Raw genomic sequence first — 112,057 nt, forward strand, 5'->3', positions numbered from 1 at the left:
GGAGCTGGTCCGGCGTGTAGCCCACGCCCTTGACGTCCACGTTTCCGTTGAACGTGCCCGTCATCACCTTCTGCGGCGTGAACTTGGTCAGCGCCTGCGCCATCTCCACGCCTTCCACCTTCACCTTCGCGTCGAAGGGGCGCTTCTCCGGCAGCGGGCCCAGGCGCACCGTGGTGCCGTCCGCGGACACCTTGCCGCCGTAGAGGCCGGAGGAGAACTTCTCCACGGTGATGAGGTCGTCCGTCATCTTCACCACGCCCGTCACGTTGCTCAAATCCATCTGGGTGTAGCGCAGGGCCGCAATCGCGAAGCGGATGTCGCCGCGGAAGCCGTTGAAGCGCGTCGGGTCATCCGGCGGCGGAGGCACCGGCGCGCCGCCCGTGCGAGCCGTCACCTCCTCCTCGCTCATCAGCAGCGCGTCGGCGTTGAGCCGCTGGCTCTTCAGGTCCACGGCGAAGGTGGTCGTCTGCTTCTTGCCCTGGCCGGCCAGCGCGAAGGAGGCGCTGCCCGACACCGTGTCCTCCAGCAGGGCCGCGGAGAGCTTTGGGACGTCCACCTTCATGCCGGTGCCGCTCTTGTCGGGCGCGTACGTGCCGGCGGCGCTCACCTGCATGCGCTGACCGGGGGCCTTGGCCACGAGCAGGCCGGGGCGCAGGTCCACGCCGTCCAGGTTGGCATCGGCGCTGAAGCGCAGCGCGCCGCCGCTGGCCGCCGCGCCGGTGAGCCGCGCGGTGAGCTTCATGGGCGAGCCCGCGTCCTTGGCGAGCTGGTCCGGCACGCGCAGCCGCACGGGCGTCAGGTCCACGTCGATGTTGATGGCCTGGGCGTCCTGCGTGCCGCTGCCGCGCACCGCGAGGCCGATGGGGCCGGCAATCATGCCCTTGAGTTGCTTGCGCAGCGGCGGGTAGTACTCGGCGATGGCGGCCGGGTCGAGGTTCTTCCCCAGCAGCTCGAAGCCCTCCACCGAGGGCTTCTCGGTGAGCAGGCCCTTCACGCGGCCCTTGCCGGAGATGCTCGCCGGGCCGAGGTCCAGGTTGAGCTTGTCGAGCGCGAGGTCACCGACGGCCACGTCGCCCGTCACGTCCGTGTCGAGCACCACGTCGAGCGCCTTGCCGCCCTCGGCGCCGGCGAAGCGCAGGCCGAGCGCCTTGATGGTGCCGACCAGTCGCGTGGGGCCCGAGCCGCCGGGCACCGCGCCGCCGAGGTCCGCCTGCCAGTCCGCGTCCACCGTGCCGGCCTGGAGGCCCACGTCCGGAGGGAGGAAGGGGCCCAGGGGGGCGAGGTCGATGCGCTCGGCCTTGAGCGTCACGCGCTCGGGCCTGGGCACCAGGGTGGGAGGCAGGGGCGCGGCGTTGAGAGTGATTTTGAGGTTCTGCTTGTCGGCGAGCACGGCGGCGGCCAGGTCGACGACGAGCGGCTTGCCGACGCGCAAGTCCTTCACCTCGATGTCCAGGTCCTTCACGGCCAGCTCGCGGGCCTGGGTGCCAGCGGAGCGGTCCACGAAGCGGATGGTGCCGTCGGTGAGGGCGGCGCGCTCGACGTGGACGCCGGAGAGGTCCGTGGGGGGCTGCTCCTCCTCGGGCTGCTCCTCTTCCTTGGGGGCCTGCTCCTCCAGGCGCTTCATGAGGCGCTGGACGTTGGTGGTGCCGTCGGGGAAGCGGACGACGTTGACGGTGAGGCCGGACACCTCGGCGTTCTTCACCTGGATGTCCTTGCCGCGTGAGGACAGCAGGGGGCCGGCGGCGACGCGGACGTCGAGCGAGGCCAGCTGCGCGAGGGGGAGCTCCTCGCCCTCGGCGGGGCCGACGGTGACGTTCTCCACCTCGGCGCCGATGGTGGGGAAGAGCCGGGTGGAGATGTCGCCAATCTGGATGGGGCGGCCGAGCTTCTGCGAGTACGTGGCCGCCTGGTCCTGGGCCGTCTTCAGCAGGATGGCGTCGAGCCGCCAGAGCACGACGGCGACGATGATGACGAGGAGCGCGAGGACGCCACCGAGTACGTAGGGCCAGCGGCGCTTCTTCTTCACGACGGTGTTGGACATCGCTTGGTACCTCCTCCAGCGAGCAGGCCACGGGCGTTGGCTCGGCGCGGGGCCCGGGGAGCAGGCGAACGCTTAGCCCAGCCTCGGTCCGCCCGCACGTCCCAGACGCATGGGGCCTTCCTGGGGACAGCAGAGAGACACTTTCACGGGGTAGGACGGCGCTGGCCCGGCGAAATGCACGGCGGCGTACATCCGGAGGACGCACGGCTGCCCCGGAAGCGGGGAAAACGGGGGCGCCAGCCGGCCCTCATGGCGCCCCCTGCCACCCGACAGTTTCCGGATTTGTACACGGAGGGGGCGGTTGGGAAGGGGGACGGTGTGGGTGGGGCCTACTGTCCAGGCGGCTCGGCGGGTTCCTGGATGACCTTGAGGATGCCGCTGTCTGGCGCGTCCAAGGTCGTCACCTCGGGAACGACGCCCGGCTCCGCGATGACGGTCACCACCCCACCATCCGGTGTCTTCAGGCGCCAGATGGCATCGTCCTCGTCGATGCCATCCACGACACGCCGGAGGATGCGGCCGTCCTTGCCGATGGCGTACTTCGCACCCGAGTCCATCGCCGGAAACCCTTGGCCGCAGTACGCAGGGTCTTCCTCGATATAGACGAAAACGACGTCTGCCTGGCGGATGAAGCGGTAGGTATGTGCCTCCCGCCTGTTCCTGCACGTGGTGGCGGGAAGTCCCGGTGGGAAGAGGTCATCGGCCGCAATCGTCAGGGCGCGCAGGACTTCTCCATCCAGGTCAAAGGCCTGCCCGGGGCTTCCCACCTTGAGGGGTTCACCCGCGGCGGTCAGCGGAAAGGTGACGGACCTGTCGTTCACCACCGGGGACGAGAGCGGCTCCGGACGTCGCGCGCAGCCCGAGAGAAACAAGGCGAGCGCCAGCGCCCGCTTCCCTGGCGCGCTGAAGCGACCTCGTAACGGATTCCTGGGGGAGCTCGTTTCAGGGCGCATCAAGCCGGTAGGTCCTCTCGTAGAGGATTTGATGACGGGAGCTCCCAGGTATGGACGCACGGGCACACCCTGGTAGGTTACCCGCGTCATGCTGCAATCTCTAGCTGGCTGGTCCCTCCTGCTCCTGGTCCTCCTGGCGTCCTCGGCGCAGGCGCAGGACCGCAAGTCCATCATCCGCAATGTCCTCCTGCCGGATGCGCCGGAGGAGGTTGCGAACCCCGTGCACGTTGCAGGCGGCATCGCTTCCGTCCTGCGGTTCGAGCAGCCGGTCGACCCGGAGAAGACGCGGCTCCTGGGGTGGGAAGGCCGCTTCGAGCCGCTAGTGGCCCAGGGCAGGTCCGTGCTGCTGGTCCCGCTCCATGACCTCACGGCGGAGGACCGTTTCCTGCTGCTGGTGACGCTGAAGGACGGCACGCAGTTGCCATTCACGGTGACGGCACTGGCCAAGCAGGTGGACCACCAGGTGAACGTGGCCCCCGACGATGGTGCCCTCGCGTCCGTGCGGGCCCAACTCTCCGATGCGCTCTTGAGGGAGCAACACCACAAGCTGGATGCCGAGCGTTACCGCCAGGAGAAGAACTCGGTGGACCACTCCCTCGCCGCGCTCCTGGTCAGCGGGGCCTCGGGACAGACACCCTTCAGACGGAGGCAGAAGCAACGGCTCGATTGTGATGGGGCGGAGGTGGAGGTGGGGTGGTTCGAGGGGAAGGGGAAGGCTGCCGTGGTGTTCAACGTCCGCAACCGGGACTCGCGGAAGCCGTGGAGGTTGGGGACGGCCCGGTTGTCGACGGCGGAGACGCGGGAGGCCAGGCCCTTCGCGCTGCGCATGGACCAGGAGGAGATTGCGCCGGGCGCTTCGGGAGCCTTCGCGATTGTCGCGGACAAGCGCGCCTTCGAGTCGAAGCAGGGCATCCAGCAGCTCGTCCTGGAGTTCTTCCGGCCCGACGGGGTGGGGCAGTTCCAGGTCGTCCTGGATCAGCGGTACGCGCGCGAGTAGATCCACCGAAATGGACCCGTCCCGAGTGCTCCGTGTCTCCTGCATCGTCCTGCTCTGCGCGTCCTCTGGCTGTACGGCTGCCCTCGGCTCCGTGTCGCTGCGTGCGGACGGGACTCCCGCACCAGAGGAGTGCTCGAAAGAGGCGCTCAGGACGATGCGCATCCTCCGGATGAAGGTGGGGGATGCGGCGGACGTCGAGCTCGATGCCAACCAGATAGACCAGCGGACCATCACACTGCATGACGGGCCCGTGGAGAGCTACCTGGACGGGCCGCTGGGAATGCTCGAAAGCGGAACGCGGCTGTATGGTCAGGTCTGGACGGGCGGGCGGCAGATTGTCGTCCGGTACTACGAGGCGCATCCGGTGGATGGTGATGCCGTGCCCATCTGCGCGGTCGTCCGGGATGCGCGGAAGAAGGCCGAGGTCCATCCTGGCTACGTGGTCCTCGACTTCTCCGGCGCCTCGGTGTTCGTCGTGAACTCCTTCCGGTAGACGCTGGCTCTCTGGGGGGCTTGAGCGTATCGCAGCTACTCCGGGGACTGCATCAGGGACGCTTACGCGGGGACTTCGGCGAGGCCACCCGCTTCTTCGCACGTGGCTTCGACGTAGCGGAGGGTCTTGCCTGCTTCTTCACGCGTCCGCTGGAGGTCGCGGTAGGGGTCTTTGCCCGCGGAGGCTTCGCTCCGGGTTCCACTTCATCGAACTCGTAGAAGCGCCTGCGGACGAAGTACATCGCGTTCATCAGCGCGTCCACGGGCCCGACGCCGAAACTGTAGTCGATGCCTTTGGTGACGTGCTCGAAGGAGAGCGGGCAGTACCAGGTCTCCCCGTCGGGTGCGAGAGCGGGTCGGCCAATGATGATGCGGGAGGTCCGTCGGGTCCCGTCCTCGATCATGTAGTGCCAGTAGTCTTCAGCGATAGGGTCCTCGATGGAGGAGAGCCTGGGGCGCCAGTCCTTCATGGTTCATCCTCCTGACCGCAGTCGTTGGAATCGTCGCATTCGTAGATGGCGCGACACATGCTCTGGCATGCGGCCTTGGAGCCCCTTGTCGCCCCCCAGCACAGGGCCTTCCTCCTGGGATCCCTGAGACGCCTGCAGAAGGCCGCGAGCACTTCGCCGCCAGCCTCACAAGCTGCCAGACAGGTCTGCTTGTTCGCTGGCGATTCGGTGTCCTGCTCGGGCTCGTGCTGGGGTGGATCTTCCGCGGGAGGGCACCCTTCAGGGTTCAGTGCGCAGAAGCTTCCTGGCCCGCGCGGATGGCCATCCCGAAAGACGCGTTCTCGGCTGGGAGACGCTGTCGAGCATGCCAGGAACAAGCAGCATGCGGAGAGACCCCAGCTGCGATGAACCGACCGCCATGAGAGTGAGAACACAGCGAGTGGCCGGAAGCACCGCATCGTGGAACCTCCTGCAACCGGAGCAGCGCGTCGCTGCCCTCTCCTTCGCTTCGAAGCATCCGGAGGCTTTGGACCCGGGCTGGCACACTCCATCGCTCGAATCAGTGTAGCCAGCCCCGGGTCTCCTGCGCCGTTCACTTCGCGTGAGGTTTCCTGGGAGACATCCTCGTGGCCTGTGCACGGGCTGATGGAGCCGCGCTCGGCCAGAGAAGTGCACTGCGCCCCGCGTGGTGGGGCTGGACTCGTCAGCGGAGGGCCTCGATGAAATGAGGGGCCAGCTCGGGGTCCTTCCGCATCAACTCCAGGTCCAGCCTGGACTTCCGGAGCTTCCCAAGCATGTGCGACAGCTCGAGAAGGCGCCCCTGTCTCACGAAGATGCGCGCCAGGCAAAGGTAGGTTCGGAGAGGGCGCTCCATGCACTTCATGGCCCGGCGGCAGCGCTGCTCAGCGGCGCTGAAATTCCCCTCTGACAGGTCCAGCTCCGCGAGCCCAAGGTGTGAATGCGGGTCACCTCCGTAGCACTGGATGCTGCGCTGGTAGGTGTCGCGGGCCTGCTGCGGCTTGCCCGCCATGCGGTAGGCGTCCCCCAGGACTCTGAGCGGCCAGAATCCATGGGGCTGTGGGTCGAGAGCTGCGATGGCACCTTCGGGTTGGTTCAGAGCGAGATGCGCTTCCCCGAGCCCGGCCTGGATGAGCTCCCGCGCATCCGCCGGGAAGCGCTGCTGCTCGTTCAGTAATCGCAGTGCATTCTCGAAGTGGGGGACCGCAGCCGCGGGCTGCCCCAGGCGCACGAACGCAAGCCCCATATACCGGTGAACCGTACAGCGCTGCGCCCGGGTTGTGGGCTCGCATCGGGACTGCTCAAGGGCTGCCTGCCCCACCTCTACGAGCATCGCGTGTGCCCAGTGACTCCACAGCCGCTCGCAGTTCCTTGCCAGCACGTCGAGTGGCATGGCCTTCAACGCGAGCATCTGCCGGAGGTAGCTCTCGGCCTGCTGGCGCGCGGCGCTGGGACCTCCTTCGAAGTTGTCGGACTCGGAGTAGAGCCTGAACGCGGCCTCACACAGGGCGGAGGCGTCCGTGGGAGCTGGCTCGCGCCGTTCGCGGCGACGTTGCTCTCGCTCGCGCAGGGACTGCTGCTTCCTGTCAACCCAATGGCTGAAGAGGTCGATGATGTCCGCGCCAGAGCCGCACACGGGCTCGGTCGAGTTCAGCAGGTACAGCTGGCCTCCGAGCGGTCCATCAACGATGAGACCATACTCACTCAGGTCGTAGCAGGGCATCAGCAGCATGCGTGAGCGGGCTTTGACAGAGGAGGCCTGCTCCTCATCGAGGAGGTCATCGAGCGCAGGGGGCGTACCGCCAGCTGGAATGACCGCAGGCCCCAGCCTGTCCTCGATGTGGCTCTCGTGGAGTCCTGATGCGGCCACGCTGGCGAGGTTCCACTCGGGAAATGGGCCCGCGTGGCCACCGTCGCCTAGCTCTAGCAGGAACTGCCGGAAGCTCTCTGGCAGGCGTGTGCCCAGCTCGCGCTCGACTGACTCCAAGGCCTCGATCGGGACGGAGGGATTCAAGCTGTAGGGGTCGAACGGCTCCTCGTATGCGAAGCCCTTCTCCTGGACGACCCTGACGTGCGGAACGGCAGCGGGGTCCCGGCGGGCGAACTCCCGAAGTGTCCCGAGTCGGTTCCGGAGCTGCGCCAGGCGCTCGGAGAGTGGAGTCATGCGGGCAGGCTACACCACGGCTTCCAGCAGGCTCCACCTGCATGACCTGTAGTGATTGGCCGGGTGGCCTATGTCATTGAATTTCCGCTCGATAGTCATTTCCGCCGCCTGAAGATGTGAATTGACTTTGGCCGGGTGTCTATCTTCATCCGCGAAGGCTCCCGAACCCGTCCAGGCGGCTGGCATCCCGCGGAGGGGGGGCCGGGATGGGCCCCGCCCCGGACACAGTGGAGGTGGCACGCATGGCGGGGTTCACTTCGTCCAACCAGGAAATGAACGTGTGTTCGTATCCCCGCTGTGCGTACGCTCTCCGTGCGTCACCGGGGGGACCACGTTCATGAGCCACAATCTTCAACGTCTCACGTCCTTCCTCACGGGAACGGCGATGTGGACTGAGCCGAGCTCGCGGCAGGCGCTGCACGAGTGGGTCGCCGAGACGCTGCCCACCGTGTCCATGGCGGGCGCCATCGCCAACGCGTGGCTGTGCCACCACATGGCCGGCCTCGACGAAGTCGTCCTCCTCGACATCGGCCCCGGCACTGGCCGGCAGGCGGTGGACCTGGTGCGCCGGCTCGGCGCCCGTGAGGACCGGCCCCGCCGCCTCACCGTGGTGGCCGTGGAGCCGGACGCCGTGTGCCTCCGGAGCGCCGAGCACAACCTGCTCGAGGCCGCGCAGGTGTACGGCCTCGAGGTCCACGTCATGGCCTTCCACGCGCTGGTGGAGGAGCTGGACCCCTCCTTCTGGGCCCTCGTCGCGTCACTGCGGGGGACGCTCCTCGTGCACTCGGCCTTCGCCCTGCACCTCGTCCGAGGGAAGTCCTCGGGCGAGGAGGCGCGGGACGCCGTGCTGCGCAGGCTGCGGATGCTGGAGCCCAAAGCCCTCGTGCTCGTCGAGCCCAGCTCGGACCACTCCGTGGCCGACGCGGACCAGCGCTTCCACAATGGCTGGCGTCACTACGGCCGGCTGTCCCAGTTGGTGGACCGGCTCGCGCTGCCCCAGGAGCACACGGAAACCCTCAAGGCCTTCCTCGCCAGGGACCTCAGGGATTTGCTGTGCGACTGCGCGGACCTCTCTTCGCTGCACCACGAGCAGGTGAGCGGCTGGTGGCGGCGGCTGGCGCGGGCGGGCTTCAGGCGGGACGACGTGCCTGACTCACTGGAGACGGGCTCGCACCCGTGGGTGCACCCCCTTCGCCAGCCGGGCTACGTGGGCCTGCAGTACGACGGGGAGACGCTGGTGGCCGTGCTGTGTGCGACTCCCGCCGCACGGGGCTCCCACTCCCCGTGAGGTGAGTCACGCACCCAGGCTGAAGGGTGGTGGACGTTGGCGCGCCCGAGCGCCGACACTGTGGGCCTCCCATGACCCGAGTCCCCGTGCGCCTCCATACCGCCCTCGTCCTGCTGGCCTGTGTCTCCGCCTGCGCCCCGCGCTCGCGGACCGGGCCGGAGTCCTCCGCCATGCCGACGGCCTCCTCCGCGGCCGAGGCCGCGTATGCCCGCGTCGCCCGCGAGTACCTCGACTGGTACGCCGCGGCGAACCCCACCCGCGCCACGCGGCTCGGCTTCCACATGCACGACGCCCACCTGCCGGACGTCTCCGCCGAGGCGCTGGGCCGGAAGGCCACGGCCCTCCGCGCCTGGCGGGTGCGCCTGGAGCAGGTGGACCACGCCACGCTCACCGGTGACTCCGCCGTGGACGTGCGCGTGCTGGAGAATGCCATCCGCGCGGACCTCGCGGAGCTGGAGGACGAGCGCCCCTGGCAGAGAGACCCTGGCTTCTACGTGGGGCTCATCTCCGGTGGCCTGTCCAGCCTGTCCTCGCGCGAGTTCGCTCCCGTCGCCGAGCGGCTGCGCTCCCTGCGCTCACGCATGGCGCACATCCCCGCGGTGCTCGGCGCGGCGAAGGCCAACCTCAAAGGCGTGCCGAAGCTGTGGGCCCAGCTCGCCCTCCGTGACGCTCGCGGCACCGTGACGTTCCTGCGCGCGGACCTGCCGAAGGCGCTGGAGGCCCAGGGCTTCTCCCAGCTCGCCCCCGCCGAGCGCGAAGCCTTCACCACCGCGCGCGAGGAGGCGGCCCGCCACCTGGAAGGCTACGTGACGTGGCTGGAGCAGGACCTGCTGCCGAAGGCGGACGGGGACTACAAGCTGGGCCGCGAGCGCTTCGAGAAGAAGCTGGCGCTGGAGGAGCACGTGACGCTGAGCGCGGACCAGCTCCGCGACATCAACGAGCGCGCCATCCGCGAGTACAAGGCCTGGGTCGCCCGCGAGGCCGCCAGGGTGGACCCGAAGAAGACGCCCGAGCAGGTGATGGCCGCCCTGGTGAAGGACCACCCCTCCGCGGAGCAGCTCATCCCCACGGCCCGCGCGCAGCTGGTGGAGCTGCAGCGCTTCGTGCGCGAGCGGAACATCCTGACGCTGCCGTCGGACCAGCTGCCCACCGTGCGCGAGACGCCGCCGTATGCACGCATGGGCTTCGCGTCCATGGACTCGCCCGGCCCCTTCGAGAAGCAGGCGACGGAGGCCTTCTACAACATCACCAACGTGGAGCCGGGCTGGACGCCGGAGCAGCAGGCGCAGCACCTGACGTACTTCAACCGCGCGGGCCTGCTCGGCATCTCCGTGCACGAGGCCATTCCGGGCCACTTCGTGCAGCTGCTCTACGAGTCGAAGATTCCCACGGACGTGCGCAAGGTCTTCTCGCCCGCGTCCGTCGTCGAGGGCTGGGCCCACTACACCGAGCAGATGATGGTGGACGAGGGCCTGGGCAACGGCGACCCGAACATCCGCCTGGGACAGCTCCGCCGCGCGCTCCAGCGCCACGCCCGCTGGTACGCGGCTCTCGCGCTGCACGTGTACGGCGAGCCGCTGGAGGACGTGGCGAAGCGCTACGCAGAGATTGCGTACTTCGAGCCCTTCCCCGCGCTGCGCGAAGTGGAGCGGGGCACGTCCAATCCGACGTACCTCTATTACGCGCTCGGGCGCATGCAGATACTGAAGCTGCGCGAGGACTACCGCCGCCACCTGGAAGCGCGCGGGGAGACCTTCGTGCTGAAGGACTTCCACGACCGCTTCCTGCGGCTCGGCCTTCCCGTGTCGCTCGCGCGCGGGGTGCTGCTTCCGGGCGACACCGCGCCCTCGCTGGAGTGAGTGGCTACAGCTCGATGACCCCGGGTTTCTTCTCGGGGACCATCGGCTCGCGGGACGTGAGGCCCTCGATGGTGAAGCCCGAGGGCGCGCGGATGGCATCGCCGTTGCGCGGGTCCAGGTAGAGCTGGACGGGGGCGGCGAGCCCTTCATACGTCACCTCGAACACCTCCAGCCCGCCGCTCGGGCCCATGCGCCGCCAGGCGATGCGCTGGCCCTCGGGCCCGCGCAGCAGCTGGAGGTAGGCCATCAACCCCTCGTTCCCCCAGCCCACGCGCACCGGGTCCTCCGGGCCGAAGCCGTAGGAGCTCGACGGCGCGCGCTCCGGCGGGCGGGGCGCCGACGCGCGTGACTCGCGGGCCGGAGCCACGGACTTGTTGGATGAGGCACACGCCGTCAGGAACAGCAGCCCGGCGCAGGCAATACGAAGCGTGAACATTCGACCCCTCCCACCCCCACCATCGACCTGCGTCCAAGCTGTTGCCGCGCACAGCTCCGCGCACGCCGCCCCACCTTCGCCGTTCTCCGGAGGACGCTCGGGATGCCCGCTGGCGAGCAGTCGCCGCGCCCGTCAGCCCGCCAGCGCCGGGCTCCGTGGCGGAGCGGACACCCGACCTGACTGAGCGCCCCGGTGCCTGCCGCCCGCCTCCGCGAGGGACTCCACGGTGGGCTCGCGGCCCACCTCGCTCGGCTTCCCGTGCCCGCGGCTCCGATTGCCCCCCCGCCTCCGAGCCCGCCTCCGCGCCTGCTCCAGCGCTGGTGCTCGCCAAATCCTTGCGGTCCAGCCAGCGCTGGGATGCTCCCGGGCGCCTGCGCTTTCAGTGCGAGCCCAGGTCAGGGTTCAGGACGATTCCAAACGGAATGGCCCTCGCACGCATGTCTGGATTTGACAGGGGAAGGACTCACGGCGAGCGTTGGCCCGTGCTGGTGGAACTCGTCAATCAATGGCAGTCGGCTCCCCGCGTGCGCCGGTGCGCCCGTCCTCGCGATGCGGGGCGACTCGGAGTCTGGGGACTGGCCCTGTGGCTCGGGACGGGCTCTGCCTGCTTACCTCGCAAGGACCACGAGTGCGCCACGGTGCAGTCCCGTGTGCTGGCGGAGGTTCGCGTCGTGGATGGCTTCCACGACCACTTCCAGGACGCGGAGTCCATCGTCAGCCACACCCGGCGGTTGCGAGAGGTCAGCGCGGAGCTGCGCGCCTTGGACATCCAGGACGCCAGCCTCCGACTCGCCGTGGCGCGCTACCACACGAGCATCGACGAGCTCGCGGAGGCCTGGGCCCAGGTCGCCGAAGCGCGGCGCCGGGAGCTCACGGACGCAGGCATCGACGCGGGCAGCCCGGCCGACAGGCTGGAGGGACTCACCACGGTGATGTCCACTCGCGCCACCGTGGTGAACGGCGCACGGAAGGCCATCTCCGAGGCCTGCGGCGCCCGCTGAGTCCGGAAGCGGGCGCTACTCCCGCGGCTACTTCTTCCGGTTCGCCCCACCGTCGCCGCCCGACATGGCGCGCATGAACGTCTCGTCGATGCCGTGGATGCGCAGGGACACCAGCTCGTCCGGGGTGATGCGGGTGTAGCCCGCCGCCCGCATCCGCTTCACGAAGTCCGGGGTGACGCCGTGGATGCGGAAGGCGACGAGCTGCTCATCGGTGATGTCGGGGAAGCCCTGCTCGCGCATCTCCTTCACGAAGGCCGGAGTGACGCCGTGGATGCGGAAGCCGACGAAGCCGTCCGCGTCCACGTCCTTGAAGCCCGCGTCCCGCATCTCCTTCACGAAGGCCGGGGTGACGCCGTGGATGCGGAAGGCGACAATCTCGTCCCCGTCCAGGTCCTTGAAGCCCAGGGCGCGCACCTCGCGGATGTACTCGGGCGTGACGCCGTGGATGTTCATGGCCAGCACGTCGTCCCACGCCAGCTTCGCGAAGCCCGCCCCGGCCAGCCCCTGCACGCGCGCCAGGGTGACGCCGTGGATGCGGCCCGCGACGAGCTGCTCCAGCGTCAGCTTCTCGTAGCCGGCCTTCGCCAGCTCGCTCACGTAGGCGGGCGTCACGTCGAAGATGCCCACCTGCATCAGCTCGTCCATGGACAGGTTCTTGTAGCCAATCGCCGCCAGGTCCTTGATGCGCGTGGTGGTGACGTCGGTGGCGGCCAGCTTGAAGTGGTCATCCGGCGACAGGCTCGGGTAGCCCAGGCCCGCCATGGCCTTCGCGTAGGCCTCGCTCGGGGTGAAGCGGTAGTGGCCCGCGCCCTCGCCGCCCTTGAACTGGCCCTCGAAGCTGAGGGTGCCGGCCTCGCGCGGCAGGGTGAAGGAGGCGGCGCCGTCATTCGTGGACAGGCCCTGGAAGGCGGACCGGGGCTCGCTGAAGCCCATGTTGCCGCGCTCGTTCTGGTGGTGGAGCTGGAGCTGGATTTCCTGGGTGTCTTTCCGGGCGGGCGAGGCGGTCCAGGTGCCGCGCACCTCCGACGCCGCGCTGGCGGAGAAGGTCGCGAGCAGCACGGCCACGAGGGGAAGGGACGACAGGCGACGCATGGTGGGCTCCTTCGGGCAGACCCCGCCCGTCCGGCGCGCGTCCGGTGGGACGCGGCCGTGAGGGCAGGGGGAAATGGAAGACAGCGGTGGGGCTACAGGGCGGAGCGCGGGCTCACTTCGAGCGCGAGTCGCGCATCCGCCGGATGAACTCGGAGTCGACGCCGCCCGCGCGCAGGCGGACCAGCTCGTCGACGGACAGGTCCTTCAGGCCGGCATCGCGCAGCTCGCGGAGGAACTCGGGGCTCACGCCCATGGCGCGCAGCTCGGTGAGCTCCTCGGCGTCCTTCGTCTGCACACCGGCCTCGCGCATGCGGTCCAGCCACTCGGGCGTGACGCCCACCGCGCGCAGCTGCGTCAGGTCCTCCGCCGCCAGCTTCGACAGGCCGCGCTGGCCCAGGGCCTGGATGTAGGCCGCGTCCACGCCCACCGCGCGCAGCTCGGCGATGTCCTCCAGCGGCATCCCCGTGTAGCCGGCGTTCTTCAGCTCGCGGATGTAACCCTCGTCCACGCCCACCGCGCGCGCCTGCACCAGGTCGTCCGGGTCGCTCGTGGTGAAGCCCGCGGCCTTGAGCGTCTCGATGTACGCCGGGGTGACGCCCAGGTGCTTCATCTCCACCAGGTCCTCCGCGTCCAGCTTCTTGCCGAACCGGGTGCTCATCTCCTTGGCGTACTCGGGGGTGACGCCGGCGTGGCCCATGGCCACCAGGTTGGCCACCGTGGGCGCGTAGCCCATGGACTCCAGCTCCCGCACCCGGGCCGGCGTGACGCCCGCCACCTTCAGCGCGACCAGCTGGTCCACGGAGAGCGGCTGGCCCGAGCCCACCCGCGTGCGCTCGTCCTCGTCGTCGGAGTCACGCCCGCCCGGCCTTGGCGCGGGAGCGGGGGCAGGGGCAGGCACCGGAGCCGGCGCGGCCAGGGCCAGGGGGAGCGCGGGTGGAAGAGGCAGCGCGTTCGGCGCCGCGCTGAAGGCGACACCCGCCGGGGCGGGAGGCGCGGGAGGTGCGAGGCTCGACGGCGCACCGGGCGCGGAAGGCGGCGCCGGGGGGAGCGGGGTGCCAGCGACGGGCGCCACCGGCGGCATCACACCCGCGCGTCCCAGTGAGCTCGGGGACATGGCCGGGCCGCCCACCGGGGGCATCACGCCCACGCGTCCCAGTCCCAGTGCGCTCGGAGCGGTCGGCCCCAGGACATCATCGACATCATCCTGGGACGCCGTGGCGCTCACGGACGTCTCCACCGGCTCCGCGCGGCCCAGCACCAGCGACGTGAGGGGCGCGGCCACCGCGAGGCTGCTGGCCAGGGTGAGCACCGACGCTCCGGCTACCCAGCGCGACGAGCAGCGCGTGGCGGGCGTGGTGATGAGTCGGCGCACGCGCTCCGGCAGCGAGCCCCCCAGCGCGGACATCGCGGGGCTGTTCGCCGGAGGCAGCACGCGCAGCTCCTCCAGCGCCGTCAGCGCCCGGGCGTAGGACACGGCCCCGCCGCTGGCGGCCACGGCGACATCGTCACAGCAGTGCTCGCGCTCCACGCGGATGACCTGGGACACCCAGTGCACCGCGGGGTGGAAGAAGAGGAGCGTCTCCACCAGCACCTGCGCCAGATTCACCGCGAAGTCATGGCGCCGGATGTGGGCCAGCTCGTGCGCCAGCACCATCTCCAGCTGGCGCGTGGACAGGCCGGACAGCGCGGACACCGGCAGCAGCACCACCGGAGACAGCCAGCCCACCGCCGCGGGCACATCCACGGAGGCCGACTGCAGCAGCCGCACCGCGCGCTCCAGGCCCAGCCGCCGCGCCAGCGCGTCCAGCCGCTCCTGCCACTCCACGGGCGCCGGCCGGGCCGAGCGCGCCAGCCGGCGCAGCTTCACCCACTCCGCCGTCATCCGCCCCGAGCACAGCCCCACGCCCGCCACCCACGCCAGCACCAGCCAGCGGAGGTGGTCCGCCACCGCCGAGCGCACCCGCTCCAGCAGCGGCACGGCCACCGGCGCCTCCGCGCGCGGCCCCGTATCATTATATACGCCGCGCACCGCCACCCCCGGCGCCGTCACGCCCAGCCGAGGCGCGGCCCACGCGGCGCTCCGGGGCACGCGCGCCACCGTGGGCGCGGGTGTGACGGAGGCCTCCGAGTGGTGCCGCCAGCCGGAGAACACCGGCAGCGCGAGCGTCAGCACGAGCGCTCCACAGGCCAGCCCGTAGCGCGCATGGGCCGCGCGCCGGCCCACCGTGGCGAGCGCCACCGCGAGCAGCAGCGCCACCACCGCGCCCTGCCAGAGTGAGTGCAGCAGGGCCCAGCCCAGGGACTCCAACAGGAGGCTGCTCATTCTTCCGCTCCTTCCAGCGTGTCGAGCAGCCGGCGCAGCTCCGCCAGCTCCCCGGGACTCGTCTTCTTCGAGGAGAGCGCCTGCATCGCCAGCCGGGCCGGTGAGCCGCCGAACGCGCGGTCCACCAGGTCCGTCACCAGCTGCCGCTGCGTCCGCTGCTCCGTGGCCCTCGGCCTGTAAACGTGCGCCCGCTGGGACTCGTCGCGCTCCACGAGTCCCTTCTCGGTCATGATTTGCATCAGCTTGAGCACCGTGGTGTACCCGGTGCCCTCCGGCTCGTGCCGGGTGAGCGCGTCGTGCACCTCGCGCACCGTGCTGTCTCCGCGCTCCCACAGCACCCGGAGGATGGCCAGCTCTCCATCCGTCGGACGCGGCAGCTTCGTCTCGCTCATCAGGCACCCTCTCGACGCCTATATTACGAACGCATTCGTAGATGTCAACGAAGGTCTTCGTAGGTCCAGTCCGTGAGGGGAGGAAGGGTAGGCGTGTGTCTGCCTGCTCGCGGAGCGTGCGACCCAGGGACGGGCTTCCCTGGTGCCCGAGTGCGTCCCACCTTCCGGGAAGCCGAAACGACTTTCCAGGAGACGCCGATGGCGGAGAAGGCACAACAGGGGACGACGGGCCGGAAGACGCGCTCGCGGCGCACGGCTCCACGCGTGGGCAGGGGCGGGGGCAGCACCAACGCCAACACCAACACGGCGGCGGACCGGGGCAGCATTGCCCTGCGCCGGACGACGTCGGAGTACCGCGCCGCCGCCGAGGAGCAGGCCTCGCGGGTGCGCGAGGAAATCGAGGCCGCGCTCGTCGTGGCCCGGAGCACGCGCGAGGCGATTGAGCAGCGCATCGCCAATCAGCTCCACACGCCGCGCGTCGTCCACAAGGCGAGCCCCTCGCGCAAGCGGAGCGGTGGCCGCGCCTCCAAGAAGTAGCCCGAGGCCACCCCTCACGAAGCGAGGGGAAGCCCGCGCGCGCCGCGTCTCCTGAGACGACTCAGGGCGCGACGCGCGTGCCCTGGGGCGGCGCCACCGGCGCGGCGTCCTCGGACGCCGGAGCGGTGGAGTCCTCACCCAGGCTCTTCAGCCGGCGCGCCAGCTGGGCCGCCTGCGCGCCCTTGGCGCCCATCTCACTGCCCTGCACGCCGACGAAGGACACGCGGGCCCGCTCCAGCAGCGCCACCTGGGCGTGGAGCTGGGCCAGCAGCCGCTCGCGCCGGCGGGTCAGCGCGTCCAGGTGGTTCAGCTCCTCACCCAGCGACGACGCGGCCAGCTCCAGCTGGCGCCGGGCCACCGAGTCCTGCGTGGCGGCGGCGCGCGAGCGCAGCTCCCGCACCTGCGCGTCCACGTCGTTGGCCACCACCGAGCCGAGCTGCGCCTCCAGCCCCGCGTGGGCCTCGGCGATGGAGAAGCTCTCCGACGCCATCTTCTCCACCACGCCCAGCAGCTCCAGGCGCCCGGCGCTGGCCGGCATGCGCAGCACCACGGCCTTGCACTGGCGGTACAGGCCCAGCGCGCGCGCGGCCAGCTCGCGGGCCTCGCCCTTGAGGGAGTCCGCCAGCAGCCGGCCCCGGGCCTCCACGGCGTCCAGCTCCATCACCACGTTGGCCGGCAGCGTGCCGATGCCCCAGAAGAGGGCCACGGTGAGGAAGCCCACCAGCACCGGCAAGAGCCCCCGGGTGCCGACGAAGCGCGCCTCCAGCACCTGCTGGACGAACAGCGCCAGCGGGACGAGCACGCCCGCGGCGGCGGCGCTCGCGGCCACCGGGAAGGGCTTGCCCGGCTTGTCGCTGCCGCTGCCCAGCCACGCCACCAGCGCCGCGGCGGTCGCACCCGCGAGGCTCTGGGGAATGGGCTCCACCGTGTCGAAGAAGAAGGGCACGGCCGGCAGCACCACCAGCGCGAGCCTCAGTGCCACCGCGTGCTGGGGCGCCACCTTCGCGCCCGCGAGCGCGGCGGCCACCACCGCGAAGTAGCCCGGCTCCAGGGGGAAGTTCAGCCGCTGGGCCACGGCCCCGAGGACGCCCATGCAGGCCGCGCCCCCCAGTGCCCGGAGCGTGCGCGACTCGAACTCCTCACGGTGGAGGAACTGCATGGAGAGGGCCATGGGTGCACCGTCCTGACTAGTACGAGTTGTTCTGGCCGAAGTTCTTCATCGTCTTCTTGTAGAGGTTCCGCGACTCGCGGCGGATCTCCTCCTCATCGGACGCATTCCCATAGGCTGCCTCCGTCTGGTCGAGGTCCGCAAGCTCCCCCGAGAGCGCCGACGCGGACGTGCCGAAAATCTTCCGGGCGTTGTCCAGCAGCCCACGCGCCGCCTGCCGGTTGCCGCGCTTCATCTCCTCCGCGGCGGCCACCATGTGCTGGGTGCCCAACGCCCGTGTCGCATGGACGCGCACGTCCCGGTCCAGGTTGGCCCGCACCAGGGCGGCGTCCGTCGTCAGCTGGGCGCTCAGCTTCAGCCCCGTGTCGGCCGCCACGTCCCTGGCCACGTCCATGTAGCGGGCGCGGGCGCTCACCACGTCCAGGGCCCCGCCGACGCCGGACGTCTGGAGCGTCAGCTTCACCACCATCTGTACGGACTGGTCCCCCGACAAGTCGTACAGCGGCACCTTCAGCACGTTGCCCTGGCGGGTGGAGGGCACGCCCAGCACCGCCGCGGTGGTGACTTCCGGGGGCAGCACCAGCTCCAGCTCCACGCCCCGGGCCACGGTGCTGGTGGCCTGGTCCAGCTCGCGGGAGAACACCTCCGCCAGCCGCGCCGAGTCGTCGATGAAGCCGGAGAAGCCGCCGCCCCGCTCGGCCATGCCGCGCATCAGCCCCTCCTGGAAGTCCCCGCCCACGCCCAGCGCGCTCACGGTGATGCCCTCGTCGCGCATGGAGCGCACCAGCCCGTACAGGTCCTCCTCCCGCACCAGGCCCGCGGTGGGCTGGCCGTCGCTCAGGAGGATGGCGCGGCTGACGCGGTACTCGCGCAGGTGCGGGCGCAGGGCGCGCGCCGCCTCGGTGAGGCCGCCGCTGATGTTGGTGGAGCCGTCGTCGTGCAGCTGGGAGATGGCCAGCATCAGCTCGCGGCGCACTTCCTCCGTCGCCAGGCGGCTGGGGAGCACCTTCACGTCGGTGCCGTAGTCGATGAAGGCCAGCCGGTCCTCGGCCGAGAGGCGGCTCACCAGCTCCGTGGCGGCGCGCTTCGCGTCGGCCAGCTTCTGCCCGGACATGGAGCCGGAGCGGTCAATCACCAGCGCGAGGTTGACGGGGACGCGGCGCCCGGCCTCGGCGGGGCGGGCCTTCAGCTCCAGCCACGCGAAGACCTCGCTGGGGCCCGACTGCACGTACGCGCCGGACAGCTTGCCGGACAGGGTGAGCGCGCCGTCCTTGGGCGTGGAGGTGGCGAGCGGCAGCGTCACCGTGGCCTCCGGCTCGTTCGGCTGCGCCACCGTGTGGCTGGTGTCGGTGACGGGCGGGAGCGGCGGCGGGGGCGGCTTGCCCACCACCAGCGCGCCCACGGCGAGCAGCCCTCCGACGGCCAGCAGCAGCAGGGTGCGGTTCATTCAGGACCTCGGGTGTGAGGGGAAGCGAGTGGGCTCACGTTCCCCTGGTTGCCGCCCCGCGCGCATCGGTCAGCGGGAGGAGGGTCCTCCTGATGACCGATGCCCTGCGCCCGCGACGGCTCAGGCCTTCTCAGGCCTCCGGGGCCGGTTGGCGCCGCCGGACCAGCTCGTCCACCACGTGTCGCACCCGGCCCTCGTCGAAGGGCTTCTCCAGGAGGAGGTTGGGGATGCTGGCCAGGAACTCGCGCGCGCCGGTGGTGAAGGCGCCACCCGACACGAAGATGAAGCGGCCCTCCAGCCCCGAGCGCCCGCGTCGCACTGCCTCGTACACGTCGCGGCCCGTGAGGTCCGGCATCATGACGTCGCACAGCACCGCGTCCGGCTCCGGCCCCCGCTCGAGCAGCTCCAGCGCCTGCCGCCCGCTGTTGGCCACGTCCACCTGGTGCTCGCGGAGGATGCGCTGCAGCACGCGCCCCACCGCCGGCTCGTCGTCCACCACCAGCACCCGGCCGCGCGGCGCGGCGCGGGGCGTCCGGGGCTCCGCCGCCGCGGGCTTCGGCCGGGCTTCCGGCTCCGTGGTGGGCAGCACCACCTTGAAGACGGTGCCCCGGCCCAGCTCGCTCTCCACGGTGATGTCGCCGCCCAGCCCGCTGATGATGCTGTGGCAGATGGACAGGCCCAGCCCCGTGCCCACGCCCACCGGCTTGGTGGTGAAGAACGGGTCGAAGATGCGGTCGATGACTTCGCGAGGAATCCCCACGCCGGTGTCCTGCACCTCCACCACCACGCGCCCGTGCCCGTCTCGCCGCGTGGCCAGCCGGATTTCGTGCCGGTGCGCCGCGCCCTCGGGGATGGCCTGCGCCGCATTCACCACGAGGTTGAGGAACACCTGGCTCAGCTTCCCCTCGTTCGCCATGACGGGGGGGATGTCGCCGTAGTCCCGCTTGAGCTGCGCGCGGTGGCGGATTTCGTTCGCCGCCATCATCGCCACCGAATCCAGCACCGCGTGCATGTCCAGCGGCGACACGCGCTCCTCGTCCGGCCGCGAGAAGGTCTTGAGCTGGCGGACAATCTGCCGCACGCGCTCGGCGCCCTCGCACGCCTCGCTGAGCACCTCCTGCCACTCGCCCAAATCCGGCTCGCCCTTCAGCCGCGCCTGGAGCGCCACCGCGCCGTCGCCCGGGGGCAGGTTCTGCCGGAACTCCTCGGCCATGAAGCCCAGGTTGGACAGCACGAAGGCCAGCGGGTTGTTGATTTCGTGGGCGATGCCCGCCGCCAGCGTGCCCACCGAGGCCAGCCGGTCCGCCAGCGTCAGCCGCGCCTGGAGCTGGCGCTGCTCCGTCACGTCGCGGGCAATGGACACCACCGCCGGCTGCCCGTCGAAGCGCAGCGGCAGCGACACCACCTCCGCCACCCGCGTGCGCCCGTCGCGCCGCACCATCCGCCGCTCCCCGGTGAGCGCCCCGGCCCGCGTGCCGCCCGGCCCGCGCATGTCCTTGACGAACTCGGTGAACTGGCGCCCGGTGAGCTGCTCCGCGCGCTCGAAGCCCAGCGTGGTGACGAGCGCCGCGTTGGCGTAGACGATGCGCCCGTCGCGCTCAATCGCCGCCGCGTCCGGCACGCCCTCCAGCAGCGCGCGGAAGCTGGCCTCGGACAGCTTGAGCGCCTCCTCCGCCTCGCGGCGCTCGGTGATGTCGCGCGCGAGCCCCTCCACCGCCACGACGCGTCCGGAGGCGTCCAACACCGGCGCCACCACGTGCTCCAGCCACAGCGTGCGCCCGTCCGGGTGGAGGAAGCGCACCACCACCGGCGCGCCATGGAAGGGCTGCGGCGCCTCCAGCAACTGCTCCAGCAGCGCCCGGTCCTCGGAGTGCACGCGCTGGTACCAGAGCTCCGGGTCCGCGTAGTGGGCCACCGGGTCATAGCCCAGCTTGGCGTGGGCCACCCGGCTCACGTACGCGAAGCCGCGCGGGGCCTCGCGCCGGTACAGGTACAGCACGTCGGACGCGTTCTCCGCGAGCTGCCGGAAGCGCCGCTCCCGCTCGCGCAGCGCCCGCTCCGACTCGCGCCGCTCCAGCGTCACGGAGATGGCGCCCGCCGCCGCCGACAGCAGGTCCACCTCCAGCCGGTCCCACGCCCGCGCCTCGGCCACGTTGTCGAAGCCGATGAACCCCACCAGCACGCCCTGCACGCGCATGGGCAGCACGACGATGGACAGGATGCCCTGCGGGTCCAGCAGCGCCCGCTCGCTCTCCGGGAAGCCCGCGACCAGCCCCTCGACGACCTCCCCGCGCCCCAGCGTCTCCACCCAGCGCGAGAGGACCAGGTCCATGGGCAGGCTCTGGAGGTCGGGGTTGTCGATTTCCGGCTTCACCCCGGGCGCGCACCACTCCGCGCGCTGGCTGCACAGGAGCCCCCCGTCCTCCCCGTGGTGCGTCTCGAACACGTACACGCGGCCGGCGCCCGCCGCCTGGCCCAGTGGCGCCAGCGCCGGCCCGTAGAGGTCTCCCCCGTCCGGCGTCGTCAGCAGCCGCTGCTGCATCTCCACCAGCGCGGTGAGGTAGCGCTCGCGCCGCGCCAGCGCGCTGTCCGCCGCCTTTCGCTCGGTGATGTCGTTGAGCGTCCCGGCCACGCCGAGCAGCTCGCCGTCGTCCCCCTGTATCAGCCGGCCGAACGCCTCCACCCACACGGTGCCGCCCGTGCGCGTGAGGTAGCGCACCTCCGTGCGGACGGACTCCACCTGCTGCGCCACCATCGGCGCGAACAGCCTCGTGGCGCGCTCCCGGTCGTCCGGATGGAGGAACTCCAGGAAGGGCGTCCCCAGCACCTCCTCCACCGTGAAGCCCGTCATCTCCGTCCAGGCGGGGTTGAGGAACGTCCAGGCGCCCTTCATGTCCGTCTGGAACACCACCTCCTTGAGGTTGTCGATGACCAGCCGGTAGCGACTCTCGCTGGAGCTCCAGTCAGGACTGGAGTGCGGCTTCTGCATGATGAGACTCGAGGATGAGCACCGCGCCGCTCGGACGGGGGGCGTCCGGGCGTTCTATAATTTCGCAACGATTCTGGATTTTCTGCCCTGCAAGCAAGAGGGCCAGGAATGACCCCGGGACTTCGGCGGCACCCCTTCCGTTGTTGAGCGTGACACGACGGCCGTCGTCTTCCTTCCGGATGGGCGGGGATGCCACCATGGCTGTCGTGCGAGGACGTCTCTCATGTCTTCTGGAAACGCCTGGCTCTCGATGACCCATCTGGACCCCGAGGAAGGCGCAGAGGCCCTCCTGAATGATGCGGTGTTGCGCCTGCTCCTCGAGCAGGCCGGGGACGCTCTTGTCCTGGTGGACCTGAAGGGCCGGGTGCTCGCATTCAATGGTGAGGCGGGCCGGCAATTTCGGATCTCCCCGCCCGAGCATTTGGAGGAGGGCCGTCTCCCCGGGTGTGCCTGGGTCCGTCCCGAGGATACGACACGAGCGCTGGAGGTGTCGCCGCTGATGCGCGCGCTGGCGGGTGAATGGGTGAAGGAGGGGCGCTGGGGCTTGCGCCGGCCGGACGGGACGCTGGTGGTGCTGAAGGGCTCCGTGGTGCCCCTGTGTGTCCGGGACGGGCACGCGGCCGGGGCGCTGATGCGCACGCGCGAGGAGCCCCGGCTGGGGCTGAACGCGGCGAGCGCCGCCCGGCTGCTCGCGGAGGCGGGCGCGCTGCTCGGCGCCGCGCTGGATGCCGAGGGGCGCGTCGAGCCCTTGCTGCGCCTGCTCGTCCCCGCACTGGCGGACGCGGGCGTCCTCTACCTGGTCGCTCCCGCCGAGCCGCTGCGCGCGGTGGCCGCGGTACACGCGGAGCCGGAGCGGCACGTGCTGCTGGTGGAATTGCTGCGCCGGCAGCCGCCGGACCCGCTGGTGCCGGGCAGCGTGCTGCCCATGTTCGACACGGGCCGGACGGAGCGGCGGCGCCTGTCGGACACGCCGGAGGGCGCGGAGGACGCGGCGGTGCCCCGTGCGCTGGGGCTGCGTTGCTACCTGGGCGTGCCGCTGGTGGCGCGCGGGCGCGTCATCGGCGCGCTGGCCCTCTTCCGCTCGGACGAGGCGCGCGACTTCACCGACGACGAGGAGCGGCTGGCGGAGGAGCTGGCCCGCCGCACGGCGCTCTCCGTGGACAGCGCGCGGCTGTTGCGCGAGGCGCGCGAGGCGGTGCGCCTGCGCGACGAGTTCCTGGGCATCGCCAGCCACGAGCTGAAGACGCCGCTGACACCCCTGCACCTCAAGGTGCAGCTGCTGCACAGGCAGATGGAGGCGCTCGCCGCCAAGGGCCTGCCGGTGTCCGCCGAGCGCGTGTCGGAGACGCTGGACGTGGTGCAGCGCCAGGTGCGCAAGCTGACGAGCCTGGTGGACAACCTGCTGGACGTGTCGCGAATCACTGCGGGCCGGCTGAAGCTGGAGCTGGAGGAGATGGACCTGGCGAGCGTGGTGGCGGAAATCCTCTACCGCTTCGCCCCGTCCGCCACGCAGCTCAACTGCTCGCTGGAGCTGGACGCGCCCATGACGGTGGTGGGCCTGTGGGACAGGCTGCGGCTGGAGCAGGTGGTGACGAACCTCCTGTCCAACGCGCTGAAGTACGGCGCCGGCCACCCCGTGTGCGTGCGCGTGGAGGCGGACGGCCGCCTGGCGCGCCTCACGGTGTCGGACTGCGGCATCGGCATCTCCGCGGAGGACCTGCCGCGCATCTTCGAGCGCTTCGAGCGCGCGGTGAGCGACAGGCACTACGGCGGCCTGGGGCTGGGGCTCTACATCACCCGGCAGATTGTGGAGGCCTTCGGCGGCACCGTGAAGGCCACCAGCACGCCGGGCCAGGGCTCCACCTTCGTGCTGGAGCTGCCGCGCGGCGACATCCCCGAGGAGTGGGTGGCCGTGCCGCGCACCGAGTTCAAGTAGCGCTCACGCCGCGTGCGCGGACGAGGACTCCGCGCGGGAGGGCGGGGCGCTCTCGGACGCGGGCACGGGCTGGGTGGCCTCGCGGGGCAGCCGCACGTGGAAGCAGCTGCCGCGCTGGGGGCCCGGGCTCTCCGCCCAGATGGTGCCGCCGTGGCGCTCCACGATTTCGCGGCAGATGAAGAGCCCCAGCCCCAGCCCGCCGTAGTGGCGTGCCTGGGCGTTGGAGGCGCGGGCGAAGGGGCGGAACAGGCTGGGCAGGCTCTCCGGGGGGATGCCGATGCCCTCGTCCCTCACGTGCACCACCACGTGGTGGGCCTCCTCCTCCAGGGAGAGGCGCACGGTGCCGCCCTGCGGTGAGTAGCGCACGGCGTTGCTCACCAGGTTGGTGAGCACCTGGTCCAGCCGGGGCGCGTCCCAGTCTCCCTCCACCGCGTGGCCGGGGGTGTGCAGCTCGAAGGCGAGGTTGCTCTCGCCGCGCAGCTCGAAGCGCTCCAGCACCTCGTGCAGCAGCGGCACCAGGTCCGCGCGCTGCCGCTCCAGCTCGAAGCGGCCGCCCTGCATGCGGGCGGTGTCGAGCAAATCATCCACCAGCCGCGCCAGCCGCTCCGTCTGCCGGGCCATGGAGCGCAGCGCCTTGAGCAGCCGCTCGCGCTCCGGGAAGTCGCCGTTCTTCTCCAGCCACTGGAGGGTGAGGGCGGCGAAGCCCTTGAGGGGTGTGAGGGGCGTGCGCAGCTCGTGGCTGGCCACGCTGATGAACTCCTCGCGCGCGCGCACCGCCTCCTTCAGCTCCGCCTGCGCGGCGCCGGTGCGGGCCGCCATCTCGTTGAAGCTGCGCGCCAGCTCGCCCAGCTCGTCGTCCTCCTCCACCTCCACGCGCCGCTCCAAATCCCCGGCGGCCAGCGCGGAGGTGGCCTCGCGCAGCTCGTCCAGGCGGCGGATGACGTCCTGGGCGACGAGCTGCGACAGGCCCAGCGCCAGCAGCACGCCCAGGAACACGAGGCCCACCACCGCGGCGCTCATGCGCGTAATCGCCGCGTAGGCCACCACCAGCTCCTGCGTCACCAGCACGCTCCACTCGGTGTCCTCGACGGGGGCCTCGGCGGCGAGGATGCGGCGGTCCGCCACGTCGAAGGCCTCCATGACGCCGCTGCCGGGGCGGGCCAGCTCCTCGTGCAGCGCGCCCGGCAGGTGGGCCTCGCCGAGCAGCAGGGCGCCGGGCGCCGTGTCGCGCAGCACCTTGAGGCCGCGCCTGTCCAGCACCTGCACGCGGAAGCGCCGCGACGCGGGCGTGGTGGCGTCGCTCAGCCGCTCCAGGGACAGGAGCCCCACCAGCATGCCGCGCAGCTCGCCGTCGTGCTCGAAGGGGCGCGTCACCGCCACCAGCGGCCGGTCCGGCGGGCGGATGAAGGCGGTGGACACCTCGGTGCCGCCGTGGGCAATCGCCTCGGAGAGGAAGGTGTGACTGGACAGCTGCCAGTCCTCCACGCCCGGCGAGGTGGCCAGCACCGTGCCGGACGCATCCACGGCGATGGCCGCGTCGAAGGCGCGCGCCTGGGCGGCCAGGTTGCGCAGGTACGGCTCCAGCAGGGCGCGCTCGCCGGTGACGAAGGCGGCGCGGAAGCCGGGGGACTCCAGCATCAAGTCCAGCGACTCGCGCGAGTCATCCAGGTAGCGGCGCAGGAAGTCCGCCTCGCCCGCGGCGGCGCGCTGCGTGTCGTCGCGCACCTGCTGCTCGATTGCGCGCTGGGCGAGGAAGGCGGCGAGGCCCCCCAGCGCCAGCAGCGGCACCAGCCCCGCGAAGGCCAGCCCGCGCAAGAGCTTCCACCCCACGGTGCGCGGCGCGCGCGGGCGCCAGTCCACCGCCTGCGCCATGCACGCCAGGGTGAGCACCGCGTAGACGCTGGCGCCCAGCCACGACGAGCCGCGCCCCAGCGCGTACGCCAGCAGGGCGAAGGGCACGGCCAGCACGCCCATCAGCACATGCGGCAGCCGCGCGTGCAGCCGGCCCGAGGGCAACAGCAGCCCCACGCCCGAGAGGATGAAGAGCGCGCCCACCAGGGGCCGCAGCGGGGCCAGGTGCGCGTACACGGAGATGGGGAAGCGCTCCGGCGCCGCGAGCATCGCCACGCCGAAGGCCGCGCCGGTGAGGGCCACGAAGGCGCGCAGCACGGGCCGCTGGCGCATGGCGGGCCACGCCTCCAGCACCAGGCCGCCGAAGAGCAGCGGGTAGAGGACGATGCCGGTGAAGCTGCCCGGCAGGACATTGAGCACCCACCAGTACAGCGCCATGGCCGCGCCCAGCGTCAGCCGCCCCGCCAGCCCCAGCCAGCGCGGCGCACGCGGGTACAGCAGCGCGCACATGAGGGAGATGCTGCCGGCCAGGTACGTGAGGCCCAGGACGCGCACGTACGGATAGAGCGGCCGGAAGGGCGCCATCCGGAACTCGTACGGCACATACGACATCAGCACGCCGAACAGCAGGCCCACCAGCGCGGCGGGCCACGTCAGCGGCAGGGGCGAGGGTGGGGCCGGCGCCTCGGTTGGCGGAGAAAGGGAGGAAAACATCTTCCCTGATTCACGCGCGGCGGGGGCCAGGGGTTCTACTGCCCCAAGGGCTTACGTCCGGGGCCGGACATCCCTGGCGCACTGCGAGGGACACCTCACCTCACGCCACCTCGAGCACCGTCCATTCGCGTACCTCACCCGCCAGTGTCACCTCCACCACGTCCCCTGCCTTGCGGCCCATGAGGGCACGGCCCACGGGGGACGCGGGGGTGATGACGGACAGGAAGCCGTCGCCGCCGGGGCCCGTCAGCTCGGTGCCGGCGCCCACGGGGAGCACGAAGAAGGTGCGCTCGGCGAAGCCGTCCTCGTCCTCGGTGCTCATGTCGACGATGGCGCCCAGGGCCACGGGCCCCTGGCGCGGGAAGCGGGGCAGCTCCCCCTGGCCGAAGTGGGAGAGCGCGTGCAGTTCCTCCTGCACGCGGCGGGCGCGGGCGGCCTGTCCGGTGGCGAGGCTGCCGAACTCAATCGCCGCGCGGCCGTCCTCCTTCTTCTCGGACTCCGTGGCCAGGCTGCGAGCCGCCTCGCGGGCCTCGGCCTCGGCGCGGTGGGCCAGCCTGTCGGACTGCTGGAGCCGCTCGGCCAGCTGGTTCAGGAGGGCATGCTTGTCGAGTCGCATCGTGTCGGTACAGGACTGTAGCGTCGGCCACCGACACCTCCAGTTTTCGGCCACGCGCGGCGGCTCGGGTGGACCTACAATGAGGGCATGACGCCCCAGGAGCTCTCCCAGAAGGCCCGGCAGCTCGTCGCGGAAGGCGCGGTGTTGCTGGATGTGCGCACCCCGCAGGAATTCCAGCAGGGTCACCCCGAGGTCGCCCGCAACATCCCCGTGCAGGAGCTGCCCCGGCGGCTCTCCGAGGTGGGCCCGCCCGGCACGCGCGTGGTGGTGTACTGCGCCGCTGGGGCCCGCAGCGCCCAGGCCGTGCAGTTGCTGCGCGCCGGCGGTTACACGGACGTCTTCGACCTCAAGTCGGTCAACTACTGGTAGTGCCGTCCGTGGCGCCCCTCCGGTGCCAGAGCCCCGCGTGACACGGTGCCGGTGCCAGAGCCCCCCATGTGACATGGTGCCGGTGCCATCGTCCTCATGTGACGCGGCTCCGGTGCCAGAGCCCACGTGACACGGGGCGGATGCCAGAGCCTCCGCGGGATGCGTGACACGGGCGCGCGCTTGGAGCAGGGTGCGCGCGCTCTGCCATGAACCGCACCGCTGGCTTCCTCATCGTGGCCCTGTCCGGGGTGTGCTTCGGCGCACTCGGCTTCTTCGGGCGCACTGCCTACGCGGCGGGCGCGGATGTCGCGTCGCTGCTCTTCCTGCGCTTCTCCCTCGCCGGGGCGGTACTGGCCGGCGTCATGGTGGTGCGCCGCCAGCAGCTGCCGGGCCGCCGGGTGATGCTGGCGCTGATGCTGCTGGGCGCGGTGGGCTACGTGAGCGAGGCGGGCGCCTACTTCGCTGCCCTCCAGCACGCGCCCGCGGGCCTGGTGGCGCTGCTGCTGTACTCCTTCCCGGCGCTGGTGGCGCTGCTCCAGCGCTTCGTCTTCGGCGAGCGCCTTGGCCGGGTGAAGTGGCTGGCCGTGGCGCTGGCGCTGGGAGGCACGGCGCTGACGGCGGACCTGGACCAGGGTGGTGTGAAGCCGCTGGGCGTCATGCTGGGGCTGCTGTCCGCGCTCCTCTACGCCGTCTATGTCGTCATCAGCGCGCGCGTGGCGAGCCAGGCGGGGCCGCTGACCTCCAGCACCGTCATCCTCTGCTCCGCGGGCGCCTCGCTGGGGCTGGTGGTGCTGGCACGCGGCCCGGCCTTTCCCACCACCGCCACGGGCTGGGCGGCCGTGGTGGCGTTGGCGCTGGTGTCCACGGTGGCCGCGGTGCTCCTCTTCTTCGTGGGCATGGCGCGCATCGGCCCGGTGAACACGTCGCTGGTGTCCACCATGGAGCCGCTGACGGCAGTGGTGATTGGCGCGCTCCTCATGGACGAGCGGCTCAGCGCGCGGCAGTTGGTGGGAGGCCTGCTCATCCTCACCGCGGCGGTGATGCTGGCGCGGTCCGATGCGCCGGACCCCTCGCGGGGGCCGCCGGAGGGTTCCGGCGCATCGGGAACAACGGGGACAGCAGGGCCCGGGTAGAGACGGGCCGGACTCGCCACGGCCCGGGCAGAAAGGGGCCGGACTCGCGTAGAGCCAAGCCGGAATCACCTCGCCTCGGGTAGAGCCACGCCGCTACCTCCACAGGCCCGGACGGCGACTCCCCGGAGAGCCTCCTCACCGGGCCCGAGGGCCCGCGTTACTTCGTCACGGACTTGAGGAAGCGCTTCACGTCGTGCACGAAGCGGTGCGCCAGCTCCGCGTGCGGCGCGTGGCCGGTATCCGGGTAGAGGACGTAGGTGGCGTTGGGGAGCGCGTCCACCAGCGCCTGCTGCTGGTCGACGGGGAAGAAGCCGTCCTGGTCGCCGCCCACCACGAGCACGGGCACGTCAATCTCACCCAGCCGCGCCGAGTGGTCCTCCGCGATGAGCCCGTCCAGCGTCGCCTGCCACACCCGGGCGGGGACCTTGAGGCTCTCCGACACGAGCGTGTCGATGTACGACTGAGGCACGGGGCGCACGAAGGTGCTCGTCTGGAACTCGCGGACGAAGTCCGGGTCCACGGTGCCCACCTGCGTGTCGACGATGGACTTCAGGAACAGCGCCACCTCGTTGCCCGCGACGGTGGGCGCGGAGCCGACCAGCACCAGCGCCTGCACGCGGTCGGGGTAGTCCAGCGCGACCTGCTGCGCGATGAAGCTGCCCATGGAGTGGCCGACGAGGATGGCCTGCTCCTCGCCGATGGCATCCAGGAAGGCGACTACGTCCGCGGCGAAGTCCTGTTGGGTGTAACAGCAGAGGGGACGGGACGAGTCACCGTGGCCCCGCTGGTCCAGCGCGTAGACATGGAAGTTGCGCGGGAAGATGGGCAGGTTCAAATCCCACGTGTTGTGCGAGTCCGTGTAGCCATGCAGGAAGACGACGACGGGGCCATTCTTCGAGCCCTGCTCCACGTAGCGCAGCGTCACCCCGGTGCTCAGCGTGACCGAGCGCTCCCGAGGCGCGGCGGACAGCTCCTGCGTCTCCGTCTGGGCGGCGACTTCCTGCGACTGCCCGGGCATCGAGGCGGCGTCGGGCTCCGGAGCGGGACCACAGGCGGCGAGGATGGGCAGGGCAAGCAGGGCTGCGAGGAGCTTTCTCATGCGTGGAGGCCTCGGTCATGCGCGGCGGGAGAGTCCGCCGTCGTTGCAGGAATCATCATACGACTACCTCTGACATTGCCTGACGCTGAGTAACTCGCGGAGTTGTCAGGGATTCACAGCCTCGGAGTGAGAGGGGCCAAACGCATGAGGCTTGCGTGACCCAGGAATGGCGGCACTGACAGCAGAAGGTTCCCGCGAGATTGATGATGTGTGACGCACGTGTCTCGGTTCGGGTGGATGTCATTTCTGTAGATGCCCATGAGCGCCATGCAGGTCCCTGGCGGACACGTCCCGAGGAGCGCGACCTTGAGACGCCGGTAGGTCTCGCCCCGCCATGCCGATACGAGCGAGGCACACGTAGAACGAACGTTCCTTCCGCGAGCACGCGTGGAACGAACGTTCCTTCCGCGCCCGCCCCTCCCGGGTCCGGGGCGTTCGGCACCGCCGTGCCCGGATTTCTTCGAGGCGCCGGTAGCCCCGCCGCGCGGGCGCGGGGCGAGAGGCACAAGTGGAACGAACGTTCCTTCCGCCCCCACCCCCGCCCGGGCCCGGGGAGTCCGGCCCCCGGAGCCCGGATTTCCTCCGCGCACCTGTAACCTTCTGGCCGTCTCCGTCGTGGAGCCGTTGGATGCCCGGAATTTCCCGGGTGCGTAGACGGAGGACGGACATGCAGGCGACCCGAGTGGCGGTGGTGGGCGGAGGACTGGGCGGGCTCACGGCGGCGGCGCTGCTGGCGCGCGGTGGCTGCGAGGTGACGCTGTACGAGCGCGCGAAGCACTTCGGCGGCCGGGCGCAGACGGCGGACGTGGAGGGCTTCCGCTTCAACCTGGGGCCTCACGCGCTGTACCGGGGTGGGGCGGCGATGCGGGTGCTCGGCGGCCTGGGTGTGAAGCCGAAGGGAGGCATTCCGGGCGGGACGGGCACCTACGCGCTGCGCGCGGGCCGGCTGCACACGCTGCCACGGGGGCCCGTGTCGCTGATGACGACGGACGTCCTCACCCTCGCCGGCAAGCTGGAGCTGGCGCGGCTGCTGGCGGGGCTGCCCCGCCTCGACGCGGGAGCCCTGGCGCGCACGTCGACGCGCGAGTGGCTGGACACGCGGCTGTCGCGCGAGGACACCCGGGCGTTCGTCGGCGCGCTGACGCGGGTGTCGTCCTACTGCGCGGACCATGATGCGATGAGCGCGGAGGTGGCGGTGTCACAGCTCCAGTATGCGCTCGCGGCGAACGTGCTCTATGTGGACGGCGGCTGGAGCACGCTGGTGGACGCGCTGGAGGCCCGGGCGCGCGAGGCGGGTGCGAAGCTGGAGACCTCCATGCGAGTGGAGTCCGTGGTCTTCCATGAGCCCGCTCCCGGAGCCCGGGTGCGTGGCCTCCGCCTCGCGGACGGCACGGTGCACGAGGCGGACGTGGTGGTGCTGGCGGGGGGGCCGGACGACGTGGCGGCGCTGGTGCCCGGGGACGCGGTGCTTGCAAAAGAGGCGTCGGAGGCGGTGCCCGTCATGGCCGCGTCCCTGGAGCTGGGCATGTCGCGCCTGCCGAGGCCGGAGGCACTGTTCGCGCTCGGGGTGGACGGTCCGTGGTACGCGTCGGTGCACTCGGCGTCCGCGCGGCTGGCGCCGGAGGGAGGCGCGATGGTGCACGTGATGAAGTACCTGGGCGGCACGGACACCGGGGCCAGCGAGGCCGAGCTGGAGGCGGTGATGGACGTGCTCCAGCCGGGCTGGCGCGCGCACGTGGTGGCAAAGCGCTTCCGGCCCACGCTGCGAGTCAATCACCTGCTGCCGAGCGCGAAGTCGGGCGGCCTCTCCGGGCGTCCCACGGCGCGGGTGCCGCACGTGGAGGGCCTGTACCGGGTGGGGGACTGGGTGGGGCCGGAGGGGATGCTCGCGGACGCATCCTTCGCGAGCGCGGAGTCCGTGGCGCGGGCCCTCCTCGTGTCCGAGCAGGTGGAGCCCCGCCGGGCGGTGGGGGCGTAGCGCATGGAGAGCCCGGGACACAGCGCGGTGGCGGAAGCGGCGCGAGAGCACGAGCGCTTCCTCTGGGGCCTCTGCTACCGGATGACGGGCGTGGCGGCGGACGCCGACGACCTGGTGCAGGAGACGTACGCGCGAGCCCTGGCCACGCCACCGGAGCGGAAGGAGTCGCTGCGTCCCTGGCTGACCCGGGTGGCGGTGAACCTGGCGAGGGACCACCTGCGCCGCCGCCGTCGCGAGGGCTACGTGGGGCCCTGGTTGCCGTCCCCGCTCGAGACGGGGGACGCGTCGACGGAGGCGTCACCGGGCCTGGACATGCCCCCGGGAGTGGAGGCGAGGCTGCCAGGAGGCGGCTCGACGGAGGGCCGGTACGAATTGCTGGAGAGCGTCTCCTACGCCTTCCTCCTGGCGCTGGAGGTGCTGGCGCCGAAGCAGCGCGCGGTGCTGCTGCTGCGCGACGTGTTCGACTACTCGGTGCGCGAGGTGGCCGAGGCGCTGAACATGAGCGAAGTGAATGTGAAGGTGGTGCACCACCGAGCCCGCTCCGCGATGGCGGAGTACGACCGCGCGCGCTGCATCCCCACGAAGGAGCTGCAGGAGCGCACCCGCGTGGCGCTGGAGGGCTTCATGTCCGCGCTGCTGACGGGCGACGTGGCGGCGGCGGAGGCGCTGCTGTCTTCCGACGTGCGCGCGGTGTCGGACGGTGGCGGCCAGGTGCGGGCGGCGCAGGTGCCGTTGGTGGGGGTGAAGCGGGTGCTCACGTTCCTCCAGAGACTCGTGGAGCTGCGAGGCGCGCCAGAGGCGGTGGAGGTGCAGATGCTCAACGGCCTGCCAGCGCTGGTGGCCGTGTTCGCGGCTGCGGAGGACCCGATGCTGGCCTCGCGTGCGGTGGTGCGGGTGGAGCTGGGCGAGGACGGGCGCATTGCCCACGTCCACTCGGTGCTCCCGGACCGGAAGCTCTCGCGCCTGCGCCTCCCGTCGCCCGCGTGAGCGCAGGGGAGGCACGAAGCCCCCGCCACGCGGTAACACCCCGAGGCGCCAGCAAGGGCCTCGGCGTCAGCGCCGAGGCCGGCGGGCGATGATGAGCTCGCTCATGCCCTGGAGCCGCTGGATGCGGCGGACCACGTCGAAGCCGGCCTGTTGCACCAGGCGGTGCGTGTCCCGGTTGAGGCGGCACCCGCCGGTCATCCGCTTCCACGCGGGGGTGAGCAGGTCCTGCGTGGTGGCCAGTCCGGCGGACGGCGCGCGCACGTGCTCCAGCATGCGCAGCTCCCCTCCGGGACGCAGCACGCGGAACACCTCCGTCAGCGCGCGCGCCGGAGCGTCCACACTGCAGAACACGAGGCTGGACACCACCACGTCGAAGGACGCATCGGGAAACGGCAGGTCCTCCACGCTGGCGTGCACCACCTCCGCGTCGGGGCGCCGCTTGCGGGCCCGCTCGAGCGCCTCGGCATCCACGTCGATGGCGGTGACGGACGTCACTGTCTCCGGGTAGCCCGGCAGCGCGAGCCCGGTGCCGGTGCCCACCTCCAGCACGCGTCCCGTCAGCCCCCGTACAAGCTTCCTCCGGGCGGCCGTGAGTCCCAGCCACCCGAGCGGAGCCATCACCGCGTCATAAGCGAGCGCCTTCATCCCCAACCCTCTTTCAACCCGAACCGGAAGCGGCGAACCGGAGACCACCCGAGGCCCCCGGCGAAGCGCACACCCCACTCCACCCCGCGCCCCTGGCAACAGGCTCCACCCGGAGCCCACGGGCCGGAAAACGACTCGGCCCGGAGTCCCAGGCAAGAAGCCAGGGCCACCGGGCCGATGCTACCGCCACCGCATGTCGTGCCGCTGGAAGCCCGGGAGCGTCAGTGCCCTCCCGGACGCTTCTAGCGGGCCGCGCCCACCGTCTTCCCCGAGGACGCGGGAGGCACCGGCGAGGCACCGGGCGCGCGGCGCCGCAGCAGGCCCCACAGGCCATACGCCACCAGCGCCATGCAGCCGTACTGCGCGGGCGTGAGCCCGAAGTAGCGCGCGTCCACGTAGGACATGTCCGTGGCGCGCAGCGTGTCGAAGAAGAAGCGGCAGATGGCGTACAGCAGCGCGAGCAGCGGCAGCAGCCGGCCCTTCATCTTCTCCGAGTCGCGCAGCGCGTACAGCAGCCCGCTGATGGCGAAGAGGGCGATGGCGTCGTACATGCCCAAATCGTGCCGCGGGCCGCCGGGGAAATTCACGGCGAGGAAGAAGTCCGTCGGCACGCCCGGGTGGTCATGCACCGCGAAGCAGCCCAGGCGGGCCACCGCCCAGCCCGGCGCCACGCCCAGCGCGAACGAGTCCGCGTAGTCGTTGAAGCGCAGCTTGCGCACCCGGAAGAACACCACCGCCGCCAGGATTCCGCCGAGCAGCCCGCCGAAGGACGACAGCCCGTCCCACACCTTCAAAATCTGGAACGGGCTCTTGGACAGCTCCTCCGGGTGGTAGAAGAGCAGGTGCACCAGGTGGCCCACGACGACGCCACCGAGCACGCCCCACATCGCGTAGTCGGCCAGCGGCGTCGGGTCCAGCTTCTGGCGCTCCGCATTGCGGACGAGCAGGCGAGCGGCCAGCAGGATGCCCAGCGCCACGAAGATGCCGAAGGGCTCGATGGTGAGCGGGCCCAGGTGGATGGAGGGTGGCTTCCAGTAGGGAATCACGTCGAAAGGCTCCAGTACGGGCGAACGCCCCTCCCTTTATCCGGGCGGAGGGACGGAGGCGAACAATTGTGGGAACGCGGACTTTCCCGTCCGCGCCGCGAGCCCACCCCCTGGCGGGTCCGCTGGACGACATACTCCCTGTGTGCCTCCTGGCACTCCCCTCGTACCCAGGAGGGAATCACTCCCACTTCCAGACGTTCGGGGAAGACCCGCTAGGACCGAATCAGGGGGTCTCACGCGTCTACTACAGGAAATCCTTGGTTTTTTGTCAGGCCCATCCGGTCCAATCGCACCGTGGGCCCAGGCTTCGAAGCACGCGGTGACGACATGACGCAGCGGAAGGAAAGCCACCACATGCCGGACGCGCCCTGGTGCGCGGGGCCGGCGTGTGTCCCCGCGCGGATGTCAGAATCACCCACCACGGTGGACGCGCCGCCACGGGCGCGGGCCACCCCTGTCGGGGGCACGTCGCCACGAGCGCGCCCCCATTGCCACCGTCGCTCGCGAGAGGCTCCACGCGCGACGGGCGCTGAACTGGTGCCGGCGGCCCTTGCCTCACGCGGCCGGCCTTGCGAGGTCGTTCAAGGAGTACACCAACCATGAAGTCCTACCTGTTGGTTCCAAAGGAGTCCATCGAGTCTCAGGCGCGCGTGGGGCCGCGCGGCACGGAGCAGGGCGAGCGCGTCCTGCCTCGCACCACGGCGCTGCGCTTCGCCGTGGCGAACAAGGCGCCCGACACGCTCACCTCGCTCGGCCTGCGCTCGGCCACGCTGCCCGGCGTGCGTCCGCAGGTGAGCGGGCAGCAGTCCCTCAAGCGCACGAAGAAGGGCGCGAAGAAGCAGCCCGGCACGCGCGGCGGAGACTCGTCCACCGTGCCCATTCCGGGCTCGGGCGTGACGGAGCAGACGGGCGCCGAGGCGGGCAGCTACCGCTTCATGCCGCTCATCGGCGCCACCATGGCCCACTTCTACGAGGAGGGCACCGAGAAGGCGGCCCGCGGCGAGCTGGAGCAGGACTTCGAGTTCATCCCCGACGTCGTGCCCCTGTCCTTCCCCGGCCCCGTGTCCGCGGGCCAGACGGGCCCGCGCAACCGCGGCATGTCCTCGCTCGCCGAGCGCGAGTGGCCGGAGGAGTGCGGCGTGCCCCTGGCCCACGCCCAGGGCATCCGCGGCGCCGGCGTCATGCTCGGCATCCTCGACACCGGCGTGGACGCCGACCACCCCGAGCACTTCAACCGCGTCATCCAGTTCCGCTACGTGTCGCTGTTCCCCAACTCGCCGCACAACCCGGCCCGAGACATCCGCGGCTTCGACCCGGATGGCCACGGCACGCACGTGTGCGGCATCGCCGCCGGCATCCACCACGGTGTCGCCCCGGAGGTGGACCTCTACGTCGCATCCGTCATCGAATCGGAGACCATCCGCACCAGCCTCGGCCGCGTGGCCGCCGGCATGGAGTGGCTGCTGCACCAGTTCAGCCGCCCGGAAAACTCCATGCGTCCGGCCGTCGTGAATCTGTCGCTCGGCTTCCCGCTTGCTCCTCCGCCTGGAATCTCGGAGGCCGACTACAACCTCAACCTGCGCGCGCTGCAGACGATGATTCGTCGCCTGCTCGACAGCAACGTCCTGCCTGTTGTCGCGGCAGGCAACAGTGGACCCGACACGGTTGGTTATCCAGCCGCCTTTCCGGAGTCCCTGGCGGTTGGCGCAGTCGACTTCGAGCGCAACGTGGCCACTTTCTCCGCCAGCGGAGCGGTGGGTAGGCGTGTTGTCCCCGACGTCATGGGTTACGGTGTAAACGTGTATTCGTCCACAGAGCGTCGCTGCAACAACCAGGCGTTCTACGAGCGAATGAGTGGCACGAGCATGGCTGCGCCTTATGTAGCGGGTATTGCAGCACTGTATCGTTGCCGCGCACCTGACTTGACGGCGGTCGAAGTGAGGGATTTGATCCTGGCCAATGCGGTCAAGCTTGCACGCTCGGGCACGCACCGGACGGGCAAGGGCCTGGCCGTGTTCAGGTGACGGCGGTGGGTTGATACCAGGGTCGGCGCCAGCTGAGCGCCGGACCTGGGGGAGGATGAGGCCATGAGCAGGAAGATTGGCGAGCCTGGGGACATGTACGCCAGAGGTTCGCCGCCGCTGTCGTCGAACGTGCGTCCGCTACCGGGCGCAGCCAGCTCGACGGTGGGAACGGAGCGCCAGCCCGAGTGGATTGACGTGACGGTGATGCCCAGGGAGGCACCCGCCGCGCCACGCGCGCGCGCGCCCGCACGGCCGCCGCCCCCCCGCTCACGTGCGGAGGTGCACCAGTCCGGCCTGGCCGAAAGCGCGCGCTTCCACCAGAGCTTCATGCAATGGCTCGAGGAGCGGCATCTCCTGGGCTCCGTGCGCTCGGTGAGCGAGCCGGGCTCGTTGCCCATGCTCCACCTGCGCTGCGCGCCACGCGTGCTGGACCAGCTGCGTCGCGAGCCGGAGTTCGAAGCGGGCACGATGCTGCCCCTCGACCTCATCTAGCGGTGGGCGCCCCTCGCCGTGCGCCCCTGGTCTGGGTCTCCCTCCGAGCGTAAGGAGGGCTGCCCGGGTGGCCCTGGAGGGCCACCTGCGGCGGCGCACCTGCGCACCGCCTGGAGAAGGGCCCCGGTCCGTCGTTCCCGCCACGGTGAACCGACGTCAGGGCCGCTTCTTCCTGATTAACTTAGAAACTCGGGATTGTCCTGCCAACTGGCCAGAGGGCCAATAGTCGTGGACGTGCGTTCAGCACACGACTCAAGGCACGTAGGCGATGCAGTCAATCTCCACGCGCAGACCCGGCTCTGGCAGCGCGGACACCTGCACGGTGGTGCGTGCGGGGCGGTGGCCGGCGAAGACTCGCTCGTAGACGGCGTTCATCCGGGGGAACTCCTTCATGTCCACGACGAAGACGCCGCAGCGCAGGACGTGCTGGAGGCTGGAGCCGCCGGCCACGAGGATGCGCTCCAGGTTGCGCAGCACCTGCTCCGTCTGCGCTTCAATGCCCTCGGCCTGCGTGCCGGTGGTCGGGTCCGTGGCGCCCTGTCCGGAGATGAAGAGCAGCCGCTCCAACTGCATGCCGGGCGAGTACGGGCCCGCGGGCTTGGGCAGGTTGGGCGAGACGATGGGCTGGTGCTTCGCTGACGTCACGGGCTTCTCCTTGCGAAGGGAGCCCCAGGCATAGCGAATGCGGCGGCGGGGTGCACCCTCGGGGCCGTGGGTGCGGCCCCGGCGGACTCTCCAACCTGGGAGCGTCTTCGCCGGGACCGCGCCTGGAGACCTACAGCGTCACGACGTACTCCACGCCGTCGAAGCACCAGCGCACGCGGACCACGTCACGGGGGAGCGGCTGGAAGCGGAGCCGCACCCAGGTGCCCCGCGTGACGCGAGCCCTGTGCGTGCTCGCCGCCGTGTCCACGCGCAGCCTGACGCGGGTGCCGTCGACGAGCTCCGCCTCGAAGGAGGCCTCGGGATTCCAGAGCTGGGTGTCGCACTGAATCTCCACGGCGGCGAGCCCATCTGCGGAGGCCAGCCGACGTCCGCGCAGCGGCACGGGCCCCTGCTCCTTCTCGCCTCCTCGGGACCAGGACTGCCCGCGCTTCGCCGGAGCGCGTCCCCCTGTCGGCAGTCCACCCGGTGTCACGGGCACGCTGCTGCATGACCTGAGCGTTCCTATCTCCGGTCCCTGTCCCGGAGGAGGGCTGGAGGGAGACTCGCTCCCTGGGACGGGAGGGGTCATCCGCCGCACCATGATGGTGGGCCGTGGCACCGCCCCGGCAAGCCACGCACCTGGAGCAAAGGCGCTCCCCAGGCTGTGCGCGGACATGCCCTGTGGGAGCGCCTGGGGCACCGTCTCGTACCGGAAGGGCACCGAGGGGTTTACGGTCGGCTCATCGCTCACGGCGACCCAGGCCGTCAGCGGCGTGGCGATTTGATACTCCAGGCCGAGCTGCTCCATTCGGGGGCTCAACTCATGGAGTGGCGCTCCACCCGAGCGCTGCATGGCGAGGTCCTCCACCTTCTCCCGTGCGTAGAGCGTCGCGAGGGCGGGGTTCCCCTCTCCCGCACGCATCGGAGGGACGAGGAGACTCCGCTCCCAGGCTCCGTCCGGAGTGACGCCCTTCACGACAAGTCGTCCGCCGTCCGGCCGGAGCTTCAGGGACAGGAGGACCGGAGCGCCGGCCATCAGGTCCGTCACCGACGCGGGCGCGAAGTCCTCGACGGCGTCGCCTTCCACCGTCACGTCCACCAGCACCGGTGCCCGGGTCGCGGCGATGAGCCGGGCGGCGCTCCGCTCGACGTCTTCACCCGGGCCGGTGAGGACTTCCACTCCCCGACCGGCGCGCGCGGCGGAGTGGGTGAGGGAGCGATTCACCGCCGCCCCCACACCCACCGTGTGCAGGCGAGTCCCACGCGGGAGGCGCTCGATGAGCTCCCGGACGATGTCCCCCTCGGCGCCGATGTGCCCGTCGGTGACGAGCACCACCTGGCGCTGACTGTCAGGGCGCAGCGGACGGAGGGCCTCGCGGATGCCGGAGCGCATCTCGGTACCACCGTTCGCGGCCAGTCCCATCACCCAGGCCACCGCCTCGTGACGGGCGGCCACATTCGCGGACGCGGGCCTGTCCCGCCAGCGCAGGGGCCTGTCGTTGAACGCCAGCAACTCCAGCGAGTCGCGCTCCTCCAGCGTGTCGATGAGCGCCGCGACGACCCGCCGGGCGTGCTCCATCGGCGGCCCGCGCATGGAGCCGCTCACGTCCAGGAGGAAGACGAGGTCCCGAGGCAGCCGCGCCGTCTCCACCGAGGGAGGCACCAGCGTGAGCAGCCCGAACGCGGCTTCCTCCAGCCGTCCCTTCAACCGGGCACGATGCAGGTGGATGCCCGGCTCCGGAGTGGCGACGGGCCAACGCACCACGACATCCCGGTCCAGTGGCACACCCTCTTCCAGCCGGGCCAAGGTCCTCGCTCCGCCAGGCTCGAAGCGCACCGGGTGGCTGGGAGACTCGGGCCTGCGTCCCTCCGCGAGCACGTCACCGATGACCAGCTCGAGTGTGGCGCGGATGCTCGTGGGCCGGTGAGCCACGCTCACGTCGATGCGGTCCACGGCCTGCGTGCCCGGGTAGCGGGGCGCGACGACGGTGGGAAAGCGCCACTCCCACAGGCCCTCGGAGAGCCAGCGCAGTGGCTGGTCCACGGTCAGCTCCACGGTGACGTGCTGACCGGGAGGCACGTTGCCCAGCTCCTGCGAGAAGACGCTGGTGCGCTGCTGGGTGAGCAGCGCCGCCGTCCTGCCGGAGGCCACGGCCTGCTCGAAGCGCTCGCGGGCGACATGGAGCCTGTCCACCACGCCCACGGTGCGGCGCTCGCCGATGCGGAACGCGTACCCGGCCACCGCGCCGTCTTCCGGCAGGGGTACCTGGTAGCTCACCTGGAGCGGCTCTTCGTACGGATTCAAGAAGTGCTGCGTGAGCGTGACGCGGGCAATGCCCCCCTGCGCCTCCGCTTTCAGTGCCACGGCGGTGAGCGGCAGTTGCCTGCCATCCACCGAGAACATCCAACCCCCCTGCTCCTGCTGAGCTGTGTACGTCGCTGCGGGCCTCCCTTCGGGCTCTTGGGTACCCGCGCACCCACGAAGCAGTCCCGTCGGGGCTGACAGCCGCGAGTCCCCGAGTCGCATCCAGGTGCGACACGCACCACCCCTTTGGTGCCACCGCCGTCGCGCAGTGTGCCAGCCGCTGCACACGCGCCGAGTCCTCACGGAGCCAGCGTCCCCAGCAAAACCGCGCACCTGGCGCCTCGCGTGGGAGAGGCACGGAGGTTGCGTTGGAGCCTCCCCGTCGGACGAGCACCCTTACGGAGCCCATCCATGCAAGTGGCGAGGAAGTCCTCCCCGGTAGCGAGGTATTCGCGGACCCCCGGCAGCACCCCGGGGGCGAGTGGCCTGCACTTCGACCTGTACTCCACCGCGGAGGCGCTGCCCGACAAGGACTGGAGCGCGGTGGTGGATGCGGGGCACGTCTTCCTCCAGCCCACGTACCTGCGAGCCCTGGAGCGCAGCCGTCCCGAGCGCATGACGTTCTTCTACGCGCTCTTCCGCGAGCAGGGCCGTCCGGTGGCGGTGGCGAGCTTCCAGTGCGTGGACTTCGGCATGGACGGCTTCGGTCCCAACCTGCTGCCGGAGGGCATGGCGCCGGAGGAAGCGGCGGGCACCTCCTTCTTCGTCCGCGCGCAGCTCAAGCGGGTGCTGGGGCGCATGCGGGTGCGCGTCCTGGTGTGCGGCAACCTCTTCGTCTGCGGGCCGCATGGCTTCGCGCACCGGCCGGAGCTGGACGCGGAGCGAGCGTGGTCCGCGCTGGCTGAAGCGGTGGACGCGCTCCAGGCGCAGGAGCGCAACCTGACCTTCGTGCTGGTGAAGGACCTGTCGCCGGAGGCGCATGGGGCCACGCGAGCGCTGGAGCGGGCGGGATTGGACAAGGTGCGGGTGGAGCCGACGATGGTGCTCACGGTGCGTCCGACGTGGAAGCGCTTCGAGGACTACCTCGGGGACCTCACGACGAAGTACCGCGCCCAGGCCCGCCGGGCGCGGCGCCAGTTCGAGGGCGTGGAGCGCAGGAGCCTCGGAGCCGCGGACATCGCCGCGCTCGCGCCCCGGGTGGAGGAGCTGTACGGCGCGGTCCACCAGCGCTCGCGGCTGCGGCCCTCGCGCGTGAGTGCCTCGTACTTCGTTCACTTGAAAGAGGCGCTGGGAGAGGACTTCGACTTCGTCGGCTACTTCGAGGGGGAGGAGCTGCGCGCCTTCAACACGCGCCTTCGCGCGGGCGACGAGCTGGAGAGCTACTACCTGGGCCTGGACTACGCGCACAACGAGCGGCTGGCGCTGTACTTCAACGCGATGCTGGACGACGTGGAGCACGGCATCCTCACGGGGGCCCACCGGATTCAGCTCGGGCGCACGTCGCTGGAGCGCAAGAGCGCGCTCGGCGCCGAGCCGGTGGACCTGAACCTCTTCACGCGCCACCGCGAGCCGCTGCTGTACCCGATGGCGAGGAGCCTGCTGTCGCTCGTGCAGCCGAAGTGGACGGCCCGCCATCCCTTCAAGGAGCACGCATGAAGCGCCACCCGTCCGGACTGTTGACTGATGGCGAAGCGCCTGCTGTCGCTCGGCCAGCCGAAGTGAAGAGCCCGCCACTCTTCTCGGGAGCGGGCTTGAAGCGCCACCTGCCCGGACTGCTGATGGTGCTGGGACTGGCGGCGACGCTGCTCATGCTGCGTCCGCTCGCCACGGGAGCGTTGCCGGCGCTCGACACGGTGCGCGCCTCGGGCGTGCAGGGCACGGTGCTCTTCTGTCTCACATACAGCGTGGCCACGCTGTTGCTGCTGCCCACCACGCCATTCACGGTGGTTGCGGGGGCGCTGTATGGCCCATGGGGCGGAGGCGCACTGCTGTTGCTGCTCAGCCTCGGCGTGGACCTGGTGGCCTTCTTTGGCGCCCGCTTCGCGAGAGGTCCCTTCGAGCGCATGCGCGACCGCTTCCCGGGGCTGGCACGGCTCGACGAGGCGCTGGGGAAGGGCGGCTTCGGCGCGGTGTGCCTCCTGCGCCTGTCACCGCTGGCGCCCTACGGAGTGCTCAACTACGCGCTGGGGCTCACGCGGGTGAGTCCGGCCGCGTTCCTCGCGGGCACCGCGGTGGGAAGCCTGCCGGCGACGGTCCTCTTCCTCGTACTGGGACACGGAGCGGCGGGAATGGTCGAGGGTGGAGGCGGCTCGCTCGGACTGTGGGCGACGGTGGCGCTGACGGTGGTGAGCGCCGTGGGGCTCACCGCGTGGGCGAAGCGCCGGCTCGCGGCGCCGGTGGTTGCGAGCGAGGTGGCGGCATGAAGCCCTGGATGCCCGTGGAGCGCATCGCGCGACTCTCACCCGAAGCACTCGCCGCGCGAACCACGCCAGTCATCCTCACCAGCGCCATCCAGGACTGGCCCGCGCTGGAGAAGTGGACACCCGCGTACTTCCGCGATGCCTGTGGCGCACAGGAGGTGTGGCTGCACCGCTTCACCCGGCGCAATGCGCTGAAGGCCACGCTGGGAACGTACGTGGACGGGCTGGAGGGCAGGGGCCCGCTCGCGGATGGCGGGTCCGAGCTGTACTTCGCCTACGACGCCTCCGTGCTTGGAGGCGCCACGCGGCTGCGCGACGACTTCGACTTCCGTCCGCTGTTCCCCTCGGGCATGGGCCTGCCGAAGACGGGGCTGTGGATGGGGCGTCGGGGCGCGCATACGCCGCTGCACTACGACATCGACGCGCTCAACCTCCACGCGGTGCTGCGAGGCCGCAAGCGCTTCATCCTCTTCCCGCCCGAGGACTCCGCCCGGCTCTACCCGTCGGACGTCTTCGAGTGGACCACCGTCTTCAGCGAGGTGCGCGTCGCCCGGCCGGACCTCGCGAGGCACCCGGACGCTGCGCGGGCCCAGGGCCACGAAGCCGTCATCGGCCCGGGGGAGGTGCTGCTGCTCCCGCCCGGCTGGTGGCACGACGTGCTGTCGCTGGAGGACTCGCTGTCGCTCAACGCGTGGTGGGTGACGCCGGGGCTGTTCGCGGGTCCGAGGCTGTGGCGCGAGAATGCCCGCGCGCTGCTGCACCGGCTGGGTCTGCATGCGCGGAACCGCTGCACGTGCTGTGGGCACGGGGACCTGCGCATCCACCTGGGGTGGGAAGCAGAGCCCGAGCACGCCGTCCCGCGGGCTCGCGCGGCCTGAGCCTCCGAGGCCCACCGCGCCGCACTGGGAAGCAGGGGCCGAGCACGGTGTCGCACAGGCCCGTGCGGCCTGAGCCTCCGAGGCCACCACGCCGCCCGTGCACCTGAACGGGCGGCGCGAAGGAGCAGACTACTCCGACCAGTACGAGCCCAGGCCGGCGCGCACGAGGTCGCAGATGTAGATGATGGCGTCATCCCCATCGTCATAGACGCCGCGCGAGTGGAGGCAGCGCGCGCTGTTGGGGCGGGGCGCGCCATACTGCGCGGCGAGCTGCTTGCAGTACGTGTCACCGGCGGTGCCAGCGGTGCACTCCACCGTGCACGCGTTCCCGCTCTCCCAGGACGGGTTGTAGGTGGGGTACGAGTCGGCCGTGTTCCAGCACAGGCCGCTGGAGCACTGCGAGTCGCTCGAACAGGACGCGCCAATCGCCTTCAGCGCCTGCTCCTGCTCGGAGAGGGTGGGCTCGGTAACGACTTCAGCGCCGCCACAGGCCAGCGTGAACAGCGAGGCCAGCACCAGCAGGGACGCCGCGACAGGGACTCTCATGGGGGACTCCATTCCAACGGGGGGAGCCCTGGATTCACATATTTTCAGCAAATGATGCAAGTCACGAAAGCACTGTCGCGTGCGACGACCGTGGCCCGGGCGTCGGGGACTGCTCGCCCGGGGGGACGTGCACCCGTCCGTTACGGGGCCGTCACGGACTGGAGCGCCGTGCGTGGACGGCGGCCTCCAGCCTGGACAGTCCCCGCCTGAGCTCCTCCATCTCAGCCTTCAGGGCATCGACCTCGGCGCTCTTCGCGCGGAGCTCCTGCGTGCGTCGCTCCAGCGCCTGGATGGCGGCCATGTTCACCCCGTCGATGTCGAGCAGGCCGATGCTCTTGTCATCGGTTCCCAGGCCGAAGGCCGCGCGGAAGTCCTGGGCGACGGGGCCCAGGTGGCGGACCCCGGGGCCTTCGTCCTTGTAGCGCCAGCTCTCGACGGGCATCCGCGCCACCTTCGCGAGGACCTCCTCTCCGTCGATGTGGCGGAAGTCCTCCTTGGTGTCGCGGTCGGAGGTGCAGCTGAACACCCCCGAGCCGGCCGGCAGGTCGCACCCCGTGGAGAGCGCGGAGTTGGTCCTCAGCCGCACCCCACCCGCGGCGCGCACCATGAACTGGTTGTTCGCGGTGCTGGAAGCCACGGCGGTGATCGACTGGTCACCCCAGATGAACGCGCCGGTATGCCCACCCGTCGTCACCCGGTGCCCCAGCGCCATCGAGTAGTTCGCATCCGCCGACACCCGGTAGCCGATGGCGACCGCGCCCTGGCCCGAGGCGACGTTGGTGTAGCCCATGGCGGTGGAGCCGAACCCGCTTGCGACGGAGGAGGCGCCAGCAGCGAAGCTCACCGTCCCCGAGGCCTCGTTGCTGCTGCCGAAGCACGCGGCGTCCGTGCCGCTCGCGGCGCACTGGTCCCCGAAGGCGAAGGAGGCGAACCCGCTCGCCGTGGTCAGGTTGCCGCCCGCCCAGGAGTAGAAGCCGATGCTGGCGTCATTCCACTGGTCCACGGCATTGCCGGCGCGAAACGCGCCCTTGGACGGGTGCCACATGAGCCGCAGCCCCGTGCCCGTCATGGGCACGGCGCCGTTGCCGAGGTCTCCGCGCGCGAGCAGTCCACCCGCCGAGTCCACGGTGAAGAGCGGGTAGTTGCTCCAGACAGGGGTGGCTGCCGAGGTGTTCTCGACGCGAAGCAGGGGCGTCGGGTCCTGGACGGGGGCCGTTGCTTCGACGCGCAGCCCGGCCTTAGTGGTCAGCCTGCCGTCCGTGCTCCCCGTTCCCGAGAGCGTGAACGAGCCCTCCTGGAGCGCCGTCCCATTCTGGATGTAGCCGCCGTTGCCTGGCAGGGGCGGGCGCGCATCGGCGAGGCGCGGGTCGTTGCCTTCCACGGAGGTGGCGGGCCCATTTCCATACCGGACGCTGACGGCGTTCTCCTCGAGCTCCAGTCCTGTCCCGACCTCCCAGGACTGCCCGGAGGCCTCCTCCGAACCACACCCTCCCGTGCTCACGGCGATGCATCCCAGCGTGGCCAACAGCGTTCTGATTTTCATGGTGTGTCCCCAGGGGCGAGGCGCAGCGACTTGGAAAGAACGCACGGCGCTCCAAGGCTTCGCCGACAGCGGAGGTGTCTCCGGGAGCTCCGTCCCTGCTTATGCAGGTGTGTTGCAAGAATTGCCGGAGTGCGGTGTAGGCGCCGCGCCGCGTCCGGTACCCGGCAGGACAGTGCGCGATCGGGCGTGGCGTGCGAGGGGAGGCCCAGGTGGTTCCACACGCTACCCCTTCGCAGGAACGCCTACGCGCGCGTCCCGCGAGCCGTCAGGTTTCGTGCAAATAGTCGAGGGCCTCGCGGTCGCCGGTATCGCCTGGACGACGTGCGAGCAGGCGTCGTGAGTTGACCCAGTCCCATCCGCACCGAGCGTGACAATCCATTGGCGCCCCAGGTTTTCACAAGAGGGCTGCGATGGACGGGCTTCGAGCGGGAGCGGTGGTGGTCCTGGCATGCGCGAGCGTGCTGGGCGCAGGCCCCACGTGGGCACAGGAGGGCGGCGAGGCCGGCCCGGGCGAGGTGCTCTCGGAGGAGCAACTGGAGGCGCTGCTCGACACGCCCACCGCGCAGCCCGACAGCGAGGAGCCGTCGGCGCCGTCCTTCGGTCCGGAGCAGCTCACGCCGTACTTCGCGGAAGGGACGCTGGCGAAGGCCCGCGCGGAGTTCAACCGGGGCCGCTACAAGCGCGCGCGGGCGCTGCTGTCGCAGGAGCCGCCCACGCTGCCGGTCCGCTTCCTCCAGGCGCAGAGCGCCCTGCTCGCCAGGGACTTCGCCGTCGCCGCCGACGAGTTCGCGTCGCTGGCCAACGACTACATCCCGCTGAGAGACCACTGCCTCGTCCGCGCGGCCCAGGCCAACGAGAAGCTGCGCCGGTGGGAGCTGGCCGCGGGGCAGTACCGGGAGGTGAGTTCCGGCTCGCCGCTCTACCCGGAGGCGCGCTTCAGCCTGTCGCGTGTGCTCCAGCGCCGGGGCGACGTCAGCGGTGCGCTGGCGGCGCTGCAGGAGCTCATCGACAGCCGCCAGTCGCGCGGGCCGGACGCGCTCCGGATGAAGGCGCTGCTGGCCATCTGCGACCTGGCGCGAGCGCAGGGGAAGTACAACGTCGAGCACCGCGCGCTGCTGGAGGTGTGGGCCACGAGTCCGCTGTCGCGCGAGGCGCAGCGGGCCGCGCAGCGGCTGAAGGGGCTGCCGCTGCCCATCAAGTGGAGGGTGCGCCGGGCCGAGGCGCTCGTGGAGCTGCACCGCAACCACGCGGGCATGGAGCTGCTGAACGGCGTGCTGCCCCACGTGCAGCTCCCGGACGAGCTGGCGTGCCGCTCGCACCTCACCTACGGCCGGGCGCTGCGCAAGGAGCGGCAGCACCGCCGGGCCATCCAGGTGCTCTCGCCGATGGTGGAGCAGTGCACCTCGCCGGAGCAGCGGCCGCAGGCGCTGTACGTGCTGGGCTACTCGCAGTCGGTGGTGGACCCGAAGTCGGCCATCACCACCTACGCGACGCTCGCGCGGGACTACCCGGAGCACGGCTACGCGGATGACGGGCTCTTCTTCTCGGCGTGGTTCCTCCAGCGCACGGGGGACACGGACGCGGCGATGGCGCGGTACGAGGAGACGGCCCGGCGCTACCCGTCCGGCAACTTCGCCTCCGAGGCGCTCTTCCGCGCGTTCTGGCTCCACACCCGCCGCCAGGAGCCCGAGGCCGCGCTGGCCGCGCTGACGGCGGTGGAGAAGCTGCCCGAGGCGGCGCGCACGGACGAGGCGCTCTGGCGCGCGCGGTACTGGCACGCGCGCATGCTGGAGTCCGGCGCCGCGAGGCAGGACGCGCTGGACCGCTACGAGCACATCGCCGCCGAGCGTCCCGCGGCCTGGTACGGGCTGCTGTCCCGCTCGCGGCTGGCGCTGCTCGCTCCCGAGCGACTGGCGAGCCCGAAGCCGTCCCTCGCGGGGACCGGCGGGTCCGGCAGCGCGGGTGGGGCCGTCGAAGTCGCGCAGGGGACCACCAGCCATGCCGGAGCGGGCGCGCTCTCCGGGGCCACCGAGGTGGCGGGCAGGTCCCTGGGCTCGACCTCCGGCAAGCCCGGCGCGTCCGCTGGAGCCATCGTCGCGGCCAGCAACCCCGGTGTCTCCATCGACGTGCTCACCCGAGCCGCCGCCGAGGCCGGCAAGCCCGTGCTGTCCGCTGGAGTCCTCACGTCCGGTGGGGCCCTTGATGCGGCCGGTAAGCCCGTTCTCTCCACGGGTGTCATCGTCGCGGCCAGCAATCCTGGCGGCACCTTCGGAGCCACCGCCGGAGGCAGCAAGCCGGGCATGGCCGTCGGTTCCGCCGTGACCCTCGCGACTGGCGCGGCCGTCGGTGTCGGTGCGAGCGGTTCAGGCGCGTCAGCCCGAGCCAGCAAGCCCGGCGCGGACACGGAGCCCGGCGAGCTCGGAGAGCCGGCCGAGGTCTGGCCACTCTCCCCTGGCCCGCTCCGGAACGACGCGCGCTTCGCGGCGGGAGTGGAGTTGCTGCGGCTGGGGCTGCCCGGCGCGGTGGAGGAGTTCCTCGCGGTGGACGCCCGGGCGCTGCCCGAGGCCCCGGCGCGGCTGCTGTACCAGACGGTGCTGCGCACGGGGCGCCGCAAGGCCGCGAGGCAGGTGGCCCGCTCGGCGCTGCACCAGGACATCCAGGGCCCGCTGAGCGCCGAGTCCCGCCCCGTCTGGGAGGCCACCTGGCCCAAGGCCTACCGCGCGCTCATCGAGCGCTATGCGCGCTCCTACCGCGTGGACCCGGACCTCCTGCAGGGCCTCATCCGCGAGGAGAGCCGCTTCAACCCGCGCGCGCGCTCCGCCACGGGAGCACTGGGCCTGGCCCAGCTCATGCCGGCCACCGCGAGGCAGGTGGCGGAGTCGCTGGACCTGCCCCCGGTGGGCGAGGCGGCGCTGCTCCAGCCGGCGGACAACATCCGCCTGGGCGCGGCCTACCTCGGCCAGCTCACCAAGCACTTCGGGGGCAACGTGGCCTACGCGGTGGCCGCCTACAACGCCGGCCCCGGAGCGGTGGAGCGCTGGCGCCACGCGCTGCCCCGCGCGGAGCTGGACGAGTGGGTGGAGCACATCGCCTTCGAGGAGACGCGCGGCTACGTCAAGAAGGTGCTGAGCAGCTACAGCGCCTACAAGCTGCTCTACGGCAAGGAGCCCGCGGTGCTGCGCAACCTCCGCGTGGACGACGTCAGCGTGAGGTGAAGGCCGGCGCCGGGCCGTCAGCTCTCCCAGTGCTGGCGGCGGATGAGCTCCAGCGAGTCACGGCCCTGGCCCGTGAGGACGAGGACCTCGGTGTCGTCCCAGGCCCAGACGCCCTTCATGTTCCACGGAGCCTCGCTGTCGCCGAAGCGATTCAGGAGCCTCAGGCGCTGCTCCGCGCTCAGGCGCGCGACGAGGTCGAAGTTATCCCGCACCGCGTAGAACAACCCCAGCATGCCGCGAGTCTGGGCCACGGCGGCCCGGACCTCCTGCTCGAGCCGTTCTTGCGGTGAGACGTAGATGTCCTGTGACAATGTGCCCTGCCTGAAGCGGCGCGAGTGCCGGCGGGGAGGATACCGCGCACCTGACGCCGCGTGCGACGCACGGGGCCCGCGCCACTGTCCCGGGCAGGCCCCGCGAGGAGAGACCTCAGAAGTTGAGGCCGCCGTCCACGTCGATGGTGCGGCCGTTGAAGTAGTCGCACTCGATGATGAACTTCACCGCCAGCCAGATGTCCTCGGGCAGGCCGATGCGGCCCACCGGAATCGCGGACACCAGCGCGTCGCGGGCCTTCTGGTTCATGCCCTGCGTCATCGGCGTCTCAATCATGCCCGGAGCCACCGCGCCCACGCGGACGCCGAAGGGGCCGAACTCGCGCGACCAGGTGACGGTGTTGGCGGCCAGCGCGGCCTTCGCGGACACGTAGTTGGACTGGCCGCGGTTGCCGTGCCGGGCGATGGACGACATGTTGACGACGACGCCACCCTTGGTGTCCGTCTCCGCCATCTTCCCCACCACCTCGCGCACCATGAGCGTGGCGCCGGTGAGGTTGACGCCGATGACGGCGTTCCAGTCCGCGGTGGACAGCTTCTTCACCTGGCCGGTGGTGCGGTCCTTCTTCACCAGCAGCGCGTCGCGGAGGATGCCCGCGTTGTTGATGAGGCCGTTGAGCCCGCCCATCGCCCCGTGCGCCCAGCTGACGAAGGAGACGATGTCCTCCTCGGAGGACACATCCAGCTTGCGGCGGTGGATGCCGGCGGGCAGGGCGGCGAGCCGCTCCTCATTCACGTCGCCCACGGCCACCTGGGCACCGGCCTCCGTCAGCCGCTGCGCGAAGTGCGCGCCCATGCCCTGGGCGCCGCCCGTGACGATGATTTTCAGGTCCTTGAGCTGCATGCTGTCTCTCCGGAGTAGGGGCGGCGCGAAGCCCCGGGGACCCGCGCCACCGGAAAAAGTGGGCGCAGGGTACGCAACCGGGGCCGCGCTGGCCAGCGGGGAGAGAACTGAAACCTGAATCGGTCTTCAACTTCGGAGAAGGAACGCACCGCGCCGGAGGACTCACGGCGCGGCGCGGTACGCCCCCAGCCTACATCGCCGCGGAAATCACGGCGCCCAGCCGGCGCATGCCCTCGGTAATCAGCTCGGGCGGACGGTTGGAGTAGTTGAGGCGCATGAACTCCGGGCGCGGGTTGTTGGCGAAGAAGGGGCTGCCGGGCACGAAGGCCACCTTCTGCTCAATCGCCTTGGGCAGCAGCGCGTCGCCGCTGAGGCCCTCGGGCAGTTCCACCCACAGGAACATGCCGCCCTCGGGCGTCGTCCAGCTCGTGCCGGCGGGCATGTGGACCTTCAGGGCGTCCAGCATGGCGTTGGCGCGCTGGCCGTAGACGGGGCACAGGGCCTCCAGGTGGGCGCCGTAGTCGAAGCGGGTGAGCAGCTTCGCCACCGCACGCTGGGCGAGCGTGGCGGTGTGCAAATCGGTGGCCTGCTTGGCGATGGTGAGGCTGCGCACGAAGTCGCGCGGCCCCGCCACCCAGCCGATGCGCAGGCCCGGGGCGAGCGTCTTGGAGAAGGTGCCCAGGGACACCACGACGCCCTCGTCGTCGAACGACGCCATGGACGGCAGGTGGTCGCCGGTGAAGCGCAGCTCGCCGTACGGGTCGTCCTCGAGGATGAGGAAGCGGTACTTCTGGGCCAGCCGCACCAGCTCGCGCCGACGCTCCAGCGAGAGGGTGGTGCCCTTGGGGTTCTGGAAGTTGGAGACCACGTACACCATCTTCGGGCGGTGCGTGGCCAGCATGCGCTCCAGGTCATCGGTGCGCATGCCCTGGTCGTCGCTGCCCACGGTGGCGAACTTCGCCTCGTACGAGCCGAACGTCTGCAGGGCCGCCAGGTAGCTGGGGCTCTCCACGATGACGAGGTCACCCGGGTCCAGCAGCACCTTGGCGACGAGGTCGATGCCCTGCTGCGAGCCGCTGGTGATGAGCACCTGGTCCGTGGTGGCCACGCGGCCGCGCTTCTGGAGGTGGCCGCAAATCCACTCGCGCAGGGGGCCGAAGCCCTCGGTGGTGCTGTACTGGAGCGCGGCGCGCCCCTCGGTGGCGAGCACCTCGGCGTGGGCCTCGGCGATGGCCTCGAGCGGGAAGAGCTCGGGCGCGGGCAGGCCGCCCGCGAAGGAGAGGATGTCGGGCCGCTCGGCGATTTTGAGGATTTCGCGCACCGCGGACGTCTTGGTGCGAGCCATCCGCTGGGCCAGCCGCCAGACGGGCGGCGGGGGTAGGGGTGCGCTCATTGCGTCGGCGCTCATGATTCACTCTCCTTTCAGCTGCTCGGGAGGCACACGCACGTGCGTGTCCTCCTTGATGGATGACAGGACGATGGTCGTCTGCGTGCGGGTGACGCCGGCGATGGTGCGCAGCGTCTCCACGAGGAGCGAGTCGAGCGTCTTCGTGTTCGCCGTCTTGACCTTGAGGATGTACGAGTCCTGGCCGGCCACGCGGTGGCACTCCAGGATGTCGGGCAGCGCGAGCACCTTCTTCGCGAAGCCCTCGAAGTACTTGGGGTGTTCGATGTTCACCCCGATGAAGGCGGTGATGTCCTTGCCGAGCTTCGACGCGTCCACCCGCGCCGTGTAGCCGGTGATGACGCCCCGGTCCTCCAGCTTGCGGATGCGCTCGGCCACCGCCGGCTGCGACAGCCCCACCGCGCGCGACAGCTCCAGCTGCGTGGCGCGACCGTCGCGCTGCAGCAGGTCGACGATGCGGATGTCGAGCTCGTCCAGGGGCATGGGCTGGGTAGACCTTATTTTTATAGGTGGTTCGTGGGTTCGGCGGTTAATTTATATTTGATGTTCCAAGGATGCAACTGGAGGTTTCTGCCTCTATTGCATGGCTCCCAGGCACCCCCGGAGGGCGATTGCACGGACGGTGCCGCCCGCTGACACGGCGGGAGCAGCAGTCCGGCGGGCCTTTCCGGGGAGAAGTAGGAAGGGAATGCGCCACGGAGGACTCCGGCTTGCCCTGTGGGGCGAAGTCGTCTCCTCGCGGTGTGCGCGAGCGGACAGGCGGCGCGTGGGGCGGGCCCACCGGCGGGTGACTCGGTGCGCGGCTGCGCCGGTGATCCCGGGGGCGCGTAACGGGTAGAGGTAGGAGAGGGCTCCGGCGTGGGGCGGCGCTAATCGGCGCGAGGCCGCGTCATGGGTGGATGCGGGCGAGGGTGCCGGAGTCGGGCGGCGCTACTCGGTGCGCGTCAGCTGGCGCACGGTGTGGCCCTGTTGCTGGAGGAGGGCGACGAGGCCCTGGGGGCCCACGACATGGCCGGCGCCGACGACGATGAAGTGGGTGCGGGGCTGGGCGAGGAGGGCGTCCACGCCGGTGGCCATCTGGGCGTTGCGCTCGAAGAAGATGCGCTCGTAGACGGGGCGGTAGGTGGCGTCGTTGGCGCCTTCGAGGATGAGGGCGGCCAGGCCGTCCGCGTCACCGGCCTTCCAGGCAGAGATGAGCTGGTCGAGCACGGCGCCGGCCTCGCGGGTGCGGCGGAGCTGGTCGCGGAGCATGAGGTCCTGGAGGGCGTCCGGGGTACCGGCGAGCATGCGCAGCTGGCCCTCGGCGGTCTCCAGCTCGAGGACGTCCTTGCCGGCGTCACGGGCGCGGGTGAGGAAGGCGCGGTCCACGCCGTGGCCCTGCTGGTAGCCGGCCTTCTGCAGCTCGGTGACGCTGAGGACCATGCCCACGAGCCACGGGCGCAGGGGCTCCAGGTTGGCGAGCGCGAGTCCCATGCGCTGGGCGGCGCGGTCCAGGAGCGTCAGGGTGACGGGGTCCAGGCGCTGGGAGAGGCGCTGGCCGTCGGGGAGCCGGCCGAGCTCCATGACGAGCTTCTGCATGGAGGCCGGGTCCACCTTGTTGACGTCGACCTCGACGACGAGGGCGTCGGATTTGGCGAAGGCGGTCTCCATGGACGGGGGAAGGGGCAGCTCGCCCTCCCTGCCCATGTGGATGGAGCCGACGAGGTAGGCAGTGCCGCCGCGTCCGCGTCCGTCCTTCACCTCCCAGAGGAAGGCGTGCCCGGTGTCGACGGGGGAGTACGGCTTCGCCGCGGGCGTTGAGGCACAGCCCACACCGAGCAGCGCGGTGAGGAGCAGGGACGACAGCAGGGACAGGCGCTTCATGGCGTGCGGTTCCCCCGTGGGTGACGGAGGCTATCGAAACACCGGCGCGAGGGCCGCGTCGAGATGCCCGGGGTGCGAGTGGGGCGTCAGAGAATCACGCCGGGCAGGGTGTCGAGGACGGCGCGAAGGGCTTCCGCCGTGGTGTCGTTGCGCTTCGCCACTGCTGGAGCGAGATACGTCACGGCCTTGGTTCCTGGTGGAGCGTCCGTGAAGGAGTCGACGGTGATGCGCATGATGCCGGGCCACTGGAGGGCGAGTAGCTCGCTCTTGCGGGACCCCGGGTCGAGGATGGAGAAGCAGGGCCAGGTGGGGAGCTTCAGGGTGCTGAGGTCACAGTCGATGAAGCGGCATCCGTCCAGACGTGCCTCGGTGAAGTCGCAATCCTCGACGCTGCCGAGTTCAGGATGGTCCGCATAGGGCCAGCGGCCGAAGTCATTGCCCGTCATTGTGCCGGTGAAGCGACACCCCTTCAGGATGACGCCCTCCCAAAGAAAGTTCTTTAGCTCCCGCTTGACGTCTACGGCGCAGTCGATGAGCTGCGTCCTGGTAATTACTAGCGCCCTTGTTGGGACCTTGATGATGAGACTGCATCGTCTCAGGGTCAGGTGGTGACCCAGGTAATAGAGCTCCGTCTTGCTGTCGAGTTCCAGCCGCTCACCCGTGATTTCCCGATCGCTGAATTGAATCATGGCGGTCCATCGCTCGCTGAAGTCAGAAGGTGATCATCCGGAAGAGAAGGCCTGCCATCCGCTGGCCATGCAGGGCGAGGTTCGATGCTGTCCCTGAGAGAACCTCGTAGTGGTAGCCCGTTCTCGGATCAACTGCATCGACCCCGGTCCTGCTCCATCGAAGCTGCGGAAACTCCGCTATCATCTGCTTCTCCACGAAGCGTCCTCGGGCCTCGCGTTCGAGCAGGCGCGCCAACCAGTGCTCTCCCCGACCCGCAGCCTTTGTGATGGCATCGCGCTCTACCTGCGTGAGTCGGTGGGGGCCCCATTGCTCGGCTACGCGGGTCGCCGCCGCCTGAAGCTTGTCCCCCGTGGGGTCGGCTGTCGGGATGTCCTTCAGTGGTTTGTTCGCGGGGACGTGCCAGCGCTGGCCATTGAAGACCACTTGCCTGTTTCCACCCTGGTGCCGGATGACAGAGGTGGCCGCGACCTCTGCTTCAACGGCTGCCGCGCTCGCCGGTCGCCGCGTCGTCACGGCGAAGGTGCCCTCGGACGAGGCAGCCACCGTCTCCACCTCGGCCAGCGTCGCCAGCCTCAGCCCGCCCTGAGCCTCGGCCTGGACCGCCGCCTGGGTGTATCCCGGCAGCTTGGGCACCTTCTGCGCCAGCTTCGCCGTCGTGCCGCCCAGGGCCGCAGTGGCAACCATCACCAGTACGCGCGCGGTGTTCTCCCCCATCACCCGGCCGAACTTCTCTCCCGCGTCGCTCAGTTCCTCGAAGGAAGTGGCGCGGTTGGCGTCCTCCACCAGCCGCACCCAGCCGCGCATGAGGCTCCACACGGTGTCCACGCCCAGCCAGGCCAGCAGGACGACTGTCAGTCCAGCCGCCACCGCTTTCGAGGCCGGTTCGGGTATCGCCCACAGCATTAGATATAGGCTGGCCGTCCACACCAGCATGGAGAGCACGGCGGACGGCTGCACCATGCCCTTGAGCGCGTGGCGCGTCTCCTCCAGCACCGAGCCGAAGGAAATGGCCAGGGCGAGGGTGTACCTGTCCTCACCGCGCACGGTGGGCCCATCCACCAGCAGGCGCAGGCAGTCACCACCACCCTGGGTACGCTCGCACCAGCGCAGGTACTCGCGCGTCAGCTCCGCTTCGGCTGGGGGCGCGGAGGCGCTCACATTCACGGCCGCCACACGGACGACGCGTTCGCGTGTCACACCCGCCACGGCTTCGTGCGCCGGTGCGAAGAGTCTCCGAGCTTCTTCCTGAGGCCGCGCCCCGGGCCGGGCTTCGCGAGCCAGCCGAGTCACCGCCTCGGTGAAGTCGTCCTCATCCACCTCCACCGGTTCCACCGACACCGTGCGCGGCGAGACGACATGCACCCGGTACCGGGCCGCACCAGGCCCCACCTCGCGCTCCTCCGCATCCCACGAAGCACGCGCGACACGGGGCGCACCGCCACAGGCGGTCACCAGCATCAACAGGGCGGCGCCCACCTGACGGAACATCATGGAACCCCTCGGCTGCCTTCCAACCCTGTCCTGACACCCATTGCGCTTCACGGAAGCATCACTCCCTGGACGATGGCCGTCCTGCCGCCCTCCGCCTCCCACACCCTGAGGGTGAAGGGGCCCTGGGCCTTCTCATCTGCGACTTCCGCCTCCACGACCAGCTTGAGCGTACGGCCCGCGAGGATGGGCTCCTTGGGCCACACTGCCAGCACCCTCAGCTCCATGCCCTTCCTGTCCTCCATCACCACCTTCGCGTCCTGTGCCGTCCAGGGAGCCGCGCCCTCGGGGTTCTTCAAGAGCATCGTCACGGCCACGCGCCCGGCGGCACGGAAGCTCGCTACGGCTCCGTCCAGCAGCATGGAACTCGTAGGGGACGCCCTCGCGCTCGGGTTCTTGCTCCAGACCCTGAACGCTTCCTCTTCGAGGAGGCCCAATGCGTGAAGCCCCGCGAGCCCCCCGGGGCCGGCGTTCTCGGCGCGGAGCCGGGCGTTCTCCTGTTGAAGCTGGCGGACCTGCTCGTCCCTGACCTCCAGCTCCTGGCGAAAGGATTCCACTGTGCGGGTCAGTCGGTGCACGTCCACCAGCGGCGTAGCCTGGGCGGGGTGCACGACCAGCAGCAAGGCCGCGCTCGTTGGAGCGGCGGCGCCCTGGAAGCGCACGGTCAGCCGCAACCGCTCGCCTGTTGCCAGCTTCTCGGAGGGCACCAGCTTGAGGCTGCTCGGCCCGGGCTCCGCTTGCGTGAAGCGATCCGCGCTGTCGAGCGCCAGGGAACCTGGAACGAGCGCCCCGTCGAAGTTGATGAGGGTGGTCTGGCCCGGGCTGATGCAGACCCGGGCGGTCTCCGCCGTGGCCGTCGCGGGAAGCTCCACGTGATGAACACCTGTCTGACAGGGCGAGGACGCCGGCTCCACGGAGGCAGGCCCGGTCAGCAGGACCGGCAGCAGCAGGGCAAGAGGCGAGGCGAGCATGAAGCAAGACCTTCAGGGATGGAGCGCAGGAGCAGTACCTGACACGTCGCCTCTATCATGCCCGGCGTGGGCCTTGCGTCAGCCCGGGCCGGGAGGGCCCTACTCGAAGCGGTTCACCGCCCTGATGCGGCCAACGGAGAAGACCCTGGCTTCGGTCGGGTTGCCGCCGGGCTCGAACTCGAGCCCCCGTTGGCTGCCGATATCCAGCATCTCCAGGCAGACGGGGACGGTGCGGTCCGTGTCCCTGAGCTTTACCTGGGTAATCCTGCCGTAGACGCGGTCTCCGAAGACGAGCCGACCGGAGGCCAGGGAGCCATTCGGGATGTCTCCAAAGTCACGTCCAACGAGGAAGACCGAGGTCCAGCCCTCGCGCACTGTGAGGTAGCGGTTCCCCGAGCCTCCGAAGCTCCAGTCCAATTTGTCCCCCACGGCGATATCGAGCTGCTTCATGGTCTCGATGGCGCCGGGCGGACAGGGCTCGGAGGGAGGCCTCTCGCGTACCTGGGCTCCCGGGCAGCCGAGCAACGTGCACGCTGCCGTCGCCACCTTGAACGTCTTGCCCGCGCTGCTCCGTCCTCGGGTTGGCGGCGTGGGTTGCTGGGTCGTCCCAGCGGGGTTCTGCGTCTTCACGGGGGCCGGTTCCTTCGGAGTCATCGCCGGGTGGGTGACGGCCGCAGGGGTGGGGGCTTCTCCGGATGCGACTGCGGCTCCGGTACTCTCCGGCGGCTGCTCTGACGGCGCCACTTTCCCGCCTGTACCCAGACCGACTCCTCCTCCGGTGAAAGACAAGGATCGCGCTCCGCTGAGGTACGCGGCCATCAGGACCGCACCCAGCACCGCGAGCAGACCCACCAACGCCACGGCCCGCGGGAAGTGGCCCGGTCCGGGCACACGCGGCTCTGGGGCCACGACGCCCGCCGGGAGCTGCGTCGCCGTCTCCGTGCCGGAGAAGGGAGCTGTGGACGTTGCTTCTTCGGCAGGTGACGCGGGAGACACAGCTGGAGCTGGTGACGGAACAGCCGGCGCCGGAGAAGCATCAGAAGCAGGCGACAGGGCCGCGCCGGGTCGAGGCCAGCGCTTCCCTCGTCGCGGCCGAAGCTCCTCCCTGACTTCATTGAACCAGCCCACCTCCTCGTCCGCGTCCGGCCCAGGGCGCGTGGTGACGTTGTGCGCGTCATGGACGTCGCACAGGGGCACATGCCAGTCCGGCGTGTCCCGTGTCAGCAAGTCCTCCACCTCTGCGACCAGCGTCTCCGAGTCCGGCCGGTGCTCCGGCCGTACCTCCAGGAGTCGCAGGCACAGCGCGCTCAACTCCTCGGGCACGCGGCCATCGCGGGCATGGGGTGCCACGAGAGGCCGGGAGTCGACCGCCGCCTCATCGTCATCCTCGCCCACGTGAAAGGGCTTCCTGCCCGTCAGCAGCCAGTAGAGCACCACCCCCAGGGCGTAGACGTCATCCGCGGGCGCGGAGCGGTAGTGCGCGTCGGGACTCCCCTGGTGCTCCCGGTGGAAGCGCCACGCCTCCGGGCTCAGGTACGCACGCGTACCCGGAGGCAGCGAGCCACCCGTGATTCGGGACGTGTCCTCGTGGCTGCCCACGCCCAGGTCCACGAGCACGGCCTCACCGTCCGTCTCGCGCACGAGGACGTTGGCTTCCTTCACGTCGCGGTGGAGCGCCCGGCCTTCATGGAGGGCCCGCAGCGCTCGCGCCACGCCGAGCACCCGGAGCAGCACCGCATGCGCGGACGGGTTCTCCAGCTCCGCCCAGACGTCCAGCCGGCGTCCCTCGACGTACTCCATGATGACGACGAGGAAGCGGGGCGCCTTGTCCGGCCAATGCCAGTACCCCAGCAGGCGCACGACGTTGGGGTGCTTCACCCGCGCCAGCATGAGCAGCTCCCGCTCGCCCCAGTCTCCCAGGCCCGCCAGGGGAAGCAGCTTCAACGCGTAGTGCTGCCCGCCCCGCTCGGCGAGGTACACGGTTCCGAAGCCGCCCTGTCCGAGCAGCGCCTCCAGGACATACCCGCCTACGTCGTCGCCGGGTGCGGGCTCGGGCGGCGGGGCTCTGTCGCGTGGGTGCATGGGATTGTCAGGGAAGGCCAGCAGTGCGCACGAAGGGAGTTGACCCGAGAGGTTACGCCGTGGAGGCAACCTGATGGTATGACGCCAGCGCAGCGGAGGCTCCTCCAGCCCCGCTCCCCCGCCCATGAACGAGAAGCTGGCAGCAGTGATTGGAAAGGCCGCCCGTGCCGCCCGGGAACACCTGGGCCTCACCCAGGTCGAGGTGGCCAGGCTGATGGACCTCTCTCCCATCGTCTACAACCGGCTGGAGCGCGGGAGGATGCTCCCCAGCGTCTCCACGCTGTTCCGGCTCTGCGAGACGCTCAAGGTCTCTCCGGAGGTCTTGCTCGGGTTCAGCCGCCCCACGGCGAAGGGGAAGGGCGGGGACAAGTCCTTCGCGGACGACCCGCCGTCGCTGCACCACCTGACGGTCCTCGCGCGGAAGATGGATGAGCCCCAGCGTCAGGCGCTCATCCACATGGCGAAGGTCCTCCTGCGCTGAAGCAAGAGGGCCGGCCGCCTACTCCGAGCGCTCCTCCACGTCCGGCATCAGCTCGTGCTCGTCCAGCCCGGCCGGGTAGAGGCCTCCTTCGAGGGGCTCTCCGAGCTCCCGCATGGCGCTTGCGTCGGCGATGACGTGGGCCATGTCCTCGGCGGCCTCCCGGCGTCCGTACCCGGGCAGGAGTGCCTGGAGCCAGGCTCGCAGCTCGCGGCACAGCTCCTCCGCCGTGGCGTACCGCCCGGAGGGCTCCTTCTGGAGCGCGCGGCGAAGGATGTCCCTGAGTCCTTCCGGGAGCCTCGCCGTCGCGCGTTCCACGTCCACATGGCTCAGACGCTTCATGAGGGCGAGCACCTGGCCGAGGGGAAGGTCGGGCTCCTCGTCCGCCGTCATGTCCGTCACGGCCACTTCTCTTGGCGGGTCTTCATCGAGCAGCCAGGAGCCGAGGAGGTGCCGGTTCGTCAGGGCCTCCAGCAGCACCATTCCGAGGGAGAAGATGTCCGAGCGGGCATCCACGCGGGCACCGCGCAGATACTCGGGCGAGGCGTACATGAGGTCCCCCTTCAAGAGACGCTCTGGCGTCTCCTCCCGGCCCACCCGCTTCGAGAACGCCGCTCCGAAGTCCGTCAGCTTCACCTGCCCCGTCCCGCGCTCCACCCGGATGTTCCGGGGGCTCACGTCGCGGTGGATGACTCCCAGGGGCCTGCCGCCGTCATCCGGGTCCGTGAGCGTGTGGGCATGGTGGAGCGCGTCCGCGACCTCGGCGGCGGCGTACACGGCGAGGGCAGGGGGCAGGGGCCTTTCCCGCATCGCCGCCACCGTGATGAGCGCATCGAGCGAGGGCCCCTCCACGTACTCCAGGATGGCGTGAGGCGCCCCGTCGATGACGCGGAAGTGGTGGACCTGGGCGATGGCGGGATGACGCAGCCGGAAGGCCAGCGTCACCTGCTCCTTCAGGCGCTCCCGCCTCCGGAAGGACGCGGGGGTCTGGAGTCGCTTGACGACGACGAGACCCGGGAGGCCATGGCGAAGCCGCCGCTCGAAGAGGAGTACCTGCTCACCGTTGTCGCGCTCCTCCAGCGGACGCACGAGCCGGAACTCCACGGGGCCCGCCGAGAAGCCCGTTCGCGTCAGCTCGCGGCCCAATTGTTCCAGCCCCCGGGCGAGCGCGCTCTTCCTGCGCACTCGGTGGGGCCACGTGGCCGTGCTGTCACCCGAACCCGAGTGCTCAGCGGAGGCCACGGACTCCGGGTCCGGTGCGGTCGGGCGGTCCTTCTCGTGCGTCATGTCGGTTCTCCCTGGGGCGGTCGCCCGTGGTGAGCGGGCTACTTCGGCTCCACGGTGACGACCACGCCGTGGTGGAAGGTGCTGTTGGGAAGTGGGGGCACGCTGGTGTCCTCGCGGAAGCTGCCCTCCTGGGACGCGTAGAAGCGGCCGACGGTGTAGTCACCCGCCTTGAGCGCACCGTCCTGGACCTGAACGGGGCCCACGCACTGGACGGGAGTGCCCGAGAGCACCATGACGAGGCACCCGTCGGGCCTGAGCACCGCGAGCTTCTCGAAGCGCAGCAGCCGCTCGTTGAGGACGTGCCGGGGCACCGGCGCTCCACCCAGGGTGGCCTCCGCGAGCAGGTAGGTCGCTGCGGCCCTGTGCCCCGTGCGTTGAAGGCCGCCGTCCGTGCTGTCGAAGGACAGCAGCAGCCACAGGCGACGCGCCTCCTCGGGTGTCATCGGGTCGGCGACGGGCAGGGCCTCGGCACGGAGTCCCGCATTGAGCAGCAGCATTCCGAAGTCGTCGGTGCTCGCCAGGAGGGAGCGGGTCGCTCCGTAGAGGCCGTCCTGCTTCCCCGCGCAGCCCGTTGCCAGCACCCAGAGCAGGAGCGGGAGCCGCCACGACAGCTCCCTGCCCAGACCCTGCCGGCCCGCGAACACCGCTCTCCGCTTCATCGGGTTCATCATGTGGCTTAACCTCATGGGTTTATAAACCTGAGGGGCTATCACGGAACGCGCATCGGGGTGAAGCCCGGCTCCCGCCGCCAACAACCAGGGGTAGTTGGGGTGAAGTGTCGGGCGGTGTGGGCTCACATTGCGCTCGGGGTGGACGGGCCCGCGAAGTCCTGAGGGCCGTGCAACAGCGCTGGCGTCCCGTCCGCCCGTCCGCGCAGCATGGGCCCATGGAGGAACACTTCCTGCTGCTCCCCGAGACGCTCCCTTCCGCGGCCGTGGCCGGGCTGCAGGCCCCTGCCCTCGCGGACTTGCGGCGCGAGCTGGAGCGTGCGGGAAGGCTCTCCGTCTACGAGGCGCGCGGCGTGCGAGTGGCCGAGGAGCGGCGGAAGGCTGGAGGGCGCGTGCTGTGGGCCTTCCCCAGCCTCGCGGACGCGCTGGTGTGCTGTCAGGACGGACCCGCGGACCCGCGCTTCCTCACCGAGGGCACGCCACCCATGCACGTGGCGCGCGTGGTGGGCGAGCGGCTCCTGGCGGACACGCGCTTCATCCGCGCCGCGCCGGGCTCCATCGCCACGGAGGTGCCCCGCCTCCTCCCCGTGCGGCAGCAGGCCTGGCTCCGGCACGCCGCCTACGCCCACGAGCAGTGGCTCCTCGCGCTCACCGGAGAGGAGCTCGAGCGAGCCCCGCGCCTCGCGCCCCAGCAGGCCCTGGAGTCCGTGCTCGACGTCACCCTCCGCGCGACGAAGGACCGCACGGAGCGTGAGCGCCTCAAGCGCCTCCCGAGGACGCTGAGCGCCTGGCGTCCCGACGCGCTCCAGTCCTTCTCCCCTCTGAGGGAGCACGCTGTCACGGGTTTCGCGGTAGGCTGACCCACACGGCGCGAGGCCAGTGCTGACGCTCCGCGTCGCGCCTCAACCATGACGCGCGGAGCCATGGCCCGCGCTTTGACAAGCCCATCAACCGGGTGCTACCGCTAGGTGAAACATGAATCGCCCTTCAACTTCTCCAGATCGCGCCGGGCCGGTGACGCCCAGGGGGCAACGGACGCGCGCGAAGCTGCTGAAGGCCGCTGAGTCGGTCTTCGGGGAGAAGGGCTATGAGCGCGCCTCCATCGCCGACATCACCCGCAAGGGCGGCGTCGCGCTGGGCACCTTCTACGTCTACTTCCCCGACAAGCAGTCCATCTTCGTGGAAGTGGTGGACGAGCTCGGCACGCGCCTGCGCCGCCTCATCGGCGAGTCCACCTCCGCCTGCACCACCCGCGTCGAGGTGGAGCGCGAGGGCCTGCGCACCTTCTTCCAGTTCGTGCGCCAGCACCCCAACCTCTACCGCGTCGTGCGCCAGGCCGAGTTCGTCGACGCCGCCTGCTACCGCCGCTACTACGACCGCTTCGCCAAGGGCTATGTCAGCGGCCTGTCCCGCGCCATGGACGAGGGCGAGGTGCGCCGCATGGACCCGGAGGCGCTCGCCTACTGCCTCATGGGCATCGGCGACTTCCTCGGCATGCGCTGGGTGCTCTGGGAAGAGGACCCGGGCCTGGAGCGCGTGCTCGATACGGCGATGAGCCTCATCCAGCACGGCATCGACACCCGTGCTCCCGCAGCTCGCAACACCCTCAAGGCCTCGGCCGTCACCAAGAAACCGAAGAAGAACATCCTGCGCCCCGCGCGACGTCCCGCGCGCGGCGCCCGGAGCTGAAGACACACGCCATGCGATACGCGCAGATTCTGTCCACAGGCCGCTACGTCCCCGAGAAGGTCCTCACCAACGCCGACATCGAGAACATCCTCGGCGAGAAGGTGGACGAGTGGCTCCAGCAGAACGTGGGCATCAAGCAGCGCCACGTCATGGCGGATGACCAGGCCACCAGCGACCTCTGCGTCGCCGCCGCCCGCCAGGCCCTGGAGCGCTCCGGCACGAAGCCCGAGGAGCTGGACCTCATCATCATCGCCACCGACACGCCGGACTACCTCAGCCCGGCCACCGCGTCCGTGGTGCAGGCCAAGCTGAACGCGCCCAACGCCGGCACGTATGACCTCAACTGCGCGTGCGCCGGGTGGGTGACGGCGCTGGACGTGGCCTCGAAGACGATTGCCGCGGATGACAGCTACCGCCGCATCCTCGTCGTCGGCGCGTACGGCATGACGCGCTACGTGAATTGGAAGGACAAGAAGACCTGCACCCTGTTCGCGGATGGCGCGGGCGCGGTGGTGCTGGGCGCGGGCGAGAAGCCCGGCTTCATGGGCGCGAAGCTGCTGGCCAACGGCGAGTACCACGACGCTCTCGGCATCTACACCGGCGGGACGAACCGCCCGGCCACCGCCGAGTCCCTGCAGCTCACCAACGGCAAGCCCTCGGTGCAGTTCGTCCGCAAGTTCCCCTCCACCTTCAACACCGAGCGCTGGCCCATCCTCCTGGACCAGCTCCTCAAGCGGCAGAATCAGACGCTGGACGACGTGAAGCTCTTCGTCTTCACCCAGCTCAACCTGCGGACGATTGAGGCCACCATGAAGGTCCTCAACCAGCCCATGGAGAAGGCCCACTACACCATGGACAAGTGGGGCTACACCGGCTCGGCCTGCATCCCCATGACGCTCGACGACGCGGTGGTGCAGGGCAAGGTGCGGCGCGGCGACCTGGTGGCCTTCTGTGCCAGCGGCGGCGGCCTCGCCATGGCCTCCGCCCTCTACCGCTGGACGGCCTGAGCCACATGGCAGGCGAGGGGACGCGCATGTTCATCGGAGACTGGATGGGCCGGGGCGCCCAGTACTGGCCCGAGCACGTGGCGGTGGTGGACACCGCGAAGGGTGCGGCCGGCCGCTTCACCTACCGCGCCCTCAACGCCCGCGCCGAGGCGCTCGGCGGCTGGCTGCGCGACGTGGCCGGCGTGAAGCGCGGTGACCGCGTGGCGCTCGTGGCCCACAACGGCGTGGAGTACCTCGACGCGCTGTTCGCCTGCGGGAAGCTCGGCGCCATCTTCGTCCCCTACAACTGGCGCCTGCACGCCTCCGAGCTGACGGACCTGGTCCGCGCCATCCGCCCCAGCGTGCTCCTCTTCGGCGACGACTTCCGCGACGCCGTCGCCCAGGTGCGTGAGCGGGTCGGCGACTCCCTGCTCCTCGTGGCCCTGGAGTCCCAGGGGCTGCCCGGCGCGGTGGCGTACGCGACGGCGCTGGCGCACGTCCCCGCCGCGCCGGTGACGAACGACGCGGTGGCGGAGGAGGACATCCTCTGCCTGCTCTTCACCGGCGGCACCACCGGCCGCTCCAAGGGCGCGCGCATCAGCTACCGCATGGTGGCGTGGAACACGCTCAACACGCTGGTGCACGAGGTGCTCCCGGGCGACGTCACGGTGACGCACACGCCCATGTTCCACACGGGCGGGCTGCTCGTGTACACGGTGCCGTTGCTCACCGTGGGTGGCACCGTCGTCCTCATGCGGCGGTGGGACGCGGAGGAGTTGCTGGACGTCGTCTCCCGCGAGAAGGTGACGCTCTTCTTCGCGGTGCCCACGCAGTACCAGCAGCTCCAGGAGTCGCCGCGCTTCAAGTCCACGGACTTCTCCTCCGTGCGCTTCATGACGAGCGGCGGCGCGGCCCTGCCGGTGACGCTCATCCAGGCGTGGCAGGCGGTGCACCCGGTGCCCTTCAAGCAGGGCTTCGGCATGACGGAGTTCGGCCCCGGCCTCTTCAGCATGGGCCCGGAGTTCGCCGTGTCGAAGGCGGGCTCCATCGGTCGGCCCAACTACTTCATCGCCGCGAAGCTGGTGGACGACGACGGCCGCGAGGTGCCCGCGGGTGAGGTGGGCGAGCTCATCCTCAAGGGCCCGTCCATGTGCTCCGGCTACTTCGAGGACGAGGCCGCCACGCGCGAGGCCATCGACGCGGACGGCTGGCTCCACACGGGCGACCTGGCGCGCAGGGACGCGGACGGCTTCTACTTCATCGCCGGCCGCAAGAAGGACATGTTCATCTCCGGCGGGGAGAACGTCTACCCGCTGGAGCTGGAGTCCGCCCTCTACGAGCACCCCGCCGTGCACCAGTGCGCGGTGATTGGCGTGCCCGACGCGAAGTGGGGCGAGGTCGGCCGGGCCTTCGTGGTGCTGAAGCCGGGGGAGCAGGCCTCCTCCGACGCGCTGTTGGAGCACCTGCGCGGCCGGGTGGCCCGCTTCAAGGTGCCCAAGCGGGTGGAATTGGTGGAGCGCCTGCCGATTTCCGCGGCGGGGAAGATTCTCAAGCGCGAGCTGCGCGAGGCGGCCATCGCCGTGGACTCCGGAACCGCGCCGGGCTGAGCGCGCCTTCCTGGAACGGGAGAGCGCCCGCGCGGGCACCCTCCTTCATCACCTGTCACGTCATCCCGGCGAGCCCCGCCGGAGGAAGAGGAGCAACCCCATGAAGAAGCAACTTCTGTCGGCGGTGGTGCTGTGCACGGTAGGCCTGGTGGGCTGTGGTGACGACACGGACCCCATCAACACCACGCCCAACCTGGGCACCCAGTCGGGCATCCTGACCTACCTGGAGGGCAAGTCGGTGGTCATGGAGGGGGAGAGCATCCCCAGCCACCCGAATGGCATCAACGAGGGCACCAACTTCGGCGCCAGCTCCCAGTGCTACCAGAAGGTCACCATGTCGGTGATGGGTGGCAACTTCAAGGTCGACAGCATCCCCGGCACCATCGAGGGCGCGCCGAACACGGGCCAGACGGGGACGTGCAACCCCAACCTCCCGAAGAACGCCCTGAGCTTCACCTCCAACAACGTGCTCATGGAGAACATCGCGCCGGAGGGCGCCTGCTTCGACGTCGTCTTCACCTACCCGAGCTTCAAGCAGGTGGGCCGCGGCAGCTTCTCCTCCGACCGCAAGACGCTGAACCTGGAGCTGTTCTTCGAGAACGCGGCGACGGGCGCCAACTGCGAGGCCGGCCCGGTGGGCTCCAAGACGGTCAACCTCGTCGTCCAGGGCCAGAGCGTGCCGTTCACCGGCGACGCGGTGCAGAAGTACACCCTCCCGTAACCGGAGGTCCCGCCGTTCCGGGAGGAGGGCGCGCTCCCTCCCTCCTTCCGGAAGGCGAACGGGTGGCAAGGCCCCGCCTCCCGTGGAGGAAATGGCGGCAGTGAGGGCCCGTCCCCCTCCTTCAGGAGGCGCGGAGGGCCCGCGGCACATGGCAACGCGAACGTGACATCTGGAGCCCGGCCTGTGCGTCGGGAGCGCCCCTCTCGAAAGGGGCCGAGGTGCGTATGGCAGGGTGGTGGCTGGCTGAGACACGCAGGACGGCGCGGCGGGCCGCGGGGCTGCTCGCCCTGGCGCTCGTGGGCGCCTCGCTCCCCGCGGCGGCGCAGAGTACGCCCGTCCCGGGCCTCTATTACGGCGAGTGGTACGACGAGGCCAACCGGGACGAGGACGCGAAGCCTCGTGAGTTCATCCTCATCAACTACTTCTTCACCCGCTTGTCGCTGACGAACGAGGTGGGAGACCCGGCCGGCCTTCGCGGCGTGGCGCTGGGGCCCATTGGCATGCTCGCCGGCAGCGCCGTGCGCGTGGAGCCGGGGCGCGCGGCGTACTTCGTCGAGCAGCGCTGGATTCCCGTCCTCGAGTACAGCCCCCACTTCGTCGACGGGCTGGCGTCGTTCCGCGCTCAGTTCGAGGTGGACTTCTTGTGGGGCCGCTCGGCCAACGCCGTCCAGCAGAACGAGGGCGGCGGCTTCAACGCGGACCAGGTCAACATCCAGACGAAGAACGTCAACGTCGCGCTCTACCCCACGCGCAAGCCGAGCCAGCTCACGCTGCTCATCGGCACCCAGCCCGTCTACGACTCCATCTACGACCCCACCCGCACGCCGCTGGCCGACATCACCCGCACCGGCTACAAGCTGGCCTACCTGGGCAGCGACGCGACGGGCCTGTCCGTCTTCAGCAGCTACAAGGGCCTGGCGAAGCTGAGCCTGCTGCCGCTGGGCACCGCCCAGGCCGACAAGGCCACCCGGGACGACCCGCGCCTCAAATACATCTGGCTCATCACCGGCGACTACGCGTACCCCGTGCGGCCCAACACCAACGTGGGTGTGTCGCTCTGGTACCTCAACGACGCCACCAAGGGTGACGCCTACGCCTTCGACGGCCTCGTGAAGAGCGGCCCGTCGTCCACGGGCCTCAACAGCTTCACGGGCACGGCGCGCTTCGAAATCGACCGGCCCACGGGCAGCGTCTTCTGGGTGGGCGCCAACTTCAACCACAACATCGACTTCCGCATGGGCCGGCTCGGCGCGTCCGGCTTCGTCATGTACAACGGCGGCAAGTACACCAGTGACGACCCGGAGCGCTCCGCGCTGGACGAGCTGAACATCTCCGGCCTCGCCGCCAACCTGGAGCTCATGTACCAGTGGGGCCGCGGTCCCGCGGACGTCGTCACGCTGGAGGGCATTTACTCCACCGGCGACGACAACCTGGCCGACGAGGACTACAGCGGCGCCTTCACCCTCAACCAGTACGGCCTGCCGGGCGCGGTGTGGTTCAACCACAAGATGCTCATCCTGTTCCCGTTCACCAGCACCGTGAACAACTACACGGGCGCGGTGACGGACATCTCCAACCAGGGCTATGGCCTGCGCGCCGGCATCGCCTCCGCGGCGTGGGACGTCGTCCCCAACAAGCTGAACCTCAAGCTGGCCGTGGGCACGGCCAACTCCGGGGCCACGCCGGCCCGGTGGAACCCGGACGTGCGGCGCGGCCGGTACATCGGCACCGAGGTGAACGCGGAGCTGCGCTACCACATCCGCTACCTCATGACGGCGGGGCTGCACGCCGGCTACATGTTCCGCGGCAGCTTCTACGACGGCTCGACCACCGTCCGCTCCAACCCCTGGGCGGCCTTCACCACCTTCACCTGGTACGCGTTCTGACCATGAGCACCTCCCGCGCCTTCACCGCCCTGCTCCTCGCGGCGGGGCTGTCCTCCGCCGGCTGCGTGCGCTCGTACGCCGGCCAGTCCGCCATCTCCTTCCAGGACCTGGACTACACCTCCGAGGGTACGAAGCAGCCGTGGCCCGTGAAGCGGATGCCGCTGCCGCGCACCGCCGCGCAGTACGGCATGGCCGTCGTCCCCGAGGTCGCCTTCGTGGAGCTGCCCGGCGCCGCGCCGGACGCGAAGACGGTGGTCTTCATCCACGGCCTCGGCTCGTACTTGAAGTTCTGGCGCTCGCAGCTCGACGCCTTCCACCAGCAGGGCTACCACGTCATCGCGGTGGACCTGCCGGGCTACGGCAAGTCCGACAAGCCGGGCACCTTCCCGTACACCATGGAGGCCATGGCCGACGCTGTGCGCGAATTGGTGGAGGGGCTGCGCGTGGAGAAGCCCATCCTCGCCGGGCACTCCATGGGCGGGCAGACGTCGCTGTCCTATGCCATCCGCTACCCGGACGCGCTGAGCGCGCTGGTGCTGGTGTCGCCCGCGGGCTTCGAGAGGTTCTCCTGGAAGGAGAAGGCCTGGTTCGAGCGCGTCATGAGCACGGAGTTCATCAAGGGCGCGCCGGAGGCCGCCATCTGGGGCAGCGTGCGCCAGGGCAACTTCATGAACTGGCGGCCGGAGCTGGAGTGGCTGATTGAGGAGCGCGTGCGGGTGGCGAAGTCCCCCGAGTTCGACGCGTACGCCTACGCCAACGTCCGCACGGTGAAGGGCCTGGCGCGCAACGACTTCGTGCGCGACAATCTGCACCACGTCTCCGTGCCCACGCTCATCATCTACGGCACGGATGACCGGCTCATCCCCAACCCGTTCCTCCACGGCGGCGAGGCGCGCGAAATCATGGAGTACGGCGCGTCGCGCATCCCCGGCGCGAAGCTGGTGCCGCTCCAGGGCTGCGGCCACACGATTCAGCTCGACTGCCCCGCCCGCTTCAACGAGGCGGTGCTGCCGTTCCTGCGCGCCGCGGCCCAGGGGCGCATCGCGGTGCCGGAGGGCACGCCGCCGAAGGAGGAGGCTCCGAAGCCGGGGACCTCCCCCGCGCCGACCTCCACTCCGTACATGCCGCAGAGCGTGCCGCCGTCGACGCCGGGCCAGGAGGGCGCTCCGGCGCCCGCCGACGCTCCTCGTCCGTGAGGCGGTGAGGGCTCCACCTTCGTCTTGCGCGAGGGTGGAGCCGCTCCGGACGCTGGCTACGGAATGGTGTGGCTGCGCACCATGCTGTACTGCACGGCCGCCGTCAGGTCCTTCGAGTTGAAGTGCCCGTAGGGATAGGCCGAGTACACCTTCTCCCCCGTCTGCCCGGGGATGCGGGAGGTGTAGCTGCCGTAGACGACGCCGTTGTAGCCGATGACCTCGTCCGCGGTGGAGTAGATGGTGTAGCGGTAGGAGCCCTCGTAGCCGCTCGTGGCGGCCAGGTCATTGAGGTACGCCGAGCGGCCCGTCACGAGGCCGAAGTAGAGGTAGCCCGGGTACAGGCCGTTGGTGGAGCCGCACGTGGGCGTGCCCGGGCCCGTCTGGTAGCACGAGGTGAGGCCCAGGTTGGCGCCGGCGATGCCGACGAACGTGTCCACCGAGCCAGAGAGCGCGGCGCCCACGTAGTAGTCACCGCCATTGGCCGAGTCATTCGCCCAGCCGCCCTTGAGGGCCTTGCGCGCCAGCGTCACGCCCATGGAGTGCGTGACGATGTCCACCTTCGAAGCGCCGGTGTACGCCTTCACCGCCTCGATGAACTTGCGCACCTTCATGACGTTCGCCTTCGAGTGGTACTGGTACGCGGACATCGCCGCGTTGGCCGGGCCCCACGTCGTCGCGTACAGCTCGCTCGTCTTGTAGCCATTGGCCAGGAAGTAATCGACGGAGTTCGTCCAGCCCGTCTGGCCGAAGGTGCCGGTGCCGATGGCCTTGTCCGAGTTGCCGTGGATGAAGATGACGGGCTGGTTCACCACGGTATCGGTGGCACTGGCCTTGCCGCCGTAGCTGCCACCCGTCACGTCCGCGCGGACGAAGTCGTAGCTGCTGTAGCCGTTGTCGCTGAGCCACTGGCGGAAATGCGCGGTGACGCCGCTGGTGCTCGCGGCCGACTCCACGATGCCGAGCTCTCCGCTCGTGGGTGCTTCGTCGAGGCCCTCACCGCAGCCAGTGGTGAGGCCGAGCAGCAGCGAGCCCGCGAGGTAGAGCGAATGCCGCAGTCGCATGGACTTCTCCTTCGATTGTTGGGGGGTGCGCGCGGAACGGGAAGAGTCCTCGAGCGCGATACACAGTGTAATGACTGTTCATGCACGCGTCCTCGGGCGAGTGGACGAGTGCGGACGTTGTCGCGCTGCGTCGCGTGATACTCACGGGTGTATGCGCGCACGCAAGGTCGTGATTCCCAAAGCGGGTGGGTACGAGCAGCTCCAAATTCTTGAAAACCTGAATCAGGTTTCACCTGGGCCCGGGGAGGTGGTGGTCGCCACCGAGGCCATCGGCGTGAACTATGCGGACTGCGTCATTCGCATGGGGCTGTATGCGTCGGCGAAGGAGTATGTGGGGTGGCCCATCACCCCGGGCTTCGAGTTCGCCGGCACGGTGGTCTCCGTGGACCCGGGCGTCACGGATTTGGCACCGGGGGCGCGGGTGTTCGGTGTCACGCGGTTCGGCGGGTATTCGACGCACGTCGTCGTGCCCCGGCACCAGGTGTTCGCGCTGCCCTCGCGGCTGACGATGGAGCAGGCGGCGGGGTTTCCCACGGTGTTTCTCACCGCGTACTACGCGCTGTTCGAATTGGCGCACCCGCGTCCCGGTTCCACGGTGCTGGTGCACTCGGCGGCGGGTGGGGTGGGGAGCGCGCTGTTGCAGTTGGGGCGCATCGCCGGGTGCCGGATGGTGGGCGTGGTGGGTGGGGCGCACAAGGTGGAAGCGGCGCGTGAGATGGGGGCGGACGTGGTCATCGACAAGAGCCGCGAGGACCTGTGGGCGGCGGCGGAGCGGGCGGCGCCGAAGGGCTATGACGTGGTGCTGGATGCGAACGGGCCGTCCACGCTGCGCGACAGCTACAAGCACCTGGCGTCGCCGGGGAAGCTGGTCATCTACGGGTTCCACTCCATGCTGCCGCGCACGGGCGGGAAGCCGAACTACGCGAAGCTGGCGTGGGACTGGCTGCGCACGCCGCGCTTCGACCCGCTCACGCTGACGAATGACAACACCAGCGTGCTCGCGTTCAACCTGTCCTATCTGTTCGAGCAGCGCGCCGTGCTGGAGGAGTCCATGGCGCGGCTGCTGGGCTGGGTAGAGGAGGGGAGGCTGGTGTCGCCACAGGTGACGCGCTTCCCGCTGGACGCGGTGGCGGACGCGCACAAGGCGCTGGAGTCGGGGACCACGGTGGGGAAGCTGGTGCTGGTGCCGTGAGCGGGCTCAGCGACTCGGGCGGGCCTTGCCGCGCTGGCGCTCCTTCATCAGCGTGTCGATGCGGCGGCCCAGCGCGGGGATGCGCTGGGTGTAGCTGATTTTCGTGCTCACGTAGGGGAAGCCGTCCTCGCCCTTCGCCGGGTCCGCGGCGCTCGCCACCGCCGCGTCGTAGTAGCGGTACCCGAGGTTGGACAGGAACACGACGACGTAGTGGCGCTGCGGCTCGCCCTGCATCGCCCTCACGATTCCACCGTCACTCCCGTAGTTCTCCGTCAGCCCCGTCTTGTGCAGGAACGCCACCTCCGCCGCCGCGTTGCACGGGCGCGTGTCCCTGCCGAATGCCGTCTCCGCCGCCGTCACCGTGCCGTCCTTCGGATTCACCCACCGCGCCGGCACCGCCGCCGGAAGACCTCGCTCCGCCTTGGGGTCGCCACACAGCAGCGTGGAGGACAGCGCCTCGTGCAGCGCCTGGTCCGCCAGCAGGGACTGGAGGTGCACCCGCGACGCGGGCGACAGCTCCGCCGCCGTCACCTCGCGGCCCGTCGGCGTGCGCCACAGCACTCCCGGCCCTCCTTCGATGAGCAACAGCAGCCGCGCCGTGTCCAGCGCCGTCATGTGGATGCTGCCCGGGTTCCAGCTCCGCCCCGTCACCGGTGACGTCCCGTTCACTTGCAACGTCCCCAGCCCCAGCTCCGCCAGCTCCGTGTTCAGCCCCGCCAGCCCGCCCTTCTCGTGCAGCAGCTTCACCAGCGCCTCGGTGGAGCCGTTGTCCGACTCCGTCACCATCGGCTCCATCCACCGCCACACCGGCCGCTCGCCCTTGTCCTCGGTGTCCCGGATGAAGCGCCACGGCTGCGCGAGCGTCACCTCGCCCCGGTCCACCAGCCGCATCACCCGGAAGGCAATCATCAGCTTGAACAGCGAGGCGGGGTAGGGCGCCATGAAGCGCAGCTTCGCCTTCGCCCGTCCCGGCACGAGGTCCTCCTCGGCGGTCGCGTCGGACCAGCCCTTGCCGCCGTCCCACCGCTCCAAATCCCACCGCGTGTAGCGCACCGCCGTCGTGCCCCACGTCGTCACGTCGATGGGGACGGCCACCCCCTTCGGATAGTCGCGCGACAGCAGCACGTTGGCCGCCGCGACGGGCCGGCCCTCCGGGTCCAGCTCGATGACCGCCACGTCCACGTTCGGCGGATGGGCGATGCGCTCGCCGTTGCGCTTGAAGTCGAGCACGCCGTCGAAGCCCGCCTCCCTCACCGCGCGGAGGAGCTCCCGCTCCAGCGAGGCGGAGGCCCTGGCACGCCGCACCTTCTCACTTCGTGACTCCCGTGGCGCGGCCCCGGCCTCCGTGCCCTGGAGCATGGACACCGCGAGGAGGATTCCGATGAGGCTCCGTGCCACGTCCCACATGCGCTGACTCCTCCGGGCCCGCTCGTGGGGCCGCGGCCCGGCAGCGTAGTGCATGTGCCCGGGGGGCTCCGCTTCCAGGATGGCGCCATCGGCATTCACGTGTCCGGGGATGGCTACGTCTACGTCGTCGACACGTCGCGCGGCCTGCTCATCTTCCCGGAGCTGTAGCCAGCCGGCGGGGTGTGCCCGGCCCCACCGTGCAGAGGCCGGGCACAAGCCCTGGCGGGTCGGCTAGCGTGCGGGCCATGCCCATCGTCCATGACTGGCTGGCCCGCCGCGCCGCGCTGGACCCCGACCGCACCGCCCTCATCGACGCCAACCATGGCGAGCGCCGCATCTCCTACCGCGAGTGGGATGCCGCCGCGTCGCGCACCGCCGCCTTCCTGCACCACTCGCTCGGCGTGCGTCGCGGAGACCGCGTCGCCGTGCTCGCGTACAACTGCGTCGAGTTCCTCGACCTCCTCTTCGCCTGCGGGAAGCTGGGCGCCATCCTCCAGCCGCTCAACTGGCGCCTCAGCCCCGCGGAGCTGGGCGCGCTCCTCGCGGACGCCGAGCCGTCCGTCCTCGTCTTCGGCTCCGAGTTCCGCTCGCAGGTGGACACCGTCCGCGTCGGCGCCTCCTTCGTGCGGCACTGGCTGTGCCTCGCGGAGCCCGGCCCCGGAGAGCGCGCCTTCTCCGAGCGGGATGCCGCGTCCTCCGCGCCGCTCCCGCCGCTGGAGCTGGAGGCGGATGCACCGTGGGTGCTCTGCTACACGGGCGGCAGCACCGGGGTTCCCAAGGCCGCCGTGCTCACCCATGGCTCCATCACCGCCAACGCGGCGAACACCGTGGTGAGCTGGGGGCTCGCTGCCGGCGACGTGGCCCTGCTCAACGCGCCGCTGTTCCACGCGGGAGGCTTGAGTGTCTTCACCACCCCGCTGGTCTACGTGGGCGGTGCCTCCGTGGTGTGCCGCGCCTTCGACGTGGAGGGCGTGTTCGACCTCGTGCACCGGGGCAGGGTGAATCTCGTCTTCGGCGTGCCCACCATGTTCATCGAGATGCAGCGCCACCCGCGCTTCGAGGCGGTGGACCTGTCGCGCCTCAAGCTGCTCATCAGCGGCGGCGCGCCGTGCCCGGGCCCCGTCTTCGAGCGCTTCTTCGACCGGGGCGTGGACTTCAAGACGGGCTATGGCCTCACCGAGGCGGGGCCCAACAACTTCTGGCTCCCGCCCGGCGAGGTGCGCCGCAAGCCGGGCGCCGTCGGCGTGCCCCTCTTCCACGTGGAGGCCCGCATCGACGGCGAGCAGCAGCCGGGCGACGTGGGGGAGCTGCTCCTGCGCGGCCCCCACCTGTGCGCCGGCTACTGGCGTCGCCCCGAGGACACCGCGCGCACCTTCGCAGGAGGCTGGCTGCACACCGGGGACCTGGCCAGCCGAGACGCGGACGGGTGCTTCCGCATCGTCGGGCGCAGCAAGGACCTCATCATCTCCGGCGGAGAGAACATCTATCCGTCCGAGGTGGAGAGCGTCCTCGCGGGCCACCCCGAGGTCGCCGAGGTCGCCGTCATCGGCGTGCCCGACGCGAAGTGGGGCGAGACGCCGCGAGCGCTCGTCGTCGCGCGTCCCGGCACCGCGCTCACGGCGGAGTCACTCATCGCCTACTGCGAGGGCCGGCTCGCCCGGTACAAGACGCCGAAGTCCGTGCGCTTCATCGACGCCCTGCCGCGCACCTCGCCCGGCAAGGTGGACCGGCGCGCGCTCAGCGCCACTCACGGCGCGCCCTGACGCCGCGCACGGCGTGGCCTGAAAGCACTTCGCTCGGGCACGGCCGTCGTGGGCCGTGCCCGGGCGCCCGGTGCTCAGTAGCTGCACCGCACGAGTCGGTAGTCCCTGCGCCATGCACCCGGGGTCTTCTCCCCGGGCGCGTGCTCCCGGACGGGCGTGGTGCGATGCTGGCTCCGGGCGCGCGGTGGCGTGGGTGCCACCGCACGCCGGGAGCGCCTCGCCGCCGCTGGCGGTGCTCCGAAGAGCCACAGCCAGAGCCAGGGACTCACTGACGGCTCCGCATCCGCTCGCGCATGGCCTCGTGCCGCTGGCGGTGCTGCTCGCGGGCCTGGGTGATGAGCTCACGCGCCCGCGTCTTCTGCGTGTCGCTCAGCAGTTGCTCCGCCTGTGCGTACGCGGCCTCGTCGTTGGCGCGCAGCTCGGCGAAGAGCGGCTCCACCTGCTGCATACGCTCGCGCTTCGCCTCGGCGTCGGGCGGCGCGCCTCGCGGGCCCCGTCCGGCCGCGCGGCTGGCCTCGTCCGGGGGCGGCCCGGGCGGGCGCGGCGGCCTCAGGGCCTCCAGCTTGTCGTGCAGCGGCGCGCTCTGCTCCTCCAGCGCCGCTTGCAGCTCACTTACCTGGCCCACCTGCTCCGGGGTGAGGGCGAGCGTCTCCCGGTGCTCCAGCAGCAACTCCAGCGACGAGGGAGGCCGCCGGGGTCCCATCTCTCCGCCTCCGGAGCCCCGCTGTGCCTGGGCATCCTGCGCGCACGCCAGCATCGGGAAGGCCAGCGCCAGCACCAACGGCATCATCTTCAGCGTCATGTGCTTCCTCCGTTTCACCTGGGTCCGGGCAACCCTGCCTTCCATCGCCTGCTCGGCAGGTTCCCTGACTCTTCACGGTGCAATCTGGCCCCCGCCCATGTCCTGAAGATGAACCGCGGGTTACGGCATATGTCGGAGCTCCGGGCTCCGTAACATTCCGTCATCTCCGCGAAGTGTTACGGACACAGGCGGGTGCCACCTTGCAGGCGTGGCCCGGCGGAAAAGTCCTTCGACTCGGCAACCTCAAGACGAGCACAGACCCCTCCTCGCCGCCGGACCACGCCTTTCATTGCTACCTTCCCGGAGAGTTCGCGATGCGGGAGACAGTCATCATGGAACAGCCCACGCGCCCGGCCCCGGAAGAGGGCACCATCCAGGTACTGCTCGTCGAGGATGACGAGCGGCTGGCCCGGCTCACCAGCCGCTACCTCCAGGAGCACGGCGTCATCGTCACCGTGGCCCACTCCGGCACCGACGCGCTCGCGGAGGCCAGCCGCCACGTCTTCGACGTCGTCCTGCTGGACTTGATGCTGCCCGGCCGCGACGGCCTGGAGGTGTGCCGCGAGCTTCGCGGCCGCACCGACGTGCCCATCATCATGGTCACCGCGCGCGGTGAGGAGGCCGACCGGGTGCTCGGTCTGGAGACGGGCGCGGACGACTACCTCGCCAAGCCGTACTCGTCTCGCGAGCTGCTGGCCCGCATCCGCGCCCAGGTGCGACGCGCCCGCGGCAAGGCCGGCCCCGCCACCCAGCCCGTGCAGGCGGGGCGGCTGGTGCTGGACCCCCGCAGCCTCCGCGCCACGCTGGACGGCAAGCCGCTGCACCTCACCACGTATGAGTTCGGCCTGCTGCGCGTACTCGCCGAGCGTGCCGGGCGCGTGCTCAGCCGCGAGCAGCTCCTGGACCTGGTGAAGGGCAGCGCGGACGAGGTGTTCGACCGCTCGGTGGACGTCCACATCTTCCGGCTCCGGCAGAAGCTGGAGGTGGACCCGCGCAACCCCACGCTGCTCAAGACGGTGCGCGGGGCGGGCTACATGCTCGCCACCGGGGACGAGGCTTGAGCCCTCCGCGTCGTGGGTTCTCCTTCTGGCGTCCCGGCCGGCTGCTGCTGCGCATCTACCTGGTGGGGTTGGCGCAGCTCGTGCTCGTCAGCCTCGTGCTGTACTTCGCGCGCACGCTCGTGGTGGAGCGGCCCTTCCGGCACGGCTTCGCGCGCAACGCGCATTACAACGTCCGCGAGTGGGCGGAGCTGCGGAGCGACCCGGCCGCGCTCCAGGCCTCGCTGGACCGGGCGGCGCGGCTGCTCGACGCGCAGGTGACACTGAGGGACGTGTCGGGGCGGCTCATCGCCACCAACATGGCGCGGCCCGCTCCGGCCCTGAGCGCCGCCGAGGTCCAGCAGCTCTCCCGGCATCTCCCTCCGCCCCCCGGCCCGCCGCGTCCGTTCCTCGCGGTGCCCATTCCCGAGCGTGGGCCGGTGGAGGCGTACGCCATCCTGCTCATGCGCCCGCCGGGGCCGCCCCCGGAGAACACCTCGCTGGTGGTGGTGGCGGTGCTGGTGTGTACGGCGATTACGTCCCTGGCCTTCGCGCGCACGCTGGCGGGGCCCCTGCAGCGGCTGGCACAGGTGGCGCGGGACTTCGGCGCGGGGAAGCTGGACACGCGCGCCGGCTTCCGCCGCCGCGACGAGCTGGGCGAGGTGGCCGAGGCCTTCGACGAGATGGCCGGCCGCATCACCCACCTGCTGCGCAGCCAGAAGGAGCTGCTGGCCAACGTGTCGCACGAGCTGCGCACGCCGCTGGCCCGCATCCGCGTGGCGCTGGACCTGGCCGCCGAGGGTGACGCCGCCACCGCGCGCGAGCTGCTGCCCGACCTCACCGAGGACCTGTCCGAGCTGGAGCGGCTGGTGGAGGACGTGCTCACCACCGCGCGGCTGGACCTGGCCACGGGAGGTCCAGGCACCGGCGCGCTCACGCTCCGCATGGACCGCGTGGATGCGCGGACGCTGGTGGACAAGGCCGCCGGTCGCTTCCGCTCGTCCCGGCCTGGACACCGGCTGGAGGTGAGCGTGGACGAGGGCCTGCCCGCGCTGGAGGCGGACCCGGTGCTGCTGCGGCGCGTGCTGGACAACCTGCTCGACAACGCGGGGAAGTACTCCGAGCCCGGCACTCCCGTGCTGTTGCGGGCCCGCACGGTGGGGACCGGCCTCCAGTTCGAGGTGACGGACCAGGGCATCGGCATCGACGCGGCGGACCTGGACCGCGTCGGCACGCCCTTCTACCGCACGGACCGCAGCCGCGCCCGGAGGACGGGCGGTGTGGGACTGGGGCTCGCATTGGCCCGGCGCATCGTGGACGCGCACGGGGGGACGCTGACGCTGGAGAGCCGGCCCGGTGAGGGCACCACCGTCCGCATCGACCTGCCGGGCATCCCAGAGCCCTGAGCCGGGCCGGGCCGCTCCTGGCTACAGCGTGACGTGGAAGGTGGTGGTGGCCCGGGCCGCGTCATGGCGGAGCACCTCCACCCGTGCCGCGGGCGCGCCGGCTCGCTGGAGGGCGGCGGTGAGCAGGCCGCGGATGAAGTGGGGTGGCTCCGTTGGCAGCCCCGGGGCCCTGGCGAACTCCGCCACGGGGCGGAGGAGCAATTCCCAGCCCGTGTCCTCGCTTCGCGGCGTCACTCCGGCCTCGAGGACGTTGGTGGTGGTGCGGAGGTTGTGGGACATGCGCAGCAGCATCCGCTCCGCGCCCACCACCCGCGCGAGGTCATCCATGGCGGCGCCCAGCTTCGAGTGTCGCGCGTGAACGATGAAGCGCTGGCCGAGTGCGTACTCGGCCTCCTCCGTCCGTGCGGGCATGAACGTGGCGCCCGCGAGCAGGTGGATGGCCTGTGGCCACATCGCGTAGGGGTAGGCGGCATTCAGGGGGCGGAGCGCCGACACCCCGATTCGCTCCAGCGCCGCGAGCGTGTCCGAGGTCAGAGGTGCCGCCGCCGCCAGCAGCGTCTCCAGCGCATGTCCGAACACCACCGGCTCACGACCCGCCGGCTGCGCCATCACCGTTTCCATCCTTCACCTCGGTCGAGATAGGTGCCGGGAGCACCCGGTGGGACGCCGTGGATAACAGTGGCCCTGTTTCCGTGCCTTGCCGTCGTATTTCGGGAGATATCGGAGGGCGCGTACGTGTGTCACAGCTGTGTCTCGGTTGCGGTGGTGCAAGAGGTTCAAAGGCCATGCCGCACAGGGTTTCGCCCTCCGTGCCCCTGGGATTGCGGACGTCTGGAATGAACGTCCCTTTCGCTGCCCCGCACCAGGGGGCTCCTGTGAGCTCGGGAGAACAGACGCCTGGGATGAACGTTTCTTGGGCAGTCCCCCGCACCGGGGCGCGCCCTGTGTCTTCGGGAGAACAGACACCTGGAACGAACGTTCCTTCCGGCGGACTGCCTGCGCCGGGGAGCCAGGCCCTCTGACGCAGGATGGCGGAAGCCCGGAATAACCATTCCTTCCGTCCCCCATGCTCGCCCTGGGAGGGCTCACGTCGCCCCGATAGCGCCGTGTAGGGGGCGCTGGCATCCTGGGTGGACGTACGGAGAACGGGGCGCGGGAGATGCAGATGCGGGCAGCAGGTGTGGCAGGGATGATGCTTCTGATGGCGTGCGCGGGCACGGGTGGGGCCACCCGTGAGCCTCCCGTCGTGACGCAGGGCGAGGGAGGTCGGCCCGTCGTCATCGCGCGCTCCTACACGCTCGAGTCGAGCGTGCTGAAGGAGACCCGGCGCATCAACGTGTACGTGCCGCCGAGCTACGCGGACGGGCAGACCCGGCTCCCCGTGCTGTACCTCCTGGACGGCGGGGAGCAGGAAGACTTCCCCCACATCACCGGCCTCGCCCAGCTCGCGAGCCTCAACCACGCGATGCGGGAGATGATGGTCGTCGGCATCGAGGGCACGGACCGCAAGCGGGACTTCACCTTCCCGTCCTCGGACCCGGTCGACCGGAAGGAGCTTCCGACGAGCGGGGGCTCCGCGGCCTTCCGAGAGTTCCTCGCCCGCGAGCTGAAGCCGTGGGTCGAGGCGCGCTACCGCACGACCGGAGAGTCCGCCATCATCGGCGAGTCCCTGGCGGGCCTCTTCATCGTGGAGACCTTCCTGAGCCAGCCGGAGCTCTTCGAGCGCTACATCGCCGTGAGCCCGAGCCTGTGGTGGGACAACCAGTCGCTCGCGAAGGAGTCCGCCACGCGACTGCGCGCGCATCCGGCGGGCTCGCGCGTGCTGTACCTGTCCATCGGCGACGAAGGTGGCGGCATGCAGGAGGGAGTGGACGCCCTGGTCGGCGCCCTGAAGGCGCATGCACCCGCCGGCCTGCAGTGGCACTACGAGCCGCTGCCGGGCGAGCATCACCACACGGTCTACCATCCGGCGGCGTTCCGGGCGGTGCGCGCGCTGTTCCCCGTGCCTCCGAAGGAAGCCCAGGCTCCCGGCGGGGCTCCCTGAGCGAAGCCCTTCCGGTTCCATCGAGGTCCAGGAGGGCTCTCCACCCCGTGGCTTGCTCGTAGCCTCGGGGGATGCCCGCTCCGGCCGCCCTACGAGCGCGGCTTGCCCGTCGCCGTGAAGCGCGCCGCCAGCTCCTTCAGCCGTGACGCCCGCGTGCGCAGGTCCTCCACGGAGCGGGCAATCTGCCGCACCCCGTCCACCGACTCCGTCGAGCGCACCGAGAGCTGATGGATGCGCCCGGCGAGGCTCTCTCCGGAAGCGGACTGGCGCGCGTTCTCCTCCGCCATCCGCTCCACGTGCCCGCCAATCTCCCGCACTCCGGCCACCAGCCGCGCGAGCGCGTCGCCCGCCGCGGAGGACAGTCCCAGGCCCTCGCGCACCTTGGCCGTGCCCTGCCGCATCAGCTCCGCCGCCGCCGCCGTGTCCGCCTCGTTCTGACCGAGCAGCGACTGCACCTGCCCCGCCGCCTCGCGCGTGCGGTGCGCCAGCTTGCGCACCTCACCGGCCACCACCGAGAAGCCCTTGCCGTGCTGGCCCGCGCGCGCCGCTTCAATCGCCGTGTTCACCGCCAGCATCTGCGTCTCGTCCGCCACCTGCTGGATGAGCCGCAGCATCTCCCCCGTCACCCGCCCGGACGCCTGCAGCCGCGCCACCGTCCGCGCCGACTGCTCCACCACGTCCACGATTTCCGCCATCTTCTTCGACGCGTGGCCCACCGCCGTGCCGCCCTCGCGCGCCACCTCGCCGTTGTCCGCCGCCGTCTCCGCCGCCGTGCGTGCCGCCTGCGCGCCCTGTGACACCCGCGCGCTCATCCCCTGCACCGCCTCCGCCGTGCGCTGGAGCGACTCGGACTGCTCGCGCGTGGTGAGCGACAGCGCGTCCGCCGACACGCGGATGCGCTCGGCGTCCGCCGCCGTCGCCCCCGCCGCGTCCACCAGCGCCCCCACCACCTCTCGCAGCCCCGCCACCATTCCGTTGAAGGCCTCCGTCAGCCGGCCCACCTCGTCCTCGGAGCGCACCTCCACCCGCACGTCCAAATCCCCGCGCGCCACCCGGTGCGCCGCGTCCGCGAGCGCCCGCACCGGCCGCACCACCCGCCGCGACACGTACGCCCCCGCCAGCAGGGCCAGCAGCAGCGCGCCGCCCACCGCCAGGAGGATGCGCTGGCGCACCTGGGCCACCTCGCGGTCGATGTCCTCCACGTACACGCCCGTGCCCAGCACCCACCCCCACGGCTGGAAGAGCTTCACGTAGCTCTCCTTGGGGATGGCGTCCGGCGAGCCCGGCCGCGTGGCCGCGTACGCCAGCGAGCCCTCGCCCTTCGCGTGCGCCAGCGTGACGATGTCCACGAACACCGCCCGGCCGCGCACGTCGCGGTAGCCCTTCAGGTCCTTGCCCAGCATGGCCGGCAGGTGCGGGTGCATGACCAGCTTCGTGTCCAAATCATTCACCCAGAAGTACTCCACCCCCGAGTAGCGCAGCCCCTGGAGCAGCGCCGCCGCCTGGGCCTGCGCCTCCTGTCGCGTCAGCGTCCCGGCCCGCTCCCGCGCCTCGTACGCCTCCAGCACGCCGTAGGCCGTCTCCACCGCCTGGCGCAGGCCGCGCACCCGGTCCGCCCGGAGCTGCTCCCGAAGCTGTGGCAGCACATAGCCGAGGATGGCGAGCAGCAGCGGCAGCGCCACCACGCCCATCGCTACACAGAGCTTCGCCAGCAGGCTGCGCCGTCCCAGGGACATCGCAAGCCAGCGTAGCCCGCTCCCATTCCCCCCGCTCACGCTCGGGGGCCTGCCTCCCTGGCTGGCACCACCCGGCGTCCCACGCTCCGGCCCGCACGCACACCGGAAGTGCGGCGCCCGGCGACGGAATTGCCCGGCTTCCTGCTTGGGCGTGGAGCCTGAGCCCGAGTCGGTGTGCGGTGCGGCCCTGCCGGGAAGGTCCGCAACCGGGGCCGTGAGGCCTCCGAAAATGGTTGCCATGAGGTCTGCCTGGCCGGGTCCTCCAGGCCACCGGGGCGATGAAAGGGCGATAAAAGGCCGCTGCGGTGAGCCAACCCTGGGGGGAGGAGCCGGGGACAGGACTTGCCGGCACCGTAGGAAAGTCGCCGTCCAACGTTATAGGTCACCCGCGTTCCGGGCCCTTCCTGCGTGCGGGAGGGACTCCGAGAGCCCTCCCCCGAGGGGCGTTCCGTCGAGGGAGGCACGCTGCCGACACGGCCATGCGAACCCCGAGAGTCCACCTCGTGGGCAGCAACCCTACGGGTGAACAACTTGAGGCTGACCCGGCAAGTTCTGTCTGTCTGCCTCCATACGTCCTATGCCAGCGACCAAACGTTTCGGGTCGGTAAGGCATGGACAAGAAACTCGCAACCACCATTGGAGCAGCGGCGCGCGCCGCCCGGACCCGTCTGGAGCTCACGCAGGCCGACGTCGCCGAGCGCATCGATGTGGCCACCGAGGTCTACGGGCGCCTGGAGCGCGGCGGCATGCTGCCCAGCGTCCAGACGCTGCTGAAGCTGTGCCACGAGCTGCACGTCTCCGCGGACGAGCTGCTGGGCCTGGCTTCGCACGGCAACGCCAACACCTCGCGCGCCGCGGAGCCGCCGCCCTCGCCCCAGGAGCGGCCCGAAGTCAGGCGCCTGCTGCGCACCGTGCGCCAGCTGGACCCCTCGAAGGTGAAGCTGCTGGGCCTCGTCGCCAACGCGCTGGGCCGGCGCTGAAGCACTGCGCCCCCCGCGTCACCGCCTCACAGCGCTGACAGGAGCCGATCCAACTCGTCTGGCTTCACCGGCTTGACGAGGTGCAGGTCGAAGCCCGCGCGCAGGGCGCGGTCCTGCCCCTCCGGACCGCCGTAGCCCGTAATCGCCACCAGCCGGATGCTCTGGCCCACCCGCGAGCGCAGCTCCTGCGCCACCCGGTAGCCGTCCATCCCCGGCAGGCCGATGTCCACCAGCGCCAGCTCCGGGAACTGCGTCAGCGCCAGGGCCAGGCCCTGGAGGCCGTCCGGCGCCACCACCACCTGGTGGCCCCACAGCTCCAGCAAGTCCCTCATGGCCTGCCGCGCGTCCGAGTTGTCCTCCACGAGGAGGATGCGCCGCCCGCGCCGCTTGTCCGTGCCCCGGCTCGGGTCGGCGGAGAGGCCCGCCTCGTGCAGCAGCGGCAGCTTCACCACGAACTCGCTGCCCCGGCCCGGGCCGTCGCTGAGGGCGTGCACTTCGCCGTCGTGCATCTGCACCAGCTTGCGCACCAGCGTCAGGCCGATGCCCAGGCCCCCGCGCGAGCGCTCCAGGGACGTGTCCGCCTGGGCGAACAGGTCGAAGATGTAGGGCAGCACGTCCGCGGCAATGCCGATGCCGGTGTCCCGCACCCGCACCACCGCCTTCGCCGAGCCGTCCACGCCCTCGCGCTCCACGCGCAGGCTGATGGAGCCGCCGTCCGTGTACTTGGCGGCGTTGTCCAGCAGGTTGGTGAAGACCTGCTCCAGCCGCGTGGCGTCCGCGTTCACCCACAGCGGGACGGAGGGCAGCGACACCTCCAGGCCCAGCCCGCGCGACTCGGCGATGGGGCGCGCCACCTGGAGCACCTGCTGCAGGACGGAGAGCAGGTCCACCCGGCCGTTTCGCAGCTCCACCCTGTCGCGGGTGATGCGGCTCACGTCCAGCAGGTCATCCACCAGCCGGGCCAGGTGGTGCGTCTGCCGCTGGATGATGCCGCGCATGCGCGCTTCCTTGGCGTCGTCCGTGGGCTTGCGCTCCAGGATGCCAATGGCCGTCATGATGGCGGCCAGCGGGTTGCGCAGCTCGTGGGCCAGCATGGCGAGGAACTCGTCCTTGCGCCGGTCCATCTCCGCCAGCTCCTCGGCGCGCAGGCGCGCGGCCTGCTCCGCGTGGCGCAGGCGCAGCAGCGACTTCACCGTGGCGATGAGCTCCGCGGCCTCGAAGGGCTGGGTGAGGTAGGCGTCCGCGCCGCCGTCCAGGGCGCGGACCTTCTTGTCCGACGAGACGAAGGTGGCGGACGTGTGCAGCACCGCCATGGCCGCGGTGCCGGGGTTGGCGCGCAGCCGCTCGCAGACCTCGTAGCCGCTGATGTCGGGCAGCTTCACGTCCAGGACGACGACGTCCGGGCGGTGCTGCTCCGCCACGAGCAGCGCGCTCAGGCCGGTGGCGGCCTCCAGCACCCGGAAGCCCGACATCTCCAGGATGCGGTTGACGAGGTACCGGTTGGCGTCGTCGTCGTTGACGTTGAGGACGGTGGCCAGTCGGGGCTCAACCACGGCGGTGACCCTCCTGCAGGGCGTGGGAGCCGAGCCCCGCCTTGGTCAGGGCGTCGCGGATGCGGGTTATCGCCACCTCGCGGCTCAGCGTGTGCTTGGAGAGGATGGCGGCCGTCTCCTTGGCCAGGCGCGTGCGCTCGTCCTCCTGCAGCTCGTGCGAGGTGTGCAGGATGACGGGGATGTCGCGCGTGCGCGGGTCCGCCTTCAGGTCGTCCAGCACGTCGAAGGCGGTGATGTCCGGGAGGACGAAGTCCAGGAAGATGAGGTGCGGGGCCTGCTCGCGCGCCAGCCGCACGCCCTCCTTGCCGCCGGAGGCCTCCAGCAGCACGTAGGGCAAATCCTTGAGGAGCTGCTTGAGCAGGTAGCGGTGGACGTCGTCGTCGTCGATGAGGAGCAGCCGCTCCACCGGCCCGCTGCGGGCCATGGCGGAGAGCTTCTTCTGCAGCCGGACTTCGTCCACCGGCTTGAGCCAGAACTCGTCGGCGCCCAGCGCGCGGGCCTTCTGCTCGCGGTCCATCATGGTGACGACGAGCACGGGGATGTCGCGCGTGGCCTCGCTGTTCTTCATGTCCGCGAGGAAGTTCCAGCTCGTCTCCCCCTCCAGCATGACGTCCAGCACCATGGCGGCGGGGCGCACGCGCTCCATGACACGCCGGGCCTCCTCCGTGCTGCGCACCGGCAGCACCTGGAAGCCAGAGCGCGCCAGATACTTCTCGTAGAGGAAGAGCGTCTGCCGGTCGTCCTCCAGCACCAGCACCGGGGCGCGGCTGGGGTCCAGTTGCTCGCTGCGCGCGGTGAGCCCCGTCATCTCCGCCACCTCGGTGTGGACGCGGGGAATGGTGACGGTGAAGGTGGTGCCCTGGCCCAGGGCGCTCTTCATGGCGAGGCTGCCGCCCAGCACCTCCGTCAGCTTGCGCGCCAGCGGCAGGCCCAGGCCGGTGCCCTTCACCTTGCGCTGCAGCGGGCTGTCCACCTGGGAGAACTCCTCGAAGACGCGCGCGTGGTTCTCCGGGGCGATGCCAATGCCCGTGTCCTGCACGGTGAACACCACCGTATCGCGCGGGCCCGGGGCCACCGAGACGGTGACGTGGCCGGCCTCGGTGAACTTCAGCGCGTTGGAGACGAGGTTGCGCAGCACCTGGCTGAGGCGGGACTCGTCCGTCTCCAGCTCCAGCGTGTTCTCCGGCTCCACCATGCGCAGCTCCACCGGCGACTCTGGCGGGAGCAGCGGCTTCATCATGCCGCGCAGCGCGCTGAACACATCACTCACCACGAAGCGGCTGTGGCGCAGCGTGGTCTTGCCGGCATCCATCTTGGAGAGGTCCAGCAGGTCATTGACGAGCTCGAAGAGGGCCTCCGCGGAGCTGCGGATGAACTGGACCTGCTTCTCCTGCTCACCGCTGAGTGCCCCGTTGATGGGATTGAGGAGGACTTTCGAGAGGCCGAGGATGGAGTGCAGCGGGGTGCGGAACTCGTGGCTGACGTTGGCCACCACCCGGCCCTTGATTTCGGCGGCGAGCTGGAGGCTCTCCGCCTTCTCGTCCAGGGCGACGTGGAGGCTGCGCACGCCGCGGTTGGACTCCTCCAGCTCGCGGTTGAGGCGGGTCAGCTCGTCCGCGCGGCGCTTGAGCTCGCGCTGCTGGCGCTCCGTCTCGCGGTGGAGCGTGGACACCTCGCTGAGGGTGGTGCTCACCTGCTCCAGCGCGCTGCCGTAGTCCTCCGGCACCAGGCTGCCCACCAGGAGCACGTTGCCTTCATGGGGGCGGGCGCGGAAGGCAAAGGTGGTCGGCTTGTCCTCGCGACAGAGGATGAGCTCCCAGCCGTCCACCCGCTCGTCGCGGGCCTGGACGAGGAGCTTGTCCACCTTCTCCTCGGTCCCCCTGGCGGCGAGGCCGCGCAGCGTCTGGCCCGGCTTCGCGGCGAGAAGGGACTGGGCGCGCGCATCCACCCAGGTGAGGGTGCCGTGCGCGTCGCAGACGAGGGTGACCTCCCGGCTCAGGTCGTCGAAGAGGCGGACATCGGGAGAGGCGGGGTGCCTCATGAACGGGTCTCCTCCCAGGACACGCCCGCCGTGGCGAGCAGGTTTCGTGCTTCCGGGTGCCGCGAGCCCAGCACGGACTTCAACATGCCGAGCACGCTGGGAAATGCCAGCAGGCCAAAGCCGCGCCGCGGCCAGAAGCCGACGTACCAGCGCACATGGTCGCCCATCACCTCCGGACGTCCTGACGCCAGCGAGTCCGCGAGGTAGGACAGGTGGAGCTGCAGCTCCTCTTCGAGGCGCGGGCGGTCCTCGGGGAGGATGTAGAGCGTCAGGCGGCCGGCGGCGGCGTGGGCCAGCTCGGGCGCGTCCTTTTCCAGGAGGTGGGCGGGCCCTTCCGGGTAGCGCAGGGCCTCCCGCGCGGCGCGCACATAGTCGTGGGGCAGGGTGCCGGGGCCCCAGCCTTCGGCCTCCAGCGCCCGGGCCAGGCCGGCGAAGTGGCTGTCGAGGTGTCGCGTGCACATGCCGCGCGACACGAGCAGCGTGCGCAGCCAGCGGGCGTAGCCCTCCATGACGGAGGGGCGCTGCTCGTCCAGGGCCTGGACGAGGTAGCGCACGTGGAAGGCGGCGTCCTCATCGCCGAAGCGACGGGAGCGCTCCAAGCCGTAGCGGGCCTCCCAGAAGGGGTCCTGGTACAGCGCGGCCACGGAGGTGGTGGCCAGGTGGCTCGCCTTTGCTTCCACGAGTCTGCTCAGCGGCTCCATGGTTGTTCAAACTCCCAGCGTCCGGCAGGCGGAGGCCACCAGCTCGCGTGCGTCCTTGCCGAAGAAGCTGACGCCCAGGTCCTGTTCCAGGTCCGGGGCCCAGCGGAAGGCGAGCCCGCCCACGGCGATGGGAACGCCGGGAGCGGCCGCGCGCGCGTGCTTCACGGCCTCGCGCAGTTGGGGCAGGTGGTACGTCATCGTCACCGACAGCGCGAGCAGGTCCGGACGCACGTCGCGGACCATGCGCGCCAGGTGCTCGGGCGGCACGTTGGCGCCGAGGAAGCGCACGTCGAAGCCGGCCATCTCCAGGAAGTCGCTGGCCATGCGCGCGCCCACCTCGTGCAGCTCCCCCTCCACGCAGGACATCATGACGACCTTGCCGTTGTCCGGGTCCCTGGGCAGGTGGCGGTACAGGTGGGCCAGGGCGAGCTGGGAGATGGAGGTGGCCAGGTGCTCCTGCGCCACGGAGATGATGTTCTCCTGCCACAGCCGGCCAATCTCGTACTGGGCCTGCTGGATGACTTCCAGGTGCAGCGTCTGGAGGGGAATGCCGCGCAGGAGTCCCTCGTCCACCAGCAGGCGCAGGGCTTCCCGCCGGTTTCCGGCGAGCTGCGCGGCGAGGTACTGCTCACGCAAGGCGGTGGGGGAGGGGTCGGTCTGAGGGAGCACGGGCAGGGAGGACACGGGCAGGGGGCGGAAGCTAGTAATGAACGGACGGTAGTGGGGACCCGTTTCCCGGTTACAGCGAAGCAGGAGCGTTTTCATCGACCACCTGACACTGGAAGGCCCTTCCGTAGGAGCCTCCGCCCGCCCGCCTGCTCTGTAGCTTTTTCAGATCAGCCCTGCGGGCGCCTGGCGGGAGGATGCGCACGGCTCTGCGAGCGGTTCATCCCTGAGTCTCCGCCGCCCCGTCAGGGCCCTTCGGGGTGCTGGACATTGACCCGTCCCGGCTGGAGTGTCCGACACGGAGGTACGCAATCCTTGGAGCCACGCGCGCAGCGTCCTGCCACGACCTGGCTGCCGGGAGAGAGCGAGCTCGCCTCGCTCACCCGCGCGCTGGACTGGTCCAAGACTCCCGTGGGCCCCATGGAGGCGTGGCCCCACTCGCTGCGCGGCGTGCTCTCGACGCTGCTCACCTGCCGCCAGCCGATGTTCCTGTGGTGGGGGCAGGAGATGGTGCAGTTCTATAACGACGCGTATCGGCCGAGCCTCGGCGTCGACCGCCATCCCAGCGCCCTGGGCGCGCGCGGGCGCGAGTTCTGGACGGACATCTGGGACGTCATCGGCCCGCTCATCCACCGCGTCCAGGGGGGCGAGTCCGTCTGGTTCGAGGACCAGCGCATTCCCATCCAGCGCGGTGGTGGCTTCCAGGAGGTCTTCTGGACGTTCAGCTACAGCCCGGTGCGTGACGACGACGGCGGCGTGGGGGGCGTGCTGGTGGTCTGTACCGAGACGACGCAGAAGGTGCTGGGCGAGCGCCGACTGCGCACGTTCAAGGACCTGGCCGTGAGCGCGCTGGACGTGGGCGACGAAGCGGCCGCGGGTGCCGCCGCGGAGACGGTGCTCGCGCGCAACGCGGCCGATGTCCCCTTCTCCGCCCTGTACCTGGGAGGGGCCGACAGCCCCTTCCTGCGCCGCGTGGGCCTCACCGGGCTCGAGCCCCACTCGCCCGCCGCGCCCCAGCGCGTGGAGCCCACGGACGCGCGCTCCGTGTGGCCGCTCTGGCAGGCCCTGCGCACCGGCAGGCCGGTGTGGGTGTCGGACGTGCAGGCGCGCGTGCCGGGCCTCGCGGCGGGCCTCTGGCCCGAGCCCGTCCGGGACGCGTGCGTGCTACCCCTGCCCGAGCCGGGAGGAGAGGGCGTGCGCGGCGTGCTCCTGGTGGGCTGCAGCCCGCGCCTGTCGTTCGGGCCCGAGCTCCAGGACTTCTTCGCGCTGCTCGCCAGCCAGCTGGGCGCGGTGCTGGCGCGGGCCAGCGCGGGCGCCGAGCGCGAGCGGCTGCTGGTGGAGGTGGCGCGGGCGCACGCGGGGGCGGAGGCCGAGCGCACGCGTCTGCGCAACCTGCTCGAGGCGGCGCCAGCGGTCATCTGCACGCTGCGGGGGCCCGAGCACGTCTTCGAGCTGGCCAACCCGCTCTACCAGGAGCTGGTCTCCGGCAAGCGCTCCTTGCGGGGCCGCACCGTCGCCGAGGCGCTGCCGGAGGTCGCGGAGCAGGGCTTCATCCAGTTGCTGGATGACGTGTACCGCACGGGGAAGCCCTTCGTCGGGCAGGAGGTGCGCCTGCTGCTGGACCGTCAGGGGACGGGGCACCTCGAGGAGACGTTCCTGACCTTCATCTACCAGGCGCGGCGTGGGGTGGGGGGTGAGGTGGAGGGCATCGACGTCTTCGCTTTCGAGGTGACGGAGCAGGTCCTGGCCCGGCGGCGGGCGGAGTCCGTCGCGGACGCCTTGCGGCGGAGTGAGGAGCGCAGCCGCATGGTGGAGCAGGCGGCGGGCGTCGGCACGTGGGAGCTCGACCTCGCCACCCGGTGGCTGCGGATGGACGCAATCACCCGCGAGCTCCTCGCGCTGCCGGGGGAGGATGACCTGTCGCTGGAGGCCGTCCTCGCCGTCATCCTCGCCGAGGACCGGGGACACGTGGTGGAGGCGATAGAGTCCGCGCTGCGGGGCGAGCGCGCCGGTGCCTTCGCCGTCGAGTACCGCGTCGCCACGCCCGGCGGCGCGGTGCGCTGGGTGGAGGGGCGGGGGCGCGCGTACTTCGACGCTGGCGGCCGGCCCGAGCGCTTCCTGGGCACGGCCATGGACATCTCCGTGCGCAAGGAGGCCGAGCAGCAGACGCGCCGGAGCGCCGAGTTCGAGCAGCAGCTCATCGGCATCGTCTCGCATGACTTGCGCAACCCGTTGAGCTCCATCCTCCTGGGCGCGCAGACGGTGTTGCGCGGGGAAGGGCTGAGTGAGCGGCAGCTCCGCAATACGCTGCGCATCCAGACTTCCGCCGAGCGCGCGGTGCGGATGATTCACGACCTGCTCGACTTCACCCAGGCGCGCATGACGGGCGGGCTCCCGGTGCGGCCCGAGCCCCTGGACCTGCATGCCCTGGTCCGGCAGGTGGTGGACGAGGTGCAGGTGTCCCATCCGGAGCGCACCGTGCGGTTGGAGCAGCAGGGAGAGGGCCGGGGCGCGTGGGATGCGGGCCGCGTGGCGCAGGTGGTGAGCAACCTGCTCTCCAATGCACTCGCGTACAGCCCCGCGGACACGCTCGTGACGGTGACGACGCGAGGCGAGGCGGAGGCGCTGGTGCTCGAGGTGCACAACACGGGCTCACCCATTCCCGCCGACGTCCTGCCGCGCCTCTTCCGGCCCATGGAGCGCGGCGTCCCCACGGACAGCACCCGCCGCAGCGTGGGGCTGGGGCTCTACATCGTGGACCAGGTGGTGCGCTCCCACGGTGGGCGCGTGGAGGTGCGCTCCAGCGTCGAGCAGGGCACCGTCTTCACGGTGCGGCTGCCGCGCAACGTCAAGGGTTCGGCGCCCGGCGGTTAGCCTGGCGCGGCCTGCTCCACCGTCCAGCCCTGCTTCTTCGGCTTGAGGCGCACGCGCAGCGGGGTGGCCTCGGTGGTCGCGACATGTTCGAGCCGCTCCAGCGGGTACTCCTTCACGGGGTGCTCACGCACGGCCATCAGCCGCAGCAGCCGCTCCGCCATGGGGCCCATGGCGAGGGGCTTGTCGGTCCGCTCCCAGCGGGACACCGTCTCCTTCGTCACGCCCATGCGCCGGGCCAGGTCGGTGCCCGACATTCCCAGGTAGGTGCGCAGGAAGCGGATCTCCCTCGCCGTGAGCCCCGCCTCCTTGCGCGCGAGCAGCAGGGCGAGCTGCGTATGGAGCTGCTCGACGTTCGAGTAGCTGATCTCCTCCTCGCCGCAGGCCGGGCAGTGGCGGACCTGGACGCCCTCGACGATGACGCCCTCCAGCCCCGCGTAGGCCCTCCGCGTCTCCTGCCGGGACGTCATGCTCCCACCGCACTGCGTGCACTTCATCGCTTCTTCCTCCATGCCGTGATGACCACCAGCTCCGTGTCGTCCCGGAACGCCACGACGACACACAGCAGCCCGGTGTGCACCCGGTAGGTCCAGTCCACCTGCCCCATCTCCGCCGGCTCGGTGATGTGGCCTCCCCGCAGCACGTTCGTCACGTCGACCTCTGTCAGGTCGTCCTTCTCCAGCTCCTCTCGCGCGTGACGCGAGTAACCCACCCGCCCAGCTCTCAGGATGGCCGAGATGCGCTTTCGGGCCGCGTTCGCGGTCAACGCCCTTTCATCATCAATAGTTGATGCCATATCAATAGTTGCTCCAGGCGCTCATTGCAAGGCGCACCTCGCTCGCGGATGCCTCACCATGAGTTGATGAGCACGCGGTCATGCACCGCCTGGCCGCTTGCCCGACCTGGCCGTGTGTGCAGGACTCGTGCCTTGTGGGCGGCTGGAGTGGGGGCAGGACGTCCCGGTTTCGTGCTTCAGGGGATGCCGTCACGACGGGGCGCGCAGGTCGCGCGTGGACACGACGTCATCCATTCCTCCGGACCGGACCGGGTCCAGCGATGGGACGCCCGCATGGCACGCGCCAGGGACCTCCAGGTCGGAACGTCAGGCGCTACGGCGTGGCCGGCGGCACGTCCTGTCGCGGCAGCCGCACGGTGAAGGTGGTGCCGCGGCCGGGCGCGGAGTCCAGCTCCACCGTGCCACCGTGCGCGTCCACGAGGTGCCGGACGATGTAGAGCCCCAGGCCGATGGAGCGACTGGAGGCGCTCCCCGTTCTCAGTCCCCGGCGCATGGGCTCGAAGAGGGCCTCCTGGAGCTCCGCGGGGATGGGCTCGCCCCCGTTGTGGACGGAGAGGCGCCACTCGGCGTCGGTGCTCCACGCGCGCACGGTGACGGGCTCGCCCGTCGGGCCGTAGGTGAGCGCGTTGGAGAGCAGGTTGGTCATCACCTGCGCCATCCGGTCCGCGTCCCAGACGCCGTGCCCGTCGCCCGACAGCTCCAGCCGCACCTCGCGCTCCGGATGGGCCACGCGCAAGTCCTCCACCACGCCGCGCACCACGGGGTGCAGGTCCGAGGCCGTGCGCTCCAGGGTGATGCCTCCGCCCAGCCGCGCCTGGGTGAAGTCGAGCAGGTCTCGAATCATCCGGCTGGCCCGCTCGCCATTGGAGACGATTCGCCCGAGCTGCTTCCGGGTGCGCTCGTCGAAGTCCTCGCGGCGCTCCAGCGTGGACGCCGCCAGGAGCATGACGGAGAGCGGGTTGCGCAGGTCGTGCGAGACGATGCCGATGAGCTGCTGCTCGAAGTCCGCGCGCCGACGCAGCTCGTCCTCCACCCGCTTGCGCTCGGTGATGTCCTTGGCCACGCCGATGAAGCCCAGGTGCTCGCCGCGCTCGCCGCGCATCAGCGTGGTGTGGATGTCCACCCAGACGTCGGCGCCGTCCTTGCGCCGCCCCTTCCACTCACCCCGGTAGTCTTCTCCCGCGACGATGCGAGCGATGTCCCGGGTGGCCTCGGCCAGGTCCTGCTCCGGGTAGAGGCGCGCGGTGGTGCCGCCCAGCATCTCCTCCCGGGTGTAGCCGAAGAGGCGCTCGGCGCCGTGGTTCCAGTGGGTGATGCGGCCTTGCAGGTCCGTCACCACCACGCTGTCGCGGACGTTGCGGAGGATGCTGGCCTGCTCGCGCAGCGTCGCGTTGGCCTGCTCGAGCTCGGCGCGCATGGCCCGCTCGGCATCCAGGAGGTTGGACTGCCGGCGCGCGGACGCCCGTGCGCGCAGCAGCGTGTGGAGGGTGGCCAGCAGCTCGGACGGGTCCACGGGAGCGACGAGGTAGCTGTCCGCGCCCCCCTGGAGCCCCTCCACCCGGTCCGTGGTGGAGGTGAAGGCCGAGGAGAGCTGGATGACGGGGATGGCGGCCGTCACCGCGTCCTGCTTCAGCCGCTGGCAGACCTCGAAGCCGAGCATGTCCGGCAGCCTCACGTCGAGCAGGACGGCGTCCGGCAGCTCGCGGGCACGGCGGAGCGCCTCTTCGCCGCTCGGCGCCTCCACCGTGGCGAAGCCCGCCTGCTTCAGCGTGACGCAGAGCAGGTAGCGGCTCGCCTCGTGGTCGTCGACCACGAGAATCACGGGCGCGGGACGGGTGGACGGGCGTGTGCCTTCGGAGACCATCTCAGGGAAGGATTACCCGCTCTCTTTCGGGTTTCTTCCGCGTCCCACCGGTGATGTCGGGTACTGGTGCGAGCAAGCGCCCGGTGCCCGGTGACGCACACGTCACGGCGGGGCTGAGGAGGCAAGACACGCACCGGGCGTGAAGGAGGCCGGGCGGGCGGCGGGTGGGAAAAGCGGGCCCGGCGGGTGGCCGGGGAGGGCAAAACGGGGTACGGACGCGGCGGTGAAGGGGCGCGGTGACAGTTTTCCGGGGCCCCGGTGTTCCCTTTCGCGAAACGAGGGAGGCGCGACTCCGGTGTCAATCGATGTGGAGGCCTACTACCGCCGCTACGGCCCCCAGGTGCTCCGGCGCTGCCGCTTCCTCCTGCGTGACGAGGAGAAGGCCGTGGACGCCATGCACGACGTCTTCGTGCAGCTCTTGCGCTACCGGGGGGCGCTGAAGGACAGCGCACCTTCCAGCCTGCTGCACCGCATCGCCACCACCGTGTGCCTCAACAAGCTGCGCGGGGCGAAGCGGCGGCCGGAGGACCGGGAGGACGAGCTGGTGCTGCAGATTGCCTCCGCGGAGGACCCCGAGTCGCGCACCGCGGCGCGAGGCGTGCTGGACCGGCTCTTCGGCCGGGTGCCCGCCTCCAGCCAGGACATCGCCGTGCTGCACCTGGTGGATGGAATGACGCTGGAGGAGACGGCCCGCGAGGTGGGCATGTCCGTGTCCGGTGTGCGCAAGCGCCTGCGCGCGCTGTCCGCCGTGCTGCAAGAGCTCGAGCTGGAGGCCGCATGAACTCCCCCCAACGCACGCCCGACTGGCTGCTGGAGCGAATCGCCCTGGGCGAGCTGTCCCCCGAGGAGCTGGCCGCCGCGCGCGCCCGGCTGGCCCGGGAGCCCGACGGACCGGCGCGCCTGGCCGCGCTGGAGGCCGACTCGCGCGCCACGCTGGAGCGGCTGCCACCCCGACAGGTGGTGCGTGAAATCGAGGCTCGCGCCTCCTCGGCGGCGGCCTCCGCGTCCCGGAAGGAGGCCCGCCCCCCTTCGCGGCGCCTGGCACCGGCGTGGGGCCTCCTGGTGCCGGCGCTCGCCACCGTGGCCCTCTTCGTCCTGGCACGCCCGGACGACCTGGCGGACTCAGGACCGGACCGGCTGACGACGTCCGGCGACTCCTTCGAGACGACGCGCATCAAGGGGCTGGCGCCCCAGCTCGTCGTCCACCGCCAGGCCGCCGCGGGCTCCGAGCGCCTCACCGACGGGGCTCCCGCCGCCGCGGGTGACGTGGTGCAGCTGGCGTACGTGGCCGCGGGCCGCACCCACGGCGTCATCCTCTCCGTGGACGGGCGTGGCTCCGTCACCCTGCATGCGCCGGACGTGGGAAGTCACTCGGTGGCACTCGCGCCGTCAGGCACCCACATGCTGCCCCGCGCGTACGAGCTGGATGACGCGCCGCGCTTCGAGCGCTTCTTCTTCGTCACCGCCGAGGCCCCCTTCGACGTGGAGCCGGTGCTGGCGGCGGCCCGGGCGCTGGCGGAGGGCTCGGACGCCCGCTCGGGTGAATTGTCTTTGCCCGAGGGCTTGACGCAGGTGTCCTTCACGCTGGAAAAGCAGAGGTGATGAAATCCTTTGCGCTCCTCGCATCGTGGCTGTGGGCAGGGGCGGCGGTCGCCGGGGAGCTTCCGGTGGCTTCCCGCCTGATGCCGGTAGCGGGTGGGCCCCGCCTCGCGCAGGCGGCGGGCGGGCCCGACACGGCGGCGACGTCGCGGGCGCTGCGCAAGGGCAAGGTGCACGTCGAGCTGTGGGCCAGCGACATCCAGGTCACCAACCTGGCCGTGAAGTTCGGCGGCGGGCCGTTCTACCTGACGCTGCTGTCGGGCTTCGAGCCGGGGCGGGACGCGCGCTTCAGCTTCGGCGCGGGGCTGGGCGGGCACCTGACGCTGGGCCACCGGCTGTGGGTGGACGGGGACGTGACGGGCGGCGCCGTCCAGCCGGTGCAGAAGCCGCTGGAGGGTGACGGCGGCAACGTGCTGGGGCAGGCGCGGCTGATGCTCGGCTTCCAGGTGCTGCCGCGCCTGGCCGTGTTCGCCGGGCCCACCTACAACCTGTGGTTCGTGTGGGGACAGCCGGACTTCGACTCCATCACCCGGATTTCGGTGAGCGAGAGCCAGCCGGAGCCGGACCGGCGCATCCAGCACTGGCCCGGACTCCAGGTGGGGCTGCACATCTGAGGAGCCGGGCCGTGTGGCCCCGCGCCTTCAGTCGGCGAGCTTGCCGACCTTGAGGACGGTGGCGGCGCCCGCGGGGCCGGCGTTCTGCTTCGTCTCCAGGGTGGCCTCCACCTTGAGGCCCTCGCCCATTTCCGTCTGCTGCGTCAGGGACTGGGTGCGCTCGTCGGAGCCGCCCGTCACGGCGGACAGGTCCAGCTCGTGAATCATCATGGGCTCGGAGCCCGGCTTGTCCGCGCGGGTGGCGTTGAAATAGGGGCAGGGGGTGGTCATGCAGCGCACGCCGCTGTTCTTGACGATGTACACGGCGCTCTCACCCGGCCGCGCCTCGGCGGCGGGGGTGGGGGCCGCGGCGGCGGTGCCGGGCTCGTTGCCCGGAGGCGCGGAGTCGGAGGGCGCGGCGGCCGTCTCCGTGGACGGGGTGCCGGGCTCGCTCGCCGGGGTGCCCGGGGTGGAGGAGGGCTTGCTACAGCCGGCGGCGAAGCCAAGGGCGAGGGCGGCGAGCAGCAGCGGGCGGACGTTCATGGGGGCTCCAGAAAGGGAAGGGGGCTCAGTGTCCTCTGGTTGTGTAACCGGGGCCAGCCCGCAGCGGAGACGTGGGATGGTGACTCGCGGTCAGCTGCACGTGAGGACCTGAACCCCTGGACAGGGACTCTCCGTGTGGATTCACTGCGCGACCGGGCCTGGACAGTGAGGCTTCAGAGGGCGTTTCCGTTCATTGACGAGCCCTCGGGCAGGGGCTACATCCGGCCTCATTGATCGGCCCCTTGGGCCGTGACCTGTAAGGACACCTTCCGATGGAATTCCGCATCGCCGCCGACGAGCTGAAGAGAGCCCTCCACCGCGCTCAGGGCATCGTGGAGCGCAAGACGACGATGCCCATCCTCGCGAACGTGCTCGTCAACGCGAACAAGGGCGGCATCACCGTCACGGCGTTCGACCTGGACATCGGCATCGTCTCCGAGCACCCCGCCGAGGTCATCAAGACGGGCGCCGTCACCCTCAGCGCCAAGTACGTCTTCGACATCGTCCAGAACCTCCCGGACGCCCAGGTCACCCTCAAGAAGCTGGCCAACAACTACGTCGACATCTCCAGTGGCTCGGCCCACTTCAAGATTGTCGGCATGGCCGCCGAGGAGTACCCCAAGCTGCCCAAGGAGGAGAGCGCCCCCATGGTGCAGGTGGGCGGCAACACCCTCCTGGAGATGATCAAGAAGACGCAGTTCGCCATCTCCAGCGACGAGACGCGCTACATCCTCAACGGCGTCTTCTTCGAGCCCCAGGCCGACGGCAAGGTCCGCATGGTCGCCACCGACGGCCACCGCCTGTCGCTCATCGAGCGCGAGGTGCCGGGCGACTTCAAGCTCAAGAGCGGCGTCATCATCCCCCGCAAGGGCCTGATGGAGCTCAAGCGCCTGCTCGACGAGGCCCCCGACGCTGAGTGCCACCTGGGCTTCGCGGAGAACTCGGCCCTGTTCAAGAAGCCGGGCCTGTCCATGGTGATGCGCCTCATCGACGGGCAGTTCCCCGAGTACCAGCGCGTCATCCCCAAGCAGGGTGAGAAGGTCGTCCTCGTGCCCAAGGTGCGCTTCCTGGAGGGCCTCAAGCGCATCGCCCTGCTGTCGGCGGACAAGAGCAACGCCGTGCGCATCGGCCTGGAGGACAACAAGCTCGTCATCACCGCGAGCAACCCGGACCTGGGCGAGGCGAAGGACGTGCTGGAGCTGGCCTACCGCGGCACGGACATCACCATCGGCTTCAACGCGCGCTACCTCATGGACGTGCTCGCCGTCACCGAGACGGACGAGGTCTCCTTCGAGCTGGGCGACGAGCACAGCCCGGGCGTCCTCCACGCCCCCGGCGACCGCAGCTTCACCGCCGTCGTCATGCCCATGCGCGTCTGAGCCTTGACGCCGGCACGGCGGCGGGGGCTGTCGCGCCCTCCACCGCCGTCCGGGGTCTTCATCTCCGCGAGGGAGGGCTCAGTGGACCGCGGGCTGCTCCTCGCCCGTCGCCTCCGAGACTTCCGCGTCCGCGGGCGCCACGCCCAGCCGCTGCTGTTTCTCGCGTGCCTTCTCCAGCGCCTGGCCGATGCTGAAGCTCGCCGGTTTCTGCCGTGGCGGGAACTGCTCGAAGGTCTTCAGGAACTGACCGACGAGGGCCTGGGCCGGAACGAGGATGAACATCCGGTCGGCGATCCACTTGTCGTAGTACATCGACGCGTCCTTGTCGGCCCGCTCGAAGGGGTCGCTCCGGAGGTTGAAGAGCTTCGGAACACGGAGCTCCTTGAATGGATCCCTCCAGACCCCCACGCCATGGCTGGTCTGCTCGAGGAAGTTGACCTTCCACTGGTTGAAGCGCAGGGCCATCAGGTCGCCGTCGTCGCTCCAGTAGAAGAAGGCCCGGCGCGGGTTCTCCTCCACCTCACCCTTGAGGAACGGCAGCAGGTTGTAGCCGTCGATGTGGACCTGGAACTTCTTCTTCCCGGCCGTGTGGCCCCGCTTGAGCTTCTCGACGATGTCAGGCTCACCGGCGGCCGCGAGCAGCGTGGGCAGCATGTCGGTGTGCGAGATGATTTCATTCGAGATTGTCCCCGCCTCGATGACGCCCGGCCAGCGGATGACACACGGCACGCGCCAGCCACCCTCCCAGTTGGTGTCCTTCTCGCCGCGGAAGGGCGTGCTGCCGCCGTCGGGCCAGCTCATCACCTCGGCGCCATTGTCAGTGGAGTACATGACGATGGTGTTGTCGGTGATGCCCAGCTCGTCGAGCTTGTCGAGCAGCCGGCCAACGTGCCCGTCGTGTTCGACCATGCCATCCGGGTAAAGCCCGAGGCCCGTCACCCCCTGCGACTCCTTCTTCAGGTGCGTGAAGACGTGCATGCGAGTCGAGTTGAACCAGCAGAAGAAGGGCTTGCCCTCGGAGTTGCAGCGCTCCATGAAGTCGAAGGTCGCGGACAGGAACTCCTCGTCCACCGTCTCCATCCGCTTGCGCGTGAGCGGGCCGGTGTCCTCGATTTTCTGCGTGCCGTCGGGGTTGGCCCGGCAACGCAGCACCCCGCGTGGCCCGAAGCGCTTCCGGAACCGGGGGTCCTTGGGGTAGTCCTCGGACTCGGGCTCCTCCTCGGCGTTCAGGTGGTAGAGGTTGCCGAAGAACTCGTCGAAGCCGTGGACGGTCGGCAGGAAGTCGTCGCGGTCTCCGAGGTGATTCTTTCCGAACTGGCCGGTGGTGTAGCCCAGGGGCTTCAGCAGGTCGGCGATGGTCGGGTCCTCCGGCTGGAGGCCGATGTCGGCGCCGGGCAGGCCCACCTTGGTGAGTCCCGTGCGGATGGGCGACTGCCCGGTGATGAAGGCGGCGCGCCCCGCCGTGCAGCTCTGCTGCCCGTACCAGTCGGTGAATCGCGCTCCCTGGGCGGCGATGCGGTCGATGTTGGGGGTGCGATAGCCCATGGCCCCCTGGTGGTAGCAGCTCGGGTTGAACCAGCCGATGTCGTCTCCCCAGATGATGAGGATGTTCGGCTTCTTGTCCGTCGCCTTCTTCCCTGTGTTCTTCACGGTCATTCCACTCCCCCAACGCCCGGTAACTGCGTTGCACGAAAACGTGAAGGCAGGGCGTCACAGCGGCAACGGACCCGCGGGCGTGCTCCGTCCTGGGAGCGTGGGCGCGCCCGGCCGCCAGGGCTCGTTGCGCCCGGGGCCTCGTCTGGAAGGGCAGGGCCGCGCTCACCAGGCGCCGAAGCGGGACGGGGCGGCGCCAGCAGGCTCCCGCATCGTTCACTGGTGCGGGTGCCCCGGGACAGGGGGGACTGCCGGCCGCCGGCCACCTCCATATAGTGGAGGCGTGGCCACCCACCCGGACAACCTGCGGGCTCGGCTGGAGGACCGTGCCGACCTCCTGGAGGCCACGCGCCTTCGCTACCGGGCCCTGCGGAGCATGCTGGACGCCTTCTTCTGGAAGGACCGCGTGCGCGCCCAGTTCGAGCTGCTGCGCGAGGTGGCCCAGGCCCAGCCGGAGGTGGATGCCGCGCTCGCCGCGCTGAAGCGCCGCGCCGCCGCCGAGGGGTGGCCCCGCGACGCCGCGCCCATGAAGCTGATGGCCGAGGTGGAGCGTCTGCGCGAGGCCCTGGCGCACCTGGCCTCCAGGCGGCTGCCCGAGGAGGAGCGCCCGGCGACGCTGGGCGAGGCGCTGCTGAAGCTGGAAGAGGTGGTGCTGGAGGCGGGGCCGCTGCTGGGCCGGCGCACCTGGGCACGGGCCGTGGAGCTGCTGCCCCGGAACCTGCCGGAGCTGCGCGCCGCGTGCGCCGCCGCCGAGGTGTTCGAGCGCGTCTTCAAGCGCCCCGCGCCCGAAGGTGTGCTGCCCTTCAGCGCGGACGAGGCGGATGAGCTGCGCCGCGCCCTTCCGCTGGCGGAGTCCGCGCTGGCCGCGCTGTGGGAGCGGCTGGAGCACTTCGACACCAGTGGCCGGGTGAAGGAGTTCCTGGAGCGGCGGGCGCCCCGGGTGCCGCTGCAGGTGCCTCGCAGCGGGCCGGAGCTGCTGCTGCACGCGGCCTTCTGGACGGGCGTGGCGCGGGCGCGGCTGCACGCGCTGCTGGAGGCGCGGCTGGCCCCGGTGGTGGCTCGCGACATGGAGGTGCCGGAGCTGCTCGTCTGGCTGGCGGCGCGCGAGGGTGCCACTCCGGTGCGCGCGCTCGAGGCGAGGCTGGAGTCCTGCGCGGCCTTTGGCGAAGGACGCGCCGCCCTGTTCGAGCTGGCCGCGGAGCTGGCGGCGCTGTCGCGCGAGCGCCCTCACGGAGCCTGGGATGAAGAGGCCGCGTGGGTGCGCCTGTGGAATGCGGCGCAGCGGGCTCGGGGGGAGGAAGGCCCGGACGTGGAGCGGCTGCGGGACGCGCTGCGCCTGTTCATCCTCCTGCGCGGTCAATCCCAGACGCCCGCGCGGTTGTTCTCGCCGGACCGTGCGCGGCCTCCGGCGGCGGACCCGGGCGCGGACGTGAAGGACCTGGCCGCGCTGGTCCACGCCGCCCGCACCGCCGCGTCGCGCGGGACGTAGACGCGCTGCCCGGGCACCTCCGCTCCCTTCCGCGTCGAGCTGCACGCGGAGGGAGCATCTGCTCAGCGGTGGCGTCCTCCGCTCACTCCGCGCGCGCCTCCACCACGGGCATCAGCCGCGAGGCCAGGGCCGCCACCAGCGCATCTTCGGTGAAGGCCGCCGCCACGCTGGGGACATGGAAGCGCTTCGTGGCCACGTTGCGCAGCTCATAGAACGCCCAGGCCGACACCACGGCCGCCGCGCCGCCCAGCACTCCGGCCAGCGCCACCACGCCGCGCCTCTGGCCCGCCACGGAAGAGATTGCGGCCAGCGCTCCCGTGACGACCCGGCCCGCCAGGGGCACGAACTTCACCCGGGCCGGTGTCTTCGGCAGCTTGTCCATCACCAGCTCGCCCAGCGCGAGCAGGCCGAGCACCTTGGGCACCCACGGCTTCGCCAGCGCCTCCGTCAGCGGGTCCGTCCTCGGGCCCGGCGCCTGCGACAGCCGCCGGCTCACCAGCGTGGGTGCACTCATGCTCCGCATCCCGGCCAGCACGCCCAGGCCCAGGGGAGTCAACCATTGTCCTCGATGCACGGCTTCCACCTCCTCGTCCATCTGCGTCTTGCGTTGCCCCGGCGCGCGCTGCGCGAAGAACTGCACCGGGCCCAGGTCCAGCTCGTGGCCGGAGTGCTCCAGCTCTCCCGAGTGTGCCGGCTGGCCCACCAGGTCCGGACGGCGCCGCGTCAGCTCGCGCAGGCGCACGTGCGTCAGCCGGTGCCACGCGCGCTGGTAGCGCCGCCCCACCAGGGTGAAGCCCACGCGGCTCCACCAGTTGGGGAACTCGCCGGGGCGCCAGCTCGCCTCGATGTGGAAGTGCACCTCGCCCGTGTGGTGGTCCTTCTTCAGCAGGAACCACTCACGCCCCGCCTCGATGTGGCCGTCCAGCGTCTCGAAGTTGAAGCCGTAGACGCTGCACTTCTCGCCCTGCTCCTGGCGCGTGCCGCCCACGCGCACCGCGCACAGGTAGCGCAGCTTCTTGCCCAGCGAAATCAGCTCCAGCAGCACGGTGCGTCCCCGCAGCGGCTCGTCGGCGGAGAAGTGCCAGCGGACGATGCGCGGGTCCGAGAAGTCGAACGTCTCCAACACCTTGCGCGCGCGCTCGAAGAGGCCCTCGGGCCTGGGCGGCCCTGGCAGCTCGTGGCCCAGCAGGCCCACGGAGTGCACCTGGCTCCAGCCCGCCTCCAGCGTCATCTCCCCCGCGCCCGCGGCGTAGTTGCGGCCCAGCGCGCGGGCCTCGTGCAGCCGGGGCACCAGCTCGTCCTCCGTCCAACCGGAGAGCCACCGCCACTCAATCATGGTCCTAGTCTCCCTTCGCGATGAACGTGGGGTCCTGCTCCGGGTCCGAGCCCTCGGGCTCGTCCTCCAGCTCCGTGGTGTCGGCGTGGATGACGCCCACCACGCCTTCTCCGGCGGTGACGGCGGCGCGCAGCACGAACTCCGTCCAGGTGTTGGTCTGCATCGCCTCGCCCGCCGTGATGAACCCCATGTAATGGAACTGCGAGCCGGAGCGTGCCCGGCTGCGGATGTGGAAGATGACGTCGCCGTGCTCGTTGCGGTACGCCCCGAAGGTGATTCGGCCCGCCTCCGGGTGGCCCGGCAGGGTGGCGAGCGTGAGGCTCTGCGCGTCCTTGTGGATGACGCGCACGCCGAAGGTGCCCGCGCCCTGAATCTTCACCGACAGCTCGTCGCCGAGCTTCAGCGGCTCGCCCTCGCAGGCTTCGTCCGCGCGCTTGAAGACACACAGCTCCGAGGGCGCGAACTCCGCGAAGCGCTGGCACACCCAATCCATGACGGTCGACGGCGGGTGCTGGCAGTCCTTGATGACCGCCCAGTAGTCGCGCTGGAGCAGCGGCCCCGCCCCATCCTCGGGGAGCAGGAGGTCGGCTGTCTGGTTGCTCTCGGTGTCGGTCGACTCGCTCGCCATCTCGCCCTTTCCCGTGCTCGGCCACACCATGATGGGGACCGCTCGGCCCGGCTGCATGGCGCTGCTGCGTCCGGAGCGGAGGGACTTGGACGCGGGCCTGCCTGCCCGCTCAGGGAGGGAGCATGGGAATGGACGTCAACCCGGCGAGCGAGGCCTCGGAGAAGGAGTACGTGGCGCCCCCCGTGGTGCGCGCCGAGCACGTGGAGGACTCCTTCACCCGCCTGCTGGAGCAACAGACGGCGAAGGTGCCCTCGCACGTGTTCCTCTTCGCCAGCTTCTGCTCGATGGCCGTCTCCCTGGGCTTCGAAGTCGCGGGCCGGGAGCGCGTCGGCCGCTTCGTGGGCCTGTGGGTGACGCCGCTGCTGGTGATGGGTGTCTACAACAAGCTGGTGAAGACCTTGGGGCCGCGCTGAGGCGCGGGCCTACAGGTTCGTCGGGTACGCGGTGATTTCGCAGTTGCGCAGCCGCACGCGCGTACCCGGCGCGGGCGGGGTGCCCTCCGCGGAGAGCATGACGACCGAGTGGCCCACGCGCAGGATGACGGTGCCATCCGCGTCCACGGTTTCGAGCGTCCCGTCGAGCACACCCAGCGTGGGCTCTCCGGCCTCGGCGGCGGACACCGTCTCCAGCTCCTCACCCCAGGTGAGTACCCGGGAGACGGCCAGCTCCACGTTCGTGAACTGCCCGCGCGTGGGCGGGTCTCCACGCCAGTAGACCCAGATGACTCCGCCCTGCGTCTTCAGCGCGATGCGCGGACCGATGTCTCCCTGCTCGAGCCTGATGACCTGGACCTCCATACGTGGGGGTTCTTGTAGCACCTACCCGTCCTGACATGCGCGCCCATGGTGCACAGTCTCAACGGCGCTACGACGCACGGCGCCGTCACACGAATGGAGCCGTCAGCCCGTCCAGCAGGCCTGCGAGCCAGCGGGCGCGAGACGCGGGGCCACGTATGGGATGACCCGGACTGGGCAGGGCCCCTCCGGCTCTGGTACGCCGTTGGATGTGGCGAAGACGCACAACGGTCGGGGAGCGAAGCGCGGGGCAGGCCGGAGCCGGGCCAGCCCGGGGCCTTCCCCCCGTGCGTCCTCCGGGACACGGCCGCTGCGCGAGCAGCTCGCCTCGGTGCCGGACCCGCTGGCCCTGCTGGAGGGCCTCTTCACCCACTCGCCGGTGCCGTATGCCGTCTTCACGGCCGACGGGCACTGCCTGCTCATCAACCCGGCCTACCGGAAGATGTTCGGCGCCGAGCCGCCGCCCGAGTACGAGCTGTTCCGCGACGAGCTGCTCGAGCGGCTCGGGTTCCTCGCGTACTTCCGGCGCGCCTTCGCGGGCGAGACGATTCAGACGCCGGTCTTCTGGTACGACGTGCGGGAGCTGGAGCACATCGAGATAAAGGAAGCCAACCGCATCGCCATCTCCTGCCACTGCTTCCCGCTGGCGCCGAGTGGCGCGGACGTCACGCACATCGCCATTGCGTACAAGGACGTGACGGCCGAGCTGTCGGCGCGCGAGGCGGAGCGGGCGGAGCGCGAGAAGCTGCGCCAGCTCTTCAACCAGGCGCCCGTGGCCATCACCGTCCTGCGCGGCGAGGAGCTGCGGTACGAGTTTGCCAACCCGCTTCAGCGGCAGTTCATGGGCGGGCGCGAGCTGGTGGGCCGCACGCTGACGGAGGCCATCCCCGACCTGTCCCCGGACGTCGTGGCGCTGCACCGCGGCGTGGTGGAGACGGGGGAGCGGGCCATCGCCAATGAGTACCCGGTGGTGCTCGACTACACGGGCCAGGGCCGCGTCGAGACGAAGTTCTGGAACATCATCTACGAGCCGCTGCGCGACGAGTGGGGCCGGGTGGACGGCCTGGTGACGTTGTCCTTCGAGGTGACGGAGCAGGTGCTGGCGCGGCAGGCGGTGGAGAGCCAGCACATGTGGCTGGAGGCCGTGCTGGACCTGATGCCCATGCCGGTGGTGATGGCGGACCCGCGCACCGGCGAGCTCACCTTCTCCAACGCCGCGGCGGACCGGCTCCACGGGAAGCGCCTTCACAAAGGTGTGCCCGCTCTGGCGAATGACGACGTGTTCCACGTCACGGACATGGAGGGCCGGCGGCTCGGCCAGGACGAGATTCCCTCCACCCGCGCGGCCCGGGGCGAGAAGCTGGACGGGATGGAGGTCATCTGGCACACGCCGTCCGGCCAGCACTTCCTCAGCATCTCCTCGGAGCTGCTGCCCGCCATGCACGGGCACCCCGCCTCGGTGGTGATGCCCTTCCTGGACATCACCCGCCTGAAGACGGTGGAGCGCCACCTCCAGGAGGCCATCCGCGCGCGCGACGAGTTCCTGTCCGTCGCCAGCCATGAGCTGAAGACGCCGCTGACGTCGCTGGGGCTGCGGCTCCATTCGCTGGCCCGCTCCCTCGAGGCGGACCCGGACTCCGCGATTGCACGGCGCCACAGCCGCGAGGTGGCGGCGATGAAGCGGCAGGTGATGCGCCTGGCGGAACTCATCGACGGCCTGCTGGACGTGTCACGCATCAGCACCGGGCGGCTGCGCATCCACCGCGAGCCGGTGGACCTGTCCGAACTCGTCCAGGAGATGGTGGCGCGCTTCGTCCCCGAGGCGGAGCGGGCCGGGTGCGTGCTGGAACTCCAGCCGTCGAACCCGTGCGAGGGGAGCTGGGACCGGCTCCGGCTGGAGCAGGTGGTGTCCAACCTGCTCTCCAACGCGCTGAAGTACGGCGCGGGCACGCCCGTGCACGTCCGTGTGGAGGAGAGGGACGGGCTTGCCCGGCTGTGGGTCCGCGACGAGGGCATCGGAATCGACGCGGCGGCGCACGCGCGCATCTTCCAGAAGTTCGAGCGCGCCGTGTCCGAGCGGCACTATGGCGGCCTGGGGCTGGGGCTGTACGTGGTGCGCACGCTCGTCGAGGCGATGGGCGGCACCATCCGCGTGGAGAGCCAGCCCGGCGAGGGCGCCACCTTCATCGTGGAGCTGCCACTCCAGCCCGCGGAGGCCCAGGTCCAGGTGCTCAAGGCCGTCCAGTCCGCCGGCTCCTGAGCCGCGCTCGGGACGGGAAATGGGCTCACGTGAAATGAGACGGCGTGGCATAGGCTGCCCGCCACGTTTCGACCTTCACGGAGGCAGGCCTTGCACGAGTTTCCGCTGCAGCTTCGTTGGGAGGGCTCCACCGCCTCCGAGTTCTCCCGGGACGCGGTGGCCAGCACCGCGGGCAAGCAGGACATCGCGGTGAGCGCGGCATCGTCCTATGCGGGCAACGACGCGCGGTGGAACCCGGAGGACCTGTTCGGCGCCTCGCTGGCCACGTGTCACATGCTCACCTTCCTGGCGCTGGCGAAGAAGGTGCGCCTGGACGTGCGTGGGTACGAGGACCACGCGACGGTGTCCCTCGACACGGTGGACAAGGTGACGCGCGTGACGAAGGTCCGCCTGGAGCCCACCATCCGCGTCGCGCCGGGGACGGACACCGCGAAGGTGCGGGAGATGTTCGAGAAGGCCCACAAGTACTGCTTCATCGGCCAGAGCATCACCGCCGAGGTGCTCATGGAGCCCACCATCGAAGAGGTCCGCTGAGGCGGGCACGCCAGCCCTCCTCCTCGTCACCCGGACAGGCTTCGTCCACGCCGGCTCGCCCGGGCGGTGAGATAGGTCCCCGAAGCGGCGCCGGGAAGGTTATACGGAGGGGGCCGTGCGCCTCCTCGCGCTCAACGTCCAGGACTTCCGCAACCTCCCCCAGGTCCAGCTCTCGCCCAGCGCCCACTCCACGATTGCCGTGGGGCAGAACGGGCAGGGCAAGACGAACCTGCTGGAGGCGCTCTACTTCCTGGCCACCCTGAAGCCGCTGCGCGCGGGCCGCCTGTCGGAATTGGTCCGCTGGGGCTCGCAGGGCGCGCGGGTGACTGGCCGCTTCCTCCTCAAGGGGGCGGAGCGGGAAATCTCCGTCGAGGTCGGCGGCGGCACGCGCCAGGCCTTCGTGGACGGGAAGAAGGCCGCCAGCCTGGAGGAGTACTTCGGCGGCGTGTCCGTGGTGGCCTTCACGCCGGATGACCTGGAGGTGGTGAAGGGCGGGCCGGACTCGCGCCGGGCCTTCCTGGACCGCGCGGTGTTCAACCGCTTCCCGGCCTTCCTCCGCGAGAGCCGCGAGTACGCGCGCGCGCTGAAGAACCGCAACCGCCTGCTGCGCGACGGCCACTCGGTGGAGGCCGCCTACCTGGAGGCCTACGACGAGACGCTGGCGAAGGCCGGGGCGCGCATCTACGCGCGGCGTCGCGCGCTGATGGCGGAATTGGCGCCGCGCGCGCAGGCGACCTTCGCCTCCATTGGCCGCACGGTGGACCCGGCCGTCTACGGCTACCACCCGGCGCACCTGGGCGGCGACTTCCCCACGGCCGACGAGGCTTCACTGGCCGTGGCGCTGCGCGAGTCGCTGAACGAGCGGCTGCGGCGGGATTTGGACCGGGGCTTCACGTCGGTGGGACCGCACTCGGATGACGTGTCGGTGACGCTGGGCGGGCGCAGCGCGCGGGCCTACGCGAGCCAGGGACAGCAGCGGGCGCTGGTGCTCGGCTGGAAGATTGCTGAAATCGAGAACCTGGAGGCCTCCATGGGCTTCCTGCCGCTGCTGCTGCTGGACGACGTGTCGAGCGAGCTGGACCCGGAGCGCAACGCGTATCTGATGAACTACTTGGCGAAGAGCGGCGCGCAGGTGTTCCTCTCCACCACGGACGGCTCACTGGTGCGCGGCGCGGCGGCGGAGGACACGCTCTGGCTCTCCGTGCACGCGGGGCAGGTAGAGGTGCGGGGCGCGGAAGCCCCCGCTACCTGAGCCTCACGGCGTGACGCGCCGCCGCTGCCAGGGCCAGTGCATGTGGAAGCGCCGCGCCTGGGCTTGGGCCTTCGCCTCCTCGGGCCCCACGTGCTCGAAGAAGGGGAAGCGGAACTCCGCCCACAGCACGCCGTACGCCACGGCGAAGAGGAACGCTCCCAGCGCCAGCCACCAGGGAGTGCTCGTCGCCATCGCCACGCCGGTCAGCACCAGCAGCGCGATGGACAGGCCCAGCGACACCTCGCGCAGCCGCTTCGACTCGCTGAAGGCCAGGCCCATGGACACCAGCGACAGGGCGAGCATCACCCACGCCATCCAGTAGGACGTGCGCGCATACAGGTTGGCGATGCCCAGGAGGAAGAGACCGAAGCCGAATACCGCGAGTCCACCATCCATCGTGTCCTCCTCACCCGGAGCCGCCCTCGAGGAGGGAGAGAGAGCGAGGGACGGGAAGGCTCCTCGCAGGCCTCCGCGTCCTGTGCCCGGGTCTTGGATGAAAGATGCGAACCCGGGGGACGGCGGGCACTCCCCGTCACCCGCCGCCCGCCGCGTCCGACTGCTGACATGCCTGACGGACGCGGAAGCTCGCGCGGGCGGGAATGCGGTGCGCGAGGCCTGTCGCGAGCGGGGCGCACCCGCGAAGCGCGTGGACCTGGGACGTGCCGTGGGCGCCCACTGTCACACGCAGGCGTTCACGAGGTGTGACAGTGGACGTTTGGCCCGGTGAAGAACCTTGCAGGCGCGCTCCCGGTGACGCATGACTGGCCCGCACAGGGCCGGGAGAGACGACACGAATAACGGTGCCATGCCGCGGATGATGTGGGTGCTCCTGTGGGCCGTGTCCCTCGCGGGGTGCCGCCGTGTGACTTACGAGGACTCGGTGCTCACCAAGCCGGCCGTGCGCTACCGCGTGGGCAAGCTGCCCGAGCACTGGAAGCACGTGTGGCTGGAGGGCAACGACCTGGCCTTCTCCGAGGAGGGCACCGGCCGCGCGCTCTCCGTCAACGCCACCTGTGAAGGGCATGATGACCCGCCGCTGCCGGTGCTCACCCGGCACCTGCTCGCGGGCTTCACCGAGCGGCAGGAGGTGTCCCAGCAGCTCGTCCCGCTGGCCGGGCGCGAGGCGCTGCGCAGCCGTTACCTCGCGAAGATGGACGGCGTGCCGGTGCAGCTGGAGCTGGTGGTGCTGAAGAAGGACAACTGCGTGTTCGACTTCTCCTACGTGGCCCCGCCGGGGCTCGCCGAGGAGCGGCTGGCGGACTTCGAGACGCTGCTGGCCGGCTTCGAAGCGGAGCGCCGGTCATGACGCCGCCGGTGGAGGCCGCCGCCACGGCGCCGCCGGAGGAGCGCCAGGGGCCGGTGTCGCGCGCGAAGGAGCGCCTGTCGTCTCTGGGGGACCTGGCGCTGATGTCGGGCCAGGTCTTCAGCCGCGCGGTGCGCCCGCCCTACGACTGGCGCGCGCTCGTCTACCACACGGAGTCGCTGGGGGTGCGCTCGCTGCCCATTGCGCTGCTCACCGCGACGTTCGCCGGACTCGTCATCTCATTGCAGTTCGGCTACTTCCTGGCGCGCTTCGGCGTGCAGTACACGGTGGGGCGCGTGGTGGTGCTCACGCTGTTCCGCGAGCTGGCGCCGGTGCTCACCGCGCTCACGGTGGGGGCGCGCATCGGCAGCGGCATGGCGGCGGAGCTGGGAGCCATGACGGTGACGGAGCAGGTGGACGCCATCCGCGCGCTGGGCGCGGACCCGCTGCGCAAGCTGGTGGTGCCGCGCGTGCTGGCGTGCCTGCTCGTCATGCCGGTGCTCACCGTGTTCGCGGACGTCATCGGCCTGGTCGCGGGCGCGCTGGTGGTGAACATGCAGTACGCGATTACGTTGGACCTCTTCTTCCAGGGCGCGCTGGACGCGGTGCTGCTGGTGGACTTCGTGTCCGGCGTGCTCAAGGGCGCGGTGTTCGGCGTCATCATCGGGCTGGTGGGCTGCTTCAAGGGGCTCACCGTGGAGGGCGGCACGGAGGGCGTGGGCCGCGCCACCACGCAGACGGTGGCGATTACCTCCGTGTCGGTGTGCCTGGCGGACTTCTTCATCACCAAGCTGACGCTGTACTTCTGAGGCCCCATGCGTCTCGCCCGCCGCCAGGAGCCGCCCACCTTCGAGTTCCACGAGCCCGTGCCCGGCGAGCAGCTCATCCACTTCGAGCACCTGACGAAGTCGTTCGGCGCCAAGCGCGTCTATGACGACGTGGAGCTGGACGTGCGCGCGGGGGAGACGCTGGTGGTGATGGGAGGCTCGGGCACGGGCAAGAGCGTGCTGCTCAAGTGCCTCATCGGCCTGCTGCGGCCGGACTCGGGGCGCATCCGGTTCCAGGGGCATGACCTGGCGCGCTTCACGGAGGAGCAGTTCATCCCTGTGCGCCGGCACGTGGCCATGGTGTTCCAGGGCGCGGCGCTGTTCGACTCGCTGACGGTGGGGGAGAACGTGGCGTACCCGCTGCGCGAGCACTTCCCACACATGAAGGAAGACGAGGTGCGCCAGCGGGTGGCGGAGAAGCTCGCGCTGGTGAACCTGCCCGGCACGGAGGGGCTGATGCCGGCGGACCTGTCGGGCGGCATGAAGAAGCGGGTGGGGCTGGCGAGGGCCATCGCCACGGACGCGGAGGTCATCCTCTGGGACGAGCCCACCACGGGACTGGACCCCGTCACGACGCAGTCCATCAACGCGATGATCAACTCGATGAAGACGAAGCTCGGCTGCACCTCCATCGTCGTGACGCATGACATGGTGAGCGCCTTCGCGGTGGGGGACCGGCTGGCGATGCTGGCCAACCGGCGCATCCTCCAGGTGGGCACACCGGAGGAGATGCGGCGCTCGACGGTGCCGGAGGTGCGGGCCTTCCTGGACGCGCGCCGGGCGGAGCTCGTCCCTGGAGGCGCGTCATGAGCCTGTTCACCTCCGCCTCGGGCGAGCGCCGGCTGGCGCTGCGCGCGGGGCTCTTCGTGGCGGCGGGGCTGGCCGTCGCGGGCGTGGTGGTCTTCTTCATCGGCCAGGAGTCGCGCCTCTTCGAGCGGCAGGCCGTGTACCGGGCCTACTTCAGCAACGTGCAGGGGCTGAACGACGAGTCCCCGGTGTGGCTCGGCGGCCTGAAGGTGGGGAAGGTGACGGGCATCTACTTCTCGCCGGACCCGAATGACCCCCGGCTGGAGGTCCGGTTCCAGGTGTCCATGAGGTACACGGACCGCGTGCGAGGGGACTCGGTGGCGCAGCTCGCGAGCATGGGCGTGCTGGGGGACAAGGCGGTGGACATCTCGCTGGGCAGTCCCACGGCGCCGCCGGTGGAGCCGGGCGGGGCGCTGAAGTCGTCAGCGGGTGGGGACCTCTCGTCGCTGCTGAATGGGGCGGGGCAGGTGATGGAGAACTCGATTGCCATCAGCAAGACGCTGCGGGTGGCGGTGGAATCGTACGCGGACCCCGCGCTGGCGAAGGACGTGGCGCGCGGCATGTCATCGCTGCGGGCGCTGCTGGAGGAGGTGGAGAAGGGCGACGGCGTGCTGCACGCGCTCATCTACGACAAGGCCGCCGGGCGCGAGGTGCGCACGCTGCTGGCAAATGCGTCTCAGGCGGCGGTGCGGGTGGACGGCGCGGTGGGGCACCTGGAGGCGCTGCTGCGCGAGGTGCGCTCGGGCGACGGCACGGCGCACGCGCTCATCTACGGTGACGAGGGTGCGACGGCGCTGCGCGAGCTGGGCGCGGCGGCGGGGCAACTGGCGGGGCTCATCGACGACGCGAAGAAGAGCCCGAATGGAGCGGTGCACCAGCTGGTGTACGGCGACGCGAGCGGCATGTTCGCGGACCTGGGCAGCGCGGCGGAGAACCTCAAGACGATTACGGCCACCGTGGCCAAGGGCGATGGCACGGTGGGCGGGCTCATCAGCGACCCGACGGTGTACGAGGACCTGCGCGAGGTGCTGGGGAACGTGAAGCGCAACCGCATCCTCCGCGCGCTGGTGCGGTTCTCGGTGAGCAACCGCGAGGACCTGGAGAAGATTGGCGAGCCGCAGAAGGAGGAGAAGCCCGTGGCCGGGAGTCCCGCGGCACCACCGGCGGCGAAGGTGGCTCCGGCGGTGCCGGCTGGAGGGCAGCAGGCACCGGCTCCTGCTTCGGCGACTCCGCCCTCCGCGGCGGTGGCTCCTGCGACGCCTCCGTCGCCGTAGCCGCTACTTCGCCCCCAGCCCCAGCAGGACGAGCGCCCACACGCCTTCGAACGCCTTCGGCATCCCAGCGTCTCCCCACTCCGCCGCGTGCGCGGGGTTGTGGAAGCGCGTCGTCGCATCGAACACCGCCCGCGCCGCCGCCGTCGGGTCCGCCACCGTGAACTCTCCTCGCGCCACCCCATCCGTGATGATGCGCGTGAGCTGCCCCGTCAGCGAGGCCACATGCGCGGCAATCACCTCGCGCGCGTTCGCGACGAGCGCCTGGTACGTGGCGAACAGCTCCGGGTCATCCAGCGCCTTGCTCCGCTTGGCCGCAACCAACCCGTCGAACCAGCGGCGCAGGCGCTCCGGCGCCGGGCCCTCCGCCTCGGCAATCTCGGCGAGCGGCTCGGAGATGCGCCCGAGCCATTGCTCCGCCACCGCGTCACGCAGCGCCGCCTTGCTCGGGAAGTGTCGGTAGACACTGCCGTGGCTCACTCCGAGCGCACGGGCGACGTCGACCACCGTCGCCTTGCCAGGACCGAAGCGGCGCAGCACGTCCTCCGCCGCTTCCAGGATTCGCTCGGGAGTGAGGATTGCTTCCGTCATCATGCAGAAGTGCTCCGGCCACGCTCGCTGTCGAGCATCGCCATCTGGTGCTTGTCGTACCGCTCACCCGCCACCGCCTCCGGCGGCACCGCGCGCTCGATGCGCGCCAGGTCCTCCGCCGTCAGCTCCACCTGGAGCGCTCCCAGCGCCTCGGTGAGCCTGTCGCGCCGCCGCGCTCCCACGAGCGGGATGATGTTCTCCCCCCGTGACAGCACCCACGCGATGGCCACCTGCGCCACCGTCACTCCCTTCGACTCCGCGATGCCGCGCAGCGCCTCCACCAGCTTCAGGTTCCGCTCCAGGTTGTCTCCCTGGAACCGGGGGCTGTAGTTGCGGAAGTCCCCCTGCGCGCCCGAGCGCTCCTTCGACCAGTGGCCGCTCAGCAGCCCGCGCGACAGCACGCCGTACGCCGTCACCGCGACGCCCAGCTCCTTGCACGCCGGGAGGATGTCGGACTCGATGCCGCGCGAGAACAGCGAGTACTCAATCTGCAGGTCCGCCACCGGGTGCACCTTGTGCGCGCGGCGCAGCGTGTCCGCGCTGGCCTCGGACAGGCCCACGTGCCGGACGTACCCGGCCTTCACCAGGTCCGAGATGGCGCCCACCGTGTCTTCAATCGGCACGTTCGGGTCCACCCGCGCGGGGCGGTACACGTCCACGTAGTCCGTGCCCAGCCGGCGCAGCGTGTACGCCAGGAAGTTCTTCACCGCCACGGGGCGCGTGTCGTAGCCCAGCCAGTCCCCCTTCGGGCCTCGCAGCGCGCCGAACTTCACGCTGATGTGCGCGCGCTCGCGGGCCCGGCCCCGGAGGGCGTCACGAATCAGCAATTCGTTGGCGCCCATGCCGTAGAAGTCGCCCGTGTCGAGCAGGGTGATGCCCGCGTCCAGCGCGGCCTGGAGGGTGGCGATGCTCTCCGCCTCGTTCGTCGGGCCGTAGAGGTCCGACATTCCCATACAGCCAAGGCCGAGCGCCGAGACGCGAGGGCCGGTGGAACCAAGTG

Annotated in this window: 96 protein-coding genes and 1 pseudogene (2 of these 97 only partly in view); 46 read left to right on the top strand and 51 right to left on the bottom strand. The window is 70.7% G+C overall.

Annotated elements, in window-relative coordinates; all coding sequences use genetic code 11:
* Positions 1–2,041, bottom strand: the 5' portion of a protein-coding gene (locus G4D85_RS11400) for a DUF748 domain-containing protein (RefSeq protein WP_164011062.1). 656 nt of this gene lie to the left of the window's left edge; the window shows 2,041 of its 2,697 coding nt (coding positions 1–2,041); it begins with the start codon at positions 2,039–2,041; its stop codon lies off the left edge, out of view.
* 329 nt (positions 2,042–2,370) lie between these two features.
* A complete protein-coding gene (locus G4D85_RS11405; RefSeq protein WP_205525512.1) occupies positions 2,371–2,865 on the bottom strand; it encodes a hypothetical protein in 495 nt (164 codons plus the stop codon).
* Positions 2,866–3,082: 217 nt separating this feature from the next.
* Here G4D85_RS11405 and G4D85_RS11410 point away from each other — a divergent pair, with 217 nt between their 5' ends.
* Positions 3,083–3,991 carry a DUF2381 family protein gene (locus G4D85_RS11410; protein ID WP_164011065.1) on the top strand — a complete coding sequence of 303 codons (909 nt, stop codon included), beginning with the start codon at positions 3,083–3,085 and terminating at the stop codon, positions 3,989–3,991.
* A 10-nt stretch (positions 3,992–4,001) separates the two neighbouring features.
* Positions 4,002–4,484 (top strand): serine/threonine protein kinase, encoded by a 483-nt coding sequence (locus G4D85_RS11415; protein ID WP_164011067.1) that lies wholly within the window; start codon positions 4,002–4,004, stop codon positions 4,482–4,484.
* Positions 4,485–4,536: 52 nt separating this feature from the next.
* On the opposite strand, the gene G4D85_RS11420 is transcribed toward G4D85_RS11415, so the two are convergent.
* Together G4D85_RS11420 and G4D85_RS11425 are read right to left on the bottom strand one after the other, a co-directional pair.
* Positions 4,537–4,953, bottom strand: a complete 417-nt coding sequence (locus G4D85_RS11420) for a hypothetical protein (RefSeq protein ID WP_164011069.1) — start codon at positions 4,951–4,953, stop codon at positions 4,537–4,539.
* Between the two features lie 682 nt (positions 4,954–5,635).
* Entirely contained in the window at positions 5,636–7,114 is a 1,479-nt protein-coding gene (locus G4D85_RS11425; protein WP_164011071.1) for a hypothetical protein, read from the bottom strand.
* Between the two features lie 337 nt (positions 7,115–7,451).
* Between G4D85_RS11425 and G4D85_RS11430 the strand changes: the two genes are divergently transcribed.
* Positions 7,452–8,402: a GRAS family protein gene (locus G4D85_RS11430; protein WP_164011073.1), complete on the top strand. Its 951-nt coding sequence runs from the start codon at positions 7,452–7,454 to the stop codon at positions 8,400–8,402.
* Between the two features lie 71 nt (positions 8,403–8,473).
* Positions 8,474–10,261: a DUF885 domain-containing protein gene (locus G4D85_RS11435; RefSeq protein WP_164011075.1), complete on the top strand. Its 1,788-nt coding sequence runs from the start codon at positions 8,474–8,476 to the stop codon at positions 10,259–10,261.
* 4 nt (positions 10,262–10,265) lie between these two features.
* On the opposite strand, the gene G4D85_RS11440 is transcribed toward G4D85_RS11435, so the two are convergent.
* Positions 10,266–10,697, bottom strand: a complete 432-nt coding sequence (locus tag G4D85_RS11440; protein WP_240359212.1) for a fibril protein — start codon at positions 10,695–10,697, stop codon at positions 10,266–10,268.
* Positions 10,698–11,335: 638 nt separating this feature from the next.
* On the opposite strand from G4D85_RS11440, the gene G4D85_RS11445 reads away from it, so the two are divergent.
* Positions 11,336–11,698, top strand: coding sequence for a hypothetical protein (locus tag G4D85_RS11445; RefSeq protein WP_164011077.1), 363 nt, complete (start codon positions 11,336–11,338; stop codon positions 11,696–11,698).
* 27 nt (positions 11,699–11,725) lie between these two features.
* Here the strand turns inward: G4D85_RS11445 and G4D85_RS11450 are convergent, their stop codons facing one another.
* The 3 genes from G4D85_RS11450 to G4D85_RS11460 form a co-directional block, all read right to left on the bottom strand.
* Entirely contained in the window at positions 11,726–12,790 is a 1,065-nt protein-coding gene (locus G4D85_RS11450; RefSeq protein WP_164011079.1) for a 4-hydroxy-3-methylbut-2-enyl diphosphate reductase, read from the bottom strand.
* A gap of 112 nt (positions 12,791–12,902) precedes the next feature.
* The gene (locus G4D85_RS11455; protein WP_164011081.1) at positions 12,903–15,113 is read right to left on the bottom strand and encodes a M56 family metallopeptidase; all 2,211 of its coding nucleotides are present in this window, start codon (positions 15,111–15,113) and stop codon (positions 12,903–12,905) included.
* Positions 15,110–15,505, bottom strand: coding sequence for a BlaI/MecI/CopY family transcriptional regulator (locus G4D85_RS11460; RefSeq protein ID WP_164011083.1), 396 nt, complete (start codon positions 15,503–15,505; stop codon positions 15,110–15,112). The genes G4D85_RS11455 and G4D85_RS11460 overlap by 4 nt, the downstream gene beginning before the upstream one ends.
* A gap of 198 nt (positions 15,506–15,703) precedes the next feature.
* On the opposite strand from G4D85_RS11460, the gene G4D85_RS11465 reads away from it, so the two are divergent.
* Positions 15,704–16,042 carry a hypothetical protein gene (locus tag G4D85_RS11465; protein WP_240359213.1) on the top strand — a complete coding sequence of 113 codons (339 nt, stop codon included), beginning with the start codon at positions 15,704–15,706 and terminating at the stop codon, positions 16,040–16,042.
* 61 nt (positions 16,043–16,103) lie between these two features.
* Here the strand turns inward: G4D85_RS11465 and G4D85_RS11470 are convergent, their stop codons facing one another.
* The 3 genes from G4D85_RS11470 to G4D85_RS11480 form a co-directional block, all read right to left on the bottom strand.
* Positions 16,104–17,213 carry a coiled-coil domain-containing protein gene (locus G4D85_RS11470; RefSeq protein WP_164011085.1) on the bottom strand — a complete coding sequence of 370 codons (1,110 nt, stop codon included), beginning with the start codon at positions 17,211–17,213 and terminating at the stop codon, positions 16,104–16,106.
* A gap of 16 nt (positions 17,214–17,229) precedes the next feature.
* Positions 17,230–18,657: a vWA domain-containing protein gene (locus G4D85_RS11475; protein ID WP_164011087.1), complete on the bottom strand. Its 1,428-nt coding sequence runs from the start codon at positions 18,655–18,657 to the stop codon at positions 17,230–17,232.
* A 130-nt stretch (positions 18,658–18,787) separates the two neighbouring features.
* Positions 18,788–21,646: a PAS domain S-box protein gene (locus tag G4D85_RS11480; protein WP_164011088.1), complete on the bottom strand. Its 2,859-nt coding sequence runs from the start codon at positions 21,644–21,646 to the stop codon at positions 18,788–18,790.
* Positions 21,647–21,869: 223 nt separating this feature from the next.
* Between G4D85_RS11480 and G4D85_RS11485 the strand changes: the two genes are divergently transcribed.
* Positions 21,870–23,582 (top strand): sensor histidine kinase, encoded by a 1,713-nt coding sequence (locus G4D85_RS11485; protein ID WP_164011090.1) that lies wholly within the window; start codon positions 21,870–21,872, stop codon positions 23,580–23,582.
* 3 nt (positions 23,583–23,585) lie between these two features.
* On the opposite strand, the gene G4D85_RS11490 is transcribed toward G4D85_RS11485, so the two are convergent.
* Both G4D85_RS11490 and G4D85_RS11495 read right to left on the bottom strand, forming a co-directional pair.
* Positions 23,586–26,147: an ATP-binding protein gene (locus G4D85_RS11490; protein ID WP_205525513.1), complete on the bottom strand. Its 2,562-nt coding sequence runs from the start codon at positions 26,145–26,147 to the stop codon at positions 23,586–23,588.
* Positions 26,148–26,247: 100 nt separating this feature from the next.
* Positions 26,248–26,763 (bottom strand): GreA/GreB family elongation factor, encoded by a 516-nt coding sequence (locus G4D85_RS11495; RefSeq protein ID WP_164011092.1) that lies wholly within the window; start codon positions 26,761–26,763, stop codon positions 26,248–26,250.
* A gap of 87 nt (positions 26,764–26,850) precedes the next feature.
* On the opposite strand from G4D85_RS11495, the gene G4D85_RS11500 reads away from it, so the two are divergent.
* The gene (locus G4D85_RS11500; RefSeq protein ID WP_164011093.1) at positions 26,851–27,132 is read left to right on the top strand and encodes a rhodanese-like domain-containing protein; all 282 of its coding nucleotides are present in this window, start codon (positions 26,851–26,853) and stop codon (positions 27,130–27,132) included.
* A gap of 206 nt (positions 27,133–27,338) precedes the next feature.
* Positions 27,339–28,265: a DMT family transporter gene (locus tag G4D85_RS11505; RefSeq protein WP_164011095.1), complete on the top strand. Its 927-nt coding sequence runs from the start codon at positions 27,339–27,341 to the stop codon at positions 28,263–28,265.
* 157 nt (positions 28,266–28,422) lie between these two features.
* Here G4D85_RS11505 and G4D85_RS11510 read toward each other — a convergent pair whose 3' ends face one another.
* On the bottom strand, positions 28,423–29,364 hold the full coding sequence (locus G4D85_RS11510; RefSeq protein ID WP_164011097.1) for an alpha/beta fold hydrolase: 942 nt from the start codon (positions 29,362–29,364) through the stop codon (positions 28,423–28,425).
* 667 nt (positions 29,365–30,031) lie between these two features.
* Between G4D85_RS11510 and G4D85_RS11515 the strand changes: the two genes are divergently transcribed.
* Together G4D85_RS11515 and G4D85_RS11520 are read left to right on the top strand one after the other, a co-directional pair.
* Positions 30,032–31,342 (top strand): phytoene desaturase family protein, encoded by a 1,311-nt coding sequence (locus G4D85_RS11515; protein ID WP_164011099.1) that lies wholly within the window; start codon positions 30,032–30,034, stop codon positions 31,340–31,342.
* Positions 31,343–31,345: 3 nt separating this feature from the next.
* A complete protein-coding gene (locus G4D85_RS11520; RefSeq protein WP_164011101.1) occupies positions 31,346–32,329 on the top strand; it encodes a sigma-70 family RNA polymerase sigma factor in 984 nt (327 codons plus the stop codon).
* Between the two features lie 66 nt (positions 32,330–32,395).
* Here G4D85_RS11520 and G4D85_RS11525 read toward each other — a convergent pair whose 3' ends face one another.
* Positions 32,396–32,974: a class I SAM-dependent methyltransferase gene (locus tag G4D85_RS11525; RefSeq protein WP_164011103.1), complete on the bottom strand. Its 579-nt coding sequence runs from the start codon at positions 32,972–32,974 to the stop codon at positions 32,396–32,398.
* A gap of 242 nt (positions 32,975–33,216) precedes the next feature.
* Positions 33,217–34,020 (bottom strand): prolipoprotein diacylglyceryl transferase, encoded by an 804-nt coding sequence (locus G4D85_RS11530; protein ID WP_164011105.1) that lies wholly within the window; start codon positions 34,018–34,020, stop codon positions 33,217–33,219.
* Positions 34,021–34,619: 599 nt separating this feature from the next.
* On the opposite strand from G4D85_RS11530, the gene popC reads away from it, so the two are divergent.
* A complete protein-coding gene (gene popC, locus G4D85_RS11535) occupies positions 34,620–36,044 on the top strand; it encodes a subtilisin-like protease PopC (RefSeq protein ID WP_164011107.1) in 1,425 nt (474 codons plus the stop codon).
* Positions 36,045–36,107: 63 nt separating this feature from the next.
* Positions 36,108–36,536 carry a PopC secretion inhibitor PopD gene (gene popD / locus G4D85_RS11540; protein ID WP_164011109.1) on the top strand — a complete coding sequence of 143 codons (429 nt, stop codon included), beginning with the start codon at positions 36,108–36,110 and terminating at the stop codon, positions 36,534–36,536.
* Between the two features lie 252 nt (positions 36,537–36,788).
* On the opposite strand, the gene G4D85_RS11545 is transcribed toward popD, so the two are convergent.
* Together G4D85_RS11545 and G4D85_RS11550 are read right to left on the bottom strand one after the other, a co-directional pair.
* Positions 36,789–37,181: a RidA family protein gene (locus G4D85_RS11545; RefSeq protein ID WP_164011111.1), complete on the bottom strand. Its 393-nt coding sequence runs from the start codon at positions 37,179–37,181 to the stop codon at positions 36,789–36,791.
* Between the two features lie 130 nt (positions 37,182–37,311).
* A complete protein-coding gene (locus tag G4D85_RS11550) occupies positions 37,312–39,585 on the bottom strand; it encodes a VIT domain-containing protein (RefSeq protein ID WP_164011114.1) in 2,274 nt (757 codons plus the stop codon).
* Positions 39,586–39,897: 312 nt separating this feature from the next.
* Between G4D85_RS11550 and G4D85_RS11555 the strand changes: the two genes are divergently transcribed.
* The 3 genes from G4D85_RS11555 (at position 39,898) to G4D85_RS11565 (ending at position 42,784) form a co-directional block, all read left to right on the top strand.
* Positions 39,898–41,142 (top strand): GNAT family N-acetyltransferase, encoded by a 1,245-nt coding sequence (locus G4D85_RS11555; protein ID WP_164011117.1) that lies wholly within the window; start codon positions 39,898–39,900, stop codon positions 41,140–41,142.
* Between the two features lie 95 nt (positions 41,143–41,237).
* Positions 41,238–41,909 (top strand): TVP38/TMEM64 family protein, encoded by a 672-nt coding sequence (locus tag G4D85_RS11560; RefSeq protein ID WP_164011119.1) that lies wholly within the window; start codon positions 41,238–41,240, stop codon positions 41,907–41,909.
* On the top strand, positions 41,906–42,784 hold the full coding sequence (locus tag G4D85_RS11565) for a cupin-like domain-containing protein (RefSeq protein WP_164011121.1): 879 nt from the start codon (positions 41,906–41,908) through the stop codon (positions 42,782–42,784). The genes G4D85_RS11560 and G4D85_RS11565 overlap by 4 nt, the downstream gene beginning before the upstream one ends.
* A gap of 129 nt (positions 42,785–42,913) precedes the next feature.
* Here G4D85_RS11565 and G4D85_RS11570 read toward each other — a convergent pair whose 3' ends face one another.
* On the bottom strand, positions 42,914–43,330 hold the full coding sequence (locus G4D85_RS11570) for a hypothetical protein (protein ID WP_164011123.1): 417 nt from the start codon (positions 43,328–43,330) through the stop codon (positions 42,914–42,916).
* Between the two features lie 151 nt (positions 43,331–43,481).
* Positions 43,482–44,873 (bottom strand): tail fiber domain-containing protein, encoded by a 1,392-nt coding sequence (locus tag G4D85_RS11575; protein ID WP_164011125.1) that lies wholly within the window; start codon positions 44,871–44,873, stop codon positions 43,482–43,484.
* A 410-nt stretch (positions 44,874–45,283) separates the two neighbouring features.
* Here G4D85_RS11575 and G4D85_RS49310 point away from each other — a divergent pair, with 410 nt between their 5' ends.
* Positions 45,284–48,088, top strand: a complete 2,805-nt coding sequence (locus tag G4D85_RS49310; protein WP_240359214.1) for a transglycosylase SLT domain-containing protein — start codon at positions 45,284–45,286, stop codon at positions 48,086–48,088.
* Between the two features lie 17 nt (positions 48,089–48,105).
* Here G4D85_RS49310 and G4D85_RS11590 read toward each other — a convergent pair whose 3' ends face one another.
* From G4D85_RS11590 to G4D85_RS11630, 9 genes are all read right to left on the bottom strand, one after another.
* On the bottom strand, positions 48,106–48,339 hold the full coding sequence (locus G4D85_RS11590; protein ID WP_164011127.1) for a hypothetical protein: 234 nt from the start codon (positions 48,337–48,339) through the stop codon (positions 48,106–48,108).
* A 175-nt stretch (positions 48,340–48,514) separates the two neighbouring features.
* Positions 48,515–49,261: an SDR family oxidoreductase gene (locus G4D85_RS11595; protein WP_164011129.1), complete on the bottom strand. Its 747-nt coding sequence runs from the start codon at positions 49,259–49,261 to the stop codon at positions 48,515–48,517.
* A gap of 190 nt (positions 49,262–49,451) precedes the next feature.
* Positions 49,452–50,669 carry an aminotransferase-like domain-containing protein gene (locus G4D85_RS11600; protein ID WP_164011131.1) on the bottom strand — a complete coding sequence of 406 codons (1,218 nt, stop codon included), beginning with the start codon at positions 50,667–50,669 and terminating at the stop codon, positions 49,452–49,454.
* Between the two features lie 3 nt (positions 50,670–50,672).
* Positions 50,673–51,149 (bottom strand): Lrp/AsnC family transcriptional regulator, encoded by a 477-nt coding sequence (locus G4D85_RS11605; protein WP_164011133.1) that lies wholly within the window; start codon positions 51,147–51,149, stop codon positions 50,673–50,675.
* Between the two features lie 447 nt (positions 51,150–51,596).
* The gene (locus tag G4D85_RS11610; protein WP_164011135.1) at positions 51,597–52,529 is read right to left on the bottom strand and encodes a TraB/GumN family protein; all 933 of its coding nucleotides are present in this window, start codon (positions 52,527–52,529) and stop codon (positions 51,597–51,599) included.
* A gap of 86 nt (positions 52,530–52,615) precedes the next feature.
* Positions 52,616–53,218: a pentapeptide repeat-containing protein gene (locus tag G4D85_RS11615; protein WP_164011137.1), complete on the bottom strand. Its 603-nt coding sequence runs from the start codon at positions 53,216–53,218 to the stop codon at positions 52,616–52,618.
* 22 nt (positions 53,219–53,240) lie between these two features.
* Positions 53,241–54,710, bottom strand: coding sequence for a SitA5 family polymorphic toxin (gene sitA5 / locus G4D85_RS11620; protein ID WP_164011139.1), 1,470 nt, complete (start codon positions 54,708–54,710; stop codon positions 53,241–53,243).
* Positions 54,711–54,757: 47 nt separating this feature from the next.
* On the bottom strand, positions 54,758–55,678 hold the full coding sequence (locus G4D85_RS11625) for a DUF2381 family protein (protein WP_164011141.1): 921 nt from the start codon (positions 55,676–55,678) through the stop codon (positions 54,758–54,760).
* A gap of 99 nt (positions 55,679–55,777) precedes the next feature.
* Positions 55,778–57,760: a serine/threonine protein kinase gene (locus G4D85_RS11630; protein WP_164011142.1), complete on the bottom strand. Its 1,983-nt coding sequence runs from the start codon at positions 57,758–57,760 to the stop codon at positions 55,778–55,780.
* A 145-nt stretch (positions 57,761–57,905) separates the two neighbouring features.
* Between G4D85_RS11630 and G4D85_RS11635 the strand changes: the two genes are divergently transcribed.
* Positions 57,906–58,241, top strand: a complete 336-nt coding sequence (locus tag G4D85_RS11635) for a helix-turn-helix transcriptional regulator (RefSeq protein ID WP_338052887.1) — start codon at positions 57,906–57,908, stop codon at positions 58,239–58,241.
* Positions 58,242–58,259: 18 nt separating this feature from the next.
* Here G4D85_RS11635 and G4D85_RS11640 read toward each other — a convergent pair whose 3' ends face one another.
* A complete protein-coding gene (locus G4D85_RS11640; protein WP_164011146.1) occupies positions 58,260–59,525 on the bottom strand; it encodes a serine/threonine-protein kinase in 1,266 nt (421 codons plus the stop codon).
* A gap of 38 nt (positions 59,526–59,563) precedes the next feature.
* Positions 59,564–60,184 carry a hypothetical protein gene (locus G4D85_RS11645; RefSeq protein WP_164011148.1) on the bottom strand — a complete coding sequence of 207 codons (621 nt, stop codon included), beginning with the start codon at positions 60,182–60,184 and terminating at the stop codon, positions 59,564–59,566.
* Between the two features lie 227 nt (positions 60,185–60,411).
* Here G4D85_RS11645 and G4D85_RS11650 point away from each other — a divergent pair, with 227 nt between their 5' ends.
* The 7 genes from G4D85_RS11650 to G4D85_RS11680 all read left to right on the top strand — a co-directional run bounded on the left by G4D85_RS11650 (position 60,412) and on the right by G4D85_RS11680 (position 68,278).
* Positions 60,412–61,053 (top strand): hypothetical protein, encoded by a 642-nt coding sequence (locus G4D85_RS11650; protein ID WP_164011150.1) that lies wholly within the window; start codon positions 60,412–60,414, stop codon positions 61,051–61,053.
* 115 nt (positions 61,054–61,168) lie between these two features.
* Positions 61,169–61,882: a TetR/AcrR family transcriptional regulator gene (locus G4D85_RS11655; RefSeq protein ID WP_164011152.1), complete on the top strand. Its 714-nt coding sequence runs from the start codon at positions 61,169–61,171 to the stop codon at positions 61,880–61,882.
* An 11-nt stretch (positions 61,883–61,893) separates the two neighbouring features.
* Positions 61,894–62,889 carry a 3-oxoacyl-ACP synthase III family protein gene (locus G4D85_RS11660; protein WP_164011154.1) on the top strand — a complete coding sequence of 332 codons (996 nt, stop codon included), beginning with the start codon at positions 61,894–61,896 and terminating at the stop codon, positions 62,887–62,889.
* 26 nt (positions 62,890–62,915) lie between these two features.
* The gene (locus G4D85_RS11665; RefSeq protein WP_164011156.1) at positions 62,916–64,475 is read left to right on the top strand and encodes an acyl-CoA synthetase; all 1,560 of its coding nucleotides are present in this window, start codon (positions 62,916–62,918) and stop codon (positions 64,473–64,475) included.
* 100 nt (positions 64,476–64,575) lie between these two features.
* Entirely contained in the window at positions 64,576–65,196 is a 621-nt protein-coding gene (locus G4D85_RS11670; RefSeq protein WP_164011157.1) for a hypothetical protein, read from the top strand.
* Positions 65,197–65,420: 224 nt separating this feature from the next.
* A complete protein-coding gene (locus G4D85_RS11675) occupies positions 65,421–67,082 on the top strand; it encodes a hypothetical protein (protein ID WP_164011159.1) in 1,662 nt (553 codons plus the stop codon).
* Positions 67,083–67,084: 2 nt separating this feature from the next.
* Positions 67,085–68,278, top strand: coding sequence for an alpha/beta fold hydrolase (locus G4D85_RS11680; protein ID WP_164011161.1), 1,194 nt, complete (start codon positions 67,085–67,087; stop codon positions 68,276–68,278).
* 56 nt (positions 68,279–68,334) lie between these two features.
* On the opposite strand, the gene G4D85_RS11685 is transcribed toward G4D85_RS11680, so the two are convergent.
* Entirely contained in the window at positions 68,335–69,339 is a 1,005-nt protein-coding gene (locus G4D85_RS11685) for an alpha/beta hydrolase family protein (RefSeq protein ID WP_164011163.1), read from the bottom strand.
* A gap of 151 nt (positions 69,340–69,490) precedes the next feature.
* On the opposite strand from G4D85_RS11685, the gene G4D85_RS11690 reads away from it, so the two are divergent.
* On the top strand, positions 69,491–70,531 hold the full coding sequence (locus G4D85_RS11690) for a synaptic vesicle VAT-1 family membrane protein (protein ID WP_164011165.1): 1,041 nt from the start codon (positions 69,491–69,493) through the stop codon (positions 70,529–70,531).
* Between the two features lie 6 nt (positions 70,532–70,537).
* Here G4D85_RS11690 and G4D85_RS11695 read toward each other — a convergent pair whose 3' ends face one another.
* A complete protein-coding gene (locus G4D85_RS11695) occupies positions 70,538–71,938 on the bottom strand; it encodes a serine hydrolase (protein WP_205525514.1) in 1,401 nt (466 codons plus the stop codon).
* A 78-nt stretch (positions 71,939–72,016) separates the two neighbouring features.
* Between G4D85_RS11695 and G4D85_RS50995 the strand changes: the two are divergent.
* Both G4D85_RS50995 and G4D85_RS11700 read left to right on the top strand, forming a co-directional pair.
* Positions 72,017–72,106: pseudogene (locus G4D85_RS50995) on the top strand (LVIVD repeat-containing protein); the annotation flags it as partial.
* Between the two features lie 77 nt (positions 72,107–72,183).
* Positions 72,184–73,701 (top strand): acyl-CoA synthetase, encoded by a 1,518-nt coding sequence (locus tag G4D85_RS11700; RefSeq protein WP_164011167.1) that lies wholly within the window; start codon positions 72,184–72,186, stop codon positions 73,699–73,701.
* Between the two features lie 265 nt (positions 73,702–73,966).
* On the opposite strand, the gene G4D85_RS11705 is transcribed toward G4D85_RS11700, so the two are convergent.
* A complete protein-coding gene (locus G4D85_RS11705; RefSeq protein ID WP_164011169.1) occupies positions 73,967–74,503 on the bottom strand; it encodes a hypothetical protein in 537 nt (178 codons plus the stop codon).
* 332 nt (positions 74,504–74,835) lie between these two features.
* Here G4D85_RS11705 and G4D85_RS11710 point away from each other — a divergent pair, with 332 nt between their 5' ends.
* Both G4D85_RS11710 and G4D85_RS11715 read left to right on the top strand, forming a co-directional pair.
* Positions 74,836–75,564 (top strand): response regulator transcription factor, encoded by a 729-nt coding sequence (locus G4D85_RS11710; protein WP_164011170.1) that lies wholly within the window; start codon positions 74,836–74,838, stop codon positions 75,562–75,564.
* Entirely contained in the window at positions 75,561–76,946 is a 1,386-nt protein-coding gene (locus G4D85_RS11715) for a sensor histidine kinase (RefSeq protein WP_164011172.1), read from the top strand. The genes G4D85_RS11710 and G4D85_RS11715 overlap by 4 nt, the downstream gene beginning before the upstream one ends.
* Positions 76,947–76,967: 21 nt before the next feature.
* Here the strand turns inward: G4D85_RS11715 and G4D85_RS11720 are convergent, their stop codons facing one another.
* Positions 76,968–77,567 carry a DUF2378 family protein gene (locus tag G4D85_RS11720; RefSeq protein ID WP_164011174.1) on the bottom strand — a complete coding sequence of 200 codons (600 nt, stop codon included), beginning with the start codon at positions 77,565–77,567 and terminating at the stop codon, positions 76,968–76,970.
* Between the two features lie 568 nt (positions 77,568–78,135).
* Here G4D85_RS11720 and G4D85_RS11725 point away from each other — a divergent pair.
* Positions 78,136–78,990, top strand: a complete 855-nt coding sequence (locus tag G4D85_RS11725; protein WP_164011176.1) for an alpha/beta hydrolase — start codon at positions 78,136–78,138, stop codon at positions 78,988–78,990.
* An 89-nt stretch (positions 78,991–79,079) separates the two neighbouring features.
* Here the strand turns inward: G4D85_RS11725 and G4D85_RS50245 are convergent, their stop codons facing one another.
* Complete coding sequence (locus tag G4D85_RS50245) at positions 79,080–80,726, bottom strand: methyl-accepting chemotaxis protein (protein WP_164011178.1); 1,647 nt, start codon at positions 80,724–80,726, stop codon at positions 79,080–79,082.
* 611 nt (positions 80,727–81,337) lie between these two features.
* On the opposite strand from G4D85_RS50245, the gene G4D85_RS11735 reads away from it, so the two are divergent.
* Positions 81,338–81,706, top strand: a complete 369-nt coding sequence (locus G4D85_RS11735) for a helix-turn-helix transcriptional regulator (protein WP_164011180.1) — start codon at positions 81,338–81,340, stop codon at positions 81,704–81,706.
* Positions 81,707–81,732: 26 nt separating this feature from the next.
* On the opposite strand, the gene G4D85_RS11740 is transcribed toward G4D85_RS11735, so the two are convergent.
* From G4D85_RS11740 to G4D85_RS11755, 4 genes are read right to left on the bottom strand one after another with little or no spacing between them, the layout of a single operon-like run.
* Positions 81,733–83,259: a response regulator gene (locus G4D85_RS11740; protein ID WP_164011182.1), complete on the bottom strand. Its 1,527-nt coding sequence runs from the start codon at positions 83,257–83,259 to the stop codon at positions 81,733–81,735.
* Positions 83,252–85,300, bottom strand: coding sequence for a hybrid sensor histidine kinase/response regulator (locus G4D85_RS11745; protein ID WP_164011184.1), 2,049 nt, complete (start codon positions 85,298–85,300; stop codon positions 83,252–83,254). The genes G4D85_RS11740 and G4D85_RS11745 overlap by 8 nt, the downstream gene beginning before the upstream one ends.
* The gene (locus G4D85_RS11750) at positions 85,297–86,001 is read right to left on the bottom strand and encodes a hypothetical protein (RefSeq protein WP_164011186.1); all 705 of its coding nucleotides are present in this window, start codon (positions 85,999–86,001) and stop codon (positions 85,297–85,299) included. Before G4D85_RS11750 ends, G4D85_RS11745 begins: the two co-directional genes overlap by 4 nt.
* A 6-nt stretch (positions 86,002–86,007) precedes the next feature.
* Entirely contained in the window at positions 86,008–86,670 is a 663-nt protein-coding gene (locus G4D85_RS11755) for a cobalamin B12-binding domain-containing protein (RefSeq protein WP_240359215.1), read from the bottom strand.
* A gap of 312 nt (positions 86,671–86,982) precedes the next feature.
* On the opposite strand from G4D85_RS11755, the gene G4D85_RS11760 reads away from it, so the two are divergent.
* Positions 86,983–89,541, top strand: coding sequence for a sensor histidine kinase (locus G4D85_RS11760; protein WP_164011190.1), 2,559 nt, complete (start codon positions 86,983–86,985; stop codon positions 89,539–89,541).
* On the opposite strand, the gene G4D85_RS11765 is transcribed toward G4D85_RS11760, so the two are convergent.
* The 3 genes from G4D85_RS11765 to G4D85_RS11775 form a co-directional block, all read right to left on the bottom strand.
* The gene (locus G4D85_RS11765) at positions 89,538–90,035 is read right to left on the bottom strand and encodes a type II TA system antitoxin MqsA family protein (RefSeq protein ID WP_164011192.1); all 498 of its coding nucleotides are present in this window, start codon (positions 90,033–90,035) and stop codon (positions 89,538–89,540) included. The genes G4D85_RS11760 and G4D85_RS11765 overlap by 4 nt on opposite strands.
* Entirely contained in the window at positions 90,032–90,304 is a 273-nt protein-coding gene (locus G4D85_RS11770; RefSeq protein WP_205525515.1) for a DUF4258 domain-containing protein, read from the bottom strand. The genes G4D85_RS11765 and G4D85_RS11770 overlap by 4 nt, the downstream gene beginning before the upstream one ends.
* Before the next feature lie 343 nt (positions 90,305–90,647).
* Entirely contained in the window at positions 90,648–92,156 is a 1,509-nt protein-coding gene (locus tag G4D85_RS11775) for a sensor histidine kinase (RefSeq protein WP_164011196.1), read from the bottom strand.
* Between the two features lie 337 nt (positions 92,157–92,493).
* Between G4D85_RS11775 and G4D85_RS11780 the strand changes: the two genes are divergently transcribed.
* The 3 genes from G4D85_RS11780 (at position 92,494) to G4D85_RS11790 (ending at position 94,411) form a co-directional block, all read left to right on the top strand.
* The gene (locus G4D85_RS11780) at positions 92,494–92,979 is read left to right on the top strand and encodes an RNA polymerase sigma factor (protein WP_164011198.1); all 486 of its coding nucleotides are present in this window, start codon (positions 92,494–92,496) and stop codon (positions 92,977–92,979) included.
* Positions 92,976–93,800 carry an ActD-like protein gene (locus G4D85_RS11785; protein WP_164011200.1) on the top strand — a complete coding sequence of 275 codons (825 nt, stop codon included), beginning with the start codon at positions 92,976–92,978 and terminating at the stop codon, positions 93,798–93,800. The genes G4D85_RS11780 and G4D85_RS11785 overlap by 4 nt, the downstream gene beginning before the upstream one ends.
* 65 nt (positions 93,801–93,865) lie before the next feature.
* Positions 93,866–94,411 (top strand): peptidase, encoded by a 546-nt coding sequence (locus G4D85_RS11790; RefSeq protein WP_240359216.1) that lies wholly within the window; start codon positions 93,866–93,868, stop codon positions 94,409–94,411.
* A 27-nt stretch (positions 94,412–94,438) separates the two neighbouring features.
* Here the strand turns inward: G4D85_RS11790 and G4D85_RS11795 are convergent, their stop codons facing one another.
* Entirely contained in the window at positions 94,439–94,933 is a 495-nt protein-coding gene (locus G4D85_RS11795) for a DUF6748 domain-containing protein (RefSeq protein ID WP_164011204.1), read from the bottom strand.
* Positions 94,934–95,205: 272 nt separating this feature from the next.
* Between G4D85_RS11795 and dnaN the strand changes: the two genes are divergently transcribed.
* A complete protein-coding gene (dnaN, locus tag G4D85_RS11800; RefSeq protein ID WP_164011206.1) occupies positions 95,206–96,312 on the top strand; it encodes a DNA polymerase III subunit beta in 1,107 nt (368 codons plus the stop codon).
* Between the two features lie 78 nt (positions 96,313–96,390).
* Here the strand turns inward: dnaN and G4D85_RS11805 are convergent, their stop codons facing one another.
* Positions 96,391–97,968 (bottom strand): arylsulfatase, encoded by a 1,578-nt coding sequence (locus G4D85_RS11805; RefSeq protein WP_164011208.1) that lies wholly within the window; start codon positions 97,966–97,968, stop codon positions 96,391–96,393.
* 280 nt (positions 97,969–98,248) lie between these two features.
* On the opposite strand from G4D85_RS11805, the gene G4D85_RS11810 reads away from it, so the two are divergent.
* Positions 98,249–99,454, top strand: coding sequence for an ATP-binding protein (locus G4D85_RS11810; protein ID WP_164011210.1), 1,206 nt, complete (start codon positions 98,249–98,251; stop codon positions 99,452–99,454).
* Between the two features lie 82 nt (positions 99,455–99,536).
* Here the strand turns inward: G4D85_RS11810 and G4D85_RS11815 are convergent, their stop codons facing one another.
* Both G4D85_RS11815 and G4D85_RS11820 read right to left on the bottom strand, forming a co-directional pair.
* Complete coding sequence (locus G4D85_RS11815; protein WP_164011212.1) at positions 99,537–100,790, bottom strand: DUF1990 family protein; 1,254 nt, start codon at positions 100,788–100,790, stop codon at positions 99,537–99,539.
* 4 nt (positions 100,791–100,794) lie between these two features.
* Complete coding sequence (locus tag G4D85_RS11820; RefSeq protein WP_164011213.1) at positions 100,795–101,418, bottom strand: DUF1990 family protein; 624 nt, start codon at positions 101,416–101,418, stop codon at positions 100,795–100,797.
* A 122-nt stretch (positions 101,419–101,540) separates the two neighbouring features.
* On the opposite strand from G4D85_RS11820, the gene G4D85_RS11825 reads away from it, so the two are divergent.
* Positions 101,541–101,831: a hypothetical protein gene (locus G4D85_RS11825; protein WP_164011215.1), complete on the top strand. Its 291-nt coding sequence runs from the start codon at positions 101,541–101,543 to the stop codon at positions 101,829–101,831.
* A 9-nt stretch (positions 101,832–101,840) separates the two neighbouring features.
* Here G4D85_RS11825 and G4D85_RS11830 read toward each other — a convergent pair whose 3' ends face one another.
* Complete coding sequence (locus G4D85_RS11830) at positions 101,841–102,215, bottom strand: hypothetical protein (protein WP_164011217.1); 375 nt, start codon at positions 102,213–102,215, stop codon at positions 101,841–101,843.
* A 328-nt stretch (positions 102,216–102,543) separates the two neighbouring features.
* Here G4D85_RS11830 and G4D85_RS11835 point away from each other — a divergent pair, with 328 nt between their 5' ends.
* The 3 genes from G4D85_RS11835 to recF all read left to right on the top strand — a co-directional run bounded on the left by G4D85_RS11835 (position 102,544) and on the right by recF (position 106,258).
* Entirely contained in the window at positions 102,544–104,472 is a 1,929-nt protein-coding gene (locus G4D85_RS11835) for a sensor histidine kinase (RefSeq protein ID WP_240359218.1), read from the top strand.
* A gap of 90 nt (positions 104,473–104,562) precedes the next feature.
* Complete coding sequence (locus tag G4D85_RS11840; RefSeq protein ID WP_164011221.1) at positions 104,563–105,006, top strand: OsmC family protein; 444 nt, start codon at positions 104,563–104,565, stop codon at positions 105,004–105,006.
* A gap of 115 nt (positions 105,007–105,121) precedes the next feature.
* Positions 105,122–106,258: a DNA replication/repair protein RecF gene (recF, locus tag G4D85_RS11845; protein WP_164011224.1), complete on the top strand. Its 1,137-nt coding sequence runs from the start codon at positions 105,122–105,124 to the stop codon at positions 106,256–106,258.
* A gap of 3 nt (positions 106,259–106,261) precedes the next feature.
* Here recF and G4D85_RS11850 read toward each other — a convergent pair whose 3' ends face one another.
* On the bottom strand, positions 106,262–106,654 hold the full coding sequence (locus G4D85_RS11850; protein WP_164011226.1) for a hypothetical protein: 393 nt from the start codon (positions 106,652–106,654) through the stop codon (positions 106,262–106,264).
* Positions 106,655–107,063: 409 nt separating this feature from the next.
* Between G4D85_RS11850 and G4D85_RS11855 the strand changes: the two genes are divergently transcribed.
* From G4D85_RS11855 to G4D85_RS11870, 4 genes are read left to right on the top strand one after another with little or no spacing between them, the layout of a single operon-like run.
* Entirely contained in the window at positions 107,064–107,564 is a 501-nt protein-coding gene (locus tag G4D85_RS11855; RefSeq protein WP_205525516.1) for a hypothetical protein, read from the top strand.
* A complete protein-coding gene (locus tag G4D85_RS11860; RefSeq protein WP_420821702.1) occupies positions 107,561–108,370 on the top strand; it encodes an MlaE family ABC transporter permease in 810 nt (269 codons plus the stop codon). The genes G4D85_RS11855 and G4D85_RS11860 overlap by 4 nt, the downstream gene beginning before the upstream one ends.
* A 6-nt stretch (positions 108,371–108,376) precedes the next feature.
* The gene (locus G4D85_RS11865) at positions 108,377–109,198 is read left to right on the top strand and encodes an ABC transporter ATP-binding protein (protein WP_164011230.1); all 822 of its coding nucleotides are present in this window, start codon (positions 108,377–108,379) and stop codon (positions 109,196–109,198) included.
* The gene (locus tag G4D85_RS11870; RefSeq protein WP_164011232.1) at positions 109,195–110,469 is read left to right on the top strand and encodes an MlaD family protein; all 1,275 of its coding nucleotides are present in this window, start codon (positions 109,195–109,197) and stop codon (positions 110,467–110,469) included. Before G4D85_RS11865 ends, G4D85_RS11870 begins: the two co-directional genes overlap by 4 nt.
* Positions 110,470–110,472: 3 nt before the next feature.
* Here G4D85_RS11870 and G4D85_RS11875 read toward each other — a convergent pair whose 3' ends face one another.
* Both G4D85_RS11875 and G4D85_RS11880 read right to left on the bottom strand, forming a co-directional pair.
* Positions 110,473–111,060, bottom strand: coding sequence for a TetR/AcrR family transcriptional regulator (locus G4D85_RS11875; RefSeq protein ID WP_205525517.1), 588 nt, complete (start codon positions 111,058–111,060; stop codon positions 110,473–110,475).
* Positions 111,057–112,057, bottom strand: the 3' portion of a protein-coding gene (locus G4D85_RS11880) for an aldo/keto reductase (protein ID WP_164011234.1). 13 nt of this gene lie beyond the right edge of the window; only the last 1,001 of its 1,014 coding nucleotides appear in the window; its start codon lies beyond the right edge, outside the window; its stop codon occupies positions 111,057–111,059. The genes G4D85_RS11875 and G4D85_RS11880 overlap by 4 nt, the downstream gene beginning before the upstream one ends.

It is taken from the genome of Pyxidicoccus trucidator, from assembly GCF_010894435.1.
Taxonomy (GTDB): Bacteria; Myxococcota; Myxococcia; order Myxococcales; family Myxococcaceae; genus Myxococcus; species Myxococcus trucidator.

Excerpts from the sequence above, each read along its gene's own strand:
- G4D85_RS11485 (WP_164011090.1), top strand. The coding sequence starts at position 21,870 with ATGTCTTCTGGAAACGCCTGGCTCTCGATGACCCATCTGGACCCCGAG.
- G4D85_RS11720 (WP_164011174.1), bottom strand. The coding sequence starts at position 77,567 with ATGGAAACGGTGATGGCGCAGCCGGCGGGTCGTGAGCCGGTGGTGTTC.
- G4D85_RS11480 (WP_164011088.1), bottom strand. The coding sequence starts at position 21,646 with ATGCAGAAGCCGCACTCCAGTCCTGACTGGAGCTCCAGCGAGAGTCGC.
- G4D85_RS11565 (WP_164011121.1), top strand. The coding sequence starts at position 41,906 with ATGAAGCCCTGGATGCCCGTGGAGCGCATCGCGCGACTCTCACCCGAA.
- G4D85_RS11795 (WP_164011204.1), bottom strand. The coding sequence starts at position 94,933 with ATGAACGTCCGCCCGCTGCTGCTCGCCGCCCTCGCCCTTGGCTTCGCC.
- G4D85_RS11700 (WP_164011167.1), top strand. The coding sequence starts at position 72,184 with ATGCCCATCGTCCATGACTGGCTGGCCCGCCGCGCCGCGCTGGACCCC.
- G4D85_RS11430 (WP_164011073.1), top strand. The coding sequence starts at position 7,452 with ATGAGCCACAATCTTCAACGTCTCACGTCCTTCCTCACGGGAACGGCG.
- G4D85_RS11690 (WP_164011165.1), top strand. The coding sequence starts at position 69,491 with ATGCGCGCACGCAAGGTCGTGATTCCCAAAGCGGGTGGGTACGAGCAG.
- G4D85_RS11425 (WP_164011071.1), bottom strand. The coding sequence starts at position 7,114 with ATGACTCCACTCTCCGAGCGCCTGGCGCAGCTCCGGAACCGACTCGGG.
- G4D85_RS11870 (WP_164011232.1), top strand. The coding sequence starts at position 109,195 with ATGAGCCTGTTCACCTCCGCCTCGGGCGAGCGCCGGCTGGCGCTGCGC.
- G4D85_RS11640 (WP_164011146.1), bottom strand. The coding sequence starts at position 59,525 with ATGACGCACGAGAAGGACCGCCCGACCGCACCGGACCCGGAGTCCGTG.
- G4D85_RS11855 (WP_205525516.1), top strand. The coding sequence starts at position 107,064 with ATGCCGCGGATGATGTGGGTGCTCCTGTGGGCCGTGTCCCTCGCGGGG.
- G4D85_RS11490 (WP_205525513.1), bottom strand. The coding sequence starts at position 26,147 with ATGTTTTCCTCCCTTTCTCCGCCAACCGAGGCGCCGGCCCCACCCTCG.
- G4D85_RS11725 (WP_164011176.1), top strand. The coding sequence starts at position 78,136 with ATGATGCTTCTGATGGCGTGCGCGGGCACGGGTGGGGCCACCCGTGAG.
- G4D85_RS11705 (WP_164011169.1), bottom strand. The coding sequence starts at position 74,503 with ATGACGCTGAAGATGATGCCGTTGGTGCTGGCGCTGGCCTTCCCGATG.
- G4D85_RS11450 (WP_164011079.1), bottom strand. The coding sequence starts at position 12,790 with ATGCGTCGCCTGTCGTCCCTTCCCCTCGTGGCCGTGCTGCTCGCGACC.
- G4D85_RS11815 (WP_164011212.1), bottom strand. The coding sequence starts at position 100,790 with ATGATTGAGTGGCGGTGGCTCTCCGGTTGGACGGAGGACGAGCTGGTG.
- G4D85_RS11470 (WP_164011085.1), bottom strand. The coding sequence starts at position 17,213 with ATGGCCCTCTCCATGCAGTTCCTCCACCGTGAGGAGTTCGAGTCGCGC.
- G4D85_RS11765 (WP_164011192.1), bottom strand. The coding sequence starts at position 90,035 with ATGAAGTGCACGCAGTGCGGTGGGAGCATGACGTCCCGGCAGGAGACG.
- G4D85_RS11665 (WP_164011156.1), top strand. The coding sequence starts at position 62,916 with ATGTTCATCGGAGACTGGATGGGCCGGGGCGCCCAGTACTGGCCCGAG.
- G4D85_RS11595 (WP_164011129.1), bottom strand. The coding sequence starts at position 49,261 with ATGCAGCTCAAGGACCTGAAAATCATCGTCACGGGCGGCGCCCAGGGC.
- G4D85_RS11605 (WP_164011133.1), bottom strand. The coding sequence starts at position 51,149 with ATGCCCCTGGACGAGCTCGACATCCGCATCGTCGACCTGCTGCAGCGC.
- G4D85_RS11460 (WP_164011083.1), bottom strand. The coding sequence starts at position 15,505 with ATGAGCGAGACGAAGCTGCCGCGTCCGACGGATGGAGAGCTGGCCATC.
- G4D85_RS11505 (WP_164011095.1), top strand. The coding sequence starts at position 27,339 with ATGAACCGCACCGCTGGCTTCCTCATCGTGGCCCTGTCCGGGGTGTGC.
- G4D85_RS11680 (WP_164011161.1), top strand. The coding sequence starts at position 67,085 with ATGAGCACCTCCCGCGCCTTCACCGCCCTGCTCCTCGCGGCGGGGCTG.
- G4D85_RS11600 (WP_164011131.1), bottom strand. The coding sequence starts at position 50,669 with ATGAGCGCCGACGCAATGAGCGCACCCCTACCCCCGCCGCCCGTCTGG.
- sitA5 (WP_164011139.1), bottom strand. The coding sequence starts at position 54,710 with ATGATGTTCCGTCAGGTGGGCGCCGCCCTGTTGATGCTGGTGACCGCC.
- G4D85_RS11685 (WP_164011163.1), bottom strand. The coding sequence starts at position 69,339 with ATGCGACTGCGGCATTCGCTCTACCTCGCGGGCTCGCTGCTGCTCGGC.
- G4D85_RS11525 (WP_164011103.1), bottom strand. The coding sequence starts at position 32,974 with ATGAAGGCGCTCGCTTATGACGCGGTGATGGCTCCGCTCGGGTGGCTG.
- G4D85_RS11785 (WP_164011200.1), top strand. The coding sequence starts at position 92,976 with ATGAACTCCCCCCAACGCACGCCCGACTGGCTGCTGGAGCGAATCGCC.
- G4D85_RS11550 (WP_164011114.1), bottom strand. The coding sequence starts at position 39,585 with ATGTTCTCGGTGGATGGCAGGCAACTGCCGCTCACCGCCGTGGCACTG.
- G4D85_RS49310 (WP_240359214.1), top strand. The coding sequence starts at position 45,284 with ATGGACGGGCTTCGAGCGGGAGCGGTGGTGGTCCTGGCATGCGCGAGC.
- G4D85_RS50245 (WP_164011178.1), bottom strand. The coding sequence starts at position 80,726 with ATGTCCCTGGGACGGCGCAGCCTGCTGGCGAAGCTCTGTGTAGCGATG.
- G4D85_RS11670 (WP_164011157.1), top strand. The coding sequence starts at position 64,576 with ATGAAGAAGCAACTTCTGTCGGCGGTGGTGCTGTGCACGGTAGGCCTG.
- G4D85_RS11655 (WP_164011152.1), top strand. The coding sequence starts at position 61,169 with ATGAATCGCCCTTCAACTTCTCCAGATCGCGCCGGGCCGGTGACGCCC.
- G4D85_RS11830 (WP_164011217.1), bottom strand. The coding sequence starts at position 102,215 with ATGGAGGTCCAGGTCATCAGGCTCGAGCAGGGAGACATCGGTCCGCGC.
- G4D85_RS11520 (WP_164011101.1), top strand. The coding sequence starts at position 31,346 with ATGGAGAGCCCGGGACACAGCGCGGTGGCGGAAGCGGCGCGAGAGCAC.
- G4D85_RS11455 (WP_164011081.1), bottom strand. The coding sequence starts at position 15,113 with ATGAGCAGCCTCCTGTTGGAGTCCCTGGGCTGGGCCCTGCTGCACTCA.
- G4D85_RS11435 (WP_164011075.1), top strand. The coding sequence starts at position 8,474 with ATGACCCGAGTCCCCGTGCGCCTCCATACCGCCCTCGTCCTGCTGGCC.
- G4D85_RS11650 (WP_164011150.1), top strand. The coding sequence starts at position 60,412 with ATGGAGGAACACTTCCTGCTGCTCCCCGAGACGCTCCCTTCCGCGGCC.
- G4D85_RS11500 (WP_164011093.1), top strand. The coding sequence starts at position 26,851 with ATGACGCCCCAGGAGCTCTCCCAGAAGGCCCGGCAGCTCGTCGCGGAA.
- G4D85_RS11465 (WP_240359213.1), top strand. The coding sequence starts at position 15,704 with ATGGCGGAGAAGGCACAACAGGGGACGACGGGCCGGAAGACGCGCTCG.
- G4D85_RS11630 (WP_164011142.1), bottom strand. The coding sequence starts at position 57,760 with ATGCACCCACGCGACAGAGCCCCGCCGCCCGAGCCCGCACCCGGCGAC.
- G4D85_RS11610 (WP_164011135.1), bottom strand. The coding sequence starts at position 52,529 with ATGAAGCGCCTGTCCCTGCTGTCGTCCCTGCTCCTCACCGCGCTGCTC.
- G4D85_RS11850 (WP_164011226.1), bottom strand. The coding sequence starts at position 106,654 with ATGGATGGTGGACTCGCGGTATTCGGCTTCGGTCTCTTCCTCCTGGGC.
- G4D85_RS11825 (WP_164011215.1), top strand. The coding sequence starts at position 101,541 with ATGGGAATGGACGTCAACCCGGCGAGCGAGGCCTCGGAGAAGGAGTAC.
- dnaN (WP_164011206.1), top strand. The coding sequence starts at position 95,206 with ATGGAATTCCGCATCGCCGCCGACGAGCTGAAGAGAGCCCTCCACCGC.
- G4D85_RS11420 (WP_164011069.1), bottom strand. The coding sequence starts at position 4,953 with ATGAAGGACTGGCGCCCCAGGCTCTCCTCCATCGAGGACCCTATCGCT.
- G4D85_RS11865 (WP_164011230.1), top strand. The coding sequence starts at position 108,377 with ATGCGTCTCGCCCGCCGCCAGGAGCCGCCCACCTTCGAGTTCCACGAG.
- G4D85_RS11645 (WP_164011148.1), bottom strand. The coding sequence starts at position 60,184 with ATGAAGCGGAGAGCGGTGTTCGCGGGCCGGCAGGGTCTGGGCAGGGAG.
- G4D85_RS11625 (WP_164011141.1), bottom strand. The coding sequence starts at position 55,678 with ATGCTCGCCTCGCCTCTTGCCCTGCTGCTGCCGGTCCTGCTGACCGGG.
- G4D85_RS11415 (WP_164011067.1), top strand. The coding sequence starts at position 4,002 with ATGGACCCGTCCCGAGTGCTCCGTGTCTCCTGCATCGTCCTGCTCTGC.
- G4D85_RS11510 (WP_164011097.1), bottom strand. The coding sequence starts at position 29,364 with ATGAGAAAGCTCCTCGCAGCCCTGCTTGCCCTGCCCATCCTCGCCGCC.
- G4D85_RS11555 (WP_164011117.1), top strand. The coding sequence starts at position 39,898 with ATGCAAGTGGCGAGGAAGTCCTCCCCGGTAGCGAGGTATTCGCGGACC.
- G4D85_RS11750 (WP_164011186.1), bottom strand. The coding sequence starts at position 86,001 with ATGGAGCCGCTGAGCAGACTCGTGGAAGCAAAGGCGAGCCACCTGGCC.
- G4D85_RS11575 (WP_164011125.1), bottom strand. The coding sequence starts at position 44,873 with ATGAAAATCAGAACGCTGTTGGCCACGCTGGGATGCATCGCCGTGAGC.
- G4D85_RS11875 (WP_205525517.1), bottom strand. The coding sequence starts at position 111,060 with ATGATGACGGAAGCAATCCTCACTCCCGAGCGAATCCTGGAAGCGGCG.
- G4D85_RS11515 (WP_164011099.1), top strand. The coding sequence starts at position 30,032 with ATGCAGGCGACCCGAGTGGCGGTGGTGGGCGGAGGACTGGGCGGGCTC.
- G4D85_RS11615 (WP_164011137.1), bottom strand. The coding sequence starts at position 53,218 with ATGATTCAATTCAGCGATCGGGAAATCACGGGTGAGCGGCTGGAACTC.
- G4D85_RS11660 (WP_164011154.1), top strand. The coding sequence starts at position 61,894 with ATGCGATACGCGCAGATTCTGTCCACAGGCCGCTACGTCCCCGAGAAG.
- popD (WP_164011109.1), top strand. The coding sequence starts at position 36,108 with ATGAGCAGGAAGATTGGCGAGCCTGGGGACATGTACGCCAGAGGTTCG.
- G4D85_RS11695 (WP_205525514.1), bottom strand. The coding sequence starts at position 71,938 with ATGTGGGACGTGGCACGGAGCCTCATCGGAATCCTCCTCGCGGTGTCC.
- G4D85_RS11495 (WP_164011092.1), bottom strand. The coding sequence starts at position 26,763 with ATGCGACTCGACAAGCATGCCCTCCTGAACCAGCTGGCCGAGCGGCTC.
- G4D85_RS11710 (WP_164011170.1), top strand. The coding sequence starts at position 74,836 with ATGGAACAGCCCACGCGCCCGGCCCCGGAAGAGGGCACCATCCAGGTA.
- G4D85_RS11820 (WP_164011213.1), bottom strand. The coding sequence starts at position 101,418 with ATGGCGAGCGAGTCGACCGACACCGAGAGCAACCAGACAGCCGACCTC.
- G4D85_RS11570 (WP_164011123.1), bottom strand. The coding sequence starts at position 43,330 with ATGAGAGTCCCTGTCGCGGCGTCCCTGCTGGTGCTGGCCTCGCTGTTC.
- G4D85_RS11745 (WP_164011184.1), bottom strand. The coding sequence starts at position 85,300 with ATGAGGCACCCCGCCTCTCCCGATGTCCGCCTCTTCGACGACCTGAGC.
- G4D85_RS11805 (WP_164011208.1), bottom strand. The coding sequence starts at position 97,968 with ATGACCGTGAAGAACACAGGGAAGAAGGCGACGGACAAGAAGCCGAAC.
- G4D85_RS11860 (WP_420821702.1), top strand. The coding sequence starts at position 107,561 with ATGACGCCGCCGGTGGAGGCCGCCGCCACGGCGCCGCCGGAGGAGCGC.
- G4D85_RS11475 (WP_164011087.1), bottom strand. The coding sequence starts at position 18,657 with ATGAACCGCACCCTGCTGCTGCTGGCCGTCGGAGGGCTGCTCGCCGTG.
- popC (WP_164011107.1), top strand. The coding sequence starts at position 34,620 with ATGAAGTCCTACCTGTTGGTTCCAAAGGAGTCCATCGAGTCTCAGGCG.
- G4D85_RS11440 (WP_240359212.1), bottom strand. The coding sequence starts at position 10,697 with ATGTTCACGCTTCGTATTGCCTGCGCCGGGCTGCTGTTCCTGACGGCG.
- G4D85_RS11675 (WP_164011159.1), top strand. The coding sequence starts at position 65,421 with ATGGCAGGGTGGTGGCTGGCTGAGACACGCAGGACGGCGCGGCGGGCC.
- G4D85_RS11735 (WP_164011180.1), top strand. The coding sequence starts at position 81,338 with ATGGACAAGAAACTCGCAACCACCATTGGAGCAGCGGCGCGCGCCGCC.
- G4D85_RS11410 (WP_164011065.1), top strand. The coding sequence starts at position 3,083 with ATGCTGCAATCTCTAGCTGGCTGGTCCCTCCTGCTCCTGGTCCTCCTG.